This window comes from Dankookia sp. P2 (assembly GCF_050632255.1).
GTDB lineage: Bacteria > Pseudomonadota > Alphaproteobacteria > Acetobacterales > Acetobacteraceae > Paracraurococcus.
The window spans coordinates 57672-169316 of sequence record NZ_CP192581.1 but is presented as its reverse complement, the minus strand read 5'-3'; the positions used below and the strand labels follow the sequence as shown (position 1 = coordinate 169316).

At 71.3% G+C, this 111645-nt stretch carries 94 protein-coding genes, 1 tRNA gene and 20 pseudogenes (2 of these 115 running past the window's edge); 47 read left to right on the top strand and 68 right to left on the bottom strand.

The genetic code is table 11. The features are described 5' to 3' along the window. The 3 genes from ACQ86J_RS00870 to ACQ86J_RS00860 all read right to left on the bottom strand — a co-directional run. On the bottom strand, nucleotides 1–200 hold the 5' end (the start) of the coding sequence (locus ACQ86J_RS00870; protein WP_431269648.1) for a tripartite tricarboxylate transporter substrate-binding protein. Its footprint begins 259 nt before the window's first position; the window shows 200 of its 459 coding nt (coding positions 1–200); its start codon is at nucleotides 198–200; the stop codon falls past the left edge of the window. Nucleotides 201–270: 70 nt separating this feature from the next. Next, a complete protein-coding gene (locus tag ACQ86J_RS00865; protein WP_431269647.1) occupies nucleotides 271–1404 on the bottom strand; it encodes a toxic anion resistance protein in 1134 nt (377 codons plus the stop codon). Beyond that, entirely contained in the window at nucleotides 1401–2150 is a 750-nt protein-coding gene (locus tag ACQ86J_RS00860; RefSeq protein WP_431269646.1) for a hypothetical protein, read from the bottom strand. The genes ACQ86J_RS00865 and ACQ86J_RS00860 overlap by 4 nt, the downstream gene beginning before the upstream one ends. A 244-nt stretch (nucleotides 2151–2394) precedes the next feature. Here ACQ86J_RS00860 and ACQ86J_RS00855 point away from each other — a divergent pair, with 244 nt between their 5' ends. Both ACQ86J_RS00855 and ACQ86J_RS00850 read left to right on the top strand, forming a co-directional pair. Further along, nucleotides 2395–3357, top strand: coding sequence for a 3-hydroxyacyl-CoA dehydrogenase (locus tag ACQ86J_RS00855; RefSeq protein WP_431269645.1), 963 nt, complete (start codon nucleotides 2395–2397; stop codon nucleotides 3355–3357). A gap of 30 nt (nucleotides 3358–3387) precedes the next feature. Further along, nucleotides 3388–4554 (top strand): serine hydrolase domain-containing protein, encoded by a 1167-nt coding sequence (locus ACQ86J_RS00850; protein WP_431269644.1) that lies wholly within the window; start codon nucleotides 3388–3390, stop codon nucleotides 4552–4554. Nucleotides 4555–4691: 137 nt separating this feature from the next. Here ACQ86J_RS00850 and ACQ86J_RS00845 read toward each other — a convergent pair whose 3' ends face one another. The 17 genes and pseudogenes from ACQ86J_RS00845 to ACQ86J_RS00765 form a co-directional block, all read right to left on the bottom strand. Next, nucleotides 4692–5570 carry an ABC transporter permease gene (locus ACQ86J_RS00845; protein WP_431269643.1) on the bottom strand — a complete coding sequence of 293 codons (879 nt, stop codon included), beginning with the start codon at nucleotides 5568–5570 and terminating at the stop codon, nucleotides 4692–4694. After that, nucleotides 5567–6514: an ABC transporter permease gene (locus ACQ86J_RS00840; protein ID WP_431269642.1), complete on the bottom strand. Its 948-nt coding sequence runs from the start codon at nucleotides 6512–6514 to the stop codon at nucleotides 5567–5569. Before ACQ86J_RS00840 ends, ACQ86J_RS00845 begins: the two co-directional genes overlap by 4 nt. A gap of 5 nt (nucleotides 6515–6519) precedes the next feature. Next, nucleotides 6520–7161 carry a glutathione S-transferase family protein gene (locus ACQ86J_RS00835; protein WP_431269641.1) on the bottom strand — a complete coding sequence of 214 codons (642 nt, stop codon included), beginning with the start codon at nucleotides 7159–7161 and terminating at the stop codon, nucleotides 6520–6522. 11 nt (nucleotides 7162–7172) lie between these two features. Continuing rightward, nucleotides 7173–8680, bottom strand: a pseudogene (locus ACQ86J_RS00830) (ABC transporter substrate-binding protein). Beyond that, a complete protein-coding gene (locus tag ACQ86J_RS00825) occupies nucleotides 8673–9734 on the bottom strand; it encodes an ABC transporter ATP-binding protein (protein WP_431269640.1) in 1062 nt (353 codons plus the stop codon). The pseudogene ACQ86J_RS00830 and the gene ACQ86J_RS00825 overlap by 8 nt, the downstream one beginning before the upstream one ends. Further along, nucleotides 9731–10711, bottom strand: coding sequence for an ABC transporter ATP-binding protein (locus ACQ86J_RS00820; protein ID WP_431269639.1), 981 nt, complete (start codon nucleotides 10709–10711; stop codon nucleotides 9731–9733). The genes ACQ86J_RS00825 and ACQ86J_RS00820 overlap by 4 nt, the downstream gene beginning before the upstream one ends. Then, entirely contained in the window at nucleotides 10708–11409 is a 702-nt protein-coding gene (locus ACQ86J_RS00815; RefSeq protein WP_431269638.1) for a DUF1028 domain-containing protein, read from the bottom strand. Before ACQ86J_RS00815 ends, ACQ86J_RS00820 begins: the two co-directional genes overlap by 4 nt. Nucleotides 11410–11488: 79 nt before the next feature. After that, the gene (locus ACQ86J_RS00810; RefSeq protein ID WP_431269637.1) at nucleotides 11489–12388 is read right to left on the bottom strand and encodes a CHAP domain-containing protein; all 900 of its coding nucleotides are present in this window, start codon (nucleotides 12386–12388) and stop codon (nucleotides 11489–11491) included. 289 nt (nucleotides 12389–12677) lie between these two features. Then, a pseudogene (locus tag ACQ86J_RS00805) lies at nucleotides 12678–13027 on the bottom strand (RidA family protein). Between the two features lie 134 nt (nucleotides 13028–13161). Continuing rightward, entirely contained in the window at nucleotides 13162–14118 is a 957-nt protein-coding gene (locus ACQ86J_RS00800) for a Gfo/Idh/MocA family protein (RefSeq protein ID WP_431269636.1), read from the bottom strand. Nucleotides 14119–14161: 43 nt separating this feature from the next. After that, nucleotides 14162–16054 carry a sulfatase-like hydrolase/transferase gene (locus ACQ86J_RS00795; protein ID WP_431269635.1) on the bottom strand — a complete coding sequence of 631 codons (1893 nt, stop codon included), beginning with the start codon at nucleotides 16052–16054 and terminating at the stop codon, nucleotides 14162–14164. A gap of 225 nt (nucleotides 16055–16279) precedes the next feature. Next, nucleotides 16280–17095 (bottom strand): hypothetical protein, encoded by an 816-nt coding sequence (locus ACQ86J_RS00790; RefSeq protein ID WP_431272694.1) that lies wholly within the window; start codon nucleotides 17093–17095, stop codon nucleotides 16280–16282. Beyond that, entirely contained in the window at nucleotides 16990–18726 is a 1737-nt protein-coding gene (locus ACQ86J_RS00785; RefSeq protein WP_431269634.1) for an MFS transporter, read from the bottom strand. The genes ACQ86J_RS00790 and ACQ86J_RS00785 overlap by 106 nt, the downstream gene beginning before the upstream one ends. A gap of 36 nt (nucleotides 18727–18762) precedes the next feature. Then, nucleotides 18763–19236 (bottom strand): hypothetical protein, encoded by a 474-nt coding sequence (locus ACQ86J_RS00780; RefSeq protein WP_431269633.1) that lies wholly within the window; start codon nucleotides 19234–19236, stop codon nucleotides 18763–18765. After that, entirely contained in the window at nucleotides 19233–19673 is a 441-nt protein-coding gene (locus ACQ86J_RS00775; protein ID WP_431269632.1) for a hypothetical protein, read from the bottom strand. The genes ACQ86J_RS00780 and ACQ86J_RS00775 overlap by 4 nt, the downstream gene beginning before the upstream one ends. Before the next feature lie 37 nt (nucleotides 19674–19710). Beyond that, nucleotides 19711–21135 carry an FG-GAP-like repeat-containing protein gene (locus ACQ86J_RS00770; RefSeq protein ID WP_431269631.1) on the bottom strand — a complete coding sequence of 475 codons (1425 nt, stop codon included), beginning with the start codon at nucleotides 21133–21135 and terminating at the stop codon, nucleotides 19711–19713. A 208-nt stretch (nucleotides 21136–21343) separates the two neighbouring features. Next, nucleotides 21344–21469, bottom strand: a complete 126-nt coding sequence (locus tag ACQ86J_RS00765; RefSeq protein WP_431269630.1) for a hypothetical protein — start codon at nucleotides 21467–21469, stop codon at nucleotides 21344–21346. Between the two features lie 100 nt (nucleotides 21470–21569). Between ACQ86J_RS00765 and ACQ86J_RS00760 the strand changes: the two are divergent. Both ACQ86J_RS00760 and ACQ86J_RS00755 read left to right on the top strand, forming a co-directional pair. Then, nucleotides 21570–22385 (top strand): annotated as a pseudogene (locus tag ACQ86J_RS00760) (amidase family protein); the annotation flags it as partial. 100 nt (nucleotides 22386–22485) lie between these two features. Then, nucleotides 22486–23181, top strand: a complete 696-nt coding sequence (locus tag ACQ86J_RS00755) for an amidase family protein (RefSeq protein ID WP_431269629.1) — start codon at nucleotides 22486–22488, stop codon at nucleotides 23179–23181. Nucleotides 23182–23204: 23 nt separating this feature from the next. Here ACQ86J_RS00755 and ACQ86J_RS00750 read toward each other — a convergent pair whose 3' ends face one another. The 9 genes and pseudogenes from ACQ86J_RS00750 to ACQ86J_RS00710 form a co-directional block, all read right to left on the bottom strand. After that, nucleotides 23205–23390, bottom strand: coding sequence for a hypothetical protein (locus ACQ86J_RS00750; RefSeq protein ID WP_431269628.1), 186 nt, complete (start codon nucleotides 23388–23390; stop codon nucleotides 23205–23207). 64 nt (nucleotides 23391–23454) lie between these two features. Continuing rightward, nucleotides 23455–23697, bottom strand: a pseudogene (locus ACQ86J_RS00745) (nucleotidyltransferase family protein); the annotation flags it as partial. Nucleotides 23698–23754: 57 nt separating this feature from the next. Beyond that, nucleotides 23755–24681, bottom strand: a complete 927-nt coding sequence (locus tag ACQ86J_RS00740) for a molybdopterin-binding protein (protein ID WP_431269627.1) — start codon at nucleotides 24679–24681, stop codon at nucleotides 23755–23757. Then, nucleotides 24639–25571 (bottom strand): XdhC family protein, encoded by a 933-nt coding sequence (locus ACQ86J_RS00735; protein ID WP_431269626.1) that lies wholly within the window; start codon nucleotides 25569–25571, stop codon nucleotides 24639–24641. Before ACQ86J_RS00735 ends, ACQ86J_RS00740 begins: the two co-directional genes overlap by 43 nt. Continuing rightward, the gene (locus ACQ86J_RS00730) at nucleotides 25568–25870 is read right to left on the bottom strand and encodes an XdhC family protein (protein ID WP_431269625.1); all 303 of its coding nucleotides are present in this window, start codon (nucleotides 25868–25870) and stop codon (nucleotides 25568–25570) included. Before ACQ86J_RS00730 ends, ACQ86J_RS00735 begins: the two co-directional genes overlap by 4 nt. Nucleotides 25871–25885: 15 nt before the next feature. Continuing rightward, on the bottom strand, nucleotides 25886–26251 hold the full coding sequence (locus tag ACQ86J_RS00725; protein WP_431269624.1) for a VWA domain-containing protein: 366 nt from the start codon (nucleotides 26249–26251) through the stop codon (nucleotides 25886–25888). Between the two features lie 103 nt (nucleotides 26252–26354). After that, a pseudogene (locus ACQ86J_RS00720) lies at nucleotides 26355–26642 on the bottom strand (VWA domain-containing protein); the annotation flags it as partial. Between the two features lie 595 nt (nucleotides 26643–27237). Beyond that, the gene (locus tag ACQ86J_RS00715; RefSeq protein ID WP_431269623.1) at nucleotides 27238–27414 is read right to left on the bottom strand and encodes a hypothetical protein; all 177 of its coding nucleotides are present in this window, start codon (nucleotides 27412–27414) and stop codon (nucleotides 27238–27240) included. Beyond that, nucleotides 27381–29099 (bottom strand): SRPBCC domain-containing protein, encoded by a 1719-nt coding sequence (locus ACQ86J_RS00710; protein WP_431269622.1) that lies wholly within the window; start codon nucleotides 29097–29099, stop codon nucleotides 27381–27383. The genes ACQ86J_RS00715 and ACQ86J_RS00710 overlap by 34 nt, the downstream gene beginning before the upstream one ends. Before the next feature lie 171 nt (nucleotides 29100–29270). Here ACQ86J_RS00710 and ACQ86J_RS00705 point away from each other — a divergent pair. The 3 pseudogenes from ACQ86J_RS00705 to prpB all read left to right on the top strand — a co-directional run bounded on the left by ACQ86J_RS00705 (nucleotide 29271) and on the right by prpB (nucleotide 33111). After that, nucleotides 29271–30691, top strand: a pseudogene (locus ACQ86J_RS00705) (sodium:proton antiporter). After that, a pseudogene (locus ACQ86J_RS00700) lies at nucleotides 30688–32087 on the top strand (sodium:proton antiporter). The pseudogenes ACQ86J_RS00705 and ACQ86J_RS00700 overlap by 4 nt, the downstream one beginning before the upstream one ends. 101 nt (nucleotides 32088–32188) lie before the next feature. Further along, nucleotides 32189–33111, top strand: a pseudogene (gene prpB, locus ACQ86J_RS00695) (methylisocitrate lyase). Here the strand turns inward: prpB and ACQ86J_RS00690 are convergent. Further along, nucleotides 33080–33721: a bifunctional transcriptional activator/DNA repair enzyme AdaA gene (locus ACQ86J_RS00690; protein ID WP_431269621.1), complete on the bottom strand. Its 642-nt coding sequence runs from the start codon at nucleotides 33719–33721 to the stop codon at nucleotides 33080–33082. The pseudogene prpB and the gene ACQ86J_RS00690 sit on opposite strands and share 32 nt — an antisense overlap. 124 nt (nucleotides 33722–33845) lie before the next feature. Here ACQ86J_RS00690 and ACQ86J_RS00685 point away from each other — a divergent pair, with 124 nt between their 5' ends. Both ACQ86J_RS00685 and ACQ86J_RS00680 read left to right on the top strand, forming a co-directional pair. Then, the gene (locus tag ACQ86J_RS00685) at nucleotides 33846–34238 is read left to right on the top strand and encodes an SRPBCC family protein (protein WP_431269620.1); all 393 of its coding nucleotides are present in this window, start codon (nucleotides 33846–33848) and stop codon (nucleotides 34236–34238) included. 66 nt (nucleotides 34239–34304) lie between these two features. Then, entirely contained in the window at nucleotides 34305–34556 is a 252-nt protein-coding gene (locus ACQ86J_RS00680; protein ID WP_431269619.1) for a CDGSH iron-sulfur domain-containing protein, read from the top strand. Between the two features lie 47 nt (nucleotides 34557–34603). Here the strand turns inward: ACQ86J_RS00680 and ACQ86J_RS00675 are convergent, their stop codons facing one another. After that, nucleotides 34604–35023 (bottom strand): DUF3597 domain-containing protein, encoded by a 420-nt coding sequence (locus ACQ86J_RS00675; RefSeq protein WP_431269618.1) that lies wholly within the window; start codon nucleotides 35021–35023, stop codon nucleotides 34604–34606. Between the two features lie 138 nt (nucleotides 35024–35161). Beyond that, complete coding sequence (locus ACQ86J_RS00670) at nucleotides 35162–35818, bottom strand: DUF1028 domain-containing protein (protein ID WP_431269617.1); 657 nt, start codon at nucleotides 35816–35818, stop codon at nucleotides 35162–35164. Between the two features lie 96 nt (nucleotides 35819–35914). Here ACQ86J_RS00670 and ACQ86J_RS00665 point away from each other — a divergent pair. From ACQ86J_RS00665 to ACQ86J_RS00655, 3 genes and pseudogenes are all read left to right on the top strand, one after another. Then, nucleotides 35915–36912, top strand: a pseudogene (locus tag ACQ86J_RS00665) (Bug family tripartite tricarboxylate transporter substrate binding protein). A gap of 95 nt (nucleotides 36913–37007) precedes the next feature. Beyond that, entirely contained in the window at nucleotides 37008–39071 is a 2064-nt protein-coding gene (locus tag ACQ86J_RS00660; RefSeq protein ID WP_431269616.1) for an HWE histidine kinase domain-containing protein, read from the top strand. Between the two features lie 118 nt (nucleotides 39072–39189). Continuing rightward, the gene (locus ACQ86J_RS00655; protein WP_431269615.1) at nucleotides 39190–39777 is read left to right on the top strand and encodes a hypothetical protein; all 588 of its coding nucleotides are present in this window, start codon (nucleotides 39190–39192) and stop codon (nucleotides 39775–39777) included. 10 nt (nucleotides 39778–39787) lie between these two features. Here ACQ86J_RS00655 and ACQ86J_RS00650 read toward each other — a convergent pair whose 3' ends face one another. The 3 genes and pseudogenes from ACQ86J_RS00650 to ACQ86J_RS00640 all read right to left on the bottom strand — a co-directional run bounded on the left by ACQ86J_RS00650 (nucleotide 39788) and on the right by ACQ86J_RS00640 (nucleotide 41561). Then, the gene (locus ACQ86J_RS00650; RefSeq protein ID WP_431269614.1) at nucleotides 39788–39934 is read right to left on the bottom strand and encodes an SDR family oxidoreductase; all 147 of its coding nucleotides are present in this window, start codon (nucleotides 39932–39934) and stop codon (nucleotides 39788–39790) included. An 83-nt stretch (nucleotides 39935–40017) separates the two neighbouring features. Then, a pseudogene (locus tag ACQ86J_RS00645) lies at nucleotides 40018–40530 on the bottom strand (SDR family NAD(P)-dependent oxidoreductase); the annotation flags it as partial. A 53-nt stretch (nucleotides 40531–40583) separates the two neighbouring features. Next, on the bottom strand, nucleotides 40584–41561 hold the full coding sequence (locus ACQ86J_RS00640) for a TRAP transporter substrate-binding protein (RefSeq protein WP_431269613.1): 978 nt from the start codon (nucleotides 41559–41561) through the stop codon (nucleotides 40584–40586). 162 nt (nucleotides 41562–41723) lie between these two features. Between ACQ86J_RS00640 and ACQ86J_RS00635 the strand changes: the two genes are divergently transcribed. From ACQ86J_RS00635 to ACQ86J_RS00590, 10 genes and pseudogenes are all read left to right on the top strand, one after another. Beyond that, nucleotides 41724–42437, top strand: coding sequence for an SDR family NAD(P)-dependent oxidoreductase (locus ACQ86J_RS00635; RefSeq protein WP_431269612.1), 714 nt, complete (start codon nucleotides 41724–41726; stop codon nucleotides 42435–42437). Nucleotides 42438–42686: 249 nt separating this feature from the next. Next, nucleotides 42687–43826, top strand: a complete 1140-nt coding sequence (gene hisD / locus ACQ86J_RS00630) for a histidinol dehydrogenase (RefSeq protein WP_431269611.1) — start codon at nucleotides 42687–42689, stop codon at nucleotides 43824–43826. Next, the gene (locus tag ACQ86J_RS00625; protein ID WP_431269610.1) at nucleotides 43826–45058 is read left to right on the top strand and encodes an amidohydrolase family protein; all 1233 of its coding nucleotides are present in this window, start codon (nucleotides 43826–43828) and stop codon (nucleotides 45056–45058) included. The genes hisD and ACQ86J_RS00625 overlap by 1 nt, the downstream gene beginning before the upstream one ends. A 15-nt stretch (nucleotides 45059–45073) precedes the next feature. Continuing rightward, a complete protein-coding gene (locus ACQ86J_RS00620) occupies nucleotides 45074–46225 on the top strand; it encodes a Gfo/Idh/MocA family protein (RefSeq protein ID WP_431269609.1) in 1152 nt (383 codons plus the stop codon). Between the two features lie 238 nt (nucleotides 46226–46463). Then, a complete protein-coding gene (locus tag ACQ86J_RS00615; RefSeq protein WP_431269608.1) occupies nucleotides 46464–47102 on the top strand; it encodes an isocitrate lyase/PEP mutase family protein in 639 nt (212 codons plus the stop codon). Between the two features lie 14 nt (nucleotides 47103–47116). Next, a complete protein-coding gene (locus ACQ86J_RS00610; RefSeq protein WP_431269607.1) occupies nucleotides 47117–48262 on the top strand; it encodes an alpha-hydroxy acid oxidase in 1146 nt (381 codons plus the stop codon). 409 nt (nucleotides 48263–48671) lie between these two features. Further along, nucleotides 48672–50189 (top strand): annotated as a pseudogene (locus ACQ86J_RS00605) (N,N-dimethylformamidase beta subunit family domain-containing protein). Then, nucleotides 50162–50443, top strand: coding sequence for a N,N-dimethylformamidase beta subunit family domain-containing protein (locus ACQ86J_RS00600; protein WP_431269606.1), 282 nt, complete (start codon nucleotides 50162–50164; stop codon nucleotides 50441–50443). The pseudogene ACQ86J_RS00605 and the gene ACQ86J_RS00600 overlap by 28 nt, the downstream one beginning before the upstream one ends. Further along, nucleotides 50418–51898 (top strand): annotated as a pseudogene (gene pepN, locus ACQ86J_RS00595) (aminopeptidase N); the annotation flags it as partial. The gene ACQ86J_RS00600 and the pseudogene pepN, both read left to right, overlap by 26 nt. Before the next feature lie 136 nt (nucleotides 51899–52034). Further along, complete coding sequence (locus tag ACQ86J_RS00590) at nucleotides 52035–53081, top strand: aminopeptidase N C-terminal domain-containing protein (RefSeq protein ID WP_431269605.1); 1047 nt, start codon at nucleotides 52035–52037, stop codon at nucleotides 53079–53081. Here the strand turns inward: ACQ86J_RS00590 and ACQ86J_RS00585 are convergent. Beyond that, nucleotides 53078–54019 carry a tripartite tricarboxylate transporter substrate binding protein gene (locus ACQ86J_RS00585; RefSeq protein ID WP_431269604.1) on the bottom strand — a complete coding sequence of 314 codons (942 nt, stop codon included), beginning with the start codon at nucleotides 54017–54019 and terminating at the stop codon, nucleotides 53078–53080. The two genes, ACQ86J_RS00590 and ACQ86J_RS00585, sit on opposite strands and share 4 nt — an antisense overlap. Before the next feature lie 85 nt (nucleotides 54020–54104). On the opposite strand from ACQ86J_RS00585, the gene ACQ86J_RS00580 reads away from it, so the two are divergent. The 6 genes from ACQ86J_RS00580 (at nucleotide 54105) to ACQ86J_RS00555 (ending at nucleotide 57210) form a co-directional block, all read left to right on the top strand. Next, nucleotides 54105–54500, top strand: a complete 396-nt coding sequence (locus ACQ86J_RS00580; RefSeq protein WP_431269603.1) for an amidohydrolase family protein — start codon at nucleotides 54105–54107, stop codon at nucleotides 54498–54500. 17 nt (nucleotides 54501–54517) lie between these two features. Beyond that, complete coding sequence (locus ACQ86J_RS00575; protein WP_431269602.1) at nucleotides 54518–54943, top strand: amidohydrolase family protein; 426 nt, start codon at nucleotides 54518–54520, stop codon at nucleotides 54941–54943. A gap of 13 nt (nucleotides 54944–54956) precedes the next feature. Then, the gene (locus ACQ86J_RS00570) at nucleotides 54957–55397 is read left to right on the top strand and encodes a cupin domain-containing protein (protein WP_431269601.1); all 441 of its coding nucleotides are present in this window, start codon (nucleotides 54957–54959) and stop codon (nucleotides 55395–55397) included. Next, nucleotides 55394–55978, top strand: a complete 585-nt coding sequence (locus ACQ86J_RS00565) for a hypothetical protein (protein ID WP_431269600.1) — start codon at nucleotides 55394–55396, stop codon at nucleotides 55976–55978. Before ACQ86J_RS00570 ends, ACQ86J_RS00565 begins: the two co-directional genes overlap by 4 nt. Next, nucleotides 55960–56109 (top strand): hypothetical protein, encoded by a 150-nt coding sequence (locus tag ACQ86J_RS00560; protein ID WP_431269599.1) that lies wholly within the window; start codon nucleotides 55960–55962, stop codon nucleotides 56107–56109. The genes ACQ86J_RS00565 and ACQ86J_RS00560 overlap by 19 nt, the downstream gene beginning before the upstream one ends. Nucleotides 56110–56208: 99 nt before the next feature. Beyond that, the gene (locus ACQ86J_RS00555; protein WP_431269598.1) at nucleotides 56209–57210 is read left to right on the top strand and encodes a VOC family protein; all 1002 of its coding nucleotides are present in this window, start codon (nucleotides 56209–56211) and stop codon (nucleotides 57208–57210) included. 24 nt (nucleotides 57211–57234) lie between these two features. Here the strand turns inward: ACQ86J_RS00555 and ACQ86J_RS00550 are convergent, their stop codons facing one another. The 3 genes from ACQ86J_RS00550 to ACQ86J_RS00540 form a co-directional block, all read right to left on the bottom strand. Then, nucleotides 57235–58221 carry a Bug family tripartite tricarboxylate transporter substrate binding protein gene (locus ACQ86J_RS00550; protein WP_431269597.1) on the bottom strand — a complete coding sequence of 329 codons (987 nt, stop codon included), beginning with the start codon at nucleotides 58219–58221 and terminating at the stop codon, nucleotides 57235–57237. Nucleotides 58222–58316: 95 nt separating this feature from the next. After that, nucleotides 58317–59303 (bottom strand): Bug family tripartite tricarboxylate transporter substrate binding protein, encoded by a 987-nt coding sequence (locus ACQ86J_RS00545; RefSeq protein WP_431269596.1) that lies wholly within the window; start codon nucleotides 59301–59303, stop codon nucleotides 58317–58319. A 53-nt stretch (nucleotides 59304–59356) separates the two neighbouring features. Further along, nucleotides 59357–60367, bottom strand: coding sequence for a Bug family tripartite tricarboxylate transporter substrate binding protein (locus ACQ86J_RS00540; RefSeq protein ID WP_431269595.1), 1011 nt, complete (start codon nucleotides 60365–60367; stop codon nucleotides 59357–59359). Between the two features lie 136 nt (nucleotides 60368–60503). On the opposite strand from ACQ86J_RS00540, the gene ACQ86J_RS00535 reads away from it, so the two are divergent. Then, nucleotides 60504–61472 (top strand): Bug family tripartite tricarboxylate transporter substrate binding protein, encoded by a 969-nt coding sequence (locus ACQ86J_RS00535; protein ID WP_431269594.1) that lies wholly within the window; start codon nucleotides 60504–60506, stop codon nucleotides 61470–61472. Continuing rightward, a complete protein-coding gene (locus ACQ86J_RS00530; RefSeq protein WP_431269593.1) occupies nucleotides 61469–62440 on the top strand; it encodes a tripartite tricarboxylate transporter substrate-binding protein in 972 nt (323 codons plus the stop codon). The genes ACQ86J_RS00535 and ACQ86J_RS00530 overlap by 4 nt, the downstream gene beginning before the upstream one ends. Nucleotides 62441–62579: 139 nt before the next feature. Here the strand turns inward: ACQ86J_RS00530 and ACQ86J_RS00525 are convergent, their stop codons facing one another. The 3 genes from ACQ86J_RS00525 to ACQ86J_RS00515 all read right to left on the bottom strand — a co-directional run bounded on the left by ACQ86J_RS00525 (nucleotide 62580) and on the right by ACQ86J_RS00515 (nucleotide 65711). Further along, nucleotides 62580–63656, bottom strand: a complete 1077-nt coding sequence (locus ACQ86J_RS00525; protein WP_431272693.1) for a M20/M25/M40 family metallo-hydrolase — start codon at nucleotides 63654–63656, stop codon at nucleotides 62580–62582. 394 nt (nucleotides 63657–64050) lie between these two features. Further along, nucleotides 64051–64350 carry a DUF1488 family protein gene (locus ACQ86J_RS00520; protein WP_431269592.1) on the bottom strand — a complete coding sequence of 100 codons (300 nt, stop codon included), beginning with the start codon at nucleotides 64348–64350 and terminating at the stop codon, nucleotides 64051–64053. 143 nt (nucleotides 64351–64493) lie between these two features. Further along, nucleotides 64494–65711 (bottom strand): MFS transporter, encoded by a 1218-nt coding sequence (locus ACQ86J_RS00515; protein ID WP_431269591.1) that lies wholly within the window; start codon nucleotides 65709–65711, stop codon nucleotides 64494–64496. 108 nt (nucleotides 65712–65819) lie between these two features. Between ACQ86J_RS00515 and ACQ86J_RS00510 the strand changes: the two are divergent. After that, a pseudogene (locus tag ACQ86J_RS00510) lies at nucleotides 65820–66110 on the top strand (alpha/beta fold hydrolase); the annotation flags it as partial. Nucleotides 66111–66676: 566 nt separating this feature from the next. On the opposite strand, the pseudogene ACQ86J_RS00505 reads toward ACQ86J_RS00510, so the two are convergent. The 4 genes and pseudogenes from ACQ86J_RS00505 to ACQ86J_RS00490 form a co-directional block, all read right to left on the bottom strand. Further along, nucleotides 66677–68491, bottom strand: a pseudogene (locus tag ACQ86J_RS00505) (ABC-F family ATP-binding cassette domain-containing protein). A 48-nt stretch (nucleotides 68492–68539) separates the two neighbouring features. Next, nucleotides 68540–70270: a methyl-accepting chemotaxis protein gene (locus tag ACQ86J_RS00500; protein WP_431272692.1), complete on the bottom strand. Its 1731-nt coding sequence runs from the start codon at nucleotides 70268–70270 to the stop codon at nucleotides 68540–68542. Next, nucleotides 70170–71384 carry a hypothetical protein gene (locus tag ACQ86J_RS00495; protein WP_431269590.1) on the bottom strand — a complete coding sequence of 405 codons (1215 nt, stop codon included), beginning with the start codon at nucleotides 71382–71384 and terminating at the stop codon, nucleotides 70170–70172. The genes ACQ86J_RS00500 and ACQ86J_RS00495 overlap by 101 nt, the downstream gene beginning before the upstream one ends. Beyond that, a complete protein-coding gene (locus tag ACQ86J_RS00490; protein ID WP_431269589.1) occupies nucleotides 71321–72880 on the bottom strand; it encodes a carbohydrate porin in 1560 nt (519 codons plus the stop codon). Before ACQ86J_RS00490 ends, ACQ86J_RS00495 begins: the two co-directional genes overlap by 64 nt. Before the next feature lie 182 nt (nucleotides 72881–73062). Between ACQ86J_RS00490 and ACQ86J_RS00485 the strand changes: the two genes are divergently transcribed. From ACQ86J_RS00485 to ACQ86J_RS00475, 3 genes are all read left to right on the top strand, one after another. Continuing rightward, nucleotides 73063–73770 (top strand): RraA family protein, encoded by a 708-nt coding sequence (locus ACQ86J_RS00485; protein WP_431269588.1) that lies wholly within the window; start codon nucleotides 73063–73065, stop codon nucleotides 73768–73770. A gap of 145 nt (nucleotides 73771–73915) precedes the next feature. Then, a complete protein-coding gene (locus ACQ86J_RS00480; protein WP_431269587.1) occupies nucleotides 73916–74281 on the top strand; it encodes an acyl-CoA thioesterase in 366 nt (121 codons plus the stop codon). 125 nt (nucleotides 74282–74406) lie between these two features. After that, complete coding sequence (locus ACQ86J_RS00475) at nucleotides 74407–74640, top strand: hypothetical protein (protein ID WP_431269586.1); 234 nt, start codon at nucleotides 74407–74409, stop codon at nucleotides 74638–74640. A 13-nt stretch (nucleotides 74641–74653) separates the two neighbouring features. Here the strand turns inward: ACQ86J_RS00475 and ACQ86J_RS00470 are convergent, their stop codons facing one another. From ACQ86J_RS00470 to recG, 12 genes and pseudogenes are all read right to left on the bottom strand, one after another. Continuing rightward, nucleotides 74654–75592 (bottom strand): 1-phosphofructokinase family hexose kinase, encoded by a 939-nt coding sequence (locus ACQ86J_RS00470; protein WP_431269585.1) that lies wholly within the window; start codon nucleotides 75590–75592, stop codon nucleotides 74654–74656. Nucleotides 75593–75768: 176 nt separating this feature from the next. Next, the gene (locus ACQ86J_RS00465) at nucleotides 75769–76263 is read right to left on the bottom strand and encodes a phosphate acyltransferase (RefSeq protein ID WP_431269584.1); all 495 of its coding nucleotides are present in this window, start codon (nucleotides 76261–76263) and stop codon (nucleotides 75769–75771) included. Between the two features lie 428 nt (nucleotides 76264–76691). Further along, nucleotides 76692–78318 (bottom strand): annotated as a pseudogene (locus tag ACQ86J_RS00460) (ABC transporter substrate-binding protein). Between the two features lie 345 nt (nucleotides 78319–78663). Continuing rightward, a complete protein-coding gene (locus ACQ86J_RS00455) occupies nucleotides 78664–78918 on the bottom strand; it encodes a hypothetical protein (RefSeq protein ID WP_431269583.1) in 255 nt (84 codons plus the stop codon). A 671-nt stretch (nucleotides 78919–79589) separates the two neighbouring features. Beyond that, nucleotides 79590–80372, bottom strand: a complete 783-nt coding sequence (locus ACQ86J_RS00450) for a class II aldolase/adducin family protein (protein WP_431269582.1) — start codon at nucleotides 80370–80372, stop codon at nucleotides 79590–79592. A gap of 33 nt (nucleotides 80373–80405) precedes the next feature. Beyond that, entirely contained in the window at nucleotides 80406–81899 is a 1494-nt protein-coding gene (locus tag ACQ86J_RS00445; protein WP_431269581.1) for a hypothetical protein, read from the bottom strand. A 303-nt stretch (nucleotides 81900–82202) separates the two neighbouring features. Then, nucleotides 82203–82658: an NUDIX domain-containing protein gene (locus ACQ86J_RS00440; RefSeq protein ID WP_431269580.1), complete on the bottom strand. Its 456-nt coding sequence runs from the start codon at nucleotides 82656–82658 to the stop codon at nucleotides 82203–82205. Nucleotides 82659–82752: 94 nt separating this feature from the next. Then, complete coding sequence (locus ACQ86J_RS00435) at nucleotides 82753–83688, bottom strand: DUF4340 domain-containing protein (protein WP_431269579.1); 936 nt, start codon at nucleotides 83686–83688, stop codon at nucleotides 82753–82755. Between the two features lie 16 nt (nucleotides 83689–83704). Beyond that, nucleotides 83705–85651 (bottom strand): Gldg family protein, encoded by a 1947-nt coding sequence (locus tag ACQ86J_RS00430; RefSeq protein WP_431269578.1) that lies wholly within the window; start codon nucleotides 85649–85651, stop codon nucleotides 83705–83707. Nucleotides 85652–85654: 3 nt separating this feature from the next. Next, nucleotides 85655–86386: an ABC transporter permease gene (locus ACQ86J_RS00425; RefSeq protein ID WP_431269577.1), complete on the bottom strand. Its 732-nt coding sequence runs from the start codon at nucleotides 86384–86386 to the stop codon at nucleotides 85655–85657. Next, nucleotides 86386–87120, bottom strand: a complete 735-nt coding sequence (locus ACQ86J_RS00420) for an ABC transporter ATP-binding protein (protein ID WP_431269576.1) — start codon at nucleotides 87118–87120, stop codon at nucleotides 86386–86388. Before ACQ86J_RS00420 ends, ACQ86J_RS00425 begins: the two co-directional genes overlap by 1 nt. Nucleotides 87121–87232: 112 nt before the next feature. After that, a pseudogene (gene recG / locus ACQ86J_RS00415) lies at nucleotides 87233–89326 on the bottom strand (ATP-dependent DNA helicase RecG). Nucleotides 89327–89404: 78 nt separating this feature from the next. Between recG and ACQ86J_RS00410 the strand changes: the two are divergent. The 6 genes and pseudogenes from ACQ86J_RS00410 (at nucleotide 89405) to ACQ86J_RS00385 (ending at nucleotide 95942) form a co-directional block, all read left to right on the top strand. Further along, nucleotides 89405–89710, top strand: a complete 306-nt coding sequence (locus ACQ86J_RS00410; RefSeq protein ID WP_431269575.1) for a succinate dehydrogenase assembly factor 2 — start codon at nucleotides 89405–89407, stop codon at nucleotides 89708–89710. Continuing rightward, nucleotides 89707–93205: pseudogene (mfd, locus tag ACQ86J_RS00405) on the top strand (transcription-repair coupling factor). Before ACQ86J_RS00410 ends, mfd begins: the two are co-directional and overlap by 4 nt. An 81-nt stretch (nucleotides 93206–93286) precedes the next feature. Then, on the top strand, nucleotides 93287–93922 hold the full coding sequence (locus ACQ86J_RS00400) for an acyltransferase family protein (RefSeq protein WP_431269574.1): 636 nt from the start codon (nucleotides 93287–93289) through the stop codon (nucleotides 93920–93922). 193 nt (nucleotides 93923–94115) lie between these two features. Next, nucleotides 94116–94400, top strand: a complete 285-nt coding sequence (locus ACQ86J_RS00395; RefSeq protein ID WP_431269573.1) for a hypothetical protein — start codon at nucleotides 94116–94118, stop codon at nucleotides 94398–94400. A 73-nt stretch (nucleotides 94401–94473) separates the two neighbouring features. Next, complete coding sequence (locus tag ACQ86J_RS00390; protein ID WP_431269572.1) at nucleotides 94474–95550, top strand: hypothetical protein; 1077 nt, start codon at nucleotides 94474–94476, stop codon at nucleotides 95548–95550. Beyond that, nucleotides 95547–95942, top strand: coding sequence for a hypothetical protein (locus ACQ86J_RS00385; protein WP_431269571.1), 396 nt, complete (start codon nucleotides 95547–95549; stop codon nucleotides 95940–95942). Before ACQ86J_RS00390 ends, ACQ86J_RS00385 begins: the two co-directional genes overlap by 4 nt. Nucleotides 95943–95952: 10 nt before the next feature. On the opposite strand, the pseudogene ACQ86J_RS00380 reads toward ACQ86J_RS00385, so the two are convergent. The 10 genes and pseudogenes from ACQ86J_RS00380 to ACQ86J_RS00335 form a co-directional block, all read right to left on the bottom strand. After that, nucleotides 95953–96611: pseudogene (locus tag ACQ86J_RS00380) on the bottom strand (DsbA family oxidoreductase). A 42-nt stretch (nucleotides 96612–96653) separates the two neighbouring features. Next, nucleotides 96654–96896 carry a hypothetical protein gene (locus ACQ86J_RS00375; protein WP_431269570.1) on the bottom strand — a complete coding sequence of 81 codons (243 nt, stop codon included), beginning with the start codon at nucleotides 96894–96896 and terminating at the stop codon, nucleotides 96654–96656. After that, entirely contained in the window at nucleotides 96856–97509 is a 654-nt protein-coding gene (locus ACQ86J_RS00370; RefSeq protein WP_431269569.1) for an FkbM family methyltransferase, read from the bottom strand. The genes ACQ86J_RS00375 and ACQ86J_RS00370 overlap by 41 nt, the downstream gene beginning before the upstream one ends. Before the next feature lie 218 nt (nucleotides 97510–97727). Then, nucleotides 97728–98084, bottom strand: a pseudogene (locus ACQ86J_RS00365) (hypothetical protein); the annotation flags it as partial. After that, on the bottom strand, nucleotides 97972–98982 hold the full coding sequence (locus ACQ86J_RS00360; protein WP_431269568.1) for an FkbM family methyltransferase: 1011 nt from the start codon (nucleotides 98980–98982) through the stop codon (nucleotides 97972–97974). The gene ACQ86J_RS00360 and the pseudogene ACQ86J_RS00365, both read right to left, overlap by 113 nt. Before the next feature lie 187 nt (nucleotides 98983–99169). Beyond that, the gene (locus tag ACQ86J_RS00355; protein WP_431269567.1) at nucleotides 99170–99616 is read right to left on the bottom strand and encodes a GGDEF domain-containing protein; all 447 of its coding nucleotides are present in this window, start codon (nucleotides 99614–99616) and stop codon (nucleotides 99170–99172) included. Next, complete coding sequence (locus ACQ86J_RS00350; protein WP_431269566.1) at nucleotides 99600–100979, bottom strand: hypothetical protein; 1380 nt, start codon at nucleotides 100977–100979, stop codon at nucleotides 99600–99602. Before ACQ86J_RS00350 ends, ACQ86J_RS00355 begins: the two co-directional genes overlap by 17 nt. After that, on the bottom strand, nucleotides 100951–101295 hold the full coding sequence (locus ACQ86J_RS00345) for a methyltransferase domain-containing protein (protein ID WP_431269565.1): 345 nt from the start codon (nucleotides 101293–101295) through the stop codon (nucleotides 100951–100953). The genes ACQ86J_RS00350 and ACQ86J_RS00345 overlap by 29 nt, the downstream gene beginning before the upstream one ends. 1195 nt (nucleotides 101296–102490) lie before the next feature. Next, a tRNA-Ser gene (locus ACQ86J_RS00340) sits at nucleotides 102491–102580 on the bottom strand. A 74-nt stretch (nucleotides 102581–102654) separates the two neighbouring features. Then, nucleotides 102655–104061 (bottom strand): MmgE/PrpD family protein, encoded by a 1407-nt coding sequence (locus ACQ86J_RS00335; RefSeq protein WP_431269564.1) that lies wholly within the window; start codon nucleotides 104059–104061, stop codon nucleotides 102655–102657. Nucleotides 104062–104184: 123 nt separating this feature from the next. Here ACQ86J_RS00335 and ACQ86J_RS00330 point away from each other — a divergent pair, with 123 nt between their 5' ends. The 7 genes and pseudogenes from ACQ86J_RS00330 to ACQ86J_RS00300 all read left to right on the top strand — a co-directional run. Continuing rightward, entirely contained in the window at nucleotides 104185–106053 is a 1869-nt protein-coding gene (locus tag ACQ86J_RS00330; RefSeq protein ID WP_431269563.1) for a lytic murein transglycosylase, read from the top strand. After that, nucleotides 106050–106916 (top strand): annotated as a pseudogene (locus ACQ86J_RS00325) (D-alanyl-D-alanine carboxypeptidase family protein); the annotation flags it as partial. The gene ACQ86J_RS00330 and the pseudogene ACQ86J_RS00325, both read left to right, overlap by 4 nt. 465 nt (nucleotides 106917–107381) lie before the next feature. Next, entirely contained in the window at nucleotides 107382–107999 is a 618-nt protein-coding gene (gene tmk / locus ACQ86J_RS00320) for a dTMP kinase (protein ID WP_431272691.1), read from the top strand. Between the two features lie 210 nt (nucleotides 108000–108209). After that, complete coding sequence (locus ACQ86J_RS00315; protein ID WP_431269562.1) at nucleotides 108210–108368, top strand: hypothetical protein; 159 nt, start codon at nucleotides 108210–108212, stop codon at nucleotides 108366–108368. 52 nt (nucleotides 108369–108420) lie between these two features. After that, the gene (locus ACQ86J_RS00310) at nucleotides 108421–109443 is read left to right on the top strand and encodes a DNA polymerase III subunit delta' (RefSeq protein WP_431269561.1); all 1023 of its coding nucleotides are present in this window, start codon (nucleotides 108421–108423) and stop codon (nucleotides 109441–109443) included. 11 nt (nucleotides 109444–109454) lie between these two features. After that, entirely contained in the window at nucleotides 109455–111023 is a 1569-nt protein-coding gene (gene metG / locus ACQ86J_RS00305; protein WP_431269560.1) for a methionine--tRNA ligase, read from the top strand. 3 nt (nucleotides 111024–111026) lie between these two features. Continuing rightward, nucleotides 111027–111645, top strand: partial view of a TatD family hydrolase gene (locus ACQ86J_RS00300; RefSeq protein ID WP_431269559.1) — the 5' portion only. Its footprint extends 158 nt past the window's final position; only the first 619 of its 777 coding nucleotides appear in the window; it begins with the start codon at nucleotides 111027–111029; its stop codon lies beyond the right edge, outside the window.

Below are 111645 nucleotides of genomic sequence, written 5' to 3'. Positions count from 1 at the left end.
TTCTCGATCACGACCGGGGTGCCGAGTTCGGCTTGCAGGTGGGGCTGCACCAGCCGCGCCACGGCATCGACGCTGCCGCCAGGCGGGAAAGGGACGACGATGCGGATCGGGCCGTTCGGCCAGGCTTGCGCCCGGGCCTGGGCTGGCGCCGCGAGCAGCGCCCCGGCGGCAAGGATCTGGCGGCGGCTGGTTCCGGGCATGTCACGTCTCCTGCGCTGCGGCAGCACCTACGGTGCAACCACCGCGCGGACAAGCCCGATCATGAACGCATCAACCGGCGCGGGCGCCCTGGCCAGGGCCACCCGAGGCCTTGGCTGCCAGCAGCGCCCGGCGGATCTCGCCCTCGGCCTTTTCCAGCTCCTTCGTGGCGCTCGCCCGCTGCGCCTGGGCGTCCTGGGCGATGCGCAGGCTGTCCTCGATGGTCGCCACCAGCGAGGCATTGGCCTTCTTCACCGCCTCGATGTCGAAGACGCCGCGCTCCAGCTGGGTGCGGGCCTCGAGGTTGCCCTGGCGCAGGCGCTCGGCATTGCCGACCAGCAGGTCGTTGGTCAGGTCGGTCGCCTCCTTCAGCGTCCGCCCGGCCTCCCGCATGGTCTGGATCGCCAGCGCCTGGGCCAGCTGCTGCCGCCAGAGCGGCACGGTATTGGCGATGACGCTCTGGATCTTGGCGGCCAGCGCCTTGTCGTTCTCCTGGATCAGCCGGATCGAAGGCAGCGCCTGCATCGCCACCTGACGGGTCAGCCGCAGGTCGTGCACCCGCCGCTCCAGCTCGTCCCGCGCGCTGCGCAGGTCGCGCAGCCGCTGCGCCGCCACGCTGTCGCCGCCTTCGACCTCCCGCGCCATGGCGGGCACGGCTTCCTGGTCGACGCGGGTCAGCACGGTCTCGCCGGCGGCGATGTGGTCGCCGAGGGCGTGGAACCAGTCGAGCGTCGCGCGGTAGAGCCGCTCCAGCTTCTCGACGTCCTCGAGCAGCTTGGTGCGGTGGCCGTCGAGCCGGTCGCCGACCTCCTCGACCTGGCCCTTGATGGTCTCGTAGCGCTGCACGACCTTGGCGGTCTCGGCGCCGGCCTTGTTGAAGATGCGGGCGAAGAAACCGGGCTTCTCCGCCAGGCCTCGCATGTCGAAGCCGCGCAGCGTGCCGAGCAGGGTCGAGAGGGTGACGCCGGCCTCGCCCGCTTCGCGGTTGCGGGCGCCTTCCAGCATGGCGTCGGCTGCCAATGTCGCGCGGTTCTGCGCCTCCTGGCCGAAGCGCAGGATGCTGCCGGGATCGGCGATGTCGATCCGCGCGGCGAGGTCGCGCACCGCCGCCTCGCGCCCTTCAGGCACCTGTTCCAGCGCCGCCTGCAGCGCCTCGGGGGAGATGACCGGCAGCTTCGCGCCCGTCGTGGTTGCGGTGCCGCTCATCGGTAGCCCTCCTCGTGCAGGCGGTCCGCCAGGACCTTCACCTGGATCTCCAAAGCCTCGGTCTCTTCATGCTTCAGCCGGCCGCGTAGTTCCGTCGCGGTGCGGGTCAGCTCGTCCAGCAGCGGGGGCAGGTCGCCCGGCGCCTCGGCGCCGGCCTCCAGCCGCTGGACGATGCGCTCGACGCCGTCGAGATGGACGGTCAGGAACCGCCGCGCCATGGGCAGCCGGTCGGGCCGCGCGGTCAGGTCGTCCAGCACCCCCTCCATCGCGCTGGCCACGCCCTGCAGCCGCGGGTCGGCGAGCCGTGCCGCGACTGCCTCGATCCGGGCAAGCCGGGCGCGGCTTTCCTCGATCGGGCCGGGTGGCGCTGGGGGCGGCTCGGGCGGTGGCGGCGGCGCCGTCTCCGGCAGGGCGGTGTACATCAGCCGCGTGCCGAGCAGGGCTCCGCCGGCCATGACGAACGGGAAGATGGTGCCGAGACCGGCGGCGAAATGGGCCGCGAGCCCGGTGCCCACGGCGGTGATCCAGGCGGCGCGGTTGGCATCGCCCTGCCGGCCGCGCCGCAGCACCCGTGCCGCCAGCAGGCTGGCGCCGAAGCCGAGCGCCGAGCCGAGCACGATCTTCTCGTCGCCGCCGATCGCGGCGATCAGCCCGGCCGGCAGCAGGGGCGAGGCGAAGATAGGCAGCCCGTAGCCGCGCCAGCGGGCGCGCAGCCCGATCCAGCCATCGAGCAGGTCGCGCAGCATCAGTCGAACAGGCTGCCGAGGCTGTTGAACAAGGCAATGATGCCGGTGAGCCAGAGCGAGGCGGTCAGCAGCGCGCCGCCCCAGGCCCAGACCAGCGGGGTATGCAGCGCGGGCTGCGTGGGCGCCGGGGTGACCGACAGGGGTCGCGTTGCGCGTGTCCATGGCGCGGCGTTACATCGCGCCCGGCATGGCCCGGATCAATGGGCGGGCGCGTAACGGTACATGACAAGCGGGAGGGGTGTGCATGGACAAGGTCGCCGTGGTGGGGGCGGGGCTGATCGGCCGGGCCTGGTCGATGGTTTTTGCCCGCGCAGGGCTCTCCGTCTCGCTCTGGGACAAGGTGGACGGCGTCGCCGGGAGCGCCATGGCGCTGATCGCGGGCAGCCTGGCCGACCTGCAGGCCGCCGGGTTGGTGAAGGAGACCCCGGAGGCGATCCTTGCCCGCATCACCCCGGCCGCGACGCTCGCGGAATGCGTCGCCGGCGCCATCCACGTGCAGGAGAACGGGCCGGAGCGGCTTTCGCCCAAGCAGGAGTTGTTCGCCGAGCTCGACCGGCTCTGCCCGCCCGAGGTGGTGCTGGCCAGCAGTACCTCCGGCATCCCGGCCAGCGAGTTCACCGGCAACCTGCCGGGCCGCGGCCGCTGCCTCGTGGCGCACCCGGTGAACCCGCCCTACCTCGTGCCGCTGGTCGAGTTGGTCGGCGCGCCCTGGACCGACCCCGCGGTGATCACCCGCACCCGCGCGCTCATGGACCGCGTCGGCCAGGTGCCGGTGGTGGCCTTCAAGGAGACCACCGGCTTCGTGCTCAACCGGCTGCAGGCGGCGCTGGTGGCCGAGGCCTTCCGTATGGTGCGGGACGGGGTGATGTCGCCCGCCGACGTGGATGCCTGCGTCAAGGACGGGCTTGGCCTGCGCTGGTCCTTCATGGGACCTTTCGAGACAATCGACCTGAACGCCCCGGGCGGGGTCGAGGATTATGTCGGCCGCTTCGGCCCGCTGATGGGCGGCATCACCCATGAGCAGACGCCCTACGACTACGACGCGCCGACGGTGGAGGACGTGACCGCCGAGCGCCGCGCGGCGCTGCCGCTGGAGAAGATCCAGGAGCGCAGCGCCTGGCGCGACCGGCGGTTGATGGCGCTGGTGGCGCACAAGCGCGGGCAGCCCGGCTGGAGACGCTGGCGGCGGCGGCGCCCGGCGGCCTAGCATTCCTCCGAAGCCGAGGGAGCGAATGCCATGAAGGCCGAGATCGACGCCATCCTGCGCGGCGCGGTGGACCGCGGCGCGGTGCCGGGCATTGCCTTCGCCGCCGGCAATGCCGGCGGCACGTTGTACGAGGGCGCCTTCGGTCGCCGCGGCCTGGACCGGCCGACGGCGATGACCCCGGACACCGTGGTCTGGATCGCCTCCATGACCAAGGCGATCACCGCGACGGCGGCGCTGCGGCAGGTCGAGGCCGGCAGGCTCTCGCTCGACGGGCCGATCGGCGAGGTGCTGCCGGATCTGGCGCAGCCGCAGGTGCTGACGGGCTTCGCCCCGGAGGGCGGCGAGGCGATGCTGCGGCCGGCCCGCAAGAAGCTGACCCTGCGCCACCTGCTGACCCATACCAGCGGCTTCAGCTACGACATGTGGAACCCCGAGATCGGCGCCTACATGGTCGCGCGCGAGGTCCCCGGCATCATCGGCTGCCAGCGCAAGGCGCTGACCACGCCACTGGTGGCGGAGCCGGGCGAGCGCTGGGAATACGGCATCGGCATCGACTGGGCCGGTCTGGCGGTGGAGAAGGTGACGGGACGGCGGCTGGCCGAGGTGCTGGCAGACGACGTGCTCGGCCCGCTCGGCATGAAGGACACCGCCTTTCGGATCGGCGCGGACCAGCGCGAACGCCTCGCCTCCATGCACGCCAAGGCGCCGGATGGCACGCTTTCCGCGATCCCCTTCGAGGTGCCGCAGGACCCCGAATTCCACATGGGCGGCGGCGGGCTCTACGGCACCGTCACCGACTACCTCCGCTTTTGCCGGATGTGGCTGAATGCCGGCACGCTGGACGGTGCCCGCATCCTGTCGCCGGAGACGGTGCGCGAGGCCATGCGCGACCAGATCGCGCCGCTCGAGGTCACGCCGATGAAGTCCGCCATCCCGGCCTCGACCCATGACGTCAAGCTCTTCCCCGGCATGCGGAAGGGCTGGGGCCTGTCCTTCCTGATCAACGAGGAGGAGGTGCCTGGCGGCCGCGCCGCCGGCAGCCTGGCCTGGGCCGGGCTGGCGAACACCTATTACTGGATCGACCCGAAGCGTGACCGCGCCGGGGTGATCGCCACGCAGATCCTGCCCTTTGCCGACCCGGCGGCGCTGGCCGCCTTCGAGGCGGCGGAGCGGGCGGTCTACGCCGGCCTGACGTGAAGGAAGCAAGTCCGGGGAGAAGGTATTCTCCCCGGACCCCTCATCTATTTTTCTGGGTTGGCACCCTCCGCGTGGCAGCACCCGACTCACCGAAAGCAAAGCTGGGGTCCAGGGAGGAAATGTTTTCCCCCCCAGCCTTATTTCCGGTCGCTCCGCGGATCCAGCGCATCGCGCAGCCCGTCGCCCACCAGGTTGAAGGCCAGCACCACCAGGAAGATCGCCAGGCCCGGGAAGACCGCCAGCCATGGCGCCTGGATCAGGAAACGCTGTGCCGCGTTCAGCATGCTGCCCCAGCTCGGCGCCGGCGGCTGCTGGCCGAGGCCGAGGAAGGAAAGCGAGGCCTCGGCGATGATCGCTTCCGCGATGGCGAGCGTCGCCTGCACCAGCAGCGGCGGGACGATGTTCGGCAGCACATGCACCAGGCCGAGCCGCCAGGGCGGGTTGCCCAGCGCGCGCGCCGCCTCCACCCAATCGGTCGCCCGCGCCTCCATCGCCATGCCGCGGGCGAGGCGGACGAAGACCGGCGCGGCGGTGATGGCGATCGCCAGCATGGCGTTCTCGAGCGCCGGGCCGAGGAAGGCCGCCAGCGCGATCGCCAGGATCAGGAAGGGCACCGACAGCATCGCATCGGCGATGCGCGAGATGATCGTGTCGGTCCAGCCGCCCGCCAGCCCCGCCAGCAGCCCGACCGGTACCCCGATCACCAGCGCCACCAGCACCGAGACGACGCCGGCCAGCATCGAGGCGCGCGCGCCGAACAGGACGCGCGACAGCACGTCGCGCCCATTCTCGTCGGTGCCGAACCAGTGTGCGGCGGAGGGCGCCTTCCGGATCGCGCTCCAGGAGGTCGCCAGCGGGTCGGCCGGCGCCAGCAGCGGCGCGGCGATGGCGGCGGCGATGAACAGGACGATCACCAACAGGCCGAAGACCGCCAGCCGATGCCGCAGGAATCGGGCGAGGGCACGGCGAAGCGGCGATTCACCGCGCAGCGCCGGGGCCGCCGCGGTCGCGCTCATGCCGTCCTCAGCCGCGGATTGACCGCCATGTAGAGCAGATCGGCGACGAGGCTGAGCGAGACGAAGATCAGCGCGGTCGCCAGCACCACGCCCTGCACCACGGGGTAGTCGCGGTTGAACACCGCATCGACGATCAGCTTGCCGAAGCCGGGAATGGTGAAGATCTGCTCGGTCAGCACCGCGCCGGCCAGCAGCCGGCCGAATTCGATCGTGCCTAGCGTGACAACGGGGATCAGCGCGTTGCGCAGCGCGTGCTTCACCACCACCACGCGTTCCGCGAGGCCCTTGGCGCGGGCGGTGCGGACATAGTCCTGGGACAGCGCGGTGAGCATCGCCGCCCGTGTGTGCCGCATGAGCACGCCGGCGATGGCATTGCCCAGCACGAAGGCCGGCATGATGGTGGTGGCGAGCGACTGCCATGGGTCCTCGGTCAGCGGCACGTAGCCCGAGGGCGGCAGCCAGCCGAGTTGCACGCTGAATAGCAGGATCAGCATGATGCCGAGCCAGAAATTCGGCGTGGAGATGCCGGCCAGGGCAATGCCGTTCGCCGCCCAGTCCACCGCGGTGTCGCGCCGCACCGCCGAGACGATGCCGGCCGGCACGCCGATCAGCACGGCGATCAGGAAGGCCATGCTGGCGAGCTGGAAGGTGACCGGCAGCTTGGCCAGGATCAGCGCGCCGACCGGTTCGCGGATGCGCCAGGAATAGCCGAAATCGCCGACCAGCACGCGGCCGAGCCAGGCGAGGTATTGCTGCGGCAAGGGCTGGTCGAGCCGCAGCTCGGCCCTGATCTGGGCCAGCACCTGCGGGTCGCCGCGCTCCTCACCGGCCAGGATCAGCGCCGGGTCGCCCGGCATCAGTTGCTGCAGCCCGAAGATCAGGATGGAAAGGATCAGCAGGGTCGGCAACACTTGGCCGAGCCGCTTGAGGAGCCAGAGTCCCACGTGCCTCAGCCCTGCGCGGCGCGGGCCGCGTCCTGCGACGCGGCAAGCGCCGCATCCCGCTCCCGCACCCGCTGCGCCGCGGGGCGGGCGGTGACGCGCGCGGAATAGGCCGTGGATTCCGGCAGCTTCGGCACCACGCCGAACATTATCGTCCAGGCCAGCGCGCCGCCCCAGAGCACGTCGGCCGCGGTGAAGCGCTCGCCCAGCAGCCAGGGGCCGGGTGCGAGCTGCGCACGCAACGCCTCCATCACCGTGTCGTAGCTGCCATAGGGGCTCATGCGTGGATCGACCTCCGGGCGGCCGGAGGCGCGGTCGACGACGGCCGGCTCGAAGCTGCCGGCGTAGAAGGCCATCCAGCGGAGATAGGGGCCACGCAGCGGATCGCCGACCGGCGGCGCCAGCCCGGCCGCGGGAAAACGGTCGGCCAGATGCAGGAAGACCGCCACCTGCTCGGTCACCAACGCGCCGTCGTCGAGGATCGCCGGCACCTTGCCCATGGGATTGACCGCAAGATAGGCCGGCTGGCGGTTCTCGCCGGCTTTCATGTCGAGCACCTGCAGCGCGTAGGGCGCACCCAGTTCCTCCAGCAGCACCAGCGTGCCGGAGGAACGCGTGTTGGGCGAATGGTAGAGGGTGATCTGCGGCACGGGTCGCCTTCCTATTGCAGCTTCAGGCCCTGCGGCCGGATCAGCCCGTCCGGCACCGGCTGGAATCCGGTCAGCTTCGTCGTGTGGGCGACGATATTCTTGGCGTGCCACAGGTAGATCCGGCTGCGGTCCTGTCGCAGCGCGATCTGCCAGACCTGGGCATAGAGCGCGCGGCGCTTGGCTACGTCCTGCTCCACCCGCGCCGCGTCCAGCAGCTTGTCGACCTCAGGGTTGGAATACTTGCCGTCGTTTTGCGCGCCGTTGCTGTGGATGAAGGTCCAGGTGTTGCCGTCCGGATCGACCCGGCCGGACCAGCCGATCAGGTAGGTCTCGAACTCACCCCGGTTGGCTGCCTGGAGGGAGGAAGCGAATTCCATCGCGCTCAGCTTCAGCTCGAAGCCTGCCTCCTTTACCATGGCCTGGATCACCTCGCCGACTTGGCGCAGGTCGGGGCTGTTCGGGATGGTCATCTCGAGCGGCACCGGCAGGGTGACGCCAGCCTGCTTCAGCAGCGCCTTCGCAGTGTCGAGGTCGCGCGGCTGCGGCTTGAAATCCTTCACGTGAAAGGGGAGGAGGGCGGGACCGGCTGCGCCGTGACCGTCCAGGCGCCCTCGTAGACCACCTGGTTGATGGCGTCGCGGTCGATCGCCAGCTCGAAGGCGGCGCGGACGCGGGCATCCTTGGCGAAAGGCGTGTTGGCGCGCGGGCCATTGGCCAGGTTCAGCGTGATGCTCTGATAGCCGAGCCCGTCATAGGCCACGACCTTGAGCTTTGGGTTCTTCTGCACCGTCTTGATGTCGTCCGGCTCGATCGTCTGCACCATCTCGAGCGCGCCGGATTGCAGGTTGGCGAGGCGGACGGTGTTGTCCGGGATCGGCTGGTAGGTGATGCGCGGGATGTGGATCGCCTGGGCGTTCCAGTAGCCGGGGAAGCGCTCGACCACGATGCGGTCCTGGGCGACGCGCTCGACGAAGCGGTAGGGGCCGGCGCAGACCGGCTTGGTGCCGAAGTTGCGCCCTGCCGCCTCGGCCGCCTTGGGCGAGACGATCATGCCGGCGCGGTCGGTCAGCTGCGACAGGAAGGGAGAGGAGGGCTCCTTCAGCCGGATGCGGACCGTCTTCGGGTCCACCACCTCGACCGATTCCATGGTGTTGATCTCGCCGCGGCGGAAGCTGCCCTGCAGGGTGAGGTGGCGGTTCAGCGAGTAGCGGACCGCCTCGGCATCCATCGGCTCGCCGTCGTGGAACTTCACCTCGTCGCGCAGGGTGATCAGCAGCGTCTTCGGATCCTCCCAGCGATAGCCGGTGGCCAGCTGCGGGACGATCTCCAGCTTCTCGTTGATGTCGAAGAGCTTGTCGCAGAGCGAGGCGAAGACGATGCGGCCGACGAAGGTCCGGGCCAGGGTCGGGTCGAGGATGTCGGGATCCTCGCGCAGGCCGATGCGCAAGGTCTGGGCCTGGGCGGCGCCGGTGAGCGAGGCGCGGCGATGGCCGCGATTGCGGTCTGGCGGATCATGCATGCACCCCGGTGGTGTCTGGTTGCGGCGCGGGCGCGCCGAAATAGGCCTGCAGCCGGCGCAGCCGGTCGCCGCCGGCATTGCGCTCGTGCAGCGCCGCGGCGGGTGGCAGGCGGTCCTGCAGGTGGCAAGCCGCGAGATGGGTGCTGCCTGCGAGGGGCGGCACATGCTCGCGGCACACGGCTTCCGCGAAGGGACAGCGCGTGTGGAACCTGCAGCCGGCGGGCGGGGCGATCGGGCTGGGCGGGTCGCCCTCGATCGGCGCCGCGCGCGCGCCATGGCCCGGCACCGCGGCCAGCAGCGCCCTGGTATAGGGATGCCGCGGCGCGCCGAAGACCTGCGCCGCCGGCCCGGCCTCGACGATGGTGCCGAGATACATCACCGCCACCCGGTCGGCGATGTGGCGCACCACGCCGAGGTCGTGGCTGATCAGCACGAAGGTCAGGCCGAGGTCGCGGATCAGGTCCTGCAGCAGGTTCACCACCTGCGCCTGGACCGAGACGTCGAGCGCCGAGACCGGCTCATCGCCGATGATCAGCTTCGGCCCGCTGGCAAGCGCCCGGGCGATGGCGATGCGCTGCCTCTGGCCGCCGCTGAACTCGTGCGGCCAGCGCCGCGCCGCCTCCGGCCGCAGCCCGACCCGTTCAAGCAGCTCGGCCACCCGCGCCCGCTCCGCCCCGCGCGGCACGACCCGGTGCAGCCTCAGCGGTTCGGCGACCGCATCCTCCACCGTCATGCGCGGGTCGAGGCTGGCGAAGGGGTCCTGGAAGATCAGCTGCATGTCGCGCCGGCGTGCCCGCAGCGCCCGGGCCGAGAGCGCCCGCAAATCCTCCCCCATGAAGCGCACCGCGCCGCGATCCGGCTCGATCAGCCGCAGCGCCAGGCGGCCGAGGGTGGACTTGCCGCAGCCGCTCTCCCCGACGATCGCCAGCACGCTGCCCTGCGGCACCGAAAGCGAGACGCCGTCCACCGCGCGCACCGCGCCGCGCGCGCGGCCCAGCGCATCGCGCACCGGAAAATGCCTCGCCAGATCGTCGAGCTCGAGCAGCCCGCTCATGCCGCCAGCACCTGGTCCAGCGGCGCGCGCCAGCAGGCGGCGGCATGCCCGGGCCCCACCTCGGCCAAAGGCGGCTGCGCATCGCAATCCTCCCCGGCGAAGGGGCAGCGCGGGGCGAAGCGGCAGCCGGGCGGCGGGGAGCGCAGGTCGGGGACGGTGCCCTCGATGCTGGCGAGGCGGCCGGCGCCGCCCTCGATCGAGGGCACCGCGCCGAGCAGGCCAACGGTATAGGGATGCTCCGGCCGGGCGAAGATCGCCGCCGCCGGCGCCGCCTCGGCGATGCGGCCGGCATACATCACCGCGACCTGGTCGGCATGGTCGGCGACCACGCCGAGGTCGTGGGTGATGAGCACCACCGCCGTCCCGGTCTCCCGCTTCAGCTCGTCCAGCAGCGACAGGATCTGCGCCTGCACGGTGACGTCGAGCGCCGTCGTCGGCTCGTCGCAGATCAGCAGCCGCGGCCGGCAGGCCAGCGCCATGGCGATCATCACCCGCTGCCGCATGCCGCCCGAGAGCTGGTGCGGATACTGCGCCGCGCGCCGCGCTGCCTCGGGGATGCGGACGCGGGCCAGCATCTCCACCGCCCGGTCCATCGCGGCGCGGGGCGAGAGGCGCTCGTGCAGCCGCAGCGCCTCCGCCACCTGCTCCCCGGCGGTGAAGGCGGGGTTGAGGCTGGTCATCGGCTCCTGGAACACCATCGCCAGGTCGCGGCCGCGGCGGCCGGCCCAGGGATCGCCGGCTTGGCCGAGCAACTCCTCCCCCAGCAGCCGGATGGCGCCGCCGAGCCGGACGCCGCGCGGCAGCAGCCCCATGACCGCCAGCGCCGTCACCGACTTCCCGCAGCCGCTCTCGCCGACGATCGCCAGGGTCTGCCCCGCGGCGACGCTGAAGTTGACGCCGTCCACCGCCCGCAGCGGGCCGCGGTCCGTGGCGAATTCGACGCTCAAGCCGAGCACCTCGAGGACGGGCGCCGTCATTTGCGGGTCGCGGCCAGGATCGCCGCGTCGATCACCGCGCGGTCGAAGACGCCGGGATGGTCCCGGCCGGGCAGGAAGCGGCGGAGATGGACGAAGCGCGCCTGCGCCACCGCATGCAGGCGGCGCAGCTCCGCCAGCGGGTCCGGGTGGTCGTCCGCCCGTATGTCGAGATCGGGGTAGGGGTCGAAGCTTGCCACCTGCAGCGCCGCCGACTGCCTGCCGCGCTTGTCGCCGCCGGCCGCTTCGCCGGCCTCCAGCGCCGCGATCAGCCGCAGCGCCATCGGCTGGTCGGCATGGGCGCGGTAAGCCTCAAGGGTCGCCTCCACCACCTGCGGCCCGGCGAGCATGTTGCCGGCGACCGAGACATCCTCGGCGGCGACTCCGCCGCACCAGGGGATGCAGGCGGTGCCGGTATGCCGGGCCATGCGGCCATCGGCCGCGAGGATATGGAGCTGCCGGTGGTCGCGCCCGGCATCCGCCGCGAGGAGGGCGTCGCGCACCGCATCCGGTGCGTCTCCGGCGCGCAGGCGGGCGAGGCCGTCCGGGGCAAACATCGGATTGACCAGCGCCTGGGTGGCGACGGCGCCAAGCGCGCCTTCCACGCGGGGGCAGATGGCGCCGACGGCGAAGAAGCGGGTCGCCACCGCGACGCCGAGCTCACCCGTGCGCGGGTCGCGTGCCAGGATCGACCAGGTCATGGCGGGAGCCTGCCACGCCCGGCTGCCGACGCAAGGGGAGGCGAGGGCCGGAATCGGTCGCCCGCGCCGGGATCTGCCCTCAGCGGTGGCGGTGTGGCGCAGCCTTGCGCAGAGGCGTCAGGCCCTGGGGCCGGTAGGCCACCGCCTGACCGCCGAAGCCGGCCCCGACCGGCATCTCGGCCAGCTGCTCGAAGCGCAGGCTGCGCTGCACCGGCGTGGCGGAGGCATAGACCGGAGCGTTGTCGTCGATCGGGCGGTTGTAGATGAAGCCATAGGTCGGATAGGTGCGGCCATAGGCCACGTCGTCATGGCCGACCTGCACCCGCACCGCGGTCCAGTCGTTGTTGTCGGAGACGTCGACCACGCTGACATTGTGCATGACCGAACCCTTGCGGATGCCGGGGCCGCCCCAGTTGGCATGGTCGATCAGCACCTGGCGTTCGTTGAGCACGCGGCTGACCACGGCGACATGGCCGCGGGACATGCCGCCGGTGCTGCGGAACGCCATGACCGAGCCCGGCTCCGGCTGGTTGCCCCGGCGATAGGTGCCGGCGGCGTTGTACCACCAGTCGCCGCCATTGCCGGAGATGGCCATGCCGGTGACGCTCCGGGCATAGGGCACGCAGGAGATGCCGCCGCTCCAGCCCGAGACGGTGGCATAGCGACGGGGCGCGGCGTGGCGGCCACTGCGGTTGCCGCCCGCCCGGTGGGCGCCCGCCTTGTAGGCCATGGTCCGGTAGGACTGCCCCGCATGCGGGGCCTTGTGGGCATGGCCCCGCTGCGCCTGGGTGGGATTAGGGGCGGTGCCGGTATCCTGCCTGCCCCGGGCGGCTTCGGCCTCGGTCGCCGTGGCGACGCCGCCCAGCAGGGCGCAAACAGCCAGAGTCGTCCCAGTGACGCGCATGAAGCCCAGCCCCCTTGTAGCCCCCTGACGTCCCGTCCGACCCGGCCAGGGCACCTTGTCTGTGCGCTGGAACACGGTATCCGGAGGCACGTCCTGAAATCTTGGGTAACAAGGCGCAGGTAAACGGGACAACCCGCCGCGGCGCAACCAGTTGGACTATCGTCTGATTCGCTGAATCGTGAGCCGCTTACTGGTCTGTGAACGGAACTTCGTCCTAGATCCTTCGAGGATCGGAGCCCATGCAACAGTGTGGTGGCAGAGATTGCAACGCCTGCGGGGCTGAATGGAAGTGGCCGGACCCGGCACCGCGATTCGAGCGGGGCCGGCGAGCGGGCTCGCCGGCCCTGGATGGCAGCCCGGCCGGTCAGCGGCAGGCGGTGATCATGATCTCGACCAGGTGGCGCGGGTCGGCCATCTCGGCCTGCACGCAGGCACGCGCCGGGCGGCCGTCATCGCCCAGCCACTTCACCCAGACCTTGTTCATGGCGTCGCGGTCGGTGATGCGCTTCAGCCAGATCTGCGCGGTCAGCAGCCGGGTCTTGTCGGTGCCGTTGTTCTCGAGCGCGGCGTCGATCTTGGCGATGACCTCCTCGGTCTGGCCGGTGATGTCCTTGCTGAGGTCGTCGGCGGTGATGCCGGCCAGATAGACGAAATGTGGTACTCGACCGAGGTCGAGAGGATCTGGTTGCTGCCCTGGCGGGTGATCTTGGACATCGGCGGTCCCTCTCCGTTGCGGAAGGGCGGTTCTAGACCGGAAGGCCGGGGACGTCATCGGGGCGGAAGCGCAATGCGGCGGCGGCACGGCGCCGATCGGGCGGCGGCGGGCCGGACCGCCGCCCGTCGCCGCCTCAGGCCACCGCGTAGCTGCTGCCGGAGGCCGCGGCGCCGATCATCGTCTCGAAGACCGAGACTCCATGGATGGCCTGATCCAGCGGCAGCGGATAGGCCTGGCCGCCGGCCGCCGCCGCGGCGAAGGCGGCAAGCTCCGCCGCCTCGATATCAACCTTGGGGTAGTCACGGATCCAGGCCTCGCCCTCGCCGGGAACCGGCACGAAGACCAGCTGCTGCTGGCCGCGCATCTCGAGCGATCCCTTGGTGCCGTAGAGCGCGACGCGCCAGGTCTGCGGCGCCAGCGACAGGGTGGCGAAGGTGCAGGTCGCGCCGCTCGCGAACCGCGCCAGCATCGCCGTGGTGTCGTCCACATGCGGCGAGACCCGGCGCAGCGACTGCACCGTGACCTCGGCGAAGGGACCCATCAGGCAGATCAGCATGTCGACCATGTGGATCCCCATGCCGCCCATGCCGCCGAGCGGGCTCTCCTCGCGGTCGGCACGCCACATGCCCTCCTTCCAGGCGGCGGCGGCGGGGCCGCTGATATGCCCCTCGGCATGCAGCACGGTGCCGAGCGCACCCTGGGCCAACAGCCGCTGCATGTCCGTGGTCGCCGGCAGGAAGCGACGGTTGTGGCCGAGCGCGAGGACGACGCCCGCCGTCCGGCAGGCGGCGACCGCCGCCTCGGCACTGGCCTTCGACAGGGTGAAGGGCTTCTCGACGAAGACATGCTTGCCGAGGTGCGCCGCGGCGATGACCTGCTCGGCATGCTGCCTGTGCGGCGTCGCCAGCACGATCGCTTCCACCTCGGGGTCGGCCAGCACCGCGTCGAAGCTGTCATGCAGGCGGATGCCCTGCTCGGCCGCCCAGTCGCGCGCCTTGGCCGGCGTCCCGGTGCAGCCGGCGACGAAGCGGATGCCCGCATCGTTCTTCCGCTGCACGCTCTCGACCAGCACGCGGCCCCAGCGGCCCATGCCCACGATCCCGGCCTTCAACATGGCGGTGGTGTCCCCCGACTCATCCGCCCGAGGGTAGCCGCCGCACCGCCCGCTGGGCAGCCCCGCCGGGGCTAGAATCCCGCCCGTAGCCGAGCCCGCGCACTGCATCCCGCGCCGGAGTGTCTCCGTCCGGCGACAGCACCTTCTGCGCCAGCAGCAGGTACAGGTCCCGCTGCAGGTCCTGCACCGGACCGAGCCCGCCCGGCAGGCGTTCCCGCAGCTCCTGCGGGATCAGCCGTTCGAGCAGCCGCAGCAGCGCCCGGGCGCGCGGGTCGTCAGGCCTGCTGGCCAGCTCGGCGCGACCCTCTGCCGTCGCATAGTCGTAGAATTCCAGCTCCATGCTGCCGGGAAGGATCTCGGTCGAGAGCTCGGCCCATTTGGCATAGGTGCCGAGCTTGGCCTCGTCGGTCCTGATGCCGACGATATGGGTTGGCGCGTCGTTGAAGTTCAGCCGTGCGGGAAGGAGCTCGTCCGTCGCCAGCAGGACATAGGGCCGGCCGGGCGCCGCGGCGGATTTCAGCATCGGCAGCATGTCGTGCCGCTTGGCGTAGATCCGCCCCAGCCGGCCGCGCAGCCAGTCGCTGCTGCCGTTGTGGCCGAGGCTGACCAGCATCGGCGTGAAGTCGACCGAGGAGGTGAGCCCGGTGCGGATGGCGTGGATGTCGCCGGTGAAACGGTGGGTCGGGTCCACCACGATCAGCGGCACGTGGTAGGCTTCCTCGTAGCAGCTGAGCAGCTTGCCCGCGACATAGCCGTGCGCCCCGGCATATTCGCCGTGGTCGGAGGCGAAGACGATCACGGTGTTCTCCGCCACCGCCTTCGGCAGCGCGGCCAGTACCTCGCCGATCCGCTGGTCGACGATGCCCATGATGTTGGCGTAGCTGTTGAGCGCGCGCTGCCAGTACGCATAGGGCGCGACGCCGAGGCCGAGGCCGCCAACCCCGGGATAGGGTTGCGCGGTGAAGCCGGTCTGGGCCGGATCCTGCGCAATGTCGCCCCAGACCGCCGCCTGCGCCGTGCGCCCGAAGAGCTGGGTAGAGGGCTTGTTGGCCTGCAGCGTCGCCGCGCTTTCCCAGTTCGGCGGCAAGGCCGGGAAGCCGAGATCGGGCACCGTCTTCAGCGGGTTGTCGTCCCAGGAGACCAGCGGCGGGTCGTCGGGCGTCGAGTATTCGATCACCGGCTGCAGCGCGGGGTCGGTGAAGAGCGCGTTGTAGGTCTGGGATTCCGTTCCCGCCCAGAAGAACTGCTGGTCGTGCGGATTGACGAAGCTGACCGTGCAGCACCAGGGCTGCTCGTCCGGCCTACGGGCGGCGAGCCAGCCGACCGCCGTGTCGGCGATATCCTGGTCGTTCCTGTAGCCGTTCTTCTCGTCGCCGACGGTTCCCTGCAGGTTGAAGCCGGTCGGGTCGGGCGAGACCAGCCCGTCGAAGCCATAGACGTCGAGCTTGCCCATGTCGAAGGACAGGTGCCACTTGCCGATATAGGGGGTCTGGTAGCCGGCCTGCCGCAGCAGCCGGCCATAGGTCGGGAAGGCCGGGTTCAGGATCGGCGTCGGGCTGACCGAGCCCGGCGTGTTGGTCAGGGTCACGCAGACCCAGCTCTGCTGGCTGTAGAGCCCGGTGACGAGCACCCCGCGCGAGGGCGTGCAGGCCGAGGCGGCGGTATAGTGGCTGCCGAACTTCACGCCCTTGCGCCACAGCCCGTGCAGGTTCGGCATGAAGCGGGCGAGGAACCCGTCCACGTCGTCGATCCCGGCCGGGAAAACCGAGGGGAAGCGCAACTCGTCGACCAGGATGAAAAGGATATTGGGCTGCGGCCCGGGCTCCGGTGCCCTGGCGCTGGCCTCGGCGGCGCCGGCCAGGGCGCCGGTGGCGGCGATGCCGGCAGAGCGAAGGAAATCGCGGCGTTCCATGGCTTTTGCCTCCCATGCGCCGGACCCCTCGGGCCCGGGTGATCCGCCCGCTTGCCGCCGCCTCGACCGGTTCCGCCTGTCTGCCGGCGGATGGTTCCGCGGCGCTGCATGGTGCAAAACAAATTATGTTGCAACGACGATAGGGCGCGGCTCCGCGCCAGCGCCAGAAAGGATTGTCCGGCCCAGCGTCACGCTTCCGTCAGCCGTGTGCGGTCCTGCGAGGGGTCAGCCGCGCTGCAGGCGGACCAGCATGGCGCGCAACGGCGCGGTCAGGCGCCACGACCGGCTTCCCAGGACCCGCCCGAGATGCCCCTCGGCGGTCGCCAGCGCCGCGGCCATTGCCGCGGCCTCGGCATGCAGCGCCCGCAGGCTGGCTTCCGCCTCGGCCAGGCGCGTGCCTAGGGCGCCGGCGGACGCCTCGCTCGCCGCAAGGCTCGCCGCGCAAACAGCGAGCGCGTGCTCCTGCGCGGCGAGGCGCGCCGCCTGGTCGCTGGCCTCGGCCCGCAACGCGGCCAGCGCGTCCCGCCCGGTCGCCAGAGCCGCCGCCTGGGCGTCGATCACCGCCTGGCGCTCGGCCAGGGACGCCTCGTGCTCGGCAAGCCGGGCCTGCAGGGCGGCGATGGCCAGCATCTCGTCGGTCTGGCCGCGCTCGGCCTCCCGCACCGGCGCGCCGCCGGCGCCGCCATCCAGGATATTCGCCGCCGGCGCCCGGCCGGCGATGCGGCCGCGGCGGCGCAGCACGCCCGGGCCGGCCTTGCGGAAGACGGCGACGAAGTCGCACCAGCCCTCGGCCCCCTGCTGGCCGATGAAGCTCTCGGCGAGGTCCACCGCCACGCCGCGCGTCGCGGCCCATCGGCAGAGCGCCAGCCCGGCATCCGGGTAGAAGCGCCAGCAATCCAGCGGATACCGGTGCACCGCGTAATTGCTCGGTGCATTCAGGTAGAGCAGCCCGCCGGGCCGCAGGATGCGGACCAGCTCGAGGAAGCTCTCCCAGAAGGCGATGTCGTGCTCGAAGCAGGAGGAGGTGACGGCGACATCGATGCTGGCATCGGCCAGCGGCAGCGGCAGGCCGGGCGCCACCACCACGTCGACACCGGGACCAGGCGCCATGTCCATGCCGACATACCGCACCCCGGGCGGGGCATGGTCGCGCAGCCGGCCGTTGACGTCGTAGCTGCCGAGCTCGGCGACCGAGGCGAAGTCGGGCTGCCAATAGCAGTCGAAGAACAGCCTGGCATGCTCATGGGCGGTGTCGTGCATGCGGTCCCCCTCGGCGGGGGCAGGTATCGCAACCCGGCGAGGCCCTGGCACGCGCCGGAGCGGTCACAACCGGCGGAAGCGCAGTGCCGGATGCGGCTGCGGCAGGTTGCTACCTCCGGAGCAGATCCAGGCGTCCGCGCTGTCGCGCCACCTGCTCTACCGCGCCGCGACGGGGGCTTCCCGCCGGTCCTCCAGGACCCGTGCCATGGACGGCAGCCGGCGCAGGCCCCAGGCCAGCACCGCCAGCGCCAGCAGCATGGCCAGGACGGTCGGCAGCCGCAGCCCCAGCACCTCGCCCAACCCCCCAGCACGAGCGCGCCGAGCGCCGGGCAGGCCCGGGTGATCATGCCCCAGAGGCTGAGCACCCGGCCGCGCATCGCCGGGTCGGCGGCGTTCTGCACCAGGGTCTGGGTGGAGATCCCGTGCACCGACCCGGCGGCGCCCATGATCGCGGCGCAGAGCAGGGCGAAGGGAAAGACGCCGGTCGCGACGAAGCCCACGGTGGCGAGCGCCTGCACCCCGACCGCGCCCACCGCCAGCGCCGTGGTGCCCTCGACCCGGCCGCGATTGGCCACCCAGAGGCCGGAGAACAACGCGCCCACGCCGATGCACGCGGTCAGCATCGCCAGCCCGTCCGGGCCGCGCAGGAAGATGCGCTCGACGAAAGGCGGCAGGATCTCCTGCACCCCGCGCATGAGGACGGAGGCGACGGCGGCGAAGCCGAGCAGCGGGCCGATCCCCGGATGCCGCCCGGCATGGCGGAAGCCGGCGATCGCCTCGGCCCAGACGCTGGCCTCCGGCGCATGGCCGCGGCGCTCGGCGCGGTCGATCCGCAGCAAGGGCATGGTGAAGGTCGCCAGCAGGTAGGCGGCGCAGTTCAGCAGCACCGCGGGGACCACGCCGGCCACCGCGATCAGCGGTCCGGCGATGGCCGGGCCGATGAAGCGGGCGACGTTGAAGCAGAGCAGATTGCAGGCGACCGCCGCCGGCAGGTCGGCGCGCGGCACCAAGCTCGGCATCAGGCTCTGCCGCGCCGGCTGGGAGAAGCTCGAGGCGATGCCGCTGCAGACCTCGAGCGCCAGCAACAGGCCGATGCTCAGCTTGCCGGTGGCGAGCAGCGCCGCGACCATGCCGGCCTGCATGGCGATGGCCGATTGCGCCAGCATGGTCAGCCGCACCCGGTCCATCCGGTCGGCGACCGCCCCGGCGATCGGGCTGAAGACCACCGCCGGCGCCAGGTCGCAGAAGGCGACCATGCCGACCCAGAAGGCGCTGCCCGTCATCTCCCAGGCCAGCCAGGAGATGGCGATGCGGTGCACCCAGAGCCCGGTCCAGGAGATCAGCGACGCCGCGAAAAACAGCCGTGCATCATGGTGCGACAGCGCCCGGCCGAGCGCCCCGAGATTGGCCATGCGCTCAGCCCGCGCCGCGCCGGTGGCGGGGCATGCTCAGCGCTGCGGCGCGGCCCGGGTATTCTCCTGGACGCACTGGTCGGCCAGCCGGTCGCGCTCGAACAGCCGGCCCAGCCGGTCGGTCTCCGCCCGCTGCGAATAGATGCTGGCCTGCGACCCGATGCGGCTGTCCCGCTCGTCCTCCCGCATCAGCTGGCCGCGGTCGCGGGTGACGATGATGCGGTCGGCGTCGCGCCGGCAGGCGGAGGCGACGGCGGCCTGGTCGCGCACCGCCTGGCCCGGGGCCGGGGCGCTGTAGACCTGGCCCGGCGCGGTCGGGACCGCGGCCGGTGCCCCGCCGGCGCCGCCCCGCGGCGGCACGCCGACCGAGGAGATGGCGGGGTCGCGCCCGCCGCCGGCGCAGGCGGCCAGCGCGAGGCCGGCGATCAGCAGCCCCGGCAGGGTCCCGCGCGCGAGGCGGCCGGGGGCGCGGCCGGCGGGGCGGGGCAGGCGGGGCAGCAGGCGGGTCATGGAGCTCTTCTCATGCGATGCGGCGCCGGTCTGCGGCACCTGGCGGGAGTCGGCGCGACAATAGACGCCGAGATCGCCGCTTCGTCGAACCGCGCGCCGGCATCCAGCGGCAGGGTCGCCGCGGCGTCGAGCAGCGCCGGGTGCAGCTCGATCCCCTCCGGCGTCACGTCGAACAACGGCGCGAGCGCCGGGACCCGCGCCAGGATCTCGACCAGCGCCAGCAGCCGCAGGCAGAGCGCGAGGCCCGGCAGGGTCTGCAGCCCGTAGCCCTCGTCGATCGCCTCGGCCCAGCAGCCGGCATCGGCATCGGCGATGGCGATCTCGGTCGCCTCGCCATCCGGCCGGTCGAAGCGCAGCAGCCGGGGCGGTCCCCAGAGCTCGAGCGCCGCGGCGCGGCGCGCCAGGGACCAAGCGGCGAGCAGGTCGCCGGGCGCCACCGGCGGCAGGCGCTCGGGGGGCAGGGGACGGCGTAGGTCAGGGCGCCGGCATGGGTGCGGGCGATACGGATGGGGCCGGGCATCCCCCGAGTGTGGGGATGCGGGAAAGACGGGGAAAGGGTGGTTCCGCCCCCGGTTGCGGCGGCGCGCAGCCGGGGGACCCACGGGACAGCGAGCCGGCTGCCGCCGTCAGGCGATCTGCCAGTCGTTCGAGACCTCGCCCAGCGAGTAGTCGCGGGCCACCGTCAGGCCGTTCATCACCCAGATCTTCACTTCGCTGGCCGGCGCGCCCGGCACCGCCACGTGTCGCCAGAGGATGTCGCTGCGGCCATCGCCGTCGTAGTCGCCGGTCCCGGCGATCTCCCACGCCGTGCCCGGGTTGTAGAGCGATCCGCCGCCGACCACCGTGGTGCCGTTCATCAGCCAGATCCGCGACCCCGCCATCGGCGTGGCGGAACAGGATGTCGGCGCGGCCGTCGCCGTTGAAGTCGCCGGTGCCGGCGACCGACCAGTCCGGCCCCGGGTTGTAGAGGCTGCCGCCGCCGAGGAAGCTGGTGCCGGACATCCGCCAGATCGACAGCCCGCCATCGGTGTTGCGCCAGAGCAGGTCGGCCTTGCCGTCCAGGTCGAAATCGGCGACCGCGGCGAGCGACCAGGCGGCATCGACCGTGGCGATGATGCCGCCGCCGGTGGCCGCCAGGCCGTCCATCTGCCGGAGCGACAGCGTGCGCCAGGTGGCCCCGGCGGCATCGGTAACGACTTCCGAGGCGAGGATGTCGTCGCGGCCGTCGCCATCGAGGTCGCCGGTGCCGGCCACCGCCGCGGCGGCGGCCGGCACCGGAGCCGGCGCCGCGACCGTGCCGGAGCCGACCACCGAGTAGCCGTTCATCAGCCGCATGGCGAGTTCGCCGTCGGCCTTCCGCAGCAGCAGGTCGGCCCGGCCGTCGCCATTGAAGTCGCCGGTCGCGGCGACGCTCCAGGCCGGGCCCGTGCTGGCGAAGGTGTCGCCCGAGGCATAGGCGCCGCCCCGCAGGTGCCATTGCGAGAGCAGGCTGTCGTCGGGCGCGCCGGCGGTGCTGGAGTGCCACAGGATGTCGCTGCGCAGGTCGCCGTCGAAGTCGCGCTTCACCGTGCCGAGCCGATAGGTGATGTCGGCGAAGCGTGCGGCTTCGAGGGAATAGAGGATGTCGGTGCCCTCCGGCCCCGCGATGGTCCAAGTGCCGTCAACATTGCGCTGGATGGTCGAGGAGGCTCGCGCGTAGCTGTAGAAGCCGAGGTCGAAGCCGTCGCCACCGATCAACAGGTCGTTGCCGGCCCCGCCGCTCAGCCGGTCGTCGCCGTTGCTGCCGATCAGGGTGTCGTTGCCGGCGAGGCCGCGTAGGACCGCGTGGTCCGGCCGGGCGATGCCGCTCGCATCCAGCAGGTCGTTGCCGGCGCCGCCCTGGTAAACATATTCAGCCATCCTGCGAGCTCCCCAACCATTCGTTGAATGACGATTGGCTGCAATCCTCGCAGTCTGGCGATCGGCCGGCCAGTGCCCACGATGAAGCCGGACACGGGCGGCATCGCCGGCCCGCGGCGGACCGGCATGCCGGGTGCGCCGCGCCGGGGCGGCAGGGCCTGGCAGAGCGCCTTCCGTTTCGCGGTGACCGGCGCCCTCGGCCCCCGCCCTAGCGCCGGGTCAAGTACCGCCGGTCGCCGGAGGGCGTGTAGTAGAAGGATCTGTTCAGGACGCTGCGGCAGGGCAGGGCCTCGGTGCAGTAGCCGCTGCCCGGCGGGGGCGGGGCCTTCGCCACCGGACCCGGCGGCGGCGCTATCCGGGGGGCGGCGCCGGCTGCGCCATGGCGCCCCCGGCCAGGAGGCTGGCCAGCAGGCCGATCCCCATCATCGTCGTGCATGCGCGCATGCCTCTCCTCTCTCACCCAGGCAGCGAAAGTTCAACGGAGAATTTACAGCGCCTTCCCTATCTTCTTGATCAGCAATGAAGTTCTTGATACGTTCTTTCCCGGCTGGATGGGGGGAGTTACCGATGCTCGACCTGCAGCTGCCCCGGCGCCGAAACCCGGCAGCCTCACGGCACCCGCGGCGCCGCCGCCATGTCCGGCCCGATGGCTTTGTCCGAAAACCGCGCTGCCGCGCCGCGCCCGGTGGATTTGTCCGAAACCTACATCCGGGCTCAACTGGCCGCCGCATTCCGCCCGGGGCTCCGCCATGACCGATCTCGCCGACCTCTCCGCCACCGCCGCCGCGCGCCGGCTTGCCGATGGCAGCCTCACCGCCATGGCTCTGACCGAGGCCCTGCTGGACCGCATCGCCGCGCGCGAGCCGGTGCTGCGCGCCTTCGCGTGGCTGGATCCCGCTTTGGCCCGGCGCCAAGCGGCGGCGCTGGATGCGGCGCGCGCCGCCGGCCGGGCGGCCGGGCCGCTGCATGGGCTGGCGCTCGGCGTGAAGGACGTGCTGGACACGGCCGACCAGCCCTCCCAGTACGGCTCGCCGATCTGGGCCGGGCACCGGCCGCGCGCGGACGCCGCCTGCGTCGCGGCGGCGCGGCGGGCCGGGGCGGTGATCCTCGGCAAGACCGTCACCACCGAATTCGCCACCCGCCATCCCGGCCCGACCGCCAACCCGGCCAATCCGCGCCACACCCCGGGCGGCAGTTCCTCCGGCTCGGCGGCCGGGGCGGCGGCGGGGTATTTCCATGCCGGCTTCGGCACCCAGACCGCCGGCAGCATCATCCGCCCGGCCGCCTATTGCGGCGCGGTGGGCTTCAAGCTCCTCCTACGGCACGCTGCACCGCGCGGGGATGAAGGTGATGAGCAGATCGCTCGACACCATCGGCGTCATCACCCGGACGGTGGGGGACGCTGCCTTCGTCATGGCCGGGCTGACCGGGCGGGGTTACGGCGCGCCGGAGGCGAAGGCGTCGCGGGCGCCGCGCCTCGCGCTCTGCTGGGGGCCGACGGCCGGGGAGGCGAAGCCGGAGACCCGGGCGCTGCTTGAGCGCGTGGCCAAGGCCGCGGCCCGCGCCGGCGCGACGGTCGAGCCGCTCGAGATGACACCCTCCGTGGTCGCCGGCCTCGAGGCGCATGCGCTGGTGATGAACGGCGAGTCGGCCGAGGCGCTGGGCTGGGAGCTGAACACCTCGGCCGCCCAGCTCTCCCCGGTGCTGCGGGAGCGGATGGAGTGGGGCCGCGCCCAGGGTGCGGCGGCGCTGGCGGCGGCCCAGGCGGATTTTGCCGCGGCACGGGCCGCCTTCGCCGATGTCGTGGCGGGCTACGACGCGATCCTGACGCCGAGCGCCCCGGGCGAGGCGCCGGAGGGGCTCGGCTGGACCGGCGACCCGGCCTTCAACTCGCTCTGGACCCTGCTGCATGTCCCCTGCGTGACGGTGCCGGCCGGCACCGGGCCGCAGGGCTTGCCGCTCGGCGTGCAGGTCGTGGCCGGGTTCGGCCAGGATACCGCGGCGCTGGCCTGGGCGGAATGGGTGCGGCAGGCAGCGCTGGAATGAACCGCCGGGTAGGCCGGGGCGGCCTACCGCACCCCGGCGAAGCCCGGCGCCTTCCGCAGCGCGTCCGTGGTGTCGAAGTCGCGCAGCACCGCGTCGTCGGCCATCTCGACCTCGGCCACCCGGTCGGCATGCTTGCCCACCAGGTGCCGGGCGCCGACATCGCCGGTGATGCCCATCATCTCGGGCAGGTACTCCACCGCCCAGAGCATCGAGGTTGCCCTGCTTGCCGCGGAAGGTCGGCATGACGATGGACCGGCCTTCCTCGGGGTCGAAGGCGGCCATGAGCCGGTCGATCATCGGCCCGGCCACCAGTGGCATGTCGCCGAGGCAGATCACCACCCCCTCGATCCCTGGCGGCAGGGCGGCGAGCCCGGCCTTCAGGCTGGCCGACAGTCCCTCGGCATAATCCTCGGCATGGGCGAAGATCACCCCCTTGCCGCCGAGCGCCTCCTCGACCCGCTCCCGCTCGTAGCCGGTCACGACGACCACCGGCCGGGCGCGGGAGGCGAAGGGCATTGTCGACCACCCGCGCCACCATCGGCACGCCCTGGTCGTCGGGCACCAGCAGCTTGTTCAGCGGCGCCATCCGGCGGCTGCGGCCGGCCGCCAGCACCAGGGCGGCGACCTGCCGGCCGCGGCGCGGGGCGGCGGCGGGGTAGGGGTGTTCGCCGCCTCGGCGCGGGGCAGCGGCCGGGTCTCGATCTCCTTCAGCAGCCCGCCGACGCCCATGCCCATGACGTCGCGCGGGGTCACGGCGACGCCGGCGAAGAGCCGCTGCAGAACCCAGTCGATGCCGTTGAGCTTGGGCGACTTGGCGCAGCCGGGCAGGACCAGCGCCGGGATGCTGTCGATATGGCCAAGGCAGATCAGGTTGCCGGGATCGACCGGCATGCCGAAATGGTCGATCGTCCCGCCTGCCCGCACGATGGCGGCCGGGCCGACATCGCGGCGGTCCACCACCGCCGAGGCGCCGGCGACCAGCAGCACCTGCGCGCCCTGGCGCCGCAGCCGGTTCAGCGCATCGGCGATCGGCGCGGTCTCGTGCCGGGTGCGTTCGGGCGGCAGCAAGGTACCGCAGAGCGCCTCGACCCGGCCGCGGGTCGCCTCCACGGCGCCCTCCATCACGCTTTCCTTCTGGCCCGGCAGCTCGCTGAGCACGAGCCCGACCTTCAGCGGCCGGAACGGGTGCAGCGAGAGCGGCGGCGTGCCTTGCCTTGCCATGGCTTCCGCCACTTGCAGCACCGGACCGGGGACGGCGAAGGGAATGACCTTGATGGTCGCCAGCATCTCCTTCGCCGCGACCGGGATGTGCGAGGCGAGCGTCGCAACGGTCAGCGATTCGTCGAGCGCGTTCAGCCGGTTGATGGTCTCGGCCTCGACCACCAGCAGGCCCGGCGTCTCGGCCAGCAGGTTGACCCGGCCGGTCGAGGCGCGGGAGCGCGCCAGCAGCGGGCCCATCAACGCATTGGCCAGGCGGTCCGCGGCCTCATCCTCCGGCACGTCGCCGGGGCTCGAGCCGGGCGGCGATGACGCTGCCATGGCCGCCCTGCTGCAGCGCGGCGATCGCCGCCTGGTCCAGCACCGTGCCCTTCTTCAGCACGCGGCCCTGCAGCCGGATGGTATGTGCGAGGACGGCGCCGCGCGCCTCGTCCAGCGGGGTAGGCCCGAAGATCATGCCGCGGCGGCCGTGGGCGCAGCGGCGCGGGGCCGCCGAGGGCGGCGCCGCGCCGGGCGGCGACGACCTCCGCCAGGATCGACAGTGCGATCTCGGACGCCGTCACCGCCGCGATGTTCAGCCCGACCGGGGCGTGGATCCGGCCCATGGCGGCTTCGGCGTGACCAAGCTCGGCCAGCCGCGCGACACGCTTGGCATGCGTCCGGCGGGAGCCGAGGGCGCCGATGTAGAAGGCGTCCGACTTCAATGCGACGTCGAGCGCCGGGTCGTCCAGCTTCGGGTCGTGGGTCAGCGTCACCACCGCGGTGCGGCTGTCGGGCGCCAACACCACCATGGCGTCGTCGGTCCATTCATGCACCAGGGTGATCCCCGGAAAGCGGTCGGCGGTCGCCCAGGCGCGGCGGGGGTCGACCACCGTCACGGCGAAGCCGGTGGTCTGCGCCATCGGCACCAGGGCCTGGGCGATGTGGACGGCGCCGACCACGATCATCCGCAGGGGCGGGTTGTGCGGGTGGACGAACCAGGCCTCGCCATCCAGGGTCACGTTCTGCGCGGCATCGTCGCGCAGCGCCGCCTGCGCGGTTTCGGCCAGCGCGCCGGGCAGGGCCTTGTCGGGCCAGAGGCATTGCTCGCCGTCACTCAGCCGGGTCAGCAGCGCGACCGGGCGCTTGGCAACCTGGGCCGCCTGCAGCGCGGCGAGTACATCCGGCGTCACGACAGCTTCTCCACGAAGACCTTCAGCTTGCCGCCGCAGGCCAGTCCGACTTCCCATGCCCGTTCATCGGAGAATTCCGAAATCCAGCAACTGCGGCGTGCCGGTCTGCATGGTCTGCTTCGCCACATCGGCCACCGCCCCTCGATGCAGCCGCCGGAGACGCTGCCGGCCAGCTTGCCGGAGGCGCTGACCGCGAGCCGCGAGCCGGCCGGGCGGGGCGAGGAGCCCCAGGTCTCGACAACCGTGGCGAGCGCCACCGTCTCGCCGGCCGCGCGCCAACCCGCCGCGGTCGCCAGCACGTCCTCAGGAATCGCTCATGCCGCCATCCTCCGTTGCGTCCGGTCCCCGGGCTGCGGGCCGCTCAATGTCTCGACCAGCGACCGCAGGCTCTGCAGATTATGCACCGGACGGAACTCGTCCACATGCGGCAGCATCGCCCGGATGCCCTGTGATCTGGGCTGGAAGCCGTCGTACCGCAACAGGGGGTTCAACCAGATCAGCCGGCGGCAGGGATGGCGCAGCCGCTCGGTGGCCTCGGCCAAGCCGCGGGCGCCCTCGCGGTCGAGGCCGTCGGTGATCAGCAGCACCACTGCGCCCTGGCCGAGCACGCGGCGCGACCACTGTCGATTGAACAGCTCGAGCGACTCGCCGATCCGCGTGCCGCCGGACCAGTCCGGCACGATGTGGGAGACCAGCTCGAAGGCGACCTCGGCGTCGCGCGACTTGGAGCTGGCGGGTGACGTTGGTCAGCCGGGTGCCGAACAGGAAGGAATGCACCCGGTCGCGGTCGTTGGTCACGGCGTGCAGGAAATGCAGCAGCACCTGCGCATACCGCGCCATGCTGCCGCTGATGTCGCAGAGCGCGACCAGCGGCGGCGGCCGGGTGACGCGGCGCTTGCGGGCGAGGGTGAGGATCTCGCCGCCTTCGTGCAGGCTGGCGCGGATGGTGGCGCGCAGGTCGACCACGGGGCCCATCGGATCGGGGCGGAAGCGCCTGGTCGGCCGAGCATCGAGCGGCAGGACCAGCTTGCGGATCTCGCGCTTGGCCTCGTTGATCTCGGCGGCCGACATGGCCTCGAAATCCATGGACTGCAGGCGCTCGCGCTCGCTGACCGTCATCGCCACCTCGACCGGCGGCGCCTCCTCCGGCTCGCGCGGCGGCTGCTGGGCGGGCGCCTTCGGCGGGGTCATCGCCTCGGCCACGCGGCGGGAGGAGGGGGGCGGCTTCTGGCGATCCTTGAAGCCGTCCAGCATGGCCATGGCGGCGGCGTTCTTCCCCGCCTCCGGGTCGCGCCAGAACAGCAGGGAAGGCCTGGTCGAAGACGTCGAAATCAGCGTGCCGGCGGACCATCACGCCGCGCAGCGCGGCATGCACCTGGCGGCGGTCGCCGATATCGACGAGCTGCAACGCCTCGGCGGCCGCCAGCGCCTCGGCCGGGCCGACCGGCAGGCCGGCACGGCGCAGCAGGCGGCCGAAGGCGAGCAGGTTGGCGGCGAGCGCGGCGCCCGGCGGGGTGGTGAGCGCGGCGAGGCTGGCGAATTCGCTCATCGGCCCTGCGCTCCGCCGGGCTGCGCCGAAACGCGGGGGCAAAGCCCATGCCGGAGTCCGGGGACCGGCACGGTCCCCGGCGGGGGCGCAGAGGGCAGCGCCCCCGCGGGCTCCGCGTCACGCCGCCGCCTGCTTCGCCTCGGCGACCAGCCTGGCCGCCTCGGCGCCGCGCAGCCTGGCGATGTCGTCCTGGTACTTCAGCAGCACGCCGAGGGTCTCGTCGACCGCCGCCGGCTCCAGCTCCTGCGCGTCGAGCGCGGTCAGCGCCGCGGCCCAGTCGATGGTCTCGGCCACGCCCGGCAGCTTGAAATAGTCGCCGCCGCGCAGCTTCTGCACGAAGGCGACAACCTGGGCCGAGAAGTGCCTCCGGCACGCCCGGCGCGCGGATCTTCAGGATGGCGCGTCTCGCGCGCCGCGTCGGGGTAGTCCACCCAATGGTAGAGGCAGCGCCGGCGGATGGCGTCGTGCACCTCCCGCGTGCGGTTCGAGGTGATGATGACGATCGGCGCCACCGCGGCCTTGATGGTGCCGAGCTCCGGCACGCTGAGCTGGAAGTCGGCGAGGATCTCCAGCAGGAAGGCCTCGAAGGGTTCGTCGGCGCGGTCCAGCTCGTCGATCAGCAGCACCGCCGGGCCGCCTTCCGGCGAGAGCGCCTGCAGCAGCGGGCGCTCCTGCAGGAAGCGGCGGTCGTAGATGCCGCGCTCCAGCGCCTCCCGGTCCTGCACGGTGCCGGTCGCCTCCGCCAGGCGGATGCTCATCAGCTGGCGGGCGTGGTTCCACTCATAGGCCGCGGCCGAGAGGTCGAGGCCGTCATAGCATTGCAGCCGCACCAGCCGACGCGGCAACTCCTTGGCCAGGACCTTGGCGATCTCGGTCTTGCCGGTGCCCGGCTCGCCCTCGAGGAAGAGCGGCCGGCCCATGCGCAGGGCGAGATGGACGGTGGTCGCCAACGCGCGGTCGGCGACATAGCCGCCGGCCGCCAGCAGCCGCTGCGTCGCCTCGACGCTCTCGGGCAGGTCGGTGGCACCGCCCGCGACTGCTTGGGCGGTGACGGTCGTCGGGCGCGGCCGATTCACGCCCTCGCTCGCGCTCGGACGATCGGGCGCGCTCACAGGAACATCAGCGCGAGGATGCCGAGCATCAGCACGCAGCCGGCCCAGGATTGCAGCGGCAGGCCGAAGGGCTCGATCTGCAGCATCAGCCGCAGCGGGCGGATCGCGTTCTCGTCCACCGCGCGGGGGTTCGGCCGATAGACCGGCTTGCCGCCGCCGGCGCTCGGACCCTCGGCGCCGTGCTGGGTGAGCGGACCGGGGGCGTTGACGTCGCCGAGGTACTCGGTGTCGGTCCCGGCGGCGGTGCTGCCATGCGCCGCGGCGGCGACACGGGTGTCGGTCGCGGCGCGATCTCGCCGGGCTGCGCATGGCCGCGCCGGCGGCCATGTTGGCGGCATCCTCCGGCGCGCCCGCCGTCTCGGTGACGAAGCCGCCGGTCGGCGCCGCCGCCTCGGCCATCTCGGGCCGGGCCGCCTCCGGCGCGGCCGGGGTCAGCAGCGCCGCGAAGCGGTCGAAGAACTGGTCGGCCATCTGCTTGGCGGTGCTGTCGATCAGCCGGGCGCCGAGCTGCGCCATCTTGCCGCCGACCTGCGCCTTGACGTTGTACTTCAGCAGCGTCTCGGCGGGCCCGAGCTCCTCGAGCGCCACGTCGGCGCCGCCCTTGGCGAAGCCCATGGCGCCGCCATTGCCCTCACCGGAAATCGTGTAGCTCGCCGGCGGGTTGATGTTCTCGAGCTTCACCTTGCCGCCGAACTTGGCCGACATCGGCCCGAGCTTCACCCCGACCTTCGCGGTGAAGGCGTCATCCGCGGTGCGCTCGACGGACTCGCAGCCGGGGATGGAGGCGCGCAGCGCCTCCGGATCGTTGAGCGCTTCCCAGACTTGCTGCCGCGGCGCGGGGATGCGCCGCTCGCCGGTCATTTCCATGGTCTGCTCCCGAATTCGCGTCGGACCTTAGTGGCCGCCCGGGGGCAAGGAAACCCCGCGGGCCGGGTCCAGGGTGATGCCCCAGGTAGGGCGCTGGTCAGGCGTGGCGACAGGCGTCAGGCCAAGGGGCACAGCGCCGCGGCGGAGGCCGGGGTTGCGGCGGCGCGATAAATGCTGTGTCTGCCGACCATGTCCGCAACCTTTTTCCGCCGCCCCGCCCTTGCTGCGCTGCTGGGGCCGATGCTGCTGCTCGCCGGCCCGGCCGCGGCCGCGGCGCCGGGGGCCTCGCTCGGCCTCGCCTGGGCGCTGCCCTTCGCCGGGCTGCTGCTGTCGATCGCGCTCGGCCCGATGCTGGCCGAGCATATCTGGCACAAGCGGATGGGGTTGATCGCCGCGGTCTGGGCGGCGCTGCTGCTGCTGCCCTGGGCCTGGGCCTTCGGGCCGCGTGCCGCGGCGGAGCTTGCCTGGCATGCGGTGCTGCTGGAATACCTGCCCTTCGTCACCCTGATCTTCGCCCTGTTCACCGTCGGCGGCGGGATCGTGGTGGCGGGCGGTCCCTGGGGCAGGCCGGCCGGGAACACCCTGCTGCTGGCGATCGGCACCGGCCTGGCAAGCGTGATGGGCACCACGGGTGCGGCCATGGTGCTGATCCACCCGCTGCTGCGGGCCAACGCGCATCGCCAGCGGAAGGTCCACCTGGTGGTCTTCTTCATCCTGCTGGTCGCGAATGTCGGCGGCAGCCTGACCCGCTGGGCGACCCGCCACTCTTCCTTGGCTTCCTCAGGGGCGTGCCCTTCTTCTGGCCAACCGCCAACCTCCTGGCGCCGATGCTGGTGATGGCCGGGCTGCTGCTGCTGGCCTTCTGGCTGATCGACCGCCGCCTGGCCGCGGCCGACCCGGCCGCCGGCGAAGGGCAGCCGCTGCGCGTCGCCGGCATTGCCAATATCGCGCTGCTGGCGGCGGTGGTCGGCGTCACCATCGCCGGCGGCATGGTCGCCTCGCCCGACATCGACCTGGCCGGGCAGCGGATCCCGCTGGTCCGGCTGCTCGGCATGCTGGTGATGGTCGGGATCGGCCTGCTCTCGCTGCGGCTGACGCCTGCGTCCAGCCGCGCCGCCAACCTGTTCTCCTGGGCGCCGTTCGAGGAGGTGGCGAAGCTCTTCGCCGCCATCTTCGTCTGCATGGCCCCGGTGGTGGCGATGCTGCACCAGGGGGAGGCGGGGCCCTTCGGCTGGCTGATCGACATGGTGGAGGGGCCGGACGGGCGGCCCTGGCCGGCGGTCTATTTCTGGGCGACCGGCGGGCTCTCGGCCTTCCTCGACAATGCGCCAACCTATGTCGTCTTCTTCGAGCTGGCCGGCGGCGATCCGGCGGTGCTGACCGGGGAGCTGGCGCGGACGCTGCTGGCGATCTCCTGCGGCTCGGTCTTTATGGGGGCGCTGACCTATATCGGCAACGCGCCCAACTTCATGGTCCGGGCCATCGCGGCGCAGCGCGGGGTGCGGATGCCGGGCTTTCTCGGCTTCATGGGTTGGAGCCTGGCGCTGATGCTGCCGCCGCTGCTGGTGGTGGCCTGGGTCTTCTTCCGGTGATCCGGGCGGCGGTCCTGCTCGCCGGGCTGCTGACCGCCGGGCCGGCCCTGGCGGCGGGCGGGGTCGATCCGGCGGCGCTCTCGCTCGCCTGGGGATTGCCCTTCGCCGGGCTGCTGCTGAGCATCGCCCTGCTGCCGCTGGTCGCCGGGCATCTCTGGCACCTGCATTACGGCAAGATTGCCGCCGCCTGGTCGGCGGCGCTGGTGCTGCCCTTCGCCCTGGCCTTCGGGCCGGGCGCGGCGCTGGCCGAGCTTCGCCACGTGCTGCTGCAGGACTGGCTGCCCTTCATGGCGCTGCTGCTGGCGCTGTTCACCACCGGGGGCGGCATCGTGCTGCGCGGCCGGCTGGTCGGGACGCCGGCGGTCAACACCGCGCTGCTGGCGGCCGGGACGCTGGCGGCCAGCCTCATGGGCACTACCGGCGCCTCCATCGTCTTCCTGCCGCCGCTGCTGCGGGCGAATGCCTTCCGCACCCGCAAGGTGCACAGCCTTGTCTTCTTCATCTTCCTGGTCAGCAATATCGGCGGGGTGCTGACGCCGCTCGGCGACCCGCCGCTTTATCTCGGCTTCCTCAAGGGGTCGGCTTCTTCTGGACGGTGCGGCACCTGGCGGCCGAGTTCCTGCTCTGCGCCGTGCTGCTGCTCGGCCTCTACTGGCTGCTCGACCGCCGGGCCTGGGCGGCCGAGCGGCCGGTGCCGCCGCAACTCCGGGAGGGCGAGGCGGGGCTGCACATCCGGGGCCGACGCAACCTGGCGCTGCTCGGCGCGGTGCTCGGCGTGGTGCTGCTCCAGGGCGTCTGGCAGCCGGGCGAGGTGCAGCTGCTGGGAGAGGCAATGGGGCTGGAACGCGTGCTGGCCATCGCCGCCTTCCTGGCGATCACGATCGTCTCCTTCCACGTCACGCCGATTGCCCTGCGGGAGGAGAACGGCTTCGGCTGGGGCGCCATGGTGGAGGTCGCCAAGCTCTTCGCCGCCATCTTCACCTGCATGGCGCCGCTGCTCGCCATTCTGCGGGCGGGGCCTGCCGGGGCGGCAGCCGGGCTGGTCGGGCTGACCACCGATCCGGCCGGGGCGCCGTTCCCGGCTGCCTATTTCTGGCTGACCGGCCTGCTGTCGAGCTTCCTCGACAATGCGCCGACCTACCTGGTGTTCTTCAATCTGGCAGGCGGCGATGCCGCGCGGCTGATGGGGCCGGATGCGGCGGTGCTGGCGGCGATCTCCTGCGGCGCGGTCTTCATGGGGGCCAACAGCTATATCGGCAACGCGCCGAATTTCATGGTCAAGGCGATGGCGGAGCGGGCCGGGGTGCGGATGCCGGGCTTCTTTGGCTATTGCGCCTGGGCGGCCGTGGTGCTGCTGCCGCTCTTCGGGCTGGTCACCCTGGTGTTCTTCGGCTGATACGATTTGCCTATCGCCGGGTCTGCAGGATCGAGAATTGACAGATCGCCGGCCCGGGCGCTCTCTCCCGCCCCGAACCTCCCTGCCTTGAGAGAGACGCCATGCCCTATGTGATCGGTGCCGATGTCCCGGACGAGCCGGCCGGCCTCCGCTTCCGCCGCCTGCTGGAGCGCCCCGAGATCCTGCAGATGCCGGGCGCGCATTTCGGCATGGCCGCGCTGCTGGCGAAGAAGGCGGGGTTCGAGGCGCTGTACCTCTCGGGCGCGGCAATGACCGCGACCATGGGCCTGCCCGATCTCGGCATGATCACGGTGGATGAGGTCTGCTTCTGGATCCGCCAGGTCAGCCGCTCCACCGGCCTGCCGATGCTGGTCGACGGCGATACCGGCTATGGCGAGGCGCTGAACGTCATGCACATGGTCCGCGCCTTCGAGGAAGCCGGCGCCGGCGCGGTGCACCTGGAAGACCAGCTGCTGCCGAAGAAATGCGGCCATCTCAACGACAAGAAGCTGGCCGACGCGCACGACATGGCGGCGAAATGCGCCGCGGCGCGGAAGGCGCGGAAGCACCTCTACATCATCGCCCGCACCGATGCCGCGGCCAGCGAGGGCATGGACGGCGCCGTGGCGCGGGCAAAGCTCTACCTCGAGAGCGGCGCCGACGCGATCTTCCCCGAGGCGCTCACGACGCGGGAGATGTTCGTCGAATTCGCCCGGCGGATGCCCGGGGTGAAGCTGCTGGCCAACATGACCGAATCTGGCCGCACGCCCTTCTTCACCGCGAAGGAATTCGAGGAGATGGGCTATTCGATGGTGATCTGGCCGGTCTCCCATCTGCGGGTCGCGGCCAAGGCGGTGGAGGAGCTCTACGCCTCGATCCGCGCCAATGGCGGCACCCACAAGATGGTCGACCGGATGCAGACCGGGCCGAGCTCTACGCCACCATCGGCTACCACGACTACGAGGCGCTGGATGCGACCCTGGTGAAGACCATCATCCCGACGGCAATGCCGCAGCAGCGGTGACGGCTCCGCGCCGCCGGCGAAGCTCGGTCGGCGCGCAGCGGTAGGTCTCCTGGATCGCCGCGTTGAAGCTGCGCAGGCTGGCGAAGCCGGCTTGGGCGGCGATCTCGGTCATGGGCAGGTCGGTACCGTCGATCAGCCGCTTCGCCCGTTGCACCCGCGCGGTGCGGGCCACGCTGGTCGGGCTGGCGCCGAGGTGCCGCCGGAATAGCCGGGCGAGGTGCCGCGGGCCGATGCCGAGCCGCGCGGCGAGCGATCCGACATCCCCGGCATCGAGCGACCCCGACTCGATCAGCCGCAAGGCCCGGCCGACCGTGCTGCGGGTGCCGTTCCAGGCGGCGGAGAAGGGCGCCGTCTCCGGCCGGCAGCGCAGGCAGGGTCGCAGCCCCGCCGCCTCGGCCGCGGCGGCGCTGCGGTAGTAGCGCACGTTGCGCGAGAGCGGCTGCCGCGCCGGGCAGACCGGCCGGCAATAGATGCCGGTGCTGTGCACGCCGATGAAGATCACCCCGTCATAGGCGGGGTCGCGCGCGTAGCGGACCCGCTCGCAGAAGGCGGGGTCGAGTTCCGCCGCCTCGCCCGGCGGCAGGTCCTGGATCCGGGGCGCGTGGTCCATGGCGCGATCATGCCATGCACGCGGCGCGCCGGCAGCCGCCGCGGGACGACCGCGTCCGATTCCTGCGAGCCCGGCCGCGCGCGGCGACCTAGGCTGCGGGCCTGCCATCAGGGAGGGTCCGCCAATGGCCTCGATCCGCCGCGACATCCTCATCCGGGTCCCGCCCGCCGCGGCCTGGGACGCCATCCGCGATGTCGGCGCGCTGCATACCCGGCTGGTGCCGGGCTTCGTCCAGGACACGCGGCTGGAGCCTGGCGCCCGCATCGTCACTTTCGGCAGCGGCCGCGTGCTGCGGGAGCGGATCGTCGATTGCGACGATGCGGCGCGCCGCCTGGTCTGGTCGATCGAGGATGCCTGGCTGGAGCACCACAACGCCTCGCTGGAGGTGCTGGCGGAGGAAGAAGCGGCGCGGGTGGTGTGGATTGCCGACCTGCTGCCGCATGACGCCGGCCCGCTGGTCGCGGGCTTCATGGAACAGGGGCTGGCGGTGATGCGGCGGACGCTGGAGGGCGGGTAGCCGGGCGGGCTGGACGGCGCGGTCCCGTCGGATAGATGCTCCTCCACACCGAAGACGGAGGTGACGATGACCGATGCTGCGCCGCAGCCTACCATCGCCCAGAAGGCGCCCTATCCCGTGACGGTCGAGGCGGGGAAAAGCTACTGGTGGTGCACCTGCGGCAATCTCAGCAAGCAGCCTTTCTGTGACGGCACCCACAAGGGCGGCGCCTTCGCTCCGTTGAAATACACCGCGGAGAAGGACGGCCAGGTCTGGTTCTGCGGCTGCAAGGCCAGCGCCAAGGCGCCGCTCTGCGACGGCCGGCACAAGGCCCTGTAGCCGGGGCAGCGGCGCGCCCGCCGAGGGACGCGCCGCCGAGTCCTGAACTAGCGGCGCAGCGCTTCCGGCACCTTGCCGCCGTTCTGCGCCAGCTTCTGCATGACCTGGCGGTGCAGCCAGATGTTCATCGCCGCGGAGTCCGAGGTGCTGCCCTCGTAGTGCAGTTCCTGGGCCAAGCCCTTCCGCGCCTCGAGGCTGCTGTCGAGGCCGAGCAGCTTCATCAGGTCGACGATCGAGTGCTGCCAGTCCAGCTTCTGCGGCGACTTCGCCGCCAGCCCATCGAGGATCGCCGCGACATCCACATTCTGCAGCGAGGCCGGCTGGCCAGCGCTCGCCGCGTCGTCATGCGCGCCGGGCGGCGGCGGGGAGCCGCCCTGGGCCGCGGCCTCGCTGGCCGGGGTGGCGCCGGGCTGGGCGGCCTGGCTGTGGCCGAAGATCTTGGAGATGATGCTGCCGAAAATGCTCATGCGCTATGCGTCCGGGAAACCGAAGGTTGGAGAGGTGCATCAACACCCAAGGCCTACCTCGGTTCGCCTCCGATCCCGGATCACGCTTAGATCAGTGATGCATCGAGCGCGGCGCCGGCAGCCGCTGCCGGCCTGCCGCTAGATCACCGGCGCGTCGTCCGGCTCCAGCGCCCGCCGCACGAAGCCATCCGCCAGCGGTGCATAGGCCTGCCACAACGCGCGCAGCGCCGGTAGCGGCCTGGGCGACAGGTCGATCCGCAGGTCGACATAGGGGAAGGCCTCGCGCCAGACGACGAGCAGGCTGGCCGAGGTGACATCGCCATGCTCGCCGCCCGCCGTCTCGCCGGCCTCGAGCGCCAGCAGCAGGCGTTCGGCCAGGGGGGCGTCCGGCATCGCGAGGAAGCCGTCCAGCATGGCCGCCGGCACCTGCCCGGAGGCGAGTATGTTGCCGATCGCCACAACCCCCGGCCCATGCGCCACGCCGCGTTCCGGCTTCACCTTCGCGCCGTCGTGGTGCGCCGTGCCGCCGGCGGCATCCAGCACCGCGAGCTGCCGCCAACCCTCATGCGGGGTGGAGGCGACCAGCGCCGCCACCGTCTCCGCCGCGTTGCAGCCGCTGCGCAGCAGCTCGAGCCCGCGCGGGCCGAGCCGCGGGTCGGTCCGGTGCTGGGTCAGCACGGCGCCGAGGCCGGCCGCGCAGAAGGGCACGCGCGTCGCCACGGCGATCGAGGAGGTGGTGACCGCCGCGCCGATCTGGCCGGTGCGGGGACAAAGCGCGATGAGGGAGAAGGTCATGCCGCGATCGAAGCCCGTCCCCGCGCTGGCGTCCACCACGCTTGCGCATCGGCCCGGCCGGCGGGAGGATCGCCGCAACGACGACCGGGGGCAGGGATGCGGCGCTTCGTACTGGGATTGCTGCTGGGCGCCGCGCTTGCCGGGCCGGCCCTGGCGCAGGAGCGGACCATCCGCCTGGTCAGCGGCTTCGCCGCCGGCGGCGCCTCCGACCTCGTCGCCCGCCTGACGGCCGAGGCGATCGGGCCGCTGCTCGGCGCCCGCGTGGTGGTCGAGAACCGCACCGGGGTGAACGGCGTGATCGGCGCCGCCGAGGTGGCGCGCAGCACGCCGGACGGCAATACCCTGTTCCAGTGCCCGATGAGCACCCTGGCCATCGTGCCGCAGCTGGTCGGCGCCAACCTGCCGCTCGACCCGGGGAGGCGCTGGCGCCGCTCGGCAACCTCGCATTGTCGTCCTACGGCTTCATGGTCTCGGCCAAGGGCCCCTATCGCAGCGTGCAGGACGTGCTGGCGGCGGCCCGCGCCCGGCCGGGCCAGGTCAGCTTCGGCAGCGCCGGGGTGGGCTCGGCCCAGCACCTCGCGGGCGAGCTGCTGAAGCAGAAGACAGGCACCGACATGGTGCACATCCCCTATCGCGGCGCGACGCCGGCGGCGCTCGACATCCTCGGCGGGCGGACCGACTTCATGATCACCAACCTGGCTGATGTCCCGGGCCAGCTGCGCGACGGCAGCCTCCGGCTGCTGGCGCTGGCCGATACCGGCGGCTCGGCCCTCTACCCGCAGGTGAAGCCGCTGGCCGAGGCGGTGCCCGGCTTCGACGTCACTGGCTGGTTCGGCATCTGCGCTCCGCGCGGCCTGCCGGCCGAGACCGCCGGCCGGCTCGAGGCCGCGCTCCGCCAGGCCATGGCGGGGCAGGTGCTGCCGGCCCGGCTGGCCGAGAGCGGGCTCGCCCCGCTTCGAGGATGCCGCGACCCTGGCGGCGCGCATCGCCGCCGACCGGCAGACCTGGCGGGCGGTGATCCAGTCGGTCGGCGTGCGGGCGGAATAGCCGGCCGTCGAGGCGGGGCGCTGCCGCGGCGGGACATAAACTGGTAGGGTTTTCCGGTGAGACGGGTCGTCTGCGGTCCGCGACAGGGACCGATCGGCGTCCTTGCCGAACCCGTCACGCCGGATCGCAGATTCCCCTTCGCATGAGCCTTCTTGCCCGGTTGCTGGTCCTCGTCCTGCTGACTGCCTTGCCGCCCTTGGCGCTGCAGGTCTGGCGCGAGGCGGATGCCGACCGCGAACATCGCGCCGGCCTCGCCGCCACTGCGCGGGACCTGACCTTGCGCGCCACCGTCGAGCAGGAGCGCATGATCGACGGCGCCCGGCAACTCCTTGGCGCCATCGTCTCGCTGCGCTCCGTCCGGGCCCGCGACGTCGGGCCCTGCTCGGTGAGCCTGCGGCAAATCGCCGCCGAGTTCTCCGCCTATGCCGTCATCTCCGCCGCGTCCGTCCCGGACGGCGAGGTGTTCTGCAGCAGCGGCCGGCCGGGCAACAGGGTGGCGGACCGCTATTGGTACCGGTCGGCCCTCGAGCGCGGCGGCTTCACGGTCGGCGAGCAGGTGGAGAGCCGGGAGACCGGCCGGCGCGTGCTGCACTTCTCCCGCCCGGCCGTCGGCCTGAACGGCGAGGTGACCGCCATCCTCGATGCCGCGCTCGACCTCGACCAAATGGCGGCGACGCTGCAGCAGGCGCCGCTGCCACCGGGCGCGGCGCTGCTGGTGGCGGACCGCAAGGGCAATGTCCTCGCCGCGCTGCCGGATCGCGCGCTGGTCGGCCGGCCGCTGCCGGAAGGACTGGCACCGCTGCTGAAGGACGATGCCCCCGGCATGGCCGAGGCGCACTGGGCCGGCGCCCTGCGCATCACCGGCCACCAGCCGGCCAACCGCGCGCCGGCCGAGGGAATCTTCGTCGCCGTCGGGATCGACCGCGACGCGGCCCTGACCGAGGCACGTAGGCGCGCCCGGGTGGCGCTGCTCGGCTCCGGCCTGGCAGCGCTTGCCGCGCTCGGCCTCGCGCTCTGGTTCGCGGTGCGGTTCATTCGCCGCCCGGTGGCGCGGCTGACGGCCGCCGCGGCGCGCTGGGAAGCGGGTGACCTCTCCGCCCGGGCCGGCCTAGCCGACCCTTCGGAGCTTGGCCGGCTGGCGACGGCCTGCGATGCCATGGCGGCGGCGGGGCAGGCGCGGGAGGCCGAGCTGCGCCGCGGCATCGCCCGCAGCGAGGCGGCGGAGGCACGGTTCCGGGCGCTGTTCGATGCGGCGCCTATCGCGGTGATGCTGGTCGACCCGAAGACCCTGGTGCTGGTGGCTTTCAACGACTTGGCTTGCGAGACCCTGGGCTTTGGGCGGGAGGAATTCGCCCGGCTGCGGCTGCCCGACATCGACGTGGTGCATCCCGAAGCCGCCTTCCGCCTCCTGGCGGCGCCGCGCCTGCCCGGGCGCGGCACGCTGGAGACCCGCTTCCGCACCCGGGAGGGCACGCTGCGCGACATGCTGGTGACCTTCGAGCAGGTCGAGCTCGGCGGCCAGCGGTTGCTCTATGCCGCCTCGATCGACGTGACCGAGCGGCGCGCGGCGGAGGCCCGTGAGCGCCTGCTGCTGCGTGAGGTGGACCACCGCGCCCGCAACGCGCTGGCGGTGGTGCGGGCCCTGGTGCAGCTTTCGCCGCGCGACCAGCCGCCGGCGGAATCTGCCCGGAACCTCGACGGGCGGATCGCCGCCATGGCGCGGGCGCATGCGCTGCTGGCGGCCGAGCGCTGGCAGGGCGCGAGCCTCGACGGCCTGCTGGCCCAGGAGCTCGAGGCCTATGTGGGGGCGGAGTCGGCGGCGCGGCTGCAGATTTCCGGCCCGCCGGTGCTGCTGCGCGCGGAGATCGCCCAGCCGCTGTCGCTGGTGCTGCATGAACTCGCGACCAATGCCGCGAAATACGGTGCGCTGTCGCGCGAGGCAGGGTGGCTGCGGGTGGATTGGGCGTTCCGTGGGAATGGCGGGTTGCAGCTGCGCTGGTCGGAACGCGGCGGACCGGCGCTGGAAGGCGCGCCGCCGCGGCGGGGCTTCGGCTCCAAGTTGGTTGAGCGGGTGACCCGGGCGCAACTGCACGGCACCGTCGCCTTCGATTGGGGCGTCGATGGGCTCGAGGTGCTGCTCGACATCCCGCTGAACGCGCCGCGCGGCACGGCCCGTATGCCGGAACCCGCCACGGCCGAGGGGTAGGGCAGAGCGTCGGCAGGCCTCCACGCCCTGCGCGGGACGCGTCGCTCACGAATCGTTTAAGCCGGAGCGGCCTGCCCTCCGTTAGCGTCTTCGCCGCGCGACGCAGGGGGAGGTGGCGATGACGATCTCGGATCGCATCTATCTGTACAATCAGTGGTTCGACCGGCTGCCGCAGCAGCAGCAATTCCTGGCAGCCTTCTGGTCGGCGCTCGGCGCGCTCGGGGTGATGCTCATGCTCACCTGGTTCGCCGGCATCCCCTTCACCCTGATGGTGATCCTGTTCCTGCTGGTGGTGATGGGTCCTCGGGTGATGTTCAAGTTCGACCTGATCGACCATGCGCCGGAACTGCCCGCACGCGACGTGGGCGGGGAGACGCATATCGCCGTGTCGGCGCCGGCCTGGGTCTACCGGGCGAACCGCTGGTTCGACGCCCAGCCCGACCACATGCGGATCCTCGCGGTGGCAGCGGCAACGGTCGGCGTTTTCGTCGTCAACCTGATCCTGCACGCGCTGATCGGCTTCCCCGTCGGGCTGCTGGTGGTGCTGGCAGTCCTGGTGCTGGGCTGGGCCCGGGTGGTGCACGTGCAGCGCTGGCTGGTGCCGGAGGGTGCCGCCGACCTGTCGTTGCAGGCGCCGAGGCCGGCCCTGGCGGAGGCGACCGGGCCGCGGATCGAGGCCGCGACGCCGGCAGAGATGTCCCGCTAGGGTCCCGCGGTCACGGCATGTAGCCGCCGCCGTTGATGTGCCAGACCTGCCCGGTCACCCAGGCCGACTTGTCGGAGGCGAGGTGGACGGCAAGGTCGGCGATCTCCTCCGGCCGGCCCAGCCGTCCCAGGGGCAGGGCTCGGCCGAAGGCCTGCATCCTTCCTCGGTATTGCCATGGCGCGGCTGCGCCGTGTCGGTGGTGCCGGGGGCGATGGCATTGACCCGGATGCCATGCGGCGCAAGGGCCAGCGCCATCGACCGGGTAATGCCGATGACGCCGTTCTTCGTCGCGCTGTAATGCACGCCGACCGGGGTGCCGCGGACCGCCGAGGAAGACAGGTTGATGATGGCGCCCCGTGTGCCGGCGGCGACCATGGCCCGCGCGGCGGCCTGGGCCGTGAAGGCGCTGCCCTTCAGGTTGACCGCGACGACCCGGTCCCACTCCGCCTCGGTCATCTGCAGGAACTCGACCCGCGGGAAAATACCCGCGTTATTCACCAGTACGTCGATCTGCCCGAGCGCCGCGACGGCATCCCGCACGATGGCTTGGCAACCGGGGACGCTGCCGACATCGCCCTGGACCAGCGCCGCGCGACGCCCCGCCGCGCGCACCCCGGCGGCGACCGCCTCGGCATCCGCCGCATTGTCCAGCCAGTTGACCGCGACGTCGTAGCCGGCCGCGGCGAAGGCCAGGGCGCAGGCGGCCCCGATGCCCTGCTGCGCACCGGTGACCAGCACCACTTTCTCCGTCATCGCCGCCCCCATGCCCGGTTGCGGCGCAGTATGGGGCGGCGCGGCGGAGCCTGTCACTTCGCCAGCACGGCACGGTAGCGGTCGAGCATCTGCTGACCGTCCGGCCCGGCCTTCGCCAGCCAGTCCTGCACCTGCTTCGCGCCCACCTCGCGCAGCTGGGCCATCAACGCGGGGGAGGGGGCGGCGACGGTCATGCCCTTCTCCGCCAGCCGCGCGGCGGTCGCCCGCTCCGCCTCCTGTGCCATGGCGAGGCCGCGCGTGGCGGCACGGCCGGCGGCGGCACGCAGCGCCTCGCGGCTCGGCGCGTCGAGCGCCGCCATCGCGCGGCTGTTGACGATGATGACGTTGCGCGCCCGCATGCCGCCGACATCGGTGAAGACCCGCGCATAGTCCCAGGCGCTGGAATCGACCCCGGTCTGGGCGGAGGTGAACATGGCGCCGATGATGTTGGTGGCGAAGGCCTGGGCGAGTTCCGCCACCTGCACCGTCACCGGCACCGCCCCCATCAGCTCGGCCATCCGCACGGTGATGGCGTTGTAGGTACGGAGGCGCGCGCCGCGCAGTTCCTCGAGCGAGGTCAGCGGCGTGCGGGTATAGAAGCCCTGGCTCGGCCAGTTGACCGCGTAGAGGGGCTCCAGCCCCTGGCGCTGCATCCGGGTGCGGATCGGCTCCTCGGAGGCCTTCATCAGCGCGGCGGAGGCCGCCCAGTCCTCGGCCAGGAAGGGCACGCTGTCGACCTCGAAGAAGGGATCCTCGGCGCCGAAGACCGAAAGCAGGATCTCCCCCATCTGCACCTGCCCGCTCTGCACCGCGCGCTTGATCTGCGGCATCGGCAGCAACGAGGCATTGGTGTGCAGCTGGATCTGCAGCTTGCCACCCGACCCGGCCTCGGCATCCGCGATGAACTCGCGCAGGTTGCGGGTGTGGAAATTCGCGTCCGCATAGGCCGAGGCCATGACCCATTTGGTCTGGGCGGCGGCGGGCAGGGCGATGCAGGCGGCGAGCAGCGCGGCCGCGGCATTGCGGAACATGGACGGAACTCCCCCGGTTTTCGTTGCGCCCAGTGTCAGGGAGGCGGGGCGGCGCCGCAAGCCCTGGACCGGATCGCCCGGGCGTGTAGCCTGCCGCACATGATGCAGACGACCGTATTGCCCGAGACCTGAGCTGTTCGCCTGGACGGCCGCCGCGCGCTGGTGACCGGCGCCGGGCGGGGCATCGGCCTGGCCGCCGCGGCGGCGCTGGCCGGGGCCGGGGCGGCGGTGACCCTGGTCGCCCGCAGCCGCGACGAGATCGAGGCCGCCGCCTCGGCGATCGCCGAGGCCGGCGGCAAGGCCGATACGCTGGTCGCCGACGTGGCCGACGTGCCGGCGCTGCGGGCGGCGATCGCCGCCCGGCCGGCCTACCACGCCTTCGTCAACAATGCCGGCACCAACCGCCCGGCTCGCTTCGACCAGGTGACGCCCGAGGATTTCGACGTCGTCATGGGGCTGAACACCCGGGGCTGCTTCTTCGCGGCGCAGGCGGTGGCGCAGCAGATGATGGCGGAGAGGGTGCGGGGGTCGATCATCAACGTCTCCTCCCAGATGGGCCATGTCGGCGGGCCGAATCGCGGGGTCTACTGCGCCTCGAAATGGGCGATGGAGGGCTGGACCAAGGCGATGGCGATCGATCTCGCTCCCTTCGGCATCCGGGCGAACACGATCGGGCCCACCTTTGTCGAGACGCCGCTGACAAAGCCCTTCTTCGAAAATGCGACGTTCAAGGACTGGGTCCTGTCGAAGATCAAGCTGGGTCGGCTGGGGCAGGTCACCGACCTGATGGGGGCGGTGGTCTTCCTGGCCTCGGATGCCTCGGCGCTGATGACGGGCTCCGCGATGCTGGTGGATGGCGGCTGGACCGCCGAGTAGCCGGCCCGATCGGTGGAGGGCGCCGCGACGCCCGGAGCCGTGACGGGGCCCGGCAGCAAAGGAGGAATTCTGCAATGGCACGCTGGTTGAAGACGAGCATCTCCGCATCCGACAAGGCTGATGCGGACACCAAGGTCCGCGGTATCGTCGAGGGCCTGCTGGCCGACATCGCCGCCCGCGGCGACGCAGCGGTGCGCGAGATGTCGGTGAAGTTCGACAAATGGGATCGCGCCGACTACCGGCTGACCGATGCCGAGATCAAGGCCTGCCTGGACCAGCTGGACCGGCCAGGACCTCGAGGACATCCGCTTCGCACAGGCGCAGGTGCGGAACTTCGCCGAGCATCAGCGGGCGGCGCTGAAGGATATCGAGGTCGAGACCCTGCCGGGCGTGGTGCTCGGTCACAAGAACCTGCCGGTGAACTCGGTTGGCTGCTACGTGCCGGGCGGCAAGTACCCGCTGCTGGCCTCGGCGCATATGTCGGTGGTCACCGCCAAGGTCGCCGGCGTGCCGCGCATCGTCACCTGCGCCCCGCCCTTCGAGGGCAAGCCGGCGCCCGCCATCGTCGCGGCGCAGCACCTGGCCGGGGCCGACGTGATCTACTGCCTCGGCGGCGTGCAGGCGGTGGGCGCCATGGCGCTCGGCACCGAGAGCATCGCCCCGGTCGACATGCTGGTCGGCCCCGGCAATGCCTATGTCGCCGAGGCCAAGCGACAGCTCTACGGCCGGGTCGGCATCGACCTCTTCGCCGGCCCGACCGAGACGCTGGTCATCGCCGACGAGACGGTGGATGCCGAGATCTGCGCCACCGACCTGCTGGGCCAGGCCGAGCACGGCCCGACCAGCCCGGCCATCCTGCTGACGACCTCGGAAAAGCTGGCGCGGGAGACGATGGCGGAGGTCGAGCGGCTGCTCGGCATCCTGCCGACGGCCGGCATCGCCCGGCAATCCTGGGCCGACTATGGCGAGGTGATCGTCTGCGACAGCCTGGAGGAGATGGTGGCCGAAGCCGACCGCATCGCCTCCGAGCATGTCCAGGTGATGACCCGGGACGACGACTACTTCCTGAAGAACATGACGAACTACGGCGCGCTCTTCCTCGGGCCGCGCACCAACGTCTCCTTCGGCGACAAAGTGATCGGCACCAACCATACGCTGCCGACGCAGAAGGCGGCGCGGTACACGGGCGGGCTTTGGGTCGGCAAGTTCCTCAAGACCGTCACCTATCAGCGGGTGCTGACCGACGAGGCGAGCGCCATGATCGGCGAGGCCTGCTCGCGGCTTTGCATGCTGGAGGGCTTCGCCGGTCATGCGGAGCAGGCCAATGTCCGCGTCCGCCGCTATGGCGGCCGCAACGTGCCTTATGCCACTGCGGCGGAGAAGCGCTGATGGGCTTCGACCTGCTGCTGCGCGACGCGAGGCTGCCGGATGGCAGCGCTGTTGACATTGGCGTCCAGGGCGGCCGGATCGTCGCGCTCGGGCAGGGACTGCCGGGCGAGACGGGCGAGGTGGTCGATTGTGCCGGGCGGCTCGTCTCGCCGGGCTTCGTCGAGACCCATATCCACCTCGACAAGACCTGCACCATCGACCGCTGCGCCTGCGAGACCCAGCGCTTCCCGCATGGCGCCATGCAGCGCGTCAGCGACATCAAGCACACTTTCACGGTCGAGGACGTCACCAGCCGGGCGCAGCGGACGCTCGAGAAATGCATCGGCCATGGCGCGATGGTCATGCGCACCCATGCCGAGGTCGACCCCAAGGTCGGGCTGCGCGGCTTCGAGGGTGTCAAGGCGCTGGTCGAGCGCTACAAATGGGCGATCGACATCGAGATCTGCGTCATGCCGCAGGAGGGGTTGCTCAACAACCCCGGGACCGACGAGCTGATGGTCGCCGCGCTGCGCAACGGCGCCCGCATCGTCGGCGCCGCGCCGACCTATGACAGCGACCCGGCCGGACAGATCTGCCGGGTTTTCGAGCTGGCGCGGGAATACGACGCCGATATCGACATGCATGTCGACAGCGGGTCCTCGGCCGCACATCTCGACACCCGTCTGGTCTGCGACCTGACCGAGGAATACGGCTGGGGCGGCCGCGTCGCCTGCGGCCATTTGACCAAGCTTTCGGTCATGCCGCTGCCGGAGCTGGACGCGATGGCGAAGCGCATGGCGGATGCGGGGGTGGCGCTGACGGTGCTGCCCTCGACCGACCTCTATCTCGGCGGGCGGGAGCGCGACCACCGGGTGGAGCGGAGCGTCGCCGATGCCAACCGGCTGCACCGGCTCGGCGTGACCTGCTCGATCTCCTCCAACAACATCCTCAATGCCTTCACCCCGCTGGGCGACGGGCAACTGATCCGCATGGCCAACCTCTACGCGAATGTGGTGCAGCAGGCGATGCCGGATGCCCTGGCCGATACCTGGGGCATGTTCACCGCGCATTCGGCGAAGCTGATGCGGCGCCGCGACTACGGCATCGCGGTCGGCAACCCGGCCGACCTCGTCCTGGTCGATGCGCCCGACCCCGTGGCGGCGATCCGCGAGGTGGCACCGGTGCTGGCCGGCTGGAAGCGCGGCCGGCGCACCTTCACGCGGACGCCGGTGGTGCTACACAGGCCCGACTGAGGGGAAAACGACCGAATGGCCACGCGCCGCATCGGCATCATCATGCATGGTGCCACCAGCCGCATCGGCACCACGCAACATCTGATGAACAGCCTGCTGCCGATCCGCGCCGAGGGCGGCCTGCCGCTGGCCAATGGCGACCGCCTCGTCCCCGACCCGATCCTGGTCGGCCGCAACGCCGAGAAGCTGGCGGCGCTGGCCGCTCGGCTCGGGGTGGAGCGCTGGACCACCGACCTCGACACCGCGCTGGCCGACCCGGACGACGAGGTCTTCTTCGAATGCGCGTTCGGCGGCGGCCGGGTCGAGCTGGCGAAGCGTGCGCTGGCCGCGGGCAAGCACATCCACCTCGAGAAGCCGGTCGCGGAGTCGATGGCCGAGGTGCTGGACCTGCGCGCCGCCGCCGAGGCCGCCGGCCGCAAGCATGCGGTGATGCAGGACAAGATCCACCTGCCGGGCCTCGTCAAGCTGAAGACGGTGCTCGACCTCGGCACGCTCGGCAAGCTGCTGTCGATGAAGCTGGATCTCGGCTGGTGGGTCTTCGACGGGGAGCACATCCCGGCGCAGCGCACCTCCTGGAATTACAGGAAGGCGACCGGCGGCGGGCTGGTGCTGGATATGTTCCCGCACTGGCGCTACGTCATCGACCACCTCTTCGGCGCGCCGACCGCGCTCACCTGCCACATGCGGACCGCCCAGCAGAAGCGCTGGGACGAGCAGCACCAGCCCTATGACGTGGATGTCGAGGACGAGGCCCGCGCCATCCTGGAATATCCCGGCGGCATGGTGGGCGAGATCTTCTCCTCCTGGGCCACCCGCATCCGCCGCGACGACATGCTGGTGGTGACCGCCGAGGGCACCATGGGCAGCGCCGTCGCCACCCTGCACCAGTGCTGGACTCAGTCGCTGGCCAATACCCCGAAGCCGGTCTTCCCGGTGCAAGCGCCGCAGACCATCGACTTCCGCGAGACCTGGGCCGAGGTGCCGGAGCTGGTCCCCTTCAGGAACAGCTACCGCCAGGCCTGGGAGGCCTACCTGCGCCACATTGCCGAGGATGCGCCGAACACGGCCTGCCTGCTGCAGGCAGCGCGCGGGCTGCAACTGATCGAGGCCTGCCACGCCAGCCATCGGCAACGGCGCTGGGTCGACCTGCCGGCCATGGGAGCCTGAGCGATGAGCAGCATCACCGACCGCCGCCGCAGCCTGCGCGCCATCCTCGAAGGTCCGGCCTGCATCCATCCCGGCTCGGTCTACGACCCTATGTCGGCCCGCATCGCCGAGGATCTCGGCTTCGAGCTCGGCATGTTCGCCGGCTCCACCGCCTCGCTCACCATCCTCGGCGCGCCGGACAACATCAGCATCACGCTGAGCGAATCTCGCCGAGCAGTGCCGCCGCATCTGCCGCGCGGTGAAGCGCCTGCCGGTGCTGGTCGATGCCGACCATGGCTACGGCAATGCGCTGAACGCGATGCGGACGGTGCAGGAGGTCGAGACCGCCGGCATCGCCGGGATGACGCTGGAGGATACCGTCCTGCCGCGCAGCTATGGCGATGGCGCGGTGACGCTGCTGAGCCTGGAGGAGGGGCTCGGCAAGGTGCGCGCCGGCCTCGCGGCGCGCGACGACCCTTCCTTCTGCATCGTCGCCCGCACCAGCGCGGTCAACGTCACCGGGCTGGCCGATGCGGTCGAACGCACCAAGGCCTATACCGCCAGCGGCGCCGACGCGCTGTTCTACACCGGCATCACGAAGCCCGCCGAGCTTGACGCGATCTTCGCCGTGGCGACCCGGCCGATCATCCTCGGCGGCGCCGAGGGACCGGAGCTGAGCGACCGCGGCTTCCTCGCGGCCCGCGGCGTCCGCATCGCGCTGCAGGGCCACCAGCCGATCATGGCGGCGCAGCGCGCGGTCTTCGAGACGCTGAAGGCGCTGCGCGACGGCACGCCGCCGAAGCAGCTGCAGGGCCTGCCGGACAAGGAACTGATGCCGCGCATAACGCGTGACGGCGACTACAGGCGCTGGACCAAGGACTTCCTGGGCGGCGCGTGACGAAGGAAACGACGATGAGCAACGAACCCGAAAGCCCCTTCCTCACGCTGCATGAATTCGTCAAGGAGGCGAAGTCGCGGCTGAGCCCGGGCAACTGGGACTACCTGGTCGGCGCGACCGAGACCGAGACGACGATGCTGCGCAACCGCGCCTCGATCGACGCCTGGGCCTTCCGCCCGCGCGTGCTGCGCGACGTGTCGAGCATCGACGTCTCCGGCCGCTTCCTCGGCCGCAGCATCACCCTGCCGGTGATGCTGGCGCCGGTCGGCGGCCTCGAGAATTTCGACCCGGAGGGCGGCGCGCCGGCCGGCCGCGCCACCACGGCCTATGGCGTGCCCATCATGGTCTCCTCCGTCTCCATGCCCGGGCTGCAGCCGATGGCGGAGGCGACCAAGGGCGGCATCAAGGTCTTCCAGCTCTATGTCCGCGGCGACTTCGACTGGATCTGCGACATCACCCAGCAGGCGATCGATGCGGGCTACGACGCCTTCTGCATGACGGTCGACACCGCCATCTACAGCCGGCGCGAGCGCGACATCGCCAAGCGCTTCGTCAAGCCCTGGCGGACGCGGGCCACCGGACAGCATTTCCAGGCGGCGCTGAACTGGGACGACGTGAAGCGCTGGAAGGCGCGCTTTCCCAATACGCCGCTGGCGCTGAAGGGCATCGCCACCGCCGAGGATGCGGCGATCGCCTGCGAGCATGGTGTCGAGGTGGTCTATGTCTCGAACCATGGCGGGCGTCAGCTCGACCATGGCCGCGGCGCGCTGGCGGTGCTGCCGGAGGTGGTGAAGGCGGTCGATGGCCGCGCCAAGGTCTGGATCGACGGCGGCTTCTCCCGCGGCACCGACATCGTCAAGGCAATCGCCCTCGGCGCCGAGCTGGTCGGCATCGGCCGGCTCTATTGCTATGCTCCTGGCCGCGGCCGGGGAGGCCGGTGTCGCGCAGATGCTGCGGCTGCTGGAGACCGAGGTGCACGAGGTGCTCGGCCTGCTCGGCGTCACCGCCTTCGGCCAGCTCGACGGCAGCTACCTGCACCCGGTCGCGCCGGTGGTGCAACCGCATGTGCACAGCGCCTTCCCGCTGACCAATCTGGCGGACCCCGGCTACCGCTAGCTCGCTTGCGCCATCGCCGGCGCCTGTCCACCCTGACCGGGTGATGGCGCGGGGGATGGATGATGGTGGTGCCGCTGATCGGATATCTCGATCGCTTCTCGGCAAGGCCGGGCGAGCGACTCGAGGTCAAGGTCTCCTCGCAGCTCGCCATGCCCTATCAGGCGGAGCTGGTGCGGGTGCGGCATGCCGATCCCAATCCGGCCGGGCCTGGGATGAAGCTGATCCCTGTGCCGGCTGACTGGGCGGGCGAGTATCCCTCCGTCGCCAAGCCGGTGCCGAGCGGCGCGCTCGGCCGCGCCGCGGGCCGGCTGCCGCTCGGCGACACTTTCTCCCTGCTGCTGCGCGTCTCGCCCTGGTTGCCGCGGGAGGCGCCGCAGGTGGTGCTGGCATTGGCGGGCGAGGGCGGGGCGCTGACGCTGTCTCGTCACCACCGCCGGCTTTGCGGTGGAGGTGATGCAGGACGGCGCGACGGCCCGATGCGCCACCGCCGCGCCGCCGCAGCGCCGCAGCTGGTACGAGATTGCCGTCACCGTCGGCAATGGCCGGCTGACGCTGGCGCAACGGCCGCTGCAGCAGGTCTGGGGCGCGGCAGATGCCGGGGCGGCGGAGGCGTCGCTGCCGGTCGCCGACTGGTCCGGAGAGGCCGCGATCACCTTCGCCGCCGCGCCGGATGCCACCGCGCATTTCAACGGTCGGATCGAGGATCCTTTGCTGCTGCGCGGGACACCGCGCGTCACGCTGGACGATCCCGCGGCGCTGCTTGCCTCGGGACGCGTCCTAGCCTGGTGGGATTTCGCCGAGGCAACGGAGGGTGAGGCGCTGCACGATCGCGGTCCCTCGGCACTCCATGGCGGATTGGTCAACCTGCCGGCGCGCGCGGTGAAGGGCAGCCGCTGGACCGGCGCGGAGCATGCCTGGCGCCACGCACCGCGGCACTACGCGGCGATCCACTTCCACGAGGACGACCTCGAGGATTGCCGCTGGGCGACCGACTTCACCATGACGATCCCGCGCGACCTGCCGAGCGGCGTCTATGCCGTGCGGCTGACCGCTGGCGCGCACTGGGACATGATCCCTCTTCGTGCTGCCACCAAAGGGCGAGGCACGTGCGGCGGTGGCCTACCTGGCCAACACCTTCACCTGCCAGGTCTATGCGAATTACCGGCGCCCGGAATTCCCCGAGGAGCATCGGGCGAAGCGGCAGTCCTGGGGCGCATTCGACTGGTGCGGCAACCTGGTCACCGATTATGGGCTTTCGACCTACAACGCGCATGTCGACGGCAGCGGCATCCACCTGTCCACCCGGCTGCGGCCGATCATGAACATGCGGCCGGGCTTCGTCGCGGTGCCCGATCCGAAGGGCTCCGGCCTGCGGCACCTGCCGGCCGACAGCCACCTGACCGACTGGATGGAGGAGAAGGGATCGCCTTCGACGTCATCACCGACGAGGACCTGGACGACGAGGGATTGCCGCTGCTCGCGCGCTACAAATGCGTCGTCACCGGCTCGCATCCCGAATACCACAGCCAGGGCACGCTGGACGCGCTGCAGGCCTATGTCGCGCAGGGCGGGCGGCTCGCCAATCTCGGCGGCAACAGCTTCTACTGGAAGGTGGGGCGCCGGCCGGACCGGCCGCATGTGCTGGAGATCCGCCGCGCCGAGGGCGGCATCCGCGCCTGGGCGGCGGAGCCGGGCGAGTATTTCCACCGGCTTGACGGCACGCTCGGCGGGCTCTGGCGCCGCAATGGAAGGCCGCCGCAGATGCTCTGCGGCGTCGGCTTCAGCAGCCAGGGCCGCTTCGAGGGCAGCCATTACCGCCGCATGCCCGGCGCCGACGATCCGCGCGCCGCCTGGATCATGGAAGGGGTCGAGGGCGAAACCTTCGGCGGCTTCGGGCTTTCGGCGGCGGCGCCGCGGGCTTCGAGCTGGACCGCGCCGACCCGGTGCTCGGCACGCCGCCGAACGCCGTGATCCTCGCCCGGTCGGAGGATCACCAAGACCATTTCGTAGTGGTGCACGAGGAGATGCTGACCAACCTCACCACCGTCACCGGGGAGAAGCCCGAGGACCTGATCCGCGCCGAGATCGTCTATTTCGAGACGCGCAACGGCGGCGCGGTCTTCTCCACGGGGTCCATCACCTTCTGCGGCAGCCTGTCGCACAACGGCTACGCGAACTCCATCTCGCGTATGCTCGAGAATGTCCTCACCCGGTTCCAGGCCTGATTGCATGAAGACCGACACCCCCGTCACCATCCGCCGCTCTGACTACGCGCCGCCGGCCTTCCTGGTCGACACGGTCGAACTCGACTTCGACCTCGAGGCGGCATCGACCACGGTGCGGGCGCGGCTGATTCGGCGGCGCAACCCGGCGGCGGCGCCGGATGCGCCGCTGCACCTGGACGGCGACGGGCTGACCCTGGTGGAGGCAAAGCCCGACGGCGCGGTGCTGGAGCCGGCGCGCTTGGCCTTCGCCGCCGACGGGTCCTTGACCATCGCCAGGCCTGCCGGAGGCCGCGGTGCTGGAAACGGTGGTGCGCATCGCGCCGGAGAAGAACACCGCGCTCTCCGGCCTCTATACCTCGGGCCGCAATCCTACACCCAATGCGAAGCTGGAGGGCTTCCGCCGCATCACCTTCTTCCCGACCGGCCCGACGTGATGTCGCGCTACACCGTGACGATCACCGCCGACCGGGCGCGCGTGCCGGTGCTGCTCTCGAACGGCAATCCGGACGGCGCCGGCGATGCGGGGCAGGGGCGCCACTGGGCCCGCTGGGTCGATCCGCACCCGAAGCCGAGCTACCTCTTCGCGCTCGTCGCCGGCGACCTCGCGGCTGTCTCCGACCGCTTCACCACGCGGTCGGGCCGCGACGTCGCGCTGAACATCTACGTCCGCCGCGGCGACGAGGACCGTTGTGGCTGTGCCATGGACAGCCTGAAGCGGTCCATGAAATGGGATGAGGAGGTCTTCGGCCTCGAATACGACCTCGATGTCTTCAACATCGCCGCCGTCTCCGACTTCAACATGGGGGCTATGGAAAACAAGGGCCTCAACGTCTTCAACACGAAATACGTCCTCGCCAGCCAGGAGAGCGCCACCGACGGCGACTGGCAGGGATCGAGACGGTCATCGCGCACGAGTATTTCCACAACTGGACCGGCAACCGCGTCACCTGCCGCGACTGGTTCCAGCTCTCGCTGAAGGAAGGCCTGACCGTCTTCCGCGACCAGGAATTCTCGGCCGACATGGGCAGCCGCGCGGTCAAGCGCATCCGCGACGTGCGCGGCCTGCGCGCCGCGCAATTCCCCGAGGATGCCGGGCCGATGGCGCATCCGGTGCGGCCGGACAGCTATATCGAGATCGACAATTTCTACACGCCGACGGTGTACCAGAAGGGAGCGGAGGTCGTCCGCCTGATCCATACCCGCATCGGCGCCGCCGCCTTCCGCCGCGGGATGGACCTCTACATCGCCCGCAACGACAACCAGGCGGTGACGATCGAGGATTTCGTCACCGCCATGCAGGATGCCTCCGGCATCGACCTCTCCGCCTTCTATGGCTGGTACGACCAGGCCGGCACGCCGGAGTTGACCGCATCCGACAGCTACGACCCGGCCGCGCGCCGCTTCACCCTGACCCTCAGCCAGACGGTCCCGCCGACCCCCGGGCAGCCCGAGAAGCGCCCGGTGCCGATCCCCGTCGCCATGGGCCTGCTCGGCCCGGACGGCGCCCCGCTGCCGACGCGGCTTCGCCGGCGAGAACGCCGCGCGCCCCGGCACCCGGACGCTGCTCCTGGAAGGCGCCGAGCAGAGCTTCGTGTTCGAGGATGTCCCGGCGCCGCCGGTGCCCTCGCTGCTGCGCGGCTTCTCCGCCCCGGTGCGGCTGCGCGGCGTGTCGCGGGACCGCCTGCGCTTCCTCTCGGTGCACGACACCGATCCCTTCGTCCGCTGGGAGAGCGGGCTGCAATATGCCGCCTCGGTGATGCTGGAGATGGTCGCGGCGCAGCAGCGCGGTGACGCCCCCGGCTTCGACGACGCGCTGGCCGAGGCGGTGGCGAATACCCTGGCCGCCGCCGGGCCGGACCCCGCCTTCGCCGCCGAGGCGCTGTCGCTGCCGGGCGAGAGCTTCCTCGCCGACCAGATGGAGATCGCCGACCCCGTTGCCATCCACGCCGTGCGCCAGCACCTTCGCGCCGAGATCGGCCGCCGCTGCGGCCCGGCGCTACGCGCCACCTACGACGCGCTGGCCGAGAGCGGGCCCTACCGGATCGACGGCACCGCCATTGGCCGCCGTGCGCTGCGCAACACCTGCCTCGCCTACCTCGTCGCCGCAGGCGAGGCGTCGCTGGCCAAGGCGCAGTTCGACGCCGCGACCAACATGACGGACAGCCTCGCCGCGCTGTCCCTGCTGGCCGATACCGACGGCCCCTCACGCGACCAGGCGCTCGCCGCCTTCCATGCCCGCTGGCGCGGCGACGACCTTGTGCTGGACAAGTGGTTCTCCATCCAGGCCATGGCGGCACGGCCGGATGCGGTCGCCGCGGTCCGCGCGCTCTACCTGCACCCGGATTTCGACCTGAAGAACCCCAACCGCGCGCGCTCGCTGATCGGCGCCTTCGCCAGCGGCAACCCGTCGCAATCCCACGACCTGTCGGGCGAGGGCTATCGCTTCCTCGCCGATGCGGTGGTCGCGCTGGATCCGATCAACGGCTCCATCGCCGCCCGGCTGGTCGGGCCGCTTGGCCAGTGGCGCCGGCAATCGGCGGCCCGCGGCACGCTGATGCGGCAGGAGCTGCAGCGGGTGCTGGACACGCCGAACCTGTCGAAGGGGACCTTCGAGAAGGCGTCGAAGGCGCTGCTCTAGGTCTTCACCGCGCCGCCGATCGCATCCAGCACCGCGGCCATGGCCGCCTGGAAGCCTGGGCCGTCGAGATACCCGTCCGTCTCGCCGGCGCGTTGGACGAAGGCCTGCCAGCCCGGACGCGCCATCGCGGCGCGGAAGCGGTCGTGCAGGTACGTCACCGCCGCATCCGGCGTATTCGCCGGCACGACCCAGCCCTTCATGTTCTCCAGTGCCATGTCCCAGCCGAGCTCCCTCAGCGTCGGTACCTCTGGATAGCCGGCCGCCCGCTCGGCCGAGCAGCAGGCCAGCACCCGCAGCAGCCCGGCATCGGTCAGACCGCGGAACTCCTCGGGGCTCGCCACCATCAGGTCGACCTGGCCGGCGGCGACCGCCTGCAGCCCTGGCGCGCCGCCGGTGAAGGGCACGTGCAGCAGTTCGACGCCGGCGCGCTTCTCCAGCACCACAAAGGCGGCGTGGTAGATCGAGCCATTGCCAGAGGAGCCGTGGCTGACCGCCTGCGGCCTAACCCGCGCGGCGGCGATCGCCTCCGGCATGGTTTGGTAGGGACCGTCCGCCCTGGCCAGGATGAACATCTGCTGCCGCATCAGCCGGATCACCGCGCGGAAGCCGTTGCGGGCATCGTAGGGCAGGGCGCGGAAGGCGGGGATGCTGGTGCTCTCGGACCCGCCGCCCATCAGCAGCACATGGCCGTCGCCCGGCATCCCGGCGACCTGCTGCGCGGCGATGGTGCCGCCGGCGCCGGGCTTGTTCACCACGACCAGGGGCTGCGGGAACAGCGGCTGCGCCGCCTCGATGATGGCGCGGGCGATTAGGTCGGCGCCGCCGCCCGGGGCGAAGCCGATGATGCACTGGATGGGCCGTGTCGGGGCCCAGCCTTGCGCGCGCGCCGCGACGGGCGCGGCTGCCAGCCCCGCAATCAGGTGCCGTCGATGCAGCATGGAGTCCTCCCGGTTCGCTTGCCGCCATCCTAGCCTGGACAGCGACGCCGCGCGCGCCTTCACTCGGCTACCGGAGGAACCGTCCATGCCCGACACGCCGCGCCTGCCCGTGCCGCCGGGCGCCTGCGACACCCACATGCATATCTACGGGCCGCTGGCGCGCTACCCGCTCGCCGCCACCGCCGCCAAGCCGCCGCCCTTCGAGGCCGACCTCGCCGCCTGGCGCAAGGTGCTGGCGCGGCTCGGCCTGACGCGCACGGTGGTGGTGCAGCCCTCCGCCTATGGCGCCGACAATGCCTGCACGCTGGATGCGGTCGCCGCGCTGGGGGAGGCGGCCCGTGCCGTCGTCGTCGTCACGCCGGAGACGCCGGAGGCCGAGCTGCGCCGCCTGCACGCCGCCGGCGCCCGCGGCGCGCGCTTCTTCATGATGCAGGGCGCGCCGCAGGGCTGGGACGCCCAGCCCCGGTCGCCGCCCGCATAGCCCCGCTCGGCTGGCACGTGCAGCTGCAATCCGATGGCACCGAGCTGCCCGAGCGCGGGGCGGCGATCCGCGCCTTGCCCTGCGCCGTGGTGATCGACCATGTCGGCCGCTTCCACCCGCCGGTGCCACCCGATCGGCCGCAGGTGCGCGCCCTGCTGCGGCTGCTGGAGACCGGCCGGGTCTGGATGAAGGCCAGCGCGCCCTACAACACCTCGCTCAGCGGCCCGCCGCGCTACGAGGACGTCACCGCCATCGCCCGCGCCGCGATCGGCGTCGCGCCCGACCGCATCCTCTGGGCCAGCAATTGGCCGCATCCGAACCCGCCGGACTACCCGATCGAGGAGGCCGGGCTGCTCGACCTGCTCGGCCATTGGGCGCCGGACGATGCGACGCGCCGGCGCATCCTGGTGGACAACCCGGCCGCGCTCTACGGTTGGGCCTGAGGGAGACACCAAGATGCTGAAGCGCCTGCTGCTGTTGCTGCCGCTGCTCGCCGGGCCGGTCCAGGCGGCCGAGCCCGACCCGCGCGTGCTCAGCTTCAGGCTGCCCGAGCAGATCCCCTGGGGCCCGGTCACCGCCAATGGCAACCAGCAGTCGGTGTTGGTCGGCGACCCCGCGAAGCCCGGCTTCTACGCGGTGATGGTGCGATGGCTGCCCGGCCACATGTCGCGGCCGCATTTCCACGCCAATGACCGCTTCATCACCGTGCTGTCCGGCACCTGGTGGATGGGCACCGGCCCCCGCTTCGACCCCGGGAGCACCCTTGCCGTGCCCGCCGGCGGCTTCGTCACCCATTATGGCCACGGCATCCACTACGACGGCGCCAAGGACGAGCCCACCGTGCTGCTGATCGTGGGCGAGGGCCCTGGCACCTCCACCCCGGCCGAGTCGAAGTGACCACCGCGCTGATCGAAGGCCGCTTCCGCGGCCCGGATGGCATCGGCAATGGCGGCTATGTCGCCGGACGGATGGCGGCGCTGCTCGGGGTGCAGCCGGCCGAGGTCACGTTGCGCCGCGGCTGGCCGGTCGATGTGCCTCTCGGCATCCGCCGCGACGGCGCCGCAGTGCAGGCCTGCGACGCCGAGGGCAACCTAGTCGCCGAGGCGCGCGCGGCCACGCTCGACCTCCTCCCGCCCGCGCCGCCGACGCGCGACGAGGCCGCGGCAGCGACCCGCTGGTTCCTCGCCAGCCCCTTCACCCATTCGACCGGCCTCTGCTTCGTCTGCGGCTCCGCCGCGCCCGGTGGCCTCGGCGTCTTCACCGGGAAGGTCGAGGGCCGGCCGGGAATGGCCGCAGCGCTGTGGCACCCGGATGCCCGCTTCGCCGACGCCGCTGGCAGCATCGCCCCGGAATTCTCTGGTCCGCGCTCGACTGCGCCGGGGCCTTCGCCTTCACGGTGGAGGCCGCGCCGCAGCGCATGCTGCTCGGCCGCATCACCGGGCGGCTGGACGGCAGCATCATGCCGGGCGAGCCGGTGACCGTGCTGGGCTGGCAGATCGGCCGGGAGGGACGGAAGCTGCAGGCCGGCACCGCGCTGTTCGGCGGGGATGGCGGGCTCCGCGGCATCGCCAGGGCGTTGTGGGTCTTGCCCGCGCCCGTGGCAGCGTAAGCCGGCGCCCCCATCCGCGCATCGCCCAATCCTCGGCTTTTGGTGCGCCCGGCATCGGGTCCAGCATGCGCCGCAACGGAACGAGGAAGGGAGCGGGCTATGGCGATCCAGGCGCTCGGCTATGTCGGGATCGAGGCGACCTCGCCCGAGGACTGGGCCGGCTACGGCACGCAGTTCCTTGGCCTTCAGCTCGCCGAACGCAGCGCGGCGCAGCTGGCCTTCCGCATGGACGACCGCCGGCAGCGGATCCTCGTCAGCCCCGGCGCCCGCGACGGCGCCCGTTTCTTCGGCTGGGAGGTGGCGGATGCCGCGGCGCTCGCGGCGCCCGCGGCGCGGCTGGAGGCGACCGGCCTGCCGGTGGACCGCGGCGACCGGGTGCTGGCCGGGCAGCGCCGCGTCGCCGATCTGGTCGTGACCCAGGACCCGCTCGGCAACCGGGTCGAGATCCTGCACGGCGCCGAGCACACCGCCGAGCCCTTCCGCCCCGGTCGCTGCATCAGCGGCTTCCGCACTGGCGCCCTGGGGATGGGCCATGCCGTGCTGACGGTGCCGCGGATGGCGGATGTGCTGCCCTTCTACCGCGACCTGCTGGGCTTCCGGGTCTCCGACTACGTCACCAACCCCTTCCACGCCTATTTCCTGCATGTGAACCCGCGGCACCACTCGCTGGCGCTGATCGAGACCGGCCAGGCCGGGCTGCACCATCTGATGCTGGAGCTGTTCAACCTCGACGACGTCGGCCAGGGCTACGACCTTGCGACGCTCGAGGAGGGACGCGTGGCCACCTCGCTCGGCCGCCACACCAACGACTTCATGACCAGCTTCTACGCCCGCACCCCGGGCGGCTTCATGGTCGAGTATGGCTGGGGCGGGCGGCAGGTGGACCCGGCGACCTGGCAGCCGGTGGAGATGACCTCCGGCCCCAGCCTCTGGGGCCACGACCGCCAATGGGGCAGCGCGGAGATGCGCGCCGAGGCGCGCCGCCTGAAGCTGAAGGCCGCGACGGATGGCGAGCGCGCGCCGGTGCAGGTGCTGCCAGGCAACCACACCCTGATGCAGGGCGAATGCGCCTGGTGGGACATGATGAAGGCGGCGGAGTAGCACCCCGCCGCCCGACACCCCGGCTCAGTCGACCTGGAGCTTGTTCTCGAGGATCACCTTGCGGAACTCCTCCCTGTGGGTCTTCAGGAAGGCGGTGAAATCGGCGGTGTCGCGGTGCTGGGGCTGGAAGCCGATGCCGGCGAGGCGCTGCCGGACCTCCGGCGTCGCCAGCGCGCGCCCGGTCTCCTCGGCCAGCCGGGCGACGATCGCAGGCGGGGTGCCGGCCGGCATCATGTAGCCACCGAAGGCGCCGACATCGAAGCCCGGCAGGTTGGCCGCCTGCGCCAGGGGCGGGATCTCCGGCGCCAGCTCGCTGCCCGCGCCCAGCGAGATGCCGAGCGCCCGCAGCCCGCCCTGCTTCACCAGCGGGCCGGTGGCGGCCAGGGTGTCGATGGCAAAGTCGACCTGGCCGGCCATGACGGCGGTCAGCGCCGGGCCGCTGCCCTGGAAGGGCACGTGCACCGTGTCGAGCTTCGCCGCCGAGAGGAACATCAGGCTGATCAGATGCGCCGCCGCCCCGGTGCCGGAGGAGGCATAGGTGTATTTCCCCGGCTCCGCCCGCACCCGGGCGACGAACTCCGCCGCGGTGGTGGCCGGGAACTTCGGGTTCACCGTCAGCAGGTAGGGCGAGATGCCGATCATCGCGACCGGGGCGAAATCCTTCTCCGGGTCGTAGGGCGTGCGCTGCACCAGCGGCGCCGTGGTGATCGGCCCGGTCGAGGCGGCGAGGATGGTGTAGCCGTCCGGCGCCGCCTTCGCGACGTTGTCGGTGCCGATCATGCCGCCGGCGCCGGCGCGGTTCTCCGGGATGATCGGCTGGCCCCAGAGCTCCGAGACGCGCTGGCCGGTGACCCGTGCCATCAGATCCGTCGCCTGGCCGGGAGGCCAGGGCACCACCATCCGCACCGGGCGGCCGGGATAGGCGCCCTGGGCGCGGGCGGACCCGGCAGGGAGGAGGACGGGCGCGGCGAGGCCGGCGGTGGCGAGCATCAGGTGACGGCGTTGCATCATGGCGTTCCCTTGGCGTTTCCGCGCATGTGGCGTGGGCGGCGTCCCGTGCCAAGCGATTTCCACGCGAAATGGAATTCCTCGGGATCAATCCATGACTATTCCGCCCGGATGCCGAGCTGGCGGATGACCGGGCCGAACAGCGCCGCCTCGGCCCGCATCAGGCTGCGGAAGCCGTCCGGGCCGACCGGCGCTAGCTCGATCCCGATTCCGAGGAAGCGGTCCTTCATCTCCTGTGTGGCGAAGCCCGCCTCGATCTCCGCCAGCAGCCGGTCGAGGATCGGCTGCGGCGTGCCGGCCGGCAGCAACAGCCCGTTCCAGCCGCCGATGTCGTAGTTCGGCAGGTCCGCCGCCTCGGCCAGCGGCGGCACCCCGGGCAGCAGCGCGGTCGGCTTCTTCGTGGTGATGCCGAGCAGCCGCAGCTTGCCCTGCTTCACCAGCGCCCCGGCCGCGGCGATGGTCTCGATCGCATAGTCGATCTGCCCGCCCAGGAAGGCCGCCATGGCGGGGCCGCTGCCCTGGAAGGGGATGTGCAGCGCATCCAGCCCGGCCTGGGCGTTGAACACCGCGGTCAGCAGGTGCTGCGCGCCGCCGATGCCGGAGGAGGCATAGGTGTACTTCCCCGGCGCGGCCTTGACCGCGGCGACGAAGCTGCGCGCATCCTCCGCCGGGAAGTCGGGCCGCACCAGCAGCATGTAGGGCGAGATGCCATAGGCCGCGACGGGTGCGAAGTCGCGCTCCACCACATAGGGCGTGCGCTGCACCAGCGGGCTGAAGGTGATCGGCCCGATCGAGGCCGCGAGCATGGTGTAGCCATCGGGCGGCGCCTTGGCGACGAAGTCGGTGCCGATCTGCCCGCCGGCGCCCGCCTTGTTCTCCGGCACCACGTTCTGGCCGAGGCGCTGGGTCAGCATCTGCGCCACCAGCCTACCCTGCAGGTCGGTGGACTGGCCGGGCGGCCAGGGGATGATCATGCGGGCGGCGCGGTTGGGCCAGGGGCCCTGGGACGGCGCCTGGGGCTGCGCGAGGGAGGGCGCGGCTGCCATCCCGGCGGCGCCAAGCAGCAAGGTCCTGCGACGGGTCATGCAATGCCTCCCGGAATTCTTCCGGCAAGCGCAGCACGCCCGGCGGGACGAGTCTACTCCACCGTCATCCCGGCGCGCTTCACCACCGGCGCCCAGCGGGCGCGGTCCTCGGCGAAGAAGCGGGCGAAGGCCTCCGGGCTCTCGCTCGGCTCGACCTCGACACCGCCCTCGAGCAGGCGGCGGCGCAGTCCCGGGTCGTCCAGGACGGCGTTCAGCGCGGCATGCAGCTTGGCGATCCGGTCGGGCGGCGTGCCCCGGTGGCCAACAGGCCGAACCATGTCGCCGCCTCGATCTGCGGGAAGCCCTGCTCCCCGGTGGTCGGCAGGTCCGGCATGGCGGCGCTGCGCCTGGTACCGGCGATGGCGATGGCGCGCAGCGCGCCGGACTGGATGTGCGGCTGCATCGGCGCCAGCGCATTGGTGAAGACCTGCACCCGGCCGGCCACCATGTCGTTCAGCGCCGGGCCGGTGCCGCGATAGGGGATGTGCTCCATCTCGACATCCAGCGCCTGCAGCAGCATCGCGCCCGCGGCATGGCCGGTGCTGCCCACGCCGGGCGAGGCATAGGAGAGCGGCGGGTCGCGCCGTGCCGCGGCCTGCAGCTTCCTTCAGCGTGGTCACCGGCAGCGAGGGATGCACCACGATCACGTTCGGCCCGAGCGCCATGAGCCCGATCGGCGCGAAGGCCGTGGCGACGTCGTAGGGCACCTTCGCCTGCACGAGCGAGGTGATGGTCAGGCTGCCGCTCCCGCCGAGCACGATCGTGTAGCCGTCCGGCGCGGCCCGCGCCACCACCTCTGCCCCCAGCATGCCGCCGGCGCCGCCGCGGTTCTCGATGACGAAGGGCTGGCCGAGCCGCGTTGCCATGCCCTCGGTCACCAGCCGTCCGATGATGTCGTTGGTGCCGCCGGGCGGCCAGGGGATGACCAGGCGGATGGGCCGGTCGGGGAAGGGCGCCTGGGCGCGCGGCGCCACCGGCAACAACAGGGCGAGGATGAACGCGAGCGGCGCGGCAGCATGGAGGTCCTTCCCGGTCCCGCGGTCGCCGCCGCGGAGGAACGGCATGAGACACCGGGGATGCCGCCGGGGAAAGGCCCGCCGCCGCAGCTTCCCCGTGACAGCCGCGGCATCGCCCCAGCAGAATGGCCGCAGGCGCCCGGCCCCGATGCGGCCGCACGGGCGCAACGGGAGGCCATGATCCATGCATCGCCGCACCCTGCTCGGCGCCGCCGCGCTGCCGCTGCTCGCCACGCCGGCCCTCGCCCAGGCGGGATGGCCGGCGCGGTCACTCCGCATCATCATCCCCTGGCCGCCGGGCCAGTCCACCGACATCCAGGGCCGGCTGGTCGCCGCCTGGCTGTCGGAGCGCCTCGACCAGACCGTGGTGCCGGAGAACCGGCCGGGCGCCGGCGGGCAGATCGGCACCAATGCCGTCGCCAAGGCGCCGCCCGATGGCTACACCCTGCTCTCCGCCTCGATCGGGCCGATCACCTTCAGCCCGCTGGTGCAGCGGACGCCCTATGACGTGGAGCGCGAGCTGGCACCGGTCATCGCCTTCGGCCCGGCGCCCTTCATGCTGCTGGTCAAGCCCGACTTCCCGGCGCGGGACCTGCGCGGCTTCTTGGCGCTGCTGCGCGCGAACCCGGGCAAGTTCAGCCACAACTCCTCGGGCGTCGGCGGGGCGCAGCACCTGCTGACCGCGCTGTTCAACGCCAAGGCCGGGATCGAAGCGCTGCACGTGCCCTTCCAGGGCAGCGCTCCGGCGCTGGCGGCGCTGCTTGGCGGCCAGGTCGACTACGGCATCGACACGCCCGCAGCCGCCTGGCGCATGGTGCAGGAAGGGCAACTGCGCGCGCTCGGCCTCAGCACCGCGAAGCCATCCCCGCTGGTGCCGGGGGTAGCGCCGATCGCCACCTCCGGCGGGCCGCCGGACTACGACATCGGCGGCTGGAACGGGATCATGGTGCCGGCCCGGACGCCGCAGCCGATCATCGACCGGCTCGAGGCGGAGATCCGCGCCGGGCTGGCGACGCCGGCGCTGCGCCGCCAGTTCGAGTCGGTCGGCGTCGAGGTCGAGCCGAAGGGGCCGGCGGAGATGATGGCCATGCTGCGCGGCCTCTGGGGCAGCTTCGGGCCGCTCATCCAGCAGCTCGGCATCCGGGCCGAATGAGCCGCATGCGTCGCCGCAATGCGCTCGCCGCCCTGCTCGCCGCGCCGGGGCTGGCGCGCGCGCAGGCCGGCGCGCCGATCCGCCTGCTGGTGAACGGCACGCCGGGCAGCATCTCCGACATCCTCTGCCGCAGCCTGGCGGAGGGGCTGCGCGAGCGGCTCGGGCGACCGGTCGTTCCCGACAACCGCTCGGGCGCCGGCGGCTTCGCCTCGGTGCTCGGGGCCCGTGGCCAGCCGGCGGACGGCAGCGTCCTGGTCCAGGCGAATATCGGCGTCACCGCGCTGGCGCCGCTGGTCTTCCGCCGCCCGCCGATTGACCCGGATGCCGAGCTGGCGCCGATCTGCCACCTGACCGAGAGCCCCTTCGGCCTCGCCGTGCGGGCCGACGCGCCGGGTGGCGGCACGCTGCAGGGCTGGCTGGCTGCGATGCGGGCGCGCGGCGGCGGCGAGGTCGCGGTGAACAGCGCGACCGGGCTGCCGCGCTTCATGGTGCATCGCCTTTCCGTCGTCTCCGGCGTGCCGCTGACCCCGGTGATCTACCGCAGCAGCGGCGCCATGCTGCCGGACCTGGAGGCGGGGCATGTGCCGGCCGGGCTGACCATCGGCGGTGAGTTCATCGAGCAGCACCGCGCCGGCCGCCTGCGGCTGCTGGCGCAGAGCCTGGGCGAGGGGCGCTGGTCCCTGGCGCCGGAGGTGCCGCGGTTCAACGAGCAGGGTCTCGGCGACTTCGTCGCCAGCGCCTGGAACGCGCTGTTCGCGCCGGCTGGCCTGCCCGACCCGCGAGCCTTGGCGCTGGCCGAGGCGGTGACCGCGGCGCTGCATGCGCCGGATACGCTGGCGCGGCTGCGGCCGATGGGGCTGGAGCCGACCGGCGGGACGCCGGCGCAGCTTCGCGCCCGCATCGCCGCCGACCGAGCACGCTGGGCGCCGGCAATCGAGGCGAGCGGGTTCAAAGCGGACGAGCCGTAGCTGGGGGCGAAAGAAGTACCCTCGCCAAGCTCCACCCATCCTTTTCGTGAGTCGACCGTCGCCGGGCGGCGGGTGCCAGGGCCACAGAAATAGACGAGGGGCCTGGGGGAGAATACCTTCTCCCCCAGCCTTCTTTCCTTCAGCCCCGCCGGCGGAAATCCGCCGCGCGCATCGTCCCAAGCTCGCTCAGGATCATCGGCCACAACCGCAGCCCTTCTTCCAGCGAGGACAGCCGGAAGAACTCGTTCGGCGCATGCGCGTCCTCGTCCGGGCTGGCCAGGCCGAACATCAGGCTGTCGATGCCGAGCCTTTCCTGGAACAGCGTGGTGATCGGCACCGTGCCGCCGAGCCGCGTCACCGCCGGCCGGCCGCGCTTCTCCCGCACCAGCACCGCCGCGGCTGCGGCGCGCAGCGGGTGGTCTGCTGCCAGGGTGAAGGCGCGGGTGCCGCCGGGCCGGTAATGGAAGTCGAGTGCTACGCCGGCCGGCGCATGCCGCTCGAGATGCGCCCTCACCGCCGCCTGCGCCGCCGCCGGCTCCTGGCCCGGGACCAGCCGCATGGTCAGCTTGGCATGCGCCTCGGCCGGGGTGACGGTCTTGCCGCCATCGCCGGTATAGCCGCCCCACATGCCGTTGACCTCGACGGTCGGCCGCATGGTGGTGCGCTCGCGTACGCTGTAGGCGGGATCGCCGAAGGGCGTGGCGCCGAACTCGGCATACCAGGCCGCCTCGTCGAAGGGCAGCGAGGCGGCCTCCATCCGCAGCGCGTTGGACAACGGCGGAATGCCGTCGTGGAAGCCCTCGACCGTTACACGGCCCTGCTCGTCGTGCAGCGAGGCGACCAGCCGCGCCATCTCGTGCAGCGCGTTGCGCATGGCGCCGCCGACCTTGCCGGAATGCGCATCCTTCGCCGCGGTGCGGAGGCTGGATTGCAGCGCGCAGATGCCGCGGCAGCCGATGTTCAGCGCCGGTTGCGGGCCTGCCGCGCCGCCGCCATCGGCGGAGAGCATCGCATCGGCCGCGAGCAGGTCGCGATGCGCCTCGATCAGCGCGGGCAGGGAAGGGCTGCCGACCTCCTCCTCGCCCTCGAGGAAGAGCTTCACGTTGAGCGGGCAGCCGCCCTCGACCGCGAGGAACCCCGCCACCGCCTCGATCGCGACGGTGGTAGAGCCCTTCACGTCGGAGGCGCCGCGGGCATAGAGCCGGCCGTCCCGGATCGTCGGCTCGAAGGGCGGGGAGTGCCACAGCGGGAGGATCGGCCGGCTGAACGTCGTAATGGCCGTAGATCATGATGGTCGGCTTGTCCGGCCCAGCGCCGCTCCAGGCGCCGAAGATCGCCGGCTGGCCGCCGGGGGCATCGAGCAGGCGGACCTCGGTCAGTCCCATGGCGCGCAGCCGGTCCAGCAGGAAGTCGCGGGCACCGCGCATACCCTCGGCGAAGGCCGGATCGGTGCTGACCGAGGGGAAACGGATCAGTGTGCAGAGCCGGTCGAGGATCGCCTCCCGCTGCCCTGCCAGGTATTCGGCCACCCGTTCGCTCATGCCGCCCGCTCCGTGTCCCGCGGCGGCAGCTTCGTCCTGCGCGGCACGGTGGGCAACCGGGGCGCGGCGTTATTCCGCCGGGGCTTCCTCTTCCTCGAAATCGTCGGAGAAGAGGTTCATCAGCCCGCCGGTCGCGGCCGAGCGCCCGGCCAGCTTGCGTCGTGCCACCGCCTCGATCTGCTCCTGCGCCGCAGCGAAGCAAGGCAGGACGTCGGGCGGGCGGAGCCAGCGGCGGTTGCTGATGTCCTGCAGGGCGCCGAGCGAAATGGCACAGGCAAAGGCGGTGCCGTCCACCTCGACCTCGAACAGGACGCGACGACCGTCGACCCGCGCACGCAGCGCCGGCTTCGCCTGGGGAGCCTTGGACATGAGGTGATCCTCCAGCCGAGGCGGGCTCGGACAATGACGTTGCCCCGATGCAGGCGGAAGCTGGCCCGGGTACTACCCAGATGGGGCCTGAAGGCGCGCAGCACAACCGGCCGCGCCGCATCGGCAGCAGCCTCGCGAGCGGTTCAGCGTCGCAGCGTATGCAGCGCCGTCGCCAGCACCATCGCCACCCCGGCCGCGGCCATGACTGGAATCGCTGCCGCCGGGCCCCAGCCATCGGCCAGTGCGCCGATCGCCAACTGCCCGGCCGGGCCCATGCCGATGCAGGTGGTGACCAGGCCGAGCACGCGGGAGCGTGCCTCGGGTGGCGCCTGGGTGACGGGCAGGGCGGTCTGCAGGGCGGCGAAGAGCGCCGTGCCGACGCCGCCCAGCATCAGCACCGCGACGGCCAGCGGCAGGGTCGGGGCGAGCACCACCAGCAGCAGGCAGACCAGGAAGAAGCCGCCGCCCGCCAGCATCAGCGCCGGCGAGAGCGGCACGCCGCGGCGGGAGGCCAGGACCAGCCCGGTCAGCAGCGCCCCGGCCGGCTCGGCGGCGGAAAGCAAGCCGATCTGCACCGGGCTGGCGGCGAAGGCCAGCGTCGCGAAGGCCGGCAGCACCGCGATGAAGCAGAAGCCGAAGACGTTCATCGCGATGGTGATCAGCACCACCGCCTGCAGCACGCGCATCCGCCGGACCACGCCAACCGCATCCGCCATCTCGGCCAGCAGCAGGCGCGGGACGAAGCGCCGGGTCGTCTGGTCATGGCGGACGCCGGCCAGCAGCGTGAAGGTCAGCGCGTAGCAGCCGGCGGCCACCAGATAGGCCGCGGGCAGCCCGAGATACTGGTACAGCGCGCCGCCCATCAGCGGCCCGGCCATCCGCGTCGTGTTCGCCGTCAGGCTGTCGAAGGCGACGGCGGTGACCACGTCGCGCTCGCCCGCAACCTCGGTCAGCATCCGGCGGCGCGAAGCCATCTCGCCGGTCCAGACGAGGCCGCCGAGGAATCCCTGCGCCGCCAGGTGCCAGACCTGCAGCATGCCGGACAGGGCGAGCGCCAGGACGACGAGCGCGCCGAGGCAGGTCGCGGCCTGCCCCGCCATCAGCAGCCGGCGGCGGTCCAATACCTCGGCCAGCGCGCCGGCGGCGGCGCCCAGGACCAGCAGGGGCAGCGCCCGCATCAGGGCGACCATCGACACCGCGAGCGCCGAGTGCGTGGTCTCGAAGGTCCAGATCGCGGCGACCAGGATCTCCACCCAGCGCATGGCATTGGCCATGCCGCCCACCGCCCAGAGGCGGCGGAAGGCGGGCAGGGCGAGCAGCCGCCGCAGCGGGTGCATGGAGTCTTCGATGTCCCGTGGCATGGCTGGCGTTGCCGGCAGCCTTGCCCGGCGCGGTGCGGCTGCCAAGGGGCTGGCGCGGGCGGCGTTCCGGTGCAGGATGCCGGAAAGCAGATCCGGAGGAGACATCCCATGCCCTACGCCCCGTCCGAAGGCGCGCGCATCTGGTACGAGGAGGCAGGCCATGGCCTGCCGATCCTGTTCATCCATGAATTCGGTGCCGACCACCGTGAATGGGAGGACCAGGTGCGGTTCTTCTCCCGCGAATATCGCTGCATCACCTATGCCGCGCGCGGCTACACGCCCTCCGACGTGCCGACCGACCCGAAGCTCTACGGCCAGGACTTCGCGGTGAAGGATGCGGTCGCGGTGCTGCGGCATCTCGGCATCCCGAAGGCGCATATCGTCGGGCTGTCGATGGGTGGCTTCGCCGCGATCCTCTTCGGCATCCGGCATCCGGAGATGGCGATCTCGCTGGTGCCGGCCGGCGCCGGCTCGGGCTCCCCGCGCGAGGAGCAGGCAGCCTTCCGCGCCGGCTGCCAGGCGCGCGGCGACAAGCTGATCGCCCAGGGCTGGCCGGGCAAGCTGGCCGAGGAGACCGGGCACTCGCCGACCCGAATCCAGCTGAAGAAGAAGGACCCGCGCGGCTGGGCTGCCTACATGGAGCGGCTGTCGCAGCATTCCGGGCTCGGCAGCGGCCTGACCATGAAGCACTACCAGGGCGAGCGGGATTCGATCTTCGACTGGGAAGCGGAGCTCCGGACAATGACCGTGCCGACCCTGCTGGCGGTCGGCGACGAGGACGGACCCTGCGTCGCCACCAATGTCTGGCTGAAATCGGTGCTGCCGAATGCGGGCTTTGGCTCTGCCCGCGCACCGGGCATGCGATCAACCTGGAGGAGCCGGCGGCCTTCAACCGGGAGGTCGCGGCCTTCCTGTCCACCGTCGAGCGGGGGCGCTGGACGCTGGGTTGAGCCAGGAGGCGGGGATCAGCCAGCCTCCATTTCCTCCCGCAGCAGTTCGAGCTCCAGCCATTCCTCCTCGGCGGCGGCCAGCGCCGCCTCCTTCTCCGCCAGGGCGGCGCTGAAGCGGTCGAAGCGGGCGCGGTCGCGGCTGTAAAGGTCGGGCGCCATCAGCGCGGTGCGCAGCGTGGCGATCTCCTTCTCCAGCGCCGCCATGCGGTCGGGCAGCGTGTCCAGCGCATGCTGCTGCTTGAAGCTCATGCGTTTCCGCGCGGCCGGGGGCGGCGCGGCCGGCGCGCTGGGCTTCGGCGCGGCGGCCGGCTTCGCCGCGTCCATCACCTTCGCCTCCACGCCGCGGCCGCGCTGCGCCACCATGTCGGAATAGCCGCCAGCATATTCCTGCCAGCGGCCCTCGCCCTCGGCGACGATCACGCTGGTGCAGACGCGGTCGAGGAAGTCACGGTCGTGGCTGACCACCAGCACGGTGCCGGCATACTCGGCCAGCAGCTCCTCAAGCAGGTCCAGCGTCTCGAGGTCGAGGTCGTTGGTCGGCTCGTCCAGCACCAGCAGGTTGGAGGGCTTGGCCAGTGCCCTCGCCAGCATCAGCCGGCCGCGCTCGCCACCCGACAGCACCCCGACCGCCGTCCGCGCCTGGTCCGGGACGAAGAGGAAATCCTTCATGTAGCCGATGACGTGGCGCTTCTGCCCGGCAACCTCCACCTGGTCGCCGCTGCCGCCGGTCAGCGCTGCCTGCAGGCTGACCCCGGGGTCGAGGCTTTCCCGCTTCTGGTCGAGCGTGACCATCATCAGCCCGGTGCCGAGCCGCCACCTCCCCGGCATCCGGCGCCAGCGCGCCGGTCAGCAGGTTGAGCAGCGTGGTCTTGCCGGCGCCGTTCGGGCCGACGATGCCGACCCGGTCGCGCCGGAGGATGCGGGTCGAGAAGTCGCGCACCACCGGCCCTGCGCCGAAGTCCTTGGTGACGCGGTCGGCCTGGGTCACCACGGTGCCGCTGCCTTCCCCCTCGGTCGCCGCCATGCGGACGGTGCCGGCCGCCTTCAGCGTCTCCCGCCGGCGCTGCCGCAACGCCGCCAGTCCCCGACGCGCCGCATGTTCCGCTTGCGTCGGGCGGTGACGCCGTAACGCATCCAGTGCTCCTCCCGCACGATCTTGCGGTCGAGCTTGTGGGCAGCGGTCTCCTCCTCCTCCAGCACCTGGTCGCGCCAGGCCTCGAAGCCGGAGAAACCCTGCTCCAGCCGTCGGGTCACGCCGCGGTCGAGCCAGACCATGGCGCGGCTGAGCCGTTCAAGGAAGCGGCGGTCATGGCTGATCAGCACCAGCGCGCCGCGGAAGGATGCCAGTTCCTGCTCCAGCCAGGCGATCGCCGGCAGGTCGAGGTGGTTGGTCGGCTCGTCCAGCAGGAGGATGTCGGGCGAGGGAGCGAGCGCCCGCGCCAGCGCCGCCCGCCGCGCCTCGCCGCCTGAAAGCCGCCCCGGCGCCTCCTCCCCGGTCAAGCCCAGCTGTTCCAGCAGCCAGCGCGCCCGATAGGGGTCGTCCGCCGGGCCGAGGCCGGATTCGACATGCTCCCAGACCGTCCGCGCCCCGCCGAAGCCGGGCTCCTGCGGCAGGGTCCGCAGGGTGGCGCCGGGCTGCAGGAAGCGGGTGCCGCTCTCGGGCTGGATCTCCCCGGCCGCCACCCGCAGCAGGGTGGACTTGCCGGAGCCGTTGCGGCCGACCAGCGCCACCCGCTCCCCCGCGCCGACCGAGAGGGTCGCGCCGGTCAGCAGCGGCGTGGTGCCGAGATGGAGGTGGATGTCCTGGAGAATGAGAAGGGGCGGGGCCATGCGGCGGGAAAGGGGGGTGGCCGACCCGCCGCGTCAAGCCTCCTGGCGTCAGGCCTCGTCGCCGGGCGCGGCGGGCGGCTCGCGCTCGGCCTCGATAACCGGCGGCCGGGCGATCGCGCTCCAGACCCGGCGCCAGACATCCAGCGGCAGCAGGACATAGGCCTCCGCGCCATGCCGGGTCAGCACCACCGGCCCGCCCACCGCATGGTCGATCAGCTTCGGCACCGCCACTTCGACCTGCGTCATGTCGAAGCGTGGCTGGCCTTCCAGCCCCGGCGCGGGATGCTCCACGCTGCCGGAGCGGATCGCCTCGTCCTCGTCCATCCGCCAGCCGGCCATGTCCGGTGCCACCCCGCAGTTCCGCCGCCCGATACGCCGCGGTCGCTGGCCGGCTATAGCAGGTTGCCGCGCCGCGGGAGAACGCCGCGCCGCGGAAATCCTCGGGAGTGTGGCGTCAGGCGGCGGGCGCCCGGGCCAACGCCTCCAGCACCCGTTCCAGCGTCGCGCGCCCGGCCGCATCCAGGGCGAAGCGCAGCCGCTGCCCCTCGCGGGCGTCGCCGCCCAGCAGCGTCCAGGGCAGCGGCAGGGCGATCCCTGGCACCTGCAGCCTGCCACGGGCGCCGGGCGGCAACGGCGCCACCGGCAGGATGCGGGCGCCGCCGACCGAGATGTCCAGCAGCCTGGCCTCGGCCGGCGGGGCCCCCTCGAGCTCCAGGCGCACCTGGCGCGGCAGCGGAATGCGCGGTGCGGCGCGGCGGTCGACCTCGAGGCGTCGCGCTGCGCACCACCTGCACCAGCGTGCCGCGCAAGCTCGGCGATCGCCGCCCGCGCCTCGGCCGCGCCGCTGCGGACTTCGGCGGCGCGGCTGCCGGTCTCAGCGGTCGCCGCCGAGACCTCGCTGATCCGCTCCGAGACCTCGCGTGCCGCGGCCGTGGTCTCGGCCACCGTCCGGGCGATCTCCTGGGTCGCCGCGGCCTGTTCCTCGACTGCCGTGGCGATCGCCGCCGAGGTATGGTCGATCCGCTCGACCGCCGCGGCGATGTCGCGCACCGCTGCCACCGCCCCAGCGGTCGCGCCGTCGATGCCGGCGACCAGCCGGCCGATCTCCTCGGTCGCCTGGGCTGTCTGGGCGGCGAGCTGCTTGACCTCGCCGGCCACGACGGCGAAGCCCTTGCCGGCCTCCCCGGCCCGCGCTGCCTCGATCGTCGCGTTCAGTGCCAGCAGGTTGGTCCGGCCGGCGATCTCGGCGATCAGCCGCACCACCGCGCCAACCCGGGCGGCGCTGTCCGACAGGCCCTGGATCACTTCCTGGCTGGCCATTCCCTGCGCCGCCGCCTGGCGGGTGGTACTAGAGGCTGCGGCGACCTGCGCCGAGATTTCCCGCACGCTGGCGGAGAGCTGCTCGGTCGCCGCGGCCACCGTTTCGGCATTGCGCAGGGCCTGGTCGGCCGCGATGGCGACCTGGGCGCTGCTGGTGGCCACCGTATCGGCGGTCTGCGCCATGCTGTCGGCATCGGCGGCCATGGCTTCGGCCCGGGCACCGATGCGGGTGACCGCGGCGGTCGCCGCATCCTCCACCCGCTCCGCCATGCCGAGCAGCGCGCGCCGCTTGGCCGCCTCGGACGCCTCGCGCTCGGCGTCCTGGCGGGCGCGCAGCGCCGCGGCTTCGGCCAGCCCGTCACGGAACACCGCCACCGCGGAGGCCATGCGGCCGATCTCGTCCCGCCGCGCCGCGCCGGGGATGTCGGGCACCGGCTCCCCGGCCGCGAGGCGGCGCATCGCCCCGGCCAGCGCGGTGACCGGGCGGGCGAACCCGGCGCCGATCCAGAGGCCGAGCGGCAGGATGCAGGCCAACGCGACGCAGAGCAGCAAAAGGCCGCGCGCGAGGATCCGATCGATCACGGCGAAGGCTTCCGCCACCGGCACCCGCACCAGGCTGGACCAGCCGAGCCCGGCGAGATCCCATGGCGCCGTGGCTGCGGGCGAAGCCGGCCGCCTGGTCGATCCCCTTGCGGGCATGCCGGGCGACCGCCGCCCCGGCTTCGCCCCGTACCGCCGCCGCCGCCGCGCCGACGCCGCGTTCGACCAGGTTGAGCGCGCCGATCACCCCGAAGTCGCGCCGGTAGGGGCCTGGCCGGGCGACCGGGTCGTGGTCCACCAGCACGGTGCCGCCAGCATCCAGCACGGTCAGTTCCGCCCCCGGCATGCCGCTGCGCGCCAGCCTGGCGTGGAAATCCGCGACGATCTGCTCGACCAGGCCGAAATCGGCGAAATTCGCCCAGACCCCCAACAGGGTCCCGGCCTGGTCCCTAACCGGCGCGGCGAAGACGATGCTGTAGCCATCCTCGCCGGGGAAGGCCTCCGCCACTTCGGCTGCGCGAGCGGGAGGCTCGACCACCGTGCCGGTCAGCCCCTCCGGCCCGACCAGGAACTCCCCGCGCAGCGCGCGGCCGAGCCAGGGCGCCGCGGCGAAGGAACGGGCATAGAGACCCTCGGTCCTGATCGCCTTGCCGGCGGCGTCGCGGCTGTTGACGGCCAGGACCTCGCCCTTCGGATCGACCAGCACCGCCAGCTTGTAGACGCCGTAGAGCGCGACGTATTCGTCGATCGCGCGCACCAGCGGGTTGTCGGCGCCCGGCCGGCGCCAGCTGGCCGGGTCATGCGCCACGGTGTTCAAGCCGAAGGCCTGGACGTCGCCGTAGCGCTCGAACAGGTTGCGGTCGATCGTGTCGCTGAGGCTGGCGGCGGCATCGGCCAGGCGGTCCATCGCGCTCCGGCGCAACTCGCCGCGCTCCGCCAGGAAGGCGATGCCGAGCAGGATCGCGGGCATCAGGCCGAAGCCGAGCAGCAGCAGCACGATGCGGCTGCGCATGGCAAGGGTCGGGAGGCGCATGCAGGAGGAATCCGGGTGAAGCTGTGGGCCCCGATGCTGCCCGCAGCCGCGTTAACGGCGGGCGAAGATGCCGGCCTGAACCGCCCGCGGGCCTCAGAAGGCGGCGTGCAGCCGCAGCGCCAGCACCGGGACCGGGCCGCGATCGGCATTGCTAGGCCGGGTTCGCCACCAGCTTGCGCATTGGCGGCCAGGTGCAGGCCGGGCGCCAGGCGCATGTCGTAATAGGCCTCGGTCGTGAGCTCCGGCCGGTAGTTCAGCCGCCCGTCGCCGGTGATGAAGCCGATCCCGCCGGCTGCAAGGAAGCGCCGGTGCGGGTCGGACAGGCCACCGGCGTTGAAGGCCAACCCGATCGTGTCCTGTTGCCGATGCCAGCGCAGCCCGGCCAGCGACAGCCCCGCCGAGACCGACCAGTCCATCTCGGTGAACATCCAGTTCTGCGCCCGGCCGTCGTTCCAGCCGAGCCTGGCGAAGCCGCCGAGTTCGTCCGTCAGTTCCTGTTCGAGGTTCAGCGCCAGCATCCGCTTGGTGCGGAAGCTGCGCAGCGGATCGATGTCGGTCTCGTTCGCCTGCACGGCGCCGGTCAGCGCGTCCCAGCGCGCGGAGCGGGTGCGGGACAGGCCGCCGAGCAGCCGGACCATCCCGGCATGCGGGCCGATCGACCAGGCGCGCTCGACCTGGGTCAGCACCTGCCAGCCCTTCAGCCAGCGCGGCTCGAGGTCGAGCGAATTGGCGTCCCGTGCCACCCGGAAGGCGCCGCTGCGGACCGCCCAGCGGCCGTTCTCCCATTCCGCCACGGCGCCGTCGGTGAAGCCGCGCGCATCGGCGGCGAAATCGAAGGCGCCGGTGCCGACCAGGCCCCAGCCCATGAACTGGGACCGGGCGTCGTGCGCATAGCGGTTGTCGTCGAAGAAGTCCCAGGCCGAGACCCGGCCGGCCGTCAGCGTGATCCGCTCCCGTGCCAGCGGTCCGGTGAAGCGCATCGGGTCGGGGTCCGTGCCGAGGTCGGTCTCGGCCGAGAGGTCGATGGTCTGCCGGACGAAGAGCCGCGAGAGCCAGAGCGAGGGGTCGCGGGTGCCAAGGCGGAAGGCCTCGCCGTTCGGGAAGCTCGCCACGCCGACCGAGTTGGACAGGCCGAAGCCGCGAGTGAGAGACGGCACCGCGACCACCTCGGCATTGCGCCAGAGCCGGCGGCCGAGCACGAGGTCGACCGACTGGGTGTCCCGCGTCTCATCCTTCGGGCTCAGGCTGGACGCGCCCCGGTAGGGCGAGTGGAAGGATGGGTGGGCCTGGACGATGCCGGTGAACTGGCCGCGAAGGAACCAGCCCTGCTGCTCCAGGCGGGCAAGCCATTCCTCGCCGCCCTCGACCAGGGCGTCGATGTTCGGCTGGTAGATCGGCCCGGCGGTGCCGCGCTGGGCGCGCGCGGCGCTGGACGGCAGCAGTGCCGCGCAGAGGCAGGCCGTCCATCCCAGAAGGCGCGCCAGCCCCGCCCGCATGCATCGTCCCCCGGCCTTGCCAGGGCTGTTACGGGAGGCGCGGGGGGACTGCAAGCCGGACACCCCGGCTGTCGCGCAACCGTCACGCTTCGGCCGGCTTTCATTCGCGGGCGCCGCCGCGGGGTTTGACCCGCGGCGCGGCCTCCATCGATCCTTCATCCCCTCCGGGAGGATATCACACCATGGTCGACCGCCCCTTCACCCGCGCGGATCTCGAGCTGCTGCGGCGCTGGGACACGCCGACGATCTGCAACGCGATGGAGATCGTCATGCCGGCCCGGCGCGGCCGCGGCTTCACGCTGCAGCCCTTCGTCGCCGCCGATCCGTCGCTGCCGCCGATCTGCGGCCTGGCCCGCACCGGGCAGATCCGCGCCGCGGCGCCGTCCGGCCGCAGCAAGGACCAGGACAAGGCGGCGCGCATCGGCTGGTACGAATACGTGGCGGATGCCGACCTGCCGACCATCGTGGTGATCGAGGACCTGGACGAGAGCCCCGGCTTCGGCGCGTTCTGGGGCGAGGTGAACAGCAACGTCCACAAGGGGCTCGGCTGCCTCGGCTGCGTCACCTCCGGCTCCTTCCGCGACCTCGACATGCTGGCGCCGGGCTTCCAGATCATCGGCGGGATGGTCAACCCGAGCCATGCGCATGTGCACATGGTCGATTTCGGCCGCGACGTGCTGGTGCACGGCATGCCGGTGATGCATGACGACGTGGTGCATGCCGACCGCCACGGCGCGGTGGTGATCCCGGCCGAGGCGGTGCGGCAGCTGCCGGCGGCAATCGACCTGATCACCCGCAAGGAGGCCGTGATCCTCGAGATGGCGAAGCGGGACGATTTCGACATCGACAAGCTGAAGGACGCGCTGTCGCGGTCGGAGGACATCCACTGAGCCTGGTGACCCGGGCCGTGCGGCCGGACCGCGGATGATGGAGCCCTGATGCCCGAGACGCCCGACCTGCCGCCGCCGCTCGCGGTGGTCCGCCCCGATTGGGTGGACAACAACGGCCACATGAACATGGGCTTCTACGATGGTCGTGTTCGACATCGCGACCGACCAGCTCTGGCCGAAGCTCGGCCTCGGCGCGCCCTTCCGCGAGCGCGGCCTGGCCACCTTCGCCGCCGAGGCCTGGGTGAACTATGTGCGGGAAGCGCATGAGGGCATGCCGCTCTCCTGCACCAACGAGGTGCTGGGCCACGACGACAAGCGCCTGCTGGCGACCCACCGGATGTACCATGCGACCGAGGGCTGGCTCGCCGCCGAGAACGAGGTGCTCTACCTCTGCGTCGATCTCGGCGTCCGCCGGGTGACGCGCTGGCCGGAGGACGTGCTGGCGCGCTTCGCCGCGCTCGGCACGGGGCGGCCAGGGCGGCGGCTGGCGCTGAAGCGACGGGATGGGTAGCAGTCGCGCGAGGATGCGCGCTTTGGTTTGAAGTCCACGGCTGCCGACCCCAGAGTCCGGTTAGGACGGGTGCGGGTCGCTGGGCCCGCGACCTGACCGTCGGGACCCGACAGCGCAGGGCAGGGATGACGAGCAACCTCGATATCTGCGCCAGGATCAGCTGCCCGGAATGCCGTGCCACCGGCACCGCATTCTGGCGGAAGGACGCGATGCGCGGCCAGGGCCGGGAGCTGCTTGGCCTGACCCGAGGCTTCGTCCGGCGCCCGGGCGACCACCGGGCCGATCCCTGCATCCATTGCGCCGCCTGCCACGTGCCGGCCGCGGAAGGCCCTTTCCTGGCGGCCTGTTCCGAGGCCTGAGGGCGGGCCGGCCTCAGCCCGGCGGCAGCTCGCCGATCTGCCGCCGCAGCGCCGCCACATCCTCGTGCCGCGGCTTGGCGGTGCCGGGCTGCATCACCGCCGCGGCGCCGCAGGCCATGCCCCAGGCGAAGGCCTCGCGCGGGCTCTCGCCCTGCGCCAGCTTCCAGACCATCGCCGCCAGGAAGCTGTCCCCGGCGCCGACCGCGCCCAGCACCGGCACGTCCAGCGCGCGCAGCCGCAGGATGCCGCCGGGCTCGGCCAGCAGCGCGCCCTCATGCCCCAGGGAGACGGCGCAGAGCGCCGCGCCACCCTCCCGGACCAGGGCCAGCGCCGCCTCGTTCAGGGCCCGCGGCGTGCCGAGCGGGCGGCCGACCATCGTCTCGAATTCGCCGCGGCTCGGCTTGATCAGCGCGAGCCCATGGCCGAGCGCCGCCTTGAGCGGCGGGCCGGAGGTGTCGAGCACCAGGTGCCGGCCCTGGCGCGCCGCGAGCGCGGCGACGCGGACATAGACATCGTCCGGCACGCCGCGCGGCAGGCTGCCGCTGGCGACGATCCAATCGCCCGGCTCGGCTTCCAGCGCCGCGAGCGCGGCGCCCCATTCGGCCGCCGAGACTTCCGGCCCCTCCGGCACGAAGCGGAATTCGTTGCGGGTCGAAAGGTCGTTGACCGTGTGGCACATGCGGGTGCTGCCGGCGATCGGGATACTGTGGCGGGGGACGCCATCCGCTTCCAGCAGCTGCTCCAGCAGGGCGCCGGCCAGCCCGCCGGCCAGGATGATGGCCAGGGTCTCGGCGCCGAGCTCGTGCAGCACGCGCGAGACATTGACCCCGCCGCCGCCGGCGTCGAAGCGCTCGTTCCGCGTGCGCGTCTTGCGGACGGCGCGGATCATCTCCGCGTCGGCCGAGATGTCGAGGCTGGGATTGAGGGTGAGGGTGACGATGCGGGAGGCCATGCGCCCCGACGCTACAGCGGATCGCGGCGCGACGTGAACGCAATCCGCCGTCGCATCTTCATGCCGCGGCGGACCAGGCAGCCTGCGACGCCAGGCCGCGAACAGGCTCCGCGCCGCGGTGCCGGCGGATCAATCGTCGCCGTGCTTGGTGACGCGCATGACGATGGCCAGCTTCATCACGGCACAGGAGGCAAGCCGCGCCCGCGGCCCCTCCGCCCGGCTGGTGAGCGCGATCGGCACCCGGGCGCCGACCACGACGCCGGCGCTCTCGGCCCCCGCCAGGTACTGCAACTGCTTGGCCGAGCATGTTGCCCGAGGTCGAGATCGGGCACCAGCAGGATGTCGGGATCGCCGGCGACCGGGCTTGCCAGGTGCTTCGACCGCGCCGCCTCCAGGCTTATGGCATTGTCGAAGGCCAGCGGCCCGTCGACGATGCCGCCCTCGATCTGGCCGCGATCCGCCATCTTCGACAGGGCCGCGGCGTCGAGCGTCGCCGGCTGCTTCGCGGTAACGATCTCAACCGCCGCCAGCACCGCCAGCTTGGGCCGCTCGATCCCCAGCGCGCGGCAGAGGTCGATGGCGTTGCGTGCGATATCCGCCTTGGTCTCCAGGTCCGGCTCGATGTTGATCGCCGCGTCGGTGACCACCAGCGGCTTGTGGTAGCGCGGCACGTCGAGGATGAAGCAATGGCTGATGCGCCGCTCGGTCCGCAGCCCTCCTCGCGCGCGACGACCGCGGCCAGCATCTCGTCGCTGTGCAGGCTGCCCTTCAGCAGCGCCCCGGCGCGGCCCTCCTGCACCAGCGCGACGGCGCGCTCGGCCGCGGCATGGCTGTGCGGGACGTCCTCGATCGCCGCGCCGGCCAGGTCGATGCCGCCGGCCGTGGCGGCAGCGCGGATCCTGGCGGCCGGCCCGACGAGGATGGGCAGGATCAGCCCGGCTGCGGCCGCTTCCATCGCGCCTTCGAGGCTGGCGGCATCCACCGGGTGCACCACCGCGCAGGGCAGGGCAGGCCCGGCGGCCACCGCCCGGGCGATCAGCCGGGCCAGCTTGTCGTCCGAGGCCGTGTCATGGTGCGGTGCGTCATTCATCGCGCCTGCCTACCGCGAAGCGGCGGGCGGGCGCTGGACCCGTCTGATCCCGTAGAACAGCGCCACGCCCTTCAGCATGCCTTCCAGGTCGCTGCGCAGCGCAGTGGGGGAGAAGAACTGGCCGAGCGGGCACATAGGGGACCTCCGCGAAGGCTACCTGCTGCATCTCCTGGCCGATACGCGCCTGCGTGGCCTCGTCCGGCGCATCGAACCAGGCGTTCCGCAGCTCCTCCAGTCGCGGGATGCTCGGCCAGCCGAAGATGGCGCCCTTGCCATGGCCGCGGATCAGGTTGTTGGCGGCCGGGTTCACCTGGGCGCTGCCCGCGGTGTAGCTGACCATCATGTTCCAGCCGCCGGCCGGCACCGGGTCCTGCTTCCAGGATGCGCTGGGTCACCGTCCCCCAGTCGGTCGAGACGTAATCGAGGTTCACCCCGCCGCGGCGCAGGAAGTCGCCGCAGACCTCGCTCATGGCATTGATGACCGGGAAGTCGGTGGCGGCCAGAAGGTTGACCCGCTCGTCCTGTAGCCCGCCTCGGCCAGGGCCCGCTTCATGCCGGCGCTGTCGAGCGGGTTGCGCAGGGCATCCATCCCTACATCGCTGGCCATGACCGAGCCCGGGGCGAAGAAGCCGTAGGGCGTCTTCCAGTAGGTCCGATCGTCGCCGGCGGCCGCCGTCATGGCGTCCACCTGGTTGGTGCCGCGCAGGATGGCGCGGCGGATCGCGGGGTTGTCGAAGGGCGGATGCAGGCAGTTGAAGCGGAGGAAGCCGATCGAGCCGTTCGGGTCGAGGATGTCGATCTTCACCCCGCGCGTCCGCTTCAGCGGCCCGACCAGGTCGATTGCCGGCTGCTCCCACCAGTCCACCTCGCCACGCTGCAGCGCGGCGCTGGCGGTCGCGCCATCGGGGATGGTGAGCCATTCGACGCGGTCGAGATGCACGACCTTGCCGCCCGAGAGGTAGCTCGGCGCCTCCTGCCGCGGCACGTAGTCCGGGTTGCGCTCGTAGACGTTGCGGCTGCCGGCGACGCGCTCGGCGGCGACATAGCGGAAGGGGCCGCTGCCGATGACCTCCGGCACCGCCTGGGAGGAGGGCAGGGAGGCGTGCCGCTCCGGCATCATGGCGCAGAGATGGGTGCCGACCTTGGCCATGGAATCCGCCAGCAGCGGAAAGGGCTTCTTCAGCCGGAAGACGATGCGGCTGTCATCCGGCGCGGTCAGCTCCTCGGTCTGCGCGATCAGCGCCTGGCCGAAGGCGTCGCGCGTCGCCCAGCGCTTGATCGAGGCGACGCAGTCGCCGCGCCAGCACCGGGCTGCCGTCGTGGAATTTCAGCCCCGGCCGCAGGGTGATGGTGGCGCGCCTGCCGTCCTCCTCGAAGACCGGCATGGCGGCGGCCATCTGCGGCCGGGCTTTGAGTTCGGCGTCCCAGCCATAGAGCGTGTCGTAGACCAGCAGCGCGTGGTTGCGGGTGACGAAGGCGACGGAGTGGATCGGGTCCAGCAGCGCCAGGTCGGCCTGCGGCACGAAGCGCAGGATGCGGCGGCCGGGCGCAGTCTGCGCGGCGGCAAGGCGGGGGCGGCGAGCGCGATCCCCCCGATGGTGGTGCCCAGGGTGGCGAGCACGTCGCGGCGGCGCATGGCGCATCCCTTCCGGTTGCGTGGCCCGCAATGCTGCGGTGCGGAAGCGGCGGCGGTCAAGCCGGTGATGCGGCAAGCACAGTCCGGCCGGATCCCCCAGGCAGCAGCGCCAGGTAGGGCGCCGCAAATGCCCGCTCTCCCTCACCTGTGTCGGTCGAATACGAAGACGCCCTGGCAGTAACGGCCATTCCCCGAACTGGGGATCACAGCAGTCCGTAACACCGTCTGGCGATCGTCCCGGGTGGAACATGCATGGTGTGTTCAGGAGCGAACGGCGCCCCGCCGCAGTTCAATCCTTTCAGTGCGGATTGAGGCGTCCGAGCGTTCACGCTCGCCCCACCTGCTCTAGCCGTCCTCGCGCGGTGCCCCGGCGTCCAGCGCCTCGTCCGCGCTGACCTGCAGGCTGGCTGTCACCCGCAGCCCGGCCTTGGCGCGGCGCCGCCCGATGACCGCGAAGCGCGCCCCGAAGCGGGCCTTGAGCGCCGCGGCCGCCGCCTCGACCGCAGCGGCGTCGCCGGCCTCCAACACCAGGCGCACGCCGCTGGTGCCGCCGAGCGCGAGGCGCGGCGTGGCCTGCGGCGCGGCGGCTTGAGGCGGCATCAGGGTCAGCGGGGGCGGGGGCTTGCGGCGGGACATCGGGGTCGCCGGTTGTGGGCGCTGTGCGGCGCGGCATGCAAGCCCCAGGGGTGGCCGAGAGCCGCCAGGGCGTTATCCCCAGGCTTCGGGACAAGCCTGGGGACAGGCTGTGAGGAAGGACCCGCAAAGCCGCAGCGAACAAGGCGGGTTCCTCAGGCGTTCCCATTCGACTCGTTTCCCGAACGGATTGCCGCTGGACAGCGGCCTGGCGGCCACGCGGTCGACGGCCCGGCGCAGGACGTATCAAACGGTTTCAGCGGGTTGCGGAGGTGCCTGGCGCGGTTCGTGCCCGGTGCTGGAAATATCGCGCGCCGCGGCGGGAGAGAGCGCCGCGGGACCGACTGCGGTTACCCACAGCGCCGGGGGCAAGCCTGGGGGCAGGCCCGGGACTTGCTGTGCAAACACCTGAAAAGATTGGGCCTGTTCGGGCCGTTGCTGGACCGTCAGGATGCGTGCGGGTTGCAACGCCACAGTCAGGCAAACCTTGCAAATCTGAATATTTTCCTATACGACGTCGCCATGCGGACACGTCCCGTGCTGCGCTCCGACCGCTTCCGGATCGCTGACTGCCAACGAGGAACGGGTATTTGTCCGAAACCCGCGGCGGTGGTCTGCCACCGCGCGCGCGCCTCGGCTCAGTCCTTGTAGTCGGGTTCCTTGCGGTCGAGGATCCGCTTCAGCGCGGCGAAATGCCATTCGGCATTCGACTTGTCGCCATAGCGCGGCGCCTTGCCGCTGAACTGGGCCACGGTCTCCTGCACCACCTGGTCCGGCAGATAGGCCAGCGGCTTGCCGGTCCACATGGCATAGAGCTGCACCTGCGCGACCCGCTCGACGTAGTAGAGCCGGTCATAAGCCTCGGCGACGCTGCGGCCGACGGTCGCCACGCCGTGGTTCGCCATCATCAGCACCGTCTTGTCGCCGAGGATCCGGGCCAGCCGCTCGCCTTCCTGTTCCTCGAAGGCCGGGCCGGCATAGTGCATGTCGTAGGCGGTGTGAATCATGGTGCCGACCTCGGTCTGGCCGATCGGCAGGATCCGCGGGTCCTCCAGCCGCGACAGGGCGGAGGCGAAGGGCATGTGGGTGTGGAACACCGCGGCGGCCTTGGGGGCCAGCCGGTGGATCGGCGCATGGATCGCGTAGCAGGACCGCTCGATATGGCCCTCGCCGGCCAGCAGCCTGCCGTCGTAGCCGACCTCCATGAAGGTGGAGGCGCAGACTTCGGACCAATGGGTGCCGAAGGGGATCTGGTAGTAGCTGTCGTCGGTGCCGGGCACCCGCAGGGTGAAGTGGTTGAAGATTCCCTCATGGAAGCCGTGCATCACCGCCAGCCGGTGCGCGGCGGCCAGGTCGATGCGGGCCTGCCAGCGCTGGTCGGCGAGGGAAAGCTCGGCGGATTGGTGGGTCTCGAGCGGCATGGTGGACGTTTCTCCTGGGCTCCACCGGGGATGCTAGACCTGCTTCGTCCCCGCTGTCCCACCCCGGATCATGGCGCCGGGCCGCAGCGTCGGCACCCGGACCGCCAGGGAGCGAAGCCGCGGCAGGCGCAGCAGCAGCAGGCCGAAGGCGGTCGCCGCGCTTACCGCCCAGCCGATCCTTTCCCAGCGGGTCGGCCGAATGGTCACCGTGATGTCCACGGCCGGATGGTCGGGGGCCAGTTCCAGGAAGCCCTCCAGGGTCGGCCGCAACGGCACCGGCCCCAACAGGTCGGCGGCCTGCCAGGCGGGGAAGAAGAATTGCGGCAGCGCCACCGGCCCATCGGCCCACGGCAGGCGGAAGCCGCCGGGGATGCGCGCGGCGCCCTGCGGCAGGGTCGGCCGCGGCCAGGGGTCCGGATGCCCGGCGATGATCGCCACCCAGCCGGCAGCCGCTGCCTCGGCCGGCACATGTTCCCAGGAGTAAGCCCCGGAATAGTTCCGCGCGAAGTCCAGCCGCTGCGCCGCCGGCAGGAATTTCGGCCAGGCCGGGTGGCCGAGTGCCACAACCCCGGCGAGGAAGGCCGGCGGCAGCAGCGCGAGGCCAAGGCCGGCTGCCAGCAGGGCGCGCGGCCGCGGCCGCGCGGCGCAGGCCAGGGCGGCGATGCCGGCGACGGCCGTGCCGAGCAGCGCGGTGCTGCGCCAGGGATGCTCCACCGCGGTCAGTTGCGGCAGGGTCAGCCAGAGCGGCAGGGTCAGGACGCAGCTCAGCGCCAGGCTGCCGAGCAGCAGCACCGCCAGCGCCCGCGGCAGGCCGGGCGCGCGCAGCTGCGGCCAGGGCGCGGCGTCCCGCAGCAGGGCAAGGCCGAGCCCCGCGGCCAGCAGCATCGCGCCCCAGATGACCAGCAGCTTGCCCTCCGGCCGGCTGAAGAACAGCAGGTTGTCGGTCCAGGAATCGTTGAACAGGCTGGCCGCATTGGCGTGTTCCAGCAGTCCCAGCGCCGGCAGGAGGAAGGCCCCCGCCACGCCGGCACCGAGGCCACCCGCCACCAGACAGCGCAGCAGCGCCCGCCGCCCGCCGAGCCCCCAGGCATAGAGCAGCCCGAGATGCGCGGCGAGGCAGCAGACCGGCAGGTTGGTCAGCGCCAGCGCGGCATAGGCCAGCGCCGCCCCCGCCAGGCCCTGCGCACGATGGCCCTCGGCCAGCCGGTCGAGCGCCAGCAGCAGCAGCGGCAGCAGGGCGATCGCCGCGGTCTCGCTATAGGCGAAGCGTAGCCAGGGATCGACCAGCGCGGCATAGGGCAGCAGCGCGGCGAAGGCGGCGCCGGCCAGGGCCGGACCCGCCGGCACGTGCCGGCGCAACCACAGGAAGCCTGTGCCCACCGCCAGCAGCCGCCAGAGCCCCATGGCGAGGCCGAGCGTCGGCGCGGGGCCAAGGCCTGTGACCCGGCCGAGCGCGGCAGCAGCCCAATGCGCCAGTGGCGGATAGGAATAGTAGGTGGTGCCGCCCAGGCCGTGATCTGTGTCCATCAGCCAGCGCGGCCAGAACACGCCCTCTGCCCAGGACGCCGAGAGCATCTGCAGGGCCAGGAGGGCGAAGTCGGCGTCGCGGCCGAGATAGGTGCCCGGGACCGGGACGCCGAGGAGGGCGAAAGGGCCGCCAGCCCTGCCACGAGTGCCAGCAGCACCAGCCCGATCAGTAACATCATATCGGCAATTCGCTCTCCTGCCGCTTCAATCTTAGCGCGAGCAGGAAATCGGTTCGCACACGGCACGGCGAGGCGAGCTTCACGGTTCGGAGCGCGAACTTAACGAATGCGGGGCGGCGGGCGCTCAGCCGGGAAAGAGTCGTTCCCGCGCCTCGGCGATCACCCGCAGCGCGTCGGGCGTCAGGTCATAGGTCGGCAGCTCCTCCGGGGCCGCCCAGGCGACTGCGGCGACGTCGTCGCCCGGCCGCGCCTCGCCAGCGGTCCAGCGGCCGCAGTAATCGATGATCGTGTAGTGCCAGCGCACCGCGCCGGCCTCGTCGCGGCTGATGGAATCGAAGACCGCGGCCAGCTCCAGCGGGCCGACCTCGATCCCGGTCTCCTCCAGCAGCTCGCGCCGTGCCGCCGCCTCGGCGCGCTCGCCGATCTCCTGCGCGCCGCCGGGCAGGGACCAGCTGCCCTGGCGCGGCGGCTTGCCGCGCCGCACCAGCAGCACGCGCTCGGCGCCGCGGTCGCGCCCGGCGCCGTCGAAGGCGACGACGCCGATGCCGACCCAGGGCCGGTCCGGGTATTCCCGGCTCACGGCTTCGGCGCGGCCGGGGGCGCGACTTGCGGAGCGGCGTCCTGGGGCTTCAGGTCGGCGGCAAGCGGGGCGAAGGCCTTCAGCTTCCAGACGCCTACCTGGAAGGCCCAGGGGTCCAGCGGCCGTTCAGCCGCTGCGCTTCCTCGCCGCCTTCGGCACGCAACCGGATCCAGACATTGCCGTCGTCCAGCGAGGGGGCGACATGGATGGCCAGCCCATCGGCCAGGTCGAAGCGGCTCTCGCCCTGCGGCTTGCCGGGCAGGTCCGCGGCCGGCCGGACCTCCAGGAAGGTGAGGTATTCGAAGGCACGGGCGATCTCGTCCAGCACGACCTCATCCGCCGGTGGCGCGTCCGCCGGCTGGTCGACATGCAGCCGCGGCGCGCCATCGGCCCGGGACAGCACCAGGGGCGGCTCGCCGCTGCGACGGATATCGACCCGCCGGATGCGCTCGGCGGCCAGGTTGGCGATATCGCGGTCGAGCCAGAGCTGCGGGTCGGCATCGACGGCCAGCCGACCTTCGGCCAGCCACGCCTGGCTCTCGCCGGGGCGGCGGACATAGATGCTCTCGGGCGCATTGCCCTGGGTGCGGACCCGGCGGCGGCCGAGGATCAGCTCCGCCAGGGGCGCGCCCTTGCCGTCCAGCACCCGCAGCAGCAGCGCGGTGCTGCCGGGCCGGTCGGGATCGTCGACGCCGAGCCGCGCATGCTGGCCGGGATCGGCGGTCCGGGCCTCGGCCAGGCGAAGCTCGGTCAGGCCGACGAGCATCTCCCGCAGTTTCTCTGCACGGACGGGATAGCCGCCCTTGGCCGGCAGGCCCCAGACGTCGTCCTGGCGGGTCAGCACCAGGGTGCCATCCGCCTTCCGGATCTCGATCCGCTCCGCTGCCTGCAGCCGCTCGGCCAGGCCGGGGAAGGCGAGGCCGCCGGGCGCGATGTCCGGCTGGTCGATCCCGCGCGGCGTCAGCAGCACCGCGGCGCCGACCGAGATGGCGGCGGCACCGCCGAGGAGGAGCAGGCTGCGGCGGTTCATGCTGGGTGCCCTCCGCTCAGGCCCGCGCCGCGGCGCGGCGGCGGCTGCGCACCACGGCGAGGCCGATGGCGAAGGCGGTCAGCAGCGCCGGGACGAGGGCGATGTTGGCGACCCGCAGCGTGGTCTCCAGCCCCTCGATGTCGCGGCGGAGCTCGAGCTGCACGGCGCGGAGCTGGCGGCGGGTGGCGATGATCTCCTCCCGCGCCCGGTCGATCTCGGCGCGCTGCTCCGGGGTGATCACCGCGGCCTGGTTCTGGTTGCGCTCGGCGCCGGGTGCGGCGGGCGTGCCCTGGCGCAGCTCCCGCAGCCGCTTCTCGGTCTCCTCCAGCTTTTGGGTGAGCTGGCGCTCCGTCTGCCGGTACTCGGCATCGGCGTTGCGGCGAATATCCTCGACCAGCTCGAAGGGCCTGAGGCTCTCACCGCGCGAGCGGAGCGAGATCAACGCATCGGAGCCCGACAGGGTATCCGCCAGGTTGGCCAGGAAGGGACCGTTGCCGCTGAAGGGCGTGGCGACCTGCTGGCCGAAGAAATCCTGTACCCGGACCCAGAAGCGGTCCTCGAGGATGTCGCTGTCGTTGACGACGACGATATTGGCCGCACCCTCGCTGCGGGCGCGATGCGCGGGGAAGTCGTCGGGCCGCGGTTGGCCCTCGGCCGCTGGCGGCGGGCCGCCGGGGAAGGCCGAGGCCAGCTCTCCGCGGATCCGCGCGGCCAGGACGTGGCGGGTGTTGCCGCTGCGGAAATCGGCGAGCAGGCGGACCGGGTTGGGCTCCTGCCGCACGCGCGCGGCGTCCACCAGCATGCTTTGCGCCGAGCTGGTCAGCAACGGGGTGAACTCGACCGCCGCGCCGTCCTTCTTGCGTACTTCGCCGGCCGAGGCGACGGTGATCTGGTCGAGCTGGGCGAGCGAGACATCGTCGTGGTTCAGGCTGTCGCCCTGCAGGTTGTACCAGGCGACATAATCCACCGCCTGCACCCTGTCGCCCGGATTGGCGCGCACCCGCCAGGCGCCGCGCAGGTCAAGCACGACCTTGTCGGACGGCGCCTCGACACCCCAGGCATTCAGCAGCCGGTCAAGCGAAGAGGCGGTGTCGGTGGGCGGCTGGCCGCCCGGGCCCGGCTTGCTCGCCTGGCTCTCGCTATGCGGGTCGACCAGGACCATCAGCTTGCCACCGCGCATGACGAACTGGTCGATCGCGTATTGCGCAGCCTCCGTCAGGTGCTGCGGATGAGCGAGGAGGAGGACCTGCACCTCGGGCTCGATCACCTGCGCGTCGAGCGCAACGTCCTTCACGGTGAAGAACTGCCGCAGCTGGGTCATCGCCACGGCGGGCTGCCCGAGCGCGGGCTGGCGCAGCATCATCGCCCGCGGGTCGCCGTTCAGCGGAAGCGCCGTCATCACCCCGATCACCGGCCGGGTCGGGTTGGAGAGGTCGTAGACCAGCCGGGTCAGGTCATATTCGAGGAAGCGCTCGCGGTCCGGCTGGAAGAAGCCGATCGAGCGCTCGTCGTCGACGAGGTTGGTGCCGGAAAGGCCGAAATAGACCTGCTCGCCCGATTGGTCGACCGGAACGCCTTGCAGGCCGAGCGCCATGGCGCGGTCCTCGAGCTCGGAGAAGGGCTCGGGGTCCAGCACCTCGAGCTTCACCTTGCCGTTCGACAGGCTCGCATATTCCGACAGCATCTCCCGGACGCGGTCGGCATAGGCGCCATAGACCGGGATCGCGGCGCCGAGCCGGCGTGAATAGAAGAGCCGGAGGGTGATCGGGTCCTTCAGCCCGGCCAGCACCTGCTTCGTGCCGTCCGACAGCGTGTAAAGATGCTGCTCCGTCAGGTCGACACGGGCGCGTGGCAGCAGACGGTCGGCCAGCATGTTGACGCCGACGGCGAGCACCGCGGCGGCGAGCAGGCCGAGGGCGGAGGACCAGAGGCGGCGGGCGCCCCGGGGAGGAGTCGCGCTCATGCGTCAGTCCGCCTTCCGGTGGTCGAGCACCACCGCATTCACGAACAGGAAGAAGCCGATGAAGGAACCGAAGAAGACGAGGTCCCGCGCCGCGACCACGCCGCGGGTGAAGCCGGTGAAGCGGTCAGTGATCGACAGCGCGCGGGCCACCTCGGCCAGCACCGGCAGGCGCTGGGTCAGGAACTCGGTCACCACCGGGCTGCCGGCGGCGGCGAAGACGAAGCAGAGCGCGACCGCGAGGACAAAGGCGACGACCTGGTTCTTGGTCAGCGCCGAGACCGCGGCGCCGAGCGCGAGATAGGCGCCGGCGACCATCAGACATCCGACATAGCCGGCAAGGATGACGCCATTGTCGGGATCGCCGAGGATGTTCACGGTGATCCAGAGCGGGAAGGTCAAAGCGAGCGCGATGCCGCAGAAGGCCCAGGCTGCGAGATACTTGCCGACCACCGCCTGCCACTGCGGCAGCGGCAGGGTGAGCAGCAGCTCGATCGTGCCGAGCCGGCGTTCCTCCGCCCAGAGCCGCATGGTCAGCGCCGGCACCAGGAACAGGAAAAGCCAGGGCACGAAAGAGAAGAAGGGCTGCAGGTCGGCCTGGCCGCGGCCGAAGAAGTTGCCCAGCGTGAAGGTCAGCGCGCCGGCCAGCACAAGGAAGATGACGATGAAGACATAGGCGACAGGCGTGGCGAAATAGCCGGCCAGCTCGCGCCGGGCGACGGTCAGGGCAGGGGGCATCAGGCGGCCTCCGCCGGCGCGCCGAGGGTCAGGCTGCGGAAGACCTGCTCCAGAGTCCGGCCCTGGCGTTCGAGCACGGAGGGCGCGGCATCGACCACGACCTTGCCGCGGGCGATGATGATGGCGCGGGTGCAGACGGCGCCGACCTCCTCCAGGATATGCGTGCTGATGACGATGGCCTTCTCGGGCGCCATGCGGCGGATCAGCTCGCGCACCTCGTGCTTCTGGTTGGGGTCGAGCCCGTCGGTCGGCTCGTCCAGCACCAGCACCGGCGGGTCGTGCAGCAGCGCCTGGGCCAGGCCGACGCGGCGCTTGAAGCCCTTGGACAGGGTTTCGATCGGTTGCAGGCGGACGCCTTCAAGTTGCGTCAGGTGCATGGCGTGGTCGACGCGGTCGGCCAGTTCCGACCCGCGGAAGCCGCGGATGCGGCCGGTGAAGGCGAGGAAGCCGGTGACGCTCATCTCCGGATAGGTCGGCGCGCCTTCCGGCAGGAAGCCGAGGCTGCGCTTCGCCGCGACCGGCTGCGCCACGACATCGGCGCCGCAGATGCGGGCAGTGCCCGAGGTCGGCGGCATGAAGCCGGCCAGCATGCGCATGGTGGTAGACTTGCCGGCGCCATTGGGCCCAAGGAAGCCGAGCACCTCCCCGCGCGCGACCGAGAAGGTCACGTCGTCCACTGCGGTGAAGCCTGCGAAGCGTTTGGTCAGGCGCTCGATCTCGATCAGCGCAGCCAATGCCGATTCCCCCATGCCGACCTGGACAGACCCGCCGATGTACAAGCCTGACAGGGCTTTGCAAGGTGGCGCCAGCCCCCGGCTTGCAACGCTGTGTATCTGGGCGGTCCGCTCAGCCCGCCCGCAGCGTCCCCATCGCCGCGTCGCGGCCGAACAGCCGCAGCAGGACCTGCGCCGCCTGGCCGCGCGGCCCGGTCAGCAGCGGATCCTTCTCAAGCAGCAGGGCGGCGTCGCGGTTGGCCATCAGGATCAGCCCCTCCTGCGCCTCGGCCTCGGTCAGCCCGAGCCTGAAGACCGGCAGCCCGGATTGCCGTGTCCCGAGCGCCTCGCCGCCGCCGCGCAGGCGGAAATCGGCATCGGCAATGACGAAGCCGTCCTCGGTGTCGCGCAGGATCAGCAGCCGCTCGCGCGAGGTCGTCCCCAGCGCCTCGTCGTAGAGCAGCATGCAGTAGCTGGCCGCGGCGCCGCGGCCGACCCGGCCGCGTAGCTGGTGCAGCTGGGCCAGGCCGAAGCGGTCCGCATGCTCCACCACCATCACGGTGGCCTCCGGCACGTCGACGCCGACCTCGATCACCGTGGTCGCCACCAGGATGCGGGTGCGGCCGGCGGCGAAATCCTGGATCGCCCGCTCCCGCACCTCCGGGTCCATCTGGCCATGCGCCAGGCCGACCTGGCCGGGGAAGCGGGCCGAGAGCTCGGCGAAGCGGGTCTCGGCGGCGGCGAAGTCGATGGTGTCGCTCTCCTCGACCAGCGGGCAGACCCAGTAGACCCGGGCGCCGCGGTCGAGCGCCCGGCCGAGCCCGGCCACCACCTGGTCCAGCTGCCGCAGCCCGTGCAGGGTGGTGGTGATCGGCTGCCGCCCGGCCGGCTTGCCGGTCAGGCGCGAGACCGACATCTCCCCCACTGGGTCAGCAGCAGGGTGCGGGGATCGGCGTCGCGGTCATCACCAGCATGTCGGCGCTGTCGCCCTTCTCGGCCAGCATCAGCCGCTGGGCGACGCCGAAGCGGTGCTGCTCGTCCACCACCGCCAGGCCGAGGTCGCGGAATCCACCCCTTCCTGGAACAGGGCATGGGTGCCGACCACGATGCTCACCGCGCCGCTGGCCAGGCCCGCCAGCACCCGGCGGCGCTGGGCCCCCTTCACGCTGCCGGCCAGCAGCTCCACCCGGATGCCGGCCGGGGTGCAGAGCCGGGACAGGGTGCGGATGTGCTGCCGCGCCAGGAGCTCGGTCGGCGCCATCAGCGCGCCCTGGGCGCCAGCTTCCACAGCTCGCAGCAGGGCCAGCACCGCGACCAGGGTCTTGCCGGCGCCCACATCGCCCTGCAGCAGGCGCAGCATGCGGTGCGGCGCGGCCAGGTCGGCATCGATCTCGGCCAGGGCATGCGCCTGGGACGGGGTGAGGGGGTGGCCGAAGGCGGCCAGGGCCTGGTAGCGCAGCCGCCCGTCCCCGGCCAAAGCGCGGCCGGCCCGCAGCCGCACCCGGCGGCGGACCAGGGCCAATGCGAGCTGCCCGGCCAGCGCCTCGTCATAGGCCAGGCGGGTGCGGGTCGGCGACGGCGGCGCCACCACCGGTTGCTGCACCGCCCGCAGCGCCGCGACGAAGCCGGGCCAGCCCTCCCGCCGCAGCAGGGCGGCGTCCTGCCATTCCGGCAGGTCGGGCAGCCGGTCCAGCGCCGCCGTCATGGCCTTGGCCACATGCGACAGGCGGAGGTCCTTCACCAGCGGCCAGACCGGCTCCAGCTCCGGCAGTCCCTCCGGCCCGGTGGCCGAGAGGGGGTTGATCATCGAATAGGTGCCGGCCTCGACCTTCACCTTGCCGGCGAAGAGCCGTTCCGTCCCCGGCGGCAGCAGCTTCTGCAGCCAGCCGAGGTTTCCGTTGATGTAGCGGATCAGCAGCCGCTTGCCGCCCGACTCCGCGCGAACCTCGACATAGGGGCGGCCGAGCTTGGAGCGGGCGGCGCGGAAGGCGGTAACGAGCGCCGGCAGGATCACCTCGGCATCGAGCGGCGCCTCGGCCGGGCTGTCCACCCGGATGCGCTGGGCATAGCGCTCCGGCAGGTGGAACAGCAGGTCGAGCACCCGCTCGCCCCCCACTGCCTCCTTCAGCCGGCGGCCAATCGCCGGCCCGACCCCGGGCAGGTCGGCCAAGGGGGCGAAGACCGGCGCCAGCCGGGGATCGGCCTGCTTATCCTCGGTCACGCGCAACTTCCGCGGTGTATGCTGCGTCGGGCTGACAGGATTCCCATGCGCGCCTATATGCCAGCCCCCGTGCTCAGTGACGACATGCCCCCCGATACAGACATCCTCGATCCCCGCCGCCGCCGCCTGGTCTTCCGCGCGCATCATCGCGGCACCAAGGAGGCCGACCTGATGATAGGCCGCTTCGTGGCCACCAATATCGCCAGCTTCACCCCGGCCGAGCTGGACGAGCTCGAGGCGGTGCTGGAATACCCGGATGTTGACCTGGCCGACTGGCTGAGCGGCCGCCGGCCCATCCCGCCGGAATGCCGGACGCCGATGCTGGACCGCATGGCGGTCGAATGCGCCGACAGCGGCGCCGGCCTGCCCGCGGAACTGCGGCCGCGATGAGCGAGGTGCAGGACCGGACCCAAGGCCTGCTGGTGCATGGCGCGCCGGAGGGCTTCGACGCGCTGCTGCTGGCCCGCCGCCGGGCGGAAACCGAGGCGCCGGTCCTGCATGTCTGCCGCGACGATGCCCGCACCGCCCGCATGGTCGAGGCGATCGGCTTCTTCGCCCCGGATGTCGAGGTGCTGCGCTTCCCGGCCTGGGACTGCCTGCCCTATGACCGGGTCTCCCCCAACCCGGAGATCGTGGCCGAGCGCGTCTCCACCCTGACCCGGCTGCTCGAGCCCGGCACCCGGCCGCGGATCGTCGTGACGACCGTGAACGCCCTGGTGCAGAAGGTGCCGCCGCGCGAGGTTTTCCTCGGCGCCACCATGCTGCTCCGCAAGGGCGGCCGGGTGCGGCCGGAGGCGCTGACCGCCTTCCTCGAGGCCAACGGCTATGGCCGCACCGGCACGGTGATGGAGCCGGGCGAATACGCGGTCCGCGGCGGCATCATCGACCTCTATCCCTCGGGCGAGCCGGACCCGGTGCGGCTGGACCTCTTCGGCGACGAGATAGAGAGCCTCAGACGCTTCGACACCGGCACCCAGCGCAGCGGCGAGGCGCTGGCCGAGCTCTGGCTGCGGCCGGTCGGGGAGGTCTTCCTCGACGAAGCCTCGATCGCCCGCTTCCGCACTGCCTATCGCGAGCTCTTCGGCAATGCCGCGGCGGAGGACCCGCTCTACGTCTCGGTCAGCGCTGGGCGGAAGCATCCGGGCATGGAGCACTGGGCCGGGCTGTTCCATGAGCGGATGGAGACCCTGCTCGACTACCTCCCCGGTGCCTCGGTCAGCCTCGACCACCAGGCGGAGGACGTGCTGACGGCGCGGCTCGAGATGGTGGAGGACCACTACCAGGCCCGGCGCGTCCCGGTCCGCACCTCGGAGGGCGAGGTGCCCTACCGGCCGGCGCCGCCCGGCGGGCTGTACCTGACGCGCGCCGGCTGGGACCGCATGCTGGCCGGCGGGCCGCTGTTCCGCTTCTCCCCTTCGGCCAGCCGGACGGCGCCGAGGGGATCGAGGCCGGGGGCGACCGGGGCGGCTCTTCACCGAGGCCCGCGCCGCCGGGCAGAACGTCTTCACCGCCTATGCCGAGCATGCCCAGGCGATGGTCGGGCAGGGCAGGCGGCCGGTGGTCGCCGCCTGGACCCGCGGTTCGCGCGAGCGGCTGGCAAACCTGCTGCGGGAGAACGGCGTCGCGGCGCAGCCGGTGGACGACGTCTCCGGCATTGCCGGCCTGCCGAAGGGCGTCGTCGCGCTGGCGGTGCTCGGGCTGGAACGCGGCTTCCTGGCGCCGGCCAGCGCCACCGGCACGAAGTTTGGGCTCTCGGTCGTCGGCGAGCAGGACCTGCTGGGCGAGCGCATCGCCCGGCCGCCGCGCCGCCGCAAGCGGGCCGACCAGTTCATCGCCGATGCGACGGGCATCGAGCAGGGCGACCTGGTGGTGCACCAGGACCACGGCATCGGCCGCTACGACGGCCTCGAGACGCTGCAGGTCAGCGGCGCGGCGCATGACTGCCTCAGGCTGATCTACGACGGCGGCGACAAGCTGTTTCTCCCGGTCGAGAATATCGAGGTGCTGTCGCGCTTCGGCTCGGAGGGCCAAGGCGTCGCGCTCGACAAGCTCGGCGGGTCGTCCTGGCAGTCGCGCAAGGCCCGCGCCAAGCAGCGCATCCAGGACATGGCCGGCCAGCTCATCCGCATCGCCGCCGAGCGGGCGACGCGGGAGGGCACGCTGGCGACCCCGCCGGAGGGCGTCTGGGACGAGTTCTGCAGCCGCTTCCCCTTCGCCGAGACCGAGGACCAGCAGCGCGCCATCGCCGACGTGCTGGAGGATCTGGCGGCCGGAAGGCCGATGGACCGGCTGGTCTGCGGCGATGTCGGCTTCGGCAAGACCGAGGTCGCGCTGCGCGCCGCCTTCGTCGTGGCGATGTCGGGGGCGCAGGTCGCGGTGGTGGTGCCGACCACGCTGCTCGCCCGCCAGCATACCCGCACCTTCACCGCCCGGTTCGCCGGGATGCCCGTCACCGTGGCCCAGCTGTCGCGGATGGTGACGGCCAAGGACGCGGCGAAGGTGCGGGAGGGGCTGAAGGACGGCTCGATCAACATCGTCGTCGGCACCCATGCGCTGCTGGCCAAGGGCGTCGAGTTCGCCGACCTCGGCCTGGTCATCGTCGACGAGGAGCAGCATTTCGGCGTCGCCCACAAGGAGCGGCTGAAGGCGCTGAAGACCGACGTCCACGTCCTGACCCTGACCGCGACGCCGATCCCGCGCACCCTGCAGCTGGCGCTGACCGGCGTCCGCGAGATGAGCATCATCGCCACGCCGCCGGTCGACCGGCTTGCGGTGCGGACCTTCATCATGCCCTGGGACGGCGTGGTGCTGCGGGAGGCGATCCAGCGCGAGCGATTCCGCGGCGGCCAGGTCTTCTGCGTCGTCCCCCGCCTCGAGGACATGGAGAAGGTCTCGGCCCGGCTGCGCGAGATCGTGCCCGATGCCCGCATCGTCGAGGCGCATGGCCAGCTCGCGCCGACCCACCTTGAGAAGGTGATGACCGAGTTCGGTGACGGCAAGCACGACATCCTGCTGTCCACCAACATCGTCGAGTCGGGCCTCGACATGCCGGCGGTGAACACGCTGATCATCCACCGTGCCGACATGTTCGGCCTGGCCCAGCTCTACCAGCTGCGCGGGCGGGTCGGCCGCGGCAAGCAGCGCGGCTACGCCTACCTGACCTGGCCGGCCAGCCACCGGCTGAGTGCTGCGGCGCAGAAGCGGCTGGAGGTGATGCAGACGCTCGACAACCTCGGCGCCGGCTTCACCCTGGCCAGCCACGACCTCGACATCCGCGGCGCCGGCAACCTGCTGGGCGACGAGCAGTCCGGCCATATCCGCGAGGTCGGCATCGAGCTGTACCAGCAGATGCTGGAGGATGCGGTCAACGAGATCAAATCCGGCCAGCACGGCAAGAAGAAGTCCGAGGCCGACTATGCCGGTGCATGGACGCCGAACATCAACCTCGGCCTGCCGGTGCTGATCCCGGAGGACTATGTCCGCGACCTGCCGGTCCGGCTCGGCCTCTATCGCCGCATCGGCGCGCTGCAGACCGAGGCGGAGATCGACGCCATGGCGGCCGAGCTGGCTGACCGCTTCGGCCCGTTGCCGGCCGAGGTCGAGAACCTGCTGCAGGTGGTCGCCATCAAGGCGCCCTGCCGCGGCGCCGGGGTGGAGAAGGTGGATGCCGGGCCGAAGGGCGTGGTGCTGAGCTTCTTCCGGAACCAGTTCCGCAACCCGGGCGGGCTGGTCAACTGGGTGGCGGCGCAGAAGGGCTTGGTGAAGCTGCGCCCGGACCACAAGCTCGCCCTGCTGCGGGAGATGGAGCTGCCGCAGCGGGTGCGGGTGGCCAAGGACCTGCTGGTGGCGCTGGTGAAGGTGGCAGGGCCGGCGAAGGCAGCCTGATTTTCGCTCACAGGTCGTTTATTCCGGCCTGTGTTCGTCTTGCACTAGCGGCGCGGCGCCGGCCGGCGGCATTCCCCGGGCATGTCCGCTGACCTGCCAGCCGCCCGCCGCACCGATCTCGACCTGCTCCGCATCCTGGTCTGCGGCGCGGTCATCCTCGCCCATGCCCTGCTGATCTTCGCCGCCGAGCCGCGCTACCACGTCAAGAGCGCGGCGCCCTGGGGGCTGGCGACGGTTGCCTATGAGGCGATGCGGATCGCCACCCTGGCCATCTTCTTCACCCTGGCCGGCTGGTCGGCCGTGGCCTCGCTGCGGCGGCGGCCGGCCGGGCGCTATGTACGGGACCGGTTGGCTCGCGTCCTGCTGCCGCTGGTCGCCGGCATCCTGCTGCTGGGTCCTGTGATCAAGTGGATCGAGCTGGGGCAGGGCCGCGACCTGCGGATTGGCGGCTTCCGGCTGGTGGCGCCGCCCAATTACGGCTTCCTCGAATTTCTGCCGCGCTACCTCACCCGGCTGAACCTGATGACTTGGTCGCATCTTTGGTTCCTGGCCTACCTGTTCCTGATCTCGCTGGCGCTGCTGCCGCTGCTGCGCTGGCTGGCGCGGCGGGTGCCGGCGGAGGCGATGCCGGGCCGGGCCTGGGGCTACGCGCCAGCCCTGCTGCTGGCGGGGCTGGTGGCGGGGACGGGGGCTATTGGCCTTTCCTGCCGAACCTGACGCAGGACTGGGCCAACCTGCTGTATTTCGCCACTCTCTTCGCGCTCGGCGGGGTGCTGGCGGCCTGGCCGGGGCTGGAAGCGCGGCTGCGGGCCGAGGCGCCGGGGTTGCTGGCGCTGGGCCTGGCCGGGCTGGCGCTGGTAGTCTGGTGCGGGCCTTCGGTCGCCGGGCGGATCGGTGTCGGGCTCTGTGCTTGGGGGCGACCGGGGCGGCGCTGGGCTATGCCGGGCGGCACCCGCCGCGGGAGGGCAAGGCCATGGCTTGGCTTGGGGAGGCGACGATGCCGGTCTACGTGCTGCACCATGTACCGGTGCTGGCGCTCGGCCTGCTGGTGCTGCCGCTGGGCTGGGCGGCGCCGGTGGCGGTGCTGGTGATCGCGGCAGGAGCCACGGTGGTGTCGCTACTGGCGTATCGTTGGCTGGTCTGGCCGTGGCGGGTACCGCGGCTGCTGGTGGGGATGGGGAGCGCCAGGCAATGATTTACGTGCTTCGCTTGGACGAAGCTAGGATAGCCGCTCCGGTGAACTGATCTTCAATGAACGCGGAAAGAAGATGCCATCTATTGGCCCTGAAGCCCAAGCCGATGTTGTAACACTTCTTTTCGACGCCGAAGCCGGCGCCAGGAATGGTGGGCCAGTCCAGGCCGCACCTATCCTTTGTGCGGCTTGCCTGCTTACATTAACGGATGAGGAGCAGCAGGCAAGATACTGGGAGTGTTTCAGGCATCTTTCATGCGCCTACCTCATGCAGAGTCATGACGCCACGGACGGATCGGCTGCCGTCGCTGAGTTTCTCGGCAAGGCGTCGTATTCCGATATCGCTCATTTCAGACGAAATGATCCACATTTGTGGAATGTTCGCCTGCACATAGTCATGATCGATGGTCAGTGGCTTGTCTGTGACGGGCGGTACGATGGAATTTTGTTTATTTTAGGAAATAAAAATGGAGATCTGAAAACAACCGGAGGACATGTTGGTGAAGGCTCAACGAAATCGAAAACAGTTGCTGAGATAATCGCCGATATAGAGGCGGGCTTTCACGCGCGTGCCTCGGGACGCACACCGGTCGTCAGGATGTTGCTCAGCAACGCTCGTCCCTTGGATCAAAGCGCCACGATATCCCAAATAGGCCAAGCGCTTGAGGTGATTCAGCCCCATCAAAATCTGCGCCTGTATCAGCATAAGACGACGGCGTTCTTCGATCCTGCCATCTTCCCTGCCATCAAAAGGCGACAGTCCGTTATCTTCTACATGGGTCGAGAGGCCGACCCACGTGCGGAAGCGCTTCGCCTCGGGGAATCCGTGGCCGAAGCGTTCTACCTACCCGATCCGTCCCGGGCCGCTGCCCACAAGACATCACTTTTCCTGAAAGAATACATCGCACCAGTCGTGGGTCCGAAACTCCACGACCGGGATCCTGCGACGGTCAAGATATTCGTGTCTCTTGAATTCGAGAAGCGAGTTTGGATCGAGCAGGTTGATGCCTTCTTGCAGCTTTTCAAAAAGCTACAGAACGCCAACCTGAGATTATGCGTGGCCGTCAATGGCATGACCGGAACGATATTCGAATCATTGACAAGAGAAATGATGGATTACTACGAACCGATTGTAGAGCGCGAAAAAAGGTGATTGGATATTGGCAGGCTGAGCTTGGTCCGACGGCGCGCATCACGCACCTGTCCGGCTTCGACTTGGCCCGTAAGGTGGCAGCGATCCGCAACTATGATTTCTTTGCAGCCCCGGGTGGAACAGCGGCGTTTATCGGCTTCCTTGCGGACATCCCGGGGGTCTTCTACAGCCATCCGGGCCTTGAAGACCATTTCACCCACCAGTTGGCGATGTTTCCTTCCGCAAAATCGATTTCTCGTGGTGTCGCCAGGGCGGCAGCCTCGGTCGCTGGAGAGTTTGCTTACGACTGGGCCGGCATCGGCGGCGAATCGTACAGCATCCCTGTGGATGATTTCGTGCGGGAGGCGCTAATCCATTATAGGAGTTTTGGAAAGGGTGGAGGTGGGACCTAGGGGGACACCGCTAATATTCCACCAGTGCCACGTCCAGCAGCCGCTCCAGCACCTCCGGCTCCTGCGCCCCGGCAATCGCGTGCCGCCCCGCCACCACGAAGCAGGGCACGCCATTGATCCCCAGCCGGTGCGCCCGGAGGTTGTCGGCATGCACCGCCTCCACCTCCGCCACCGTAGCCAGGAATCGGCGCGCTGCCGGCGCCTCCAACCCCAGCCGGCCGGCGATCGACGCGAGCACCGCGGCATCGCCGATATCGGCGCCCTCCATGAAATAGGCTTCGAACACCGCCTCCACCATGGCATCGGCCAAGCCGAACCGCCCGGCCCAGCGGACAAGCCGGTGGGCATCCAACGAATGCGGCACACGGCGGATGCGGTCGAAGCGGAAGTCCAGCCCCTCCGCCCGGCCGAGTTCGGCGATGGTGCCGTGCAGGCGGCGGGCGCGTTCCTCGCCACCGAATTTCCGCACCAGGTATTCCTGCCGCGGCACCCCTGCGGCGCGAGGTCCGGGTTCAGCAGGAAGGGCCGCCAGATCAGCTCCGCCGCCACGTCCGGTCGACTTCGCAGCATCCGTCGCAGCCGCCGGATGCCGAGAAAGCACCAGGGGCAGACCAGGTCGAAGACGACCTCGATCGGCAGGCGGGCACGGGGCGGGGCAAGGATGTTCACGCGCCTATCCTAGCCTGCGGCGGGCGCCTTCGGCCAAGCGTCTTACGGCAGCCGCCCGAGCGCCTCCGCGATGATCCCCGGCATGCCGGCCGTGACCATCGCCTCGTCCGGTCCGTCCGCGGCAACCCCGATGAAGTACCAGGGATGGCCCAGGTCGTCCCAGCTCTCCAGCCGAAACGGCCGGCCGAACAGGTCGAACAGCCGGTAGCCGAGCCCGTTGAAGAAGCTGAAATACTCGTAGCGATCATAGCCATAGGCGCGGGCTGCCTCCTGCCGCGATCTCAAAGACGATCACCGGGTGCGCCCGCGCCAGGGCCGCCTCGGCGCCCTGCAGGGCCCGGAACTCGCCGCCTTCCAGGTCGAGCTTGATGAAGCGCCAGGGATGCACGGCACCCTCCAGCAGCCCATCCAGCCGGACGGTGCGGACCACCAGCTTCTCCTCGTCGGGCTGGAAGGGGTAGTCGCGCGCCTGCAGGCCGCTGTAGCCGTCGGCATTGCGGATCCAGTGGAACTCCGCCTGGCCCTCGCAATCCGACAACGCGACCTGCTTGAGCTCCAACTGCGGCAGCCCGCGTTCGGCGGCGCCGGCGCGCAGCGCTTCGGCCAGTACCGGGATCGGCTCGATCGCCAGCAGCCGCCCGGTCGGGCCGACCCGGGCCGCCATCGGGTAGCTGTGCAGCCCGTGATCTGCCCCGGCATCGACCGCCAGGTCACCCGGCCGCAGCACCGCGCTGTAGAGTCCGGCGATGATGTCCTCGAACAGGTTGTGGCTTTCCTGCAGCGCGAACAGCCGCGCCGTCTCGATGGCCTCGGTCGCCGAGAGGCGGACCGGCGGCAGCGGCGGCCGCGCCAAAGCAGCGGCGGGGGCAGGGGCGCGGCGGCGGCCGACGGAGGCCACCGCATCCCGGCCGGGATCCCTGGGCCGGGCTTGCGGAGCAGGAAGTAGGCGTCATCCTCGCGGTCCGTCATGTCGAAGCCGAGCGCGCTCAGCCCTTCAGCCAGTGCCGCGCGATCGATGTCGACCGGCGGGTACCAGGCACGGAAGGTCTCGGCCGCCTGCACCACGAAGCCGGCGGCCTCGGCCATGGCGACGACATCGGCCGGGGCGTACTCGCGCACATGCGGCGGGTAGTTGAAGGCGTGCCGGCGGCGCAGCAGATGACCGATCGATCTGACCGAGGTGATGTTGGGCGTGGTCAGCACCAGGCTGCCGCCCGGGCGCAAAATCCGGAAGCTTTCGCGCAGCAGGTTGGTGGCGCCGGTCTGCAGGAAGGTCCAGACCTCGCCCGGGGAGGAACCTGGGGCATGCGCGTCGTTCAGGTGCTGCAGCACCTCGAGGGCGAGGATCGCGTCGGCCGATTCATCGAGCGCGGCATAGGGGAAGCGCAGGTCGCTCTCGATGGTGCGGAGCAGGACGCCACGCCGCTGGTCGAGGAAGCTGCCGAGGGCCGAGGCGGCGCCGAGCTCGATCACCTCCTGCGCTGGCATCAGCGCTGCAGCGGCCCGCTTCCAGGTCTCGAGGTAGCGGCGCCGGTGAGTATCCAGGTCGTCGCTGGCAGGCTCGCTGCGCCAGCCAGGGCTCCAGCTCGGCAATGCCCGGATCGGTGGCGCGATGCGCCGCCTCGGCCAGGATGCGGCCCAGCACGCTGCGCAGCGCGACCTCGGCCGAGGAGTCGGCCGGGACGGCGATGGCGTACCAGGGGATATCCGTGCGGTCCCAATCGGCGCGGCCGAAGGACCGACCAAAGAGGTCGAGCACCCGGTAGCCGAGCCCGGCGAAGAAGCCGAAGAAGCTGGCGGCATCGTAGCCATAGGCCGCCGCCGCGGCGGCACGGGCATTCTGCAACACCAGCACCGGGCGGTGTGCCGCGATGGCGGCGGCGGCGCCACGCAGCGCCGGCAGCTTGCCGCCCTGCAGGTCGAGCTTGGCAAAACGCCAACGCCGGGTCTCGCCGGCCAGCAAGGCGTCGATGGTGGTGCAGGTGACCGGGGTAAGGGCGGTGTCCGGCTCGACCGGGTAGCTGCGGGGCTGCAGGCCGCTATAGGCATCGGCATTCCGCACCCAGTGGAAGCCCGCCTCGCCCGGCGCGGCGGCCAGGGCGACGGCGCGCACCGCAAGCTGCGGCAGGCTGCGCCGCTCGGCCTCGATCCCCAGCCTCTCGGCCAGCCAGGCGATCGGCTCGCAGGCCAGGACGCGCCCCTCGGCGCCGACCGCGGCGGCCATGGCGAAGGAATTGCGCCCGCGCCCGGCACCGCCGTCGATGGCGATGTCGCCTGGCTCCAGCAAGCTGCGGCTCAGACGGAGGATGATGTCCTCATAGGCCTCGGCATGGCCGAGAAGCGCGGCGAGGTTCGGGGATAACGGCTCCATGCCCCAGCTTGTCCCATCGGCTACGGCAGGCGGCATCGCACGGAGGGTCGACACGCTGCTCGCTTGGCGCGCCGAGCGGTAGCAGAAACCCCGGCGGAGGGCGAATCCGCGTCAGCCTACCCGACCCTGGGTGGGCCGGGAACACGACTGGGCTGCCGGCCTCCAGCCCCGGCCGGAGACACCAGGGTTACAGGTCTGTGATGATCCGGCTGCCGCCGGCTTCCTGGGCTGCGGCCAGGGCAGCCCGGGCGCGCAGCATCAGCTTGTCCGCGGAGCTACCCGGCCCATGGCCGAGCGCCAGGCCGAGGCTGCAGCGTAGCGCGACCGGCCCCTGCGGCGTCTCCAGCGGTGTCGTCTCAAGCAACCGCTGCAGCCGTTCGGCGGTGCCGCGGGCCTGTGCGGTCAGGGCTTCGGGAATGCAGATGCAGAAGCCTTCCGGCAGCCGCCCGACGAGGTCGTGCGCGCGCAGCCCGTTGCGCAGGCGGTCGGCGATGCCAAGCAGCGCCGCATCAGCGACCTCCGGCCCATGCCGGTTGGCCAGGGCGCCGAGCCCGTCGACGCCAATGGCGAGCAGGGCGACACGGGGCCCCTGCGGCTCGGACAGATCGAGCGCGGCCTCAAGGAAGCGCTGCATCGCCAGTTGCGTCGCGGTGCCGGTCAGCGGGTCGCGTTGATCGCGCCGGTTCCGATCGATCATCATTCCTGTGATCCAGACTGTTCCTCTGGCGCATGAAGCGCGCCCGGATTGCCGGATGATTAAGCGTCGCGTGCTGGTGTGGAAAGGAAGATCTTGATCCTGGTTGAGATGGCGCGTGAGTTGCAGTCCGCTGCACTGATTCCCGCGGAAGGACAAATCCATCCTCGCCCGACAGCGGCCCGGCCAGGATGGCACGCCGGTGTTGCGGGCTGCGGGCGGGTTCGGTGCGCCGGTCCAGCACCTCCCGCTGCCGCATCGGGCCGATGCCGCAGCCGTGGGTGGAGACTCGGTCGGGCCCGCCGACGACCTGCCCGCCGGGCGGCCTGCTGCCGCGCGGCAGGGCGCGTAGGGCGCTTTCCGTAGCCAAAGTTGGGGAAGTCGATCGGGTAGGGGGCGACCCGGCAACGCGGCGAGGATGGCGAGGCGGACACCATGGGCATGCTCTCGGCATGGCACGTAGCGGCGGCGCTGCATCCCGACATGAAGCCTGACGCCCGCTACCGCCGACTAAACCGCAACAGGGTTGGAAGGTCGCGGCAGACGTCGTCGACATCGCCGAAGCACGCAGCGTCCTGCCGGCCTTCAACTTCGACCGAAACCTGACCGCATGGTCGAACCAACTCAAATCTCGATCAAACAAGATCGCATTCGCCGCGAACCGCTCCACGCTCTCGATCGGGACGCGGGAGTGGTTCTTAAAGCCCACCACCGTGTACCCATTTGGCCTGAACCACAGATCCATCAGGCGGCACTTGTCGGTAAGATCGAGCTTCTCATAGGATTGGCGCAGCAAAGGGGTCGGTAGAAACGCGGCGACATCAGTCGCCTGTCCCGGCAGGTTCCCAACAACCCGCGTGTCGAATAGGACGCCCTTGTCGTTGAGCGTTAGCCCGTATGTCATGAAACCAGACAGACCGGAGTCCCTGAGAAGCGCCAAAAGCCCGTCGAAATCGAACAATGTCTCATTCACGTTCAAATAAGCATCAACGATCAGGGCATCACGCGAGGCATCATCCTCAAAATTGAGGTTCCAGCCGTACTCGAAGCTGTCGAAACCCAGATCTTTAACCAGCGAGATGCCTCGGTGAAAATCAGGCTCGTCGCCGTTCAGGATCGAGACAATTTGCTTCCTGCGCATCCGCTCCTGGCCGCCATGCCGACCATAAACATACAGAAAAATCATCCCGTCATCTGTCAAGTTGCGGACCAAGTTGCGGAGGCCGCGTGCCGGTGAAGAAAGGTGATGTAGAACGCCCATGGAAAGGATGACGTCAAAATCGCCCAGGCGTTCGTCTTCCATGAGATTCTGCGACTCTGAACTCGATATTGTCGAGGCCCTCCTGTTGGCAGACCTGACGTGCGATCGACAGAGGTTTCTCGCTGATGTCGATCGCGGTGAATCGGGTCTGTCGGAGGCGCGCCGCCGCTTTGATCAATCGGTGGCCCGTTCCGGTTCCGGCGTCGAGGACTGCCCTGTTTCGGAAATCGTACTTGGTTTCCATGGAGAACAGGGTCAACAAGTTTAGAAGCTCTCGCAAATCGCGGCCGTGCGCGCGCGGCGACGGGTATGGAAATTGATCGTACATCTGACGGACTTTGGCGGAAATCTCATCCATCGTAGGGCCTCTTAGACCTATTCAACACCATTGCATTACACACTGCATATCATGGGCACGTAGCTGCCCGACCTGCTTTCGCGCTGGCGAATGCCGGTCTCGCCGACGTTTGACAACGCGGAACGGACGTCCCGACGCTCCATCAAGAACATGGACGTTGGCCCCCTGTGTGTGCATGGGGCGTTTCCCGTCCGTCGAGGCGTTCGACGGCCTGGATGAGCTCGGTCCTGGTTGTCGTCAGACCGCCGACCTTCCAACCTCGTTAGCTCCATGAGCTTTGTCTGAAGTCCGAGCCGGCAACGCGCCGTGTCGGCACCCGGCGTTGTAGCGGCCGGTCCACTTGAACGACTTTGCCCAGGTTTCCGAAGTGGTCTCCAAGGCATGCATGTCGATGCTCTGGTTCTTCACGCTGCACCGCAGCCGCGCGGTGAATACGTTGTTCGTCAGTGCTCCATCCCGTGTTCTGGATCGTCCTTCATGCCAAAATCGCGCTTAGGCTGGGAAATGCCGCGTTCTGCCCGCCAACGAGCGGGTCGATGCCCGCATTCGCTAGAACGTATTGTCGCCTCGTTGTCCAAATAACGTATCGTTGCCGCTAAATCTCCAAGCACGTCGTCGCTTCATCCTCCGCGAGCTGATCGGCTTATCTAAGGATTAGTTAGCCGAATGCCAGCTTTCGGCGAAACTTGAGAGACTGGAGCCCAAGCCCTCGTACAATGTATGAATGCAATAACCGCCCGATATTATATTAGCGTCCAACCTCTCGGTGGCGATATTGTTTGCATTGATGTCAGCCAATGTGCTCCCTCTCCCGAGCCGTGACGCGCGGACTCGCAGGAATAATCCGCGGTAGTCAAAAATTTCATCCTCACCATTCGCCCCAAAGTTCTCATTTTCGCCGCCTGACCTTCACATGTGTCGCCCTCACTGATGTCAGGAATGAAATTCGTGATTGCTTTTACTTAGATTTATGCCGAAATTTATTGGGGAAATTTTGACGAGTTGCGTCGGGTGCAGGAGCGCGTGCCAGGGAGAGTGCTCAAAGGCGAAAATGCCGAACAGGCTGAAGGTCTGCCGCGCTGCAGCCGACCGTTTCCGTTTGCTGGCCTGGTGGATGGTCAGGCGCTCCGAATGGAGTAGCAAGCGGGGAAACGTGGTCGGGTTGATAGCCTATGCCGCTAGAGACATTGGTTTGTGGCGGATGGGGTGGGATCTGAACCCACGGCAGGCTCGCACCTGCGCCGGTTTTCAAGACCGGTGCCATAGACCGCTCGGCCACCCATCCCCGACCCGCGCCTGTTAGCCGATATCCGCCCGGAGTGGCAGCCTCCCCGCTGCCTTCCCCGGGCACCGCGGTCCCTAGACTATTCGCCCGCCAGCCGCGCTGCCATCATCGGCGCGCCCAGCCGCATCAGCCCGTTCACGTCTGCCGCGCGTTCCAGGTTGATCACCGCATCGGCCAGTTGTGCCGCCCGCTCGGCACCCAGCACCGCATCGGCCAAGCCGTGGAACTTGACGCGCAAGCTCAGCCTCGGTCAGGAAATTCTCCGGCTCGCCCTTGGCCACCTTCACCAGCCGGACATGGTCCTGGCCGCGGGCACGGATCGTCAGCTTGCCTGCCATGTAGGTCGGGAACAGCGCCTGGACCTCCGGGTCTTCCACGCAGTTCACCTTCGGCAGCAGGGCGCGCACCTGCGGGTCCTGCAGATGGGCGTAGCTGTCCCAGCCCATATGGCCGAAGGCCAAGCCGCAGCTGACCACGAAGGGCCCGCTGAACTGGCCGTCAACCACGTTCTGCGGGTTCTGCTTGTAGGCCAGCGGCGCGCCGACCAGCAGCATGCCCTTGTTCGGCAGGCCCATGGTGACGCTCTCGATCTCCTCCGGCTTCAGGCCGAGCTCGGTCCGCAGCGCGATCGCCGCATCGACCCCGGCATGGCCGTAGCGGCAGGACGGGTAGGGCTTCACCGCCGTCTGCATCAGCTCGAACTCGGTGCCGAGCCCCTGCAGCGCGCGCTCCGGGATCGGGTTCGGCGCATAGGCGCGGAGGAACCCGGCCTTGCCCTCGAAGGCCTCCGCCGCGCCGCGGAACCCCTCGCGCGCCAGCGTGGCCGAGGCCAGGCCGTTCATCGCGCTCCAGCCCACCTGGAAGCGCTTGGTCCAGGCGCCATTGGCCAGGAACTGCAGGCTGCCGGCCGCGGTGGAGAGCGCGATGCCGAAGGCGTCCTGCATCCCCTTCGCGTCCAGCCCGAAGACCCGCGCGGCGGCGGCGGCCGCGCCGAAGGCCCCGCAGGTGGCGGTCGGGTGGTAGCCGCGGTCGTAGTGGTCGCCGCCGGGCAGGGCAACCGCCAGGCGGCAGGTCACCTCGTAGCCGGCGACGATCGCCGAGAGCACGGTGCGGCCGCTGGCGCCGACCATCTCGGCCGCGGCCAGCGCGGCCGGGATCACCGGCGCGCCCGGATGCAGCGTGCCGGCCGCGTGAGTATCGTCGAAGTCCAGGGAATGGGCCAGCGCGCCGTTCAGGAAGGCCGCACCCGCCGGGGTGTAGCGCGCACTGTCACCCAGCACCGCCGAGCCGCCGGCCGCCAGGCCCAGAGCCCGTGCCGCGGCCAGCAGCGCCGGCGTGCTTTCGGCGTCGTGCCGGCCACGGACGATGTTGCCGACCAGGTCGAGCACCAGGAAGCGGGTGCGCTCCTGCACCTCGGGCGGCAGGGCGGCGAAGTCGAGGCTGGCGCAATAGGCGGCAAGCTCGGCGGTGACGGCGGGCATGGACGTGCTCCCAAGGATTGGCCCGATCCTAGGATGCGTCGGTCGCCCGGCCAAGAGATGACGGCCGCACCGGCCCGCCATTCACGTTGCAGTGGCACGGCCTGCATGCCACTGCTCCGCCCCATGCTTGCACGGCGCACCATCCTCGGCGGAGTCGCGGCAGTTGCCGCCGCTCCCGCCCTCATTCTCCCTGCCCAGGCCCAGGGCGGCTTCGACGCCTTTCTCGAGGGCGTCCGCGCCGAGGCGCGGCGCGGCGGCGTATCAGCCGCCACGCTGCAGCGCGCCTTCGCCGGCCTCAGGCCCAACCAGCGGGTCATCGAGCTGGACCGCCGCCAGGCCGAGGGCTTCCTGAGCTGGGAGGAGTACCGCGACCGCATCATGGTCAACCCGACCCGGGTGCAGAACGGCCAGCGCAACTACGCCGAGAACCGGTCCCTGTTGCAGGCGATCGAGACCCGTTACCGCGTCTCCGGCCGGGTGATCGTCGCCATCTGGGGCGTCGAGACCAACTTCGGCGGCAATACCGGCGGCTTCGGGGTTATGGAGGCCCTGGCGACCCTCGCCTGGGAGGGCCGCCGCGCCGAGTTCTTCCGCAAGGAACTGATCGCCGCGCTGCGGGTGCTGGATGGCGGCCATGTCAGCCCGGCGCGGATGACCGGAAGCTGGGCGGGGGCGATGGGCCAGCCGCAATCCATGCCGACGAATTTCGAGCGCATGGCGGTCGACTTCGACGGCGACGGCCGCCGCGATATCTGGGACAGCCGGGCCGACGCGCTCGCCTCCATCGGCCACTACTTCCAAAGATCCGGCTGGAGCGAAGGCGAGCCCTGGGGGCGTGCGGTGCGGCTGCCGGCCGGCCTGAGCATCGACGCGGTGGATACCGAGACCAAGCGCTCCCTGCGCGAGTGGTCGCGGCTCGGCTTCCGGGCGGAGGATGGCGGGCCGCTGCCGAGCTTCGGAGCTGGAGGCGGCCGTGGTGCTGCCCAACCGCGGCTCGGGCCAGGTCTTCCTCGGCCACCACAACCTTCGGGTCATCCGCCGCTACAACAGCCCGGTGGACTACGGCCTGGCCGTTGGCCTGCTCTCCGACCGCTTCGGATGAGGTGGCGCGGCCGGGCGGCCATGGCCGCCATGCTCGCCGTCGCGGCCTGCACCCGGGCGCCGGGACCGAAGCCGGAGGCCCGCTACATGCTGGGCGAGCCTTACAGCCTCGGCGGGATCTGGTCCTACCCGAAGGAGGAGTTCGGCCGCACCGAGACCGGCCTCGCGGCCGTGCTGCCTGACCGGCGCGCCGGCCGCCGCACCGTGAATGGCGAGATCTTCGACCCCGGCCGGCTGCAGGGTGCCCACCGCACCCTGCAGCTGCCGGCACTCGTCACCGTCCGCAACCTCGAGACCGGGCTTGAGCTGCAGGTCCGGGTCAACGACCGCGGCCCGGCGCAGCCCGGCCGGGTGATCGGGCTCTCGGCCCGCGCCGCCGAGCTGCTCGGCATCCCGCCCGGCGGCACCGCCCAGGTGCGGGTCGCCGTGGAGGACGGGCCGAGCCGCGCGCTGGCCCGCGCCCTGCCGACCACCGAGCGCGGCGGCGCGCAGGTCGAGGCGGCACCGGTTGCGGCGGTCGAGCGCGAGACCCTGGCCCCGCTGCCCGGCGCCCAGCAGGCGGTGCGGCTGCGGGAGGCGCCGCGGTCCCGGCCGGCGGCGACGGTGGCCGATGCGGCCGACGCCTTGCCGCCCGACCCGCTGCCCGAGACGCTGGCGCAGCGCCCCGCCACGCCCGGCCGGCTCTACCTGGAAGCCGGGACTTTCTTCCGCCGCGACCTGGCGCAGCGCCAGGCCCAGCGGGTCGGTGCCCGGGTGGAGCCCTTCGGCGCGGGCCGCATGCCGCAATACCGCGTCCGGCTCGGCCCCTATGCGGATGCCGCCGCCGCCGACCGGGCGGTCGCCGCGGTCCTGGCGGCCGGCCTGCCGGAAGTTAAGCTGCTGGTAGAATGAGCGCTGACAACCGCTTGAGTTGGCCCAGGCAAACCGCGTATTCGAAGCGCACCCAGCCCGCCGGAGTCCTGCCCGTCATGTCGTCCCGCGCCGAGCCCAAGGGCGCCTCCCGCCGCGCCGTCCTGCTTCCCGCCGCGGCGACGCTCGCCGCCGGCACCTTGCCGCTGCCGGCCCTGGCGCAGCAGCGCCCGCCGGCGGCCGGGCGCAATGCCGGCCGCACGCCCGCGCCGCCGCCCGGCTCCCCGGCCAGCACGCCGCTCGGCCCGATCGACACCATCGCCCGCCAGGCCCTGGTCATCGACTACGACACCGGCGCCGTCCTGCTGGAGAAGAATGCCGACGAGCGGATGCCGCCGTCCTCGATGTCGAAGCTGATGACGATGTATGTCGTCTTCGACATGCTGAAGAAGGGCCGACTGAAACTCGACCAGGAATTGCCGGTCAGCGAGCGCGCATGGCGCATGGGCGGCAGCAAGATGTTCGTCCAGATCGGCAACCAGGTGCCGGTCGAGGCCCTGATGCGCGGCGTCATCGTGCAGTCCGGCAACGATGCCTGCGTGGTCTTCGCCGAGGCGATCAGCGGGTCCGAGCAGCAATTCGCCGAGCTGCTGAACCAGAAGGCCAAGGAGATCGGCCTGACCGACAGCAGCTTCCGCAACGCCACCGGCTGGCCCGACCCCGAGCACCGCATGACCTGCCGTGACCTGGCCCGGCTGGCGGTCCGGCTGATCGCCGACTTCCCCGAATACTACAAGGTCTACAACGAGCGCAGCTTCACCTGGAACAACATCAGCCAGGACAACCGCAACCCGGCCCTGGCCCGCGTGCCGGGCGCCGACGGCCTCAAGACCGGGCATACCGAGGAGGCCGGCTACGGCCTCACCGCCAGCGCCAAGCGCGGCGACCGCCGCCTCATCCTCGTCTTCAACGGCCTGCCGACCATGAAGGCGCGGGCCGAGGAGAGCGAGCGGCTGCTGGAATGGGGCTTCCGCGAGTTCGAGAACGTGGTGCTCTTCAAGGCCGCCGACGTGGTCGAGGAGAATTCCGGTGCATCTCGGCAGCAGCCGCACGGTCCCCCTGGTCGGCGGCAAGGACATGGTGGTGACCCTGCCGCGCAGCTGGCGCAACAAGCTGCAGGCCAGGCTGCAATATGCCACGCCGGTCGAGGCGCCGGTGCTGAAGGGCCAGGAGCTCGGCAAGCTGCTGGTCTCCGGCCAGGGCGTGCCGAACCTCGAGCTGCCGTTGCTGGCCGGCGCGGATGTCGACCGGCTCGGCCTGCTGCCGCGCATCCCGGCAGTCATCGGCTCCTGGTTCGCCGGAAGCTGAGGATGCGCGGCCGCTTCATCACGCTGGAAGGCGGCGAGGGGGCGGGCAAGTCCACCCAGGCGCGGCTGCTGGAGGCGGCGCTGCTCGCCGCCGGGCACCGCGTGGTGCGGACGCGGGAGCCGGGCGGCGCCGCGGGCGCCGAGGCGATCCGCGGCGTGCTGCTGGGGCAGGGGCCGTGGGACGGCGTCGCCGAATGCATGCTGCACTTCGCGGCACGGCGGGAGCACGTGGTGCGGACCATCCTGCCGGCGCTGGAGTCCGGCGCCTGGGTGATCTCCGACCGCTTCGCCGACAGCACCATGGCCTACCAGGTCTATGGCCAGGGCGTGCCGCGCGGCGTCTTCGACGCACTGGCCGCCGTGGCGCTGGAAGGCCTCGCGCCGGACCTGACCCTGGTGCTCGATATCGGCCCGGCCGAGGGGCTGGCCCGGGCCGCCGCCCGCGGCGAGACCAATCGCTACGAGGCGCTGGACCCGGATTTCCACGCGCGCGTCCGCGACGGCTTCCGCGCCATCGCCGCCGCCGAGCCGGCCCGCTGCGCGGTGGTGGACGCGACCGCGGCGCCGGAAGGGGTGGCAGCCGAGATCCTGCGGATCGTGCGGGCGCGGCTGGGGGCGTGACCCCGGGCGGGGCCGAGCAGGTGAAGGTCCGGGCGAATGCGATCGACCGCGCCTGGCCGCGGCGCTCAATGCCGGGATGATCCTGCCGCTGGCCGGCTTCATGCTGCTCCCTCCCGCTTCGCGGTGGCGGATCTCCTGGCCGATGCCTGATACAGGCTGGCACTTGCCTTTGTCCTTTCTCGCGGCGCACCGGGTGCTGCGGAGGCTCGGGTGAACCTCAACCTCGAACTCCTGGCGGTGTCGCTGCCCCTGGCACTGACGGTCCGCGGGGGTGTCTCGACACCGGTGCCGGTCGACGAGCGACGCGACCGCGCGCGGCGCGCCCTGGAGCGGTCCCAGGGCACCGGCACCACCGCCCGAAGGAGCTGATCCCGGCACGGTCCCGTTCCCGCCCGCCGTCTTTTCGCCTACACCCCGAGGCGTGAGCCTGCCGCCCGAACCCCGCGCCAATCCCGACCTGGTCGGCCATGACGATGCCGCCCGCACGCTCGAAGAAGCGGCGCGCTCCGGCAAGCTGCACCATGCCTGGCTGATCGCCGGCCCGCCCGGCGTCGGCAAGGCGACGCTGGCCTATCGCTTCGCCCGCTTCCTGCTGGCCGGCATGCCGCCGCCGGTCTCGGGCCGGCCGCCGCTCGAGGTCGCGGAGGACCATCCCGCCTTCCGCCGCGTCGCCTCCGGCGCGCATGCCGACCTCTTCACCCTAGCCCCCAGCCTCGGCAGCAGGGGCGGCACCAAGGAGGTCCTGCGGGCCGAGGAGGCGCGCGGGGCGCTGCGCTTCATGGCGATGACCGCGGCCGAGGGCGGCTGGCGCGCCCTGGTGGTCGAGGAGCTTGAGCGGGTCGACCGCGCCGTGGTCCCCAACATCCTGTTGAAGACGCTGGAGGAGCCGCCGCCCCGCACCGTGCAGCTGCTGGTGACCAGCGCGCCGGACCGGCTGCTGCCGACGATCCGCAGCCGCTGCCGCCGGCTCGACCTGTTCCCGTTGGCGCAACCGGTGATGCACCGGCTGCTGACGCAGTGGCTGCCCGAGATGTCGGGGCCGGACCGGCTCGGCCTGGCCGGCATCGCCGATGGCTGCCCCGGCCAGGCGCTGGCGCTGGCGGAAGGCGAGGGGCTGGCCCTGCAGGGCATGGTCGAGGCGGCGCTGGCCGAGCTGCCGCGGCCCGACCCGCGCCGCGCCCATGTCATGGCCGATGCCATCGCCGGCAAGCGCGACGCCGCGGCGCTGACGCTGTTCCTGACCCTGCTGCGCCGGGCGATCGCCGCCGGGGTGCGCGAGGCGGGGCGAGGGGGCGACGCCCCACCCTGGATCGGCGGGCGTTCGCTTGCCGACTGGTCGACCCTGTGGGACAAGCTCGGCCGCCTGGCCGACGAGACCGAGCGACTGAACCTCGACCGCAAGCAGGCGGTGCTGACCGGCCTCGGCTGGCTGCCGATCCGCTGAAAGACCCAGCGATGTCACGCTTCTACTACACGACGCCGATCTACTACGTGAATGACAAGCCGCATATCGGCCACGCCTATACCTCGCTGGCGACCGACGTGCTGGCGCGCTGGAAGCGGCTGGAGGGGCACGAGGTCTTCTTCCTGACCGGCACCGACGAGCACGGCCAGAAGGTGGAGAAGGCGGCGCAGGATGCAGGGATGGACCCGCAATCCTTCACCGACCGGGTGAGCCAGAGCTTCCGCCTGCTGGCCGAGCGCATGGGCTATTCCCATGACGACTTCATCCGCACGACCGAGCCGCGCCACAAGGCCGCCTGCCAGGCGCTGTGGGAGGAGCTGGTCCGCCGCGACGAGATCTATCTCGGCCATTACGAGGGCTGGTACGCGGTCCGCGACGAGGCTTTCTACGGGCCGGATGAACTCGTGGAGCGCGACGGGGTGAAATACGCGCCCTCCGGCGCCCCGGTCGCCTGGGTGAAGGAGCCGTCCTACTTCTTCCGGCTGTCGAAGTGGCTGCCCGAATTGCTGCGGCGCTACGAGCTGCCCGCCGGCGATCCCGACCGCATCGACATCGCCCCGGACAGCCGTCGGAACGAGGTGAGGGGCTTCATCGAGGCCGGCCTGAAGGAATTCGGCGCCGGCTCGCCGAAGCTCGACCTCTCGATCTCGCGCACCTCCTTCACCTGGGGCGTGAAGGTGCCGGGCGACGAAGCGCATGTGATGTATGTCTGGCTCGATGCCCTGACCAACTACATCACCGCGCTCGGCTACCCCGACACGAGCGCCGAGCGGTGGCAGTTCTGGCCGGCCGACGTGCATTTTGTCGGCAAGGACATCGTCCGCTTCCACACCATCTACTGGCCGGCCTTCCTGCTGGCCGCCGGCCTGAAGCCGGCGAAGCGCGTCTTCGCGCATGGCTGGTGGACGATCGAGGGGCAGAAGATGTCGAAGTCCCTCGGCAATGCGATCGACCCGCTGGCGCTGGTAGAACAGTACGGGCTCGACCCGCTGCGCTACTTCCTGCTGCGCGAGGTGCCCTTCGGCAATGACGGCGACTTCTCCAGATCCGCGCTGATGAGCCGGAACAACGGCGAGCTGGCGAATACCCTTGGCAACCTGGCAAACCGGACGCTGTCGCTGATCCAGCGGAACTGCGACGCGCGCCTGCCGGCGCCTGCCGCTGTTGCCGGCGCCGATTCCGAGTTTGTCAAAGGCTCCCGGCACCTGCCCGAGACCGTGGGTACGCTGTTGGACCAGCAGAAATCTGACGGCGCCTTGTCCGTTATCTTCGCGTCCATCCGGGAGGCCAACGAGTACATCACCATCCAGCAGCCATGGGCGCTGAAGAAGACAGATCAGGAACGGATGGCGGCGGTGCTGCGCCACCTGCATGACGCGCTCCGCCTCTACGCCACCATCCTGCAGCCCTTCATGCCCGGCAGCATGGCCGCCTTGCTCGACCAGCTCGGCGTGCCGGAGCAGGCGAGGAGGCTCGAAGACCTCTCGACTCCGCTGCCCGGGGGCATCCCGCTGCCGCCGCCGGCGCCGCTCTTCCGCAAGATCGAGGACGCGGCCTGAGCGATGCTGGTCGATAGCCACTGCCACCTCGACTACTTCACCGAGGCCGAGATCGAGGCCATCGTCGCCCGCGCCCGGGAGGCCGGTGTCGGCCGCATGGTCACCATCGGCACCCGGGTCGGCCAGGCGGAGAAGGTCAAGGCGCTCACCGAGCGTTTCCCCGATGTCTGGGGCACCGTCGGCGTCCACCCGCACAATGCCGGGGAGCCGGAGGGCATGCCGACCACCGCCGAGATCGTGGCGCTGGCCGACCACCCGCGGGTCATCGGCATCGGCGAATGCGGGCTCGACTACTTCTACGACAAGGCCCCGCGCGAGGCGCAGCAGGAGGGCTTTCGCCGGCATATCCGGGCGGCGCGGGAGACCGGCCTGCCGGTCTGCATCCATGCCCGCCAGGCGGATGACGACATCCTTGCCATCCTGCGGGAGGAAACGGCGGCGGGCGGCGCTTTCCCCTTCCTGCTGCACTGCTTCTCCTCGGGTGCCGGGCTGGCCCGGGGCGCGCTGGCTATGGGTGGCTACCTGTCCTTCTCCGGCATCCTGACCTTCCCGAAATCGCCCGAGATCCGGGCGATCGCCGCCGAGGCGCCGGCCGACCGGATCCTGGTCGAGACCGACAGCC

Excerpts from the sequence above, each read along its gene's own strand:
- ACQ86J_RS00455 (WP_431269583.1), bottom strand. The coding sequence starts at position 78,918 with ATGCCGCCTCAAGCCGCCGCGCCGCAGGCCACGCCGCGCCTCGCGCTC.
- ACQ86J_RS00750 (WP_431269628.1), bottom strand. The coding sequence starts at position 23,390 with ATGCTCTGGGCGGTGGAGTACCTGCCCGAGATGATGGGCATCACCGGC.
- ACQ86J_RS00620 (WP_431269609.1), top strand. The coding sequence starts at position 45,074 with ATGGCCACGCGCCGCATCGGCATCATCATGCATGGTGCCACCAGCCGC.
- metG (WP_431269560.1), top strand. The coding sequence starts at position 109,455 with ATGTCACGCTTCTACTACACGACGCCGATCTACTACGTGAATGACAAG.
- ACQ86J_RS00360 (WP_431269568.1), bottom strand. The coding sequence starts at position 98,982 with ATGGAGCCGTTATCCCCGAACCTCGCCGCGCTTCTCGGCCATGCCGAG.
- ACQ86J_RS00330 (WP_431269563.1), top strand. The coding sequence starts at position 104,185 with ATGCTTGCACGGCGCACCATCCTCGGCGGAGTCGCGGCAGTTGCCGCC.
- ACQ86J_RS00660 (WP_431269616.1), top strand. The coding sequence starts at position 37,008 with ATGAGCCTTCTTGCCCGGTTGCTGGTCCTCGTCCTGCTGACTGCCTTG.
- ACQ86J_RS00450 (WP_431269582.1), bottom strand. The coding sequence starts at position 80,372 with ATGCCGCTCGAGACCCACCAATCCGCCGAGCTTTCCCTCGCCGACCAG.
- ACQ86J_RS00485 (WP_431269588.1), top strand. The coding sequence starts at position 73,063 with ATGGTCGACCGCCCCTTCACCCGCGCGGATCTCGAGCTGCTGCGGCGC.
- ACQ86J_RS00555 (WP_431269598.1), top strand. The coding sequence starts at position 56,209 with ATGGCGATCCAGGCGCTCGGCTATGTCGGGATCGAGGCGACCTCGCCC.
- ACQ86J_RS00570 (WP_431269601.1), top strand. The coding sequence starts at position 54,957 with ATGCTGAAGCGCCTGCTGCTGTTGCTGCCGCTGCTCGCCGGGCCGGTC.
- ACQ86J_RS00435 (WP_431269579.1), bottom strand. The coding sequence starts at position 83,688 with ATGAACCGCCGCAGCCTGCTCCTCCTCGGCGGTGCCGCCGCCATCTCG.
- ACQ86J_RS00355 (WP_431269567.1), bottom strand. The coding sequence starts at position 99,616 with ATGCAGCGCTTCCTTGAGGCCGCGCTCGATCTGTCCGAGCCGCAGGGG.
- ACQ86J_RS00755 (WP_431269629.1), top strand. The coding sequence starts at position 22,486 with ATGAGCAGATCGCTCGACACCATCGGCGTCATCACCCGGACGGTGGGG.
- ACQ86J_RS00850 (WP_431269644.1), top strand. The coding sequence starts at position 3,388 with ATGAAGGCCGAGATCGACGCCATCCTGCGCGGCGCGGTGGACCGCGGC.
- ACQ86J_RS00490 (WP_431269589.1), bottom strand. The coding sequence starts at position 72,880 with ATGCGGGCGGGGCTGGCGCGCCTTCTGGGATGGACGGCCTGCCTCTGC.
- ACQ86J_RS00675 (WP_431269618.1), bottom strand. The coding sequence starts at position 35,023 with ATGAGCATTTTCGGCAGCATCATCTCCAAGATCTTCGGCCACAGCCAG.
- ACQ86J_RS00520 (WP_431269592.1), bottom strand. The coding sequence starts at position 64,350 with ATGTCCAAGGCTCCCCAGGCGAAGCCGGCGCTGCGTGCGCGGGTCGAC.
- ACQ86J_RS00655 (WP_431269615.1), top strand. The coding sequence starts at position 39,190 with ATGACGATCTCGGATCGCATCTATCTGTACAATCAGTGGTTCGACCGG.
- ACQ86J_RS00390 (WP_431269572.1), top strand. The coding sequence starts at position 94,474 with ATGCCATCTATTGGCCCTGAAGCCCAAGCCGATGTTGTAACACTTCTT.
- ACQ86J_RS00815 (WP_431269638.1), bottom strand. The coding sequence starts at position 11,409 with ATGACCTGGTCGATCCTGGCACGCGACCCGCGCACGGGTGAGCTCGGC.
- ACQ86J_RS00400 (WP_431269574.1), top strand. The coding sequence starts at position 93,287 with ATGTCCGCTGACCTGCCAGCCGCCCGCCGCACCGATCTCGACCTGCTC.
- ACQ86J_RS00680 (WP_431269619.1), top strand. The coding sequence starts at position 34,305 with ATGACCGATGCTGCGCCGCAGCCTACCATCGCCCAGAAGGCGCCCTAT.
- ACQ86J_RS00425 (WP_431269577.1), bottom strand. The coding sequence starts at position 86,386 with ATGCCCCCTGCCCTGACCGTCGCCCGGCGCGAGCTGGCCGGCTATTTC.
- ACQ86J_RS00610 (WP_431269607.1), top strand. The coding sequence starts at position 47,117 with ATGAGCAACGAACCCGAAAGCCCCTTCCTCACGCTGCATGAATTCGTC.
- hisD (WP_431269611.1), top strand. The coding sequence starts at position 42,687 with ATGCCGAGATCAAGGCCTGCCTGGACCAGCTGGACCGGCCAGGACCTC.
- ACQ86J_RS00845 (WP_431269643.1), bottom strand. The coding sequence starts at position 5,570 with ATGAGCGCGACCGCGGCGGCCCCGGCGCTGCGCGGTGAATCGCCGCTT.
- ACQ86J_RS00625 (WP_431269610.1), top strand. The coding sequence starts at position 43,826 with ATGGGCTTCGACCTGCTGCTGCGCGACGCGAGGCTGCCGGATGGCAGC.
- ACQ86J_RS00580 (WP_431269603.1), top strand. The coding sequence starts at position 54,105 with ATGCCCGACACGCCGCGCCTGCCCGTGCCGCCGGGCGCCTGCGACACC.
- ACQ86J_RS00545 (WP_431269596.1), bottom strand. The coding sequence starts at position 59,303 with ATGACCCGTCGCAGGACCTTGCTGCTTGGCGCCGCCGGGATGGCAGCC.
- ACQ86J_RS00345 (WP_431269565.1), bottom strand. The coding sequence starts at position 101,295 with ATGGATGAGATTTCCGCCAAAGTCCGTCAGATGTACGATCAATTTCCA.
- ACQ86J_RS00785 (WP_431269634.1), bottom strand. The coding sequence starts at position 18,726 with ATGGCCAATCTCGGGGCGCTCGGCCGGGCGCTGTCGCACCATGATGCA.
- ACQ86J_RS00800 (WP_431269636.1), bottom strand. The coding sequence starts at position 14,118 with ATGGGCCGCTGGGGCCGCGTGCTGGTCGAGAGCGTGCAGCGGAAGAAC.
- ACQ86J_RS00335 (WP_431269564.1), bottom strand. The coding sequence starts at position 104,061 with ATGCCCGCCGTCACCGCCGAGCTTGCCGCCTATTGCGCCAGCCTCGAC.
- ACQ86J_RS00855 (WP_431269645.1), top strand. The coding sequence starts at position 2,395 with ATGGACAAGGTCGCCGTGGTGGGGGCGGGGCTGATCGGCCGGGCCTGG.
- ACQ86J_RS00770 (WP_431269631.1), bottom strand. The coding sequence starts at position 21,135 with ATGGCTGAATATGTTTACCAGGGCGGCGCCGGCAACGACCTGCTGGAT.
- ACQ86J_RS00500 (WP_431272692.1), bottom strand. The coding sequence starts at position 70,270 with ATGCGCCGCCTCGCGGCCGGGGAGCCGGTGCCCGACATCCCCGGCGCG.
- ACQ86J_RS00825 (WP_431269640.1), bottom strand. The coding sequence starts at position 9,734 with ATGAGCGGGCTGCTCGAGCTCGACGATCTGGCGAGGCATTTTCCGGTG.
- ACQ86J_RS00865 (WP_431269647.1), bottom strand. The coding sequence starts at position 1,404 with ATGAGCGGCACCGCAACCACGACGGGCGCGAAGCTGCCGGTCATCTCC.
- ACQ86J_RS00515 (WP_431269591.1), bottom strand. The coding sequence starts at position 65,711 with ATGCCACGGGACATCGAAGACTCCATGCACCCGCTGCGGCGGCTGCTC.
- ACQ86J_RS00670 (WP_431269617.1), bottom strand. The coding sequence starts at position 35,818 with ATGACCTTCTCCCTCATCGCGCTTTGTCCCCGCACCGGCCAGATCGGC.
- ACQ86J_RS00710 (WP_431269622.1), bottom strand. The coding sequence starts at position 29,099 with ATGGAAATGACCGGCGAGCGGCGCATCCCCGCGCCGCGGCAGCAAGTC.
- tmk (WP_431272691.1), top strand. The coding sequence starts at position 107,382 with ATGCGCGGCCGCTTCATCACGCTGGAAGGCGGCGAGGGGGCGGGCAAG.
- ACQ86J_RS00540 (WP_431269595.1), bottom strand. The coding sequence starts at position 60,367 with ATGCCGTTCCTCCGCGGCGGCGACCGCGGGACCGGGAAGGACCTCCAT.
- ACQ86J_RS00475 (WP_431269586.1), top strand. The coding sequence starts at position 74,407 with ATGACGAGCAACCTCGATATCTGCGCCAGGATCAGCTGCCCGGAATGC.
- ACQ86J_RS00585 (WP_431269604.1), bottom strand. The coding sequence starts at position 54,019 with ATGCTGCATCGACGGCACCTGATTGCGGGGCTGGCAGCCGCGCCCGTC.
- ACQ86J_RS00470 (WP_431269585.1), bottom strand. The coding sequence starts at position 75,592 with ATGGCCTCCCGCATCGTCACCCTCACCCTCAATCCCAGCCTCGACATC.
- ACQ86J_RS00685 (WP_431269620.1), top strand. The coding sequence starts at position 33,846 with ATGGCCTCGATCCGCCGCGACATCCTCATCCGGGTCCCGCCCGCCGCG.
- ACQ86J_RS00780 (WP_431269633.1), bottom strand. The coding sequence starts at position 19,236 with ATGACCCGCCTGCTGCCCCGCCTGCCCCGCCCCGCCGGCCGCGCCCCC.
- ACQ86J_RS00430 (WP_431269578.1), bottom strand. The coding sequence starts at position 85,651 with ATGAGCGCGACTCCTCCCCGGGGCGCCCGCCGCCTCTGGTCCTCCGCC.
- ACQ86J_RS00690 (WP_431269621.1), bottom strand. The coding sequence starts at position 33,721 with ATGGACCACGCGCCCCGGATCCAGGACCTGCCGCCGGGCGAGGCGGCG.
- ACQ86J_RS00535 (WP_431269594.1), top strand. The coding sequence starts at position 60,504 with ATGCATCGCCGCACCCTGCTCGGCGCCGCCGCGCTGCCGCTGCTCGCC.
- ACQ86J_RS00820 (WP_431269639.1), bottom strand. The coding sequence starts at position 10,711 with ATGACGGCGCCCGTCCTCGAGGTGCTCGGCTTGAGCGTCGAATTCGCC.
- ACQ86J_RS00860 (WP_431269646.1), bottom strand. The coding sequence starts at position 2,150 with ATGCTGCGCGACCTGCTCGATGGCTGGATCGGGCTGCGCGCCCGCTGG.
- ACQ86J_RS00410 (WP_431269575.1), top strand. The coding sequence starts at position 89,405 with ATGCCCCCCGATACAGACATCCTCGATCCCCGCCGCCGCCGCCTGGTC.
- ACQ86J_RS00530 (WP_431269593.1), top strand. The coding sequence starts at position 61,469 with ATGAGCCGCATGCGTCGCCGCAATGCGCTCGCCGCCCTGCTCGCCGCG.
- ACQ86J_RS00795 (WP_431269635.1), bottom strand. The coding sequence starts at position 16,054 with ATGGAACGCCGCGATTTCCTTCGCTCTGCCGGCATCGCCGCCACCGGC.
- ACQ86J_RS00550 (WP_431269597.1), bottom strand. The coding sequence starts at position 58,221 with ATGATGCAACGCCGTCACCTGATGCTCGCCACCGCCGGCCTCGCCGCG.
- ACQ86J_RS00350 (WP_431269566.1), bottom strand. The coding sequence starts at position 100,979 with ATGGAAGACGAACGCCTGGGCGATTTTGACGTCATCCTTTCCATGGGC.
- ACQ86J_RS00445 (WP_431269581.1), bottom strand. The coding sequence starts at position 81,899 with ATGGACACAGATCACGGCCTGGGCGGCACCACCTACTATTCCTATCCG.
- ACQ86J_RS00640 (WP_431269613.1), bottom strand. The coding sequence starts at position 41,561 with ATGTTCCGCAATGCCGCGGCCGCGCTGCTCGCCGCCTGCATCGCCCTG.
- ACQ86J_RS00650 (WP_431269614.1), bottom strand. The coding sequence starts at position 39,934 with ATGCAGGCCTTCGGCCGAGCCCTGCCCCTGGGACGGCTGGGCCGGCCG.
- ACQ86J_RS00560 (WP_431269599.1), top strand. The coding sequence starts at position 55,960 with ATGCCGGGCGAGCCGGTGACCGTGCTGGGCTGGCAGATCGGCCGGGAG.
- ACQ86J_RS00495 (WP_431269590.1), bottom strand. The coding sequence starts at position 71,384 with ATGCGCCTCCCGACCCTTGCCATGCGCAGCCGCATCGTGCTGCTGCTG.